Source organism: Mycobacterium sp. 852002-50816_SCH5313054-b (assembly GCF_001667185.1).
Classification (GTDB): domain Bacteria; phylum Actinomycetota; class Actinomycetes; order Mycobacteriales; family Mycobacteriaceae; genus Mycobacterium.
Genome location: NZ_LZIC01000019.1, coordinates 1 through 115343, shown reverse-complemented (window position 1 = coordinate 115343; position 115343 = coordinate 1). Strand labels below are relative to the sequence as shown.

Here is a 115343-nt window from a genome sequence, read left to right as displayed (position 1 = left end):
TATCGCCATACATGGGGGACGAGATGTATGGCCACCCGAGCGCCGGAGTTCGCTTTGGCGACCAAATCGACCCGGCGCCAGGACGACTCAGCCTCAATCGGCCCGGTCGTAGGATTGGGGCATCAAACGTTTGCAGGCCAGTGCCACGCGCACCGCGCTTCCGCCCGGGCCCCGGCTTCCCGGGTGGATGCAGGCGGCGTTGAGTCTGCGCCAGGGGCCGCGTTTCGTGGCCGCCTGTGCACGCCGCTATGGCAGTGTTTTCACGCTCCGGATCGCGTCGATCGGCACCTTGGTGTATTTGGCTGATCCCGCCGATATCAAGGCCGTCTTCGCCGGTGACCCGCGAGTTTTTCATGCGGGCGAGGCGAATTCGCTGTTGAGCGGGTTGCTTGGTGACACCTCGATATTGGTGATCGATGAGGACGCGCATGCCGAACGGCGTCGTCTGATGTTGGCGCCCTTCCATCGAGAGGCGGTCGCGCGCCAAGCCGGGCTGATGGCCGAGATCGCGGCGGAGAACATCGCCGGGTGGCCGGAGGGCAGACGTTTCGCGGCGGCACCCAAGATGTCCGAGATCACGCTCGAGGTGATTCTGCGGACGGTCATCGGCGCCACGGACCCAGTCCGGCTCGCCGCGTTGCGTGAGGTCATGCCGCGCTTGCTCAACATCAGTCCGTGGGCGACGGCCGCGCTGGTGAACCCGAAGCTGCTCCGCCACTGGCCGTGGCGGGGACTGCGCCGACGAATCGCGGCAGCCGACCGCCTGCTCTACGCGGAGATCGCCGACCGTCACGCCGACCCCAACCTGGCCGCGAGCACCGCCGTGCTTGCCATGCTGATGCGCGACGGTGAGATGACCGACCGCGAACTGCGTGATCAGCTCATGACGCTGTTAGTGGCCGGGCACGACACCACCGCGACGGGGCTGTCGTGGGCGCTTGAACGGCTGACCCGCCACCCGGACGTGCTGGCCAAGGCGGTGCGGGCGGCCGACGCGAGTGCGGCGGGCGACCCGGCCGGCGACGAATATCTCGACGCGTTGGCGAAGGAGACGATGCGGGTCCGGCCGCCGGTGTTCGACGTGGGCCGCGTGCTCACCGAGCCCGTCGAGTTGGCCGGCTACCGGCTGCCGGCCGGGGTCTTGGTGGCGCCCGGGATGGTGCTCGTGCACGGGAGCGACGCCGTGTATCCGGATGCCGACCGATTCGACCCGGATCGGATGACGGGCGCCACGCTGGGCCCGGCGACGTGGTTTCCGTTCGGCGGCGGCAACCGACGCTGCCTCGGGGCCGGGTTCGCCATGGTCGAGATGCGCGTGGTGTTGCGCGAGATCCTGCGCCGGGTCGAGCTGAGCACCACCACCGCGGCCGGCGAACGGCAGAAGCTCAAGCACGTCATCCTGGTGCCGCGCCGCGGCGCGCGCATCACGGTGAAGGCGATGAGGGACGTCGCAACTGCGACCACGAGCCACCGGGCGGCCGCGGGCGGTTAGCCGGGTCGAATACCCCGGAGCAGCTGCCCGCCGATCAGCACGACCGCGAACACGCCGCCGGTGATGCCCGAAATGAGCAGGGGCAGTTGGCCGTTCGACCCCCACAGCAAGCCCGCCCACAACCCCGCCACCAGTACGGCCAGGCCGGTGCCGCCCTGGAACACGCCCTGCGCGCTGGCCTGATGCTCCCGGTCGACGAGGCCCGAAATCCACGCCTTGCCGACGCCGTCGGTGCACCCGGTGAACAATCCGTACGCGCCGATCAGCAGCCACGCCGTCACGGTGTCGGTGGTCAGCCCGAGCCCGGTGTAGCCGATCGCGAAGAACGCCAGACCGAGCCCGAACAGCGCCGGTCGGCCGACGCGGTCGGCGAGTGACCCGGCCGGGTAGCTGGCCAGGGCGTACACCGCGTTGTAGCCGACGTACGCCAGAATCACCTGAACCACCGAGAAGCCGATCTCGTTGAGCCGCAACAGCAACAGCGCGTCGGGGAAATTCACCACGCTGAAGGCCACCAGGAGGGCGGTCACCCGCCAGTACGGTCGCGGCAACGCGCGCACGCCGACCCACATGGACTGCCGCTGCGGCCGCGGGCCGCGACGGCCGCGCTCCCGTGCGAGGAAGACAAGGGCCACGCTGAGGACGGCGGGCACGATCGCGACATAGAGCAACGGCCGGATCCGGTGGTCGAGCAGCTCGTAGCCCACCAGCCCGAGCAGCGGACCGACGACGGCGCCCAAGGTGTCCATCGTGCGGTGGAATCCGAACACCCGGCCGCGCACCGCCTCGTCCACATCGTCGACGAGCAGCGCGTCCCGGGGGGCGCCGCGGACGCCCTTGCCGAGCCGATCGACGACGCGGCCGGCGAGCACGCCCGGCCACGAGGCGGCCACCGCGATGATCACCTTGCCGAGCGCCGCCAGCCCGTAACCGGTGGCGATCAACGGGCGCCGGGCGAACCTGTCGCCCAGCGGGCCCGAGGCGAGCTTCGTCAGCGAGGCCGCGCCCTCGGCGACGCCCTCGACGGCTCCCACCACCGACGGGGGCGCACCCAGCACGGCCGTGAGGTAGATCGGCAACAGTGGATACAGCAGTTCGCTGGCGGTGTCCTGCAGGAACGAGACCGCCGACAGCACCCGAACGTTGCGGGTGAGCCAGCGCCCCGGCCGAACGACTTCCTGCGTCACGGTCGTCAGCGTAGGGGAGGCGCTCAGTCCTCGACGCGCAGCCGCACCATCCTGGTCGTCGAGCTTTCGTCCAACTCGACGACGTCGGACCGCGACCGCAGGAAATCGCTGAATGACTTGAAACCCAAAGACTTCTCGCTGAACGACGGGTCCATCCGCTTCATCTGCGCCTTCACCGCCGAGTTGTGCAGCCAGTCGACATCGTCCTTCTCGAGGCCGATCTGCAGCGCGCGCGTCAGCAGCGCGGTCGCGGCGACCTGCGGGTCGGGCGGCTCGTCCGGCTCTTCACGCTTTTCCGACTTGGCGCGTGCGGGCTGTTTCTTCGGCTTGGCGGCGTCGGCGTCGGCGGGCGCCGGTTCGGGCTCGAGCACCGGAACCCCCGGCAACGCGTCGTAGATGACGAAGTCGTCGCAGGCGGCCGCCAGCGCCCGGCTCGACGAGCCGGCCACCCCGATGCCCACCACGTAGCGGCCGAGCCGCTTGCAGCGCTGCGCCAGCGGGATGTAGTCCGAGTCGCCCGCGACGACCACCACGTGGGTCAAATCGGGCAGCCGGAACATGTCCTCGACCGCGTCGACGGCCAGCCGGATGTCGGCGCCGTTCTTGCCGTAGGCCGCCGCCGGGAACAGTTGCACCAGATCGACCGCGCGGGCCACCAGCTGTCCGCGATAGCCGGCGTTGACGTCCGCCGACCAGTCCGCGTAGGCGCGGGTAAGCACCAGCGTCCCGAACGACGACGCGAAGTCGATGATCGCGCCGACGTCGACCGTCGCCCGGGCCCGCCGATCGGGGTATTTCTCGAGTCCACTGGCCTTGTCCCGCTGGAACGAGTTGCGCCCATGCACCTGGTCGTACCGCGAGATCACGATGTTGTCGAAGTCGAGGTAGACGGCCACGCGGGCCGCAACCGGTTCGGTCATGAGCTAAATCATCGCTGAGGCGCCGGCCACTGCCCGCCCCGGATGCGTTTCTCGTCACGATTTCACGCGGCGCGGCCCTAAATCCGGGGCAGAGCGGGTACACAGGGCCGATGAGCAAGTTGAAGTTTCTCGAGCTGCACGGCGATCGGGTCGCCTACCGCGACGAAGGTGACGGCGAGGTGCTGCTGCTCATCCACGGCATGGCCGGCAGCTCTGAGACCTGGCGGTCGGTGATACCGCCGCTGTCGAAGAAGTTCCGGGTCATCGCCCCGGACCTGCTCGGTCACGGCGAATCGGCGAAACCTCGCACGGACTATTCGCTGGGTGCCTTCGCGGTCTGGCTTCGCGATCTGCTCGACGAACTCGGCGTCAGCCAGGCGACGCTGGTCGGTCAATCGCTCGGTGGCGGGGTCGCGATGCAGTTCGTGTATCAGCACCCCGACTACGCCAAGCGACTGATCCTGATCAGCAGCGGCGGCCTGGGTCCCGACGTCGGGTGGGTGCTGCGGTTGCTCTCGGCGCCCGGGGCGGAGCTGGTGCTGCCGATCATCGCGCCGAAGCCGGTGCTGTCCGTCGGCAACCAGCTGAGGTCCTGGTTGCGGAGCGCCGGGATTCAATCGCCGCGCGGCGCCGAATTGTGGAGTGCCTACTCGTCGCTGTCGGATCGCGAGACGCGCCAGTCCTTCCTGCGGACGCTGCGATCAGTGGTTGATTACCGGGGGCAGGCGGTCAGCGCGCTCAGCAGGCTAAGGGTCCGCGAGCACCTGCCGGTGATGGCGATCTGGGGGGAGCGCGACGGCATCATCCCCGTCGACCACGCGTACGCCGCGCACGAGGCCCGTAGTGACGCGCGGCTCGAAATCCTGCCCGATGTCGGCCACTTCGCGCAGGTGGAGGCGCCGAGCCAGGTGGTGGAGTTGATCGAGGACTTCATCGCGACCTGCGACCGCCACAACGTGGACAGCGGCCAGCCGAGCTTCTGAGCGCGCCGGCCGCGCACTCCGCCGCTGCGCACCTCGGGATTGAAAACCATTACGCGGTAATGCATTAGGGCGCGGTGGGCTTACGCTGTGAGCCGCTGAGCATGGTGCCGGGCGACCCACGCGCGTAGTATGCGAGTGGCATCGGCGGTATGTCGTACGCGACCATCTCGAGATTGCGTCATCGTCGGTTCGAGTGATTTTGGCCGGTTCGCGGTCAGGGACGGGAGCGTCAAATGACGCTACAACGAGGCAGAGCCACCGCCGCTTGGAAACAAGAGCTTCCTGAGAACACACCGCGCCTGCGCCTGAAGCCCAAGGCGCCCAACACAAGCGGATATGTCGATGGGGCATGGTGGCCGCACGGTGATGATCTTCGAGCGGAGCTGCCTGATCTGCTGGCGGTGCTGTCGGTACGACTCGGTCCGATCGATCAGGTGATCTACAACATCGCCGAATGGGGTAAGGCCCCGAAGAAACTGACGACGGGCCGGCACGTGGTGCGACTGGCTGGCTACCACCGACAACCGGTCAACACGATTGAACTACTGGGTGCGGGCGGCAAAAAGATCGTGTTGCTCGTCATTCCCCCCGCGACCGATTCAAACCGGGCACACGACGCAATGATGGCCGCGGCGAAGCGAGGCGACGCCACAACTACCGACGGATTACTCCCGTCGGGCGCGCACACGTAGGGTCGGAGCCGGCGCGATAGCTATATGCCGTAGTCGGGAAGGTCGAAGTCGTCGATTACGGTGCGGGCGAAAAACCTCGCCAGCGGAGCGAAGTTCATGGTGCGCATCGCCGCGATGCGGAACCACAGGCCGAAGCGGGTCTTCGTTGCGAAAAACGGAATGTTTTCCTCCGCACCGGACTGCAGGCCTTGACGAAGGGACGCAGGCGCGCCTCGTAGGCATCGAAGGCACGGCGGCGTCCGAAAGGGCGCCTCGGGAATCTCGCCCACACCCGCGCGCTGACCCGAGTTGTCTCCTCGTCGGTCGGCTCGACATGCCACGTGAGCTGGGGCTAGTGGGGGACCGGGCACTCGCCCCGATAGTCGACCCGCCAGTGCTTGATGCCGTTGATGAACGACGATCGCAGCCGCTCGGGCTCGCCCGTGGAAGTCAGGTCGGGCAGGTGATCGGCGATCGCGTTGAACATCAGGTCGATCGTCATGCGCGCCAGGTTGGCGCCGATGCAGTAGTGCGCACCGGTGCCGCCAAACGCGAGGTGCGGGTTCGGGCTTCGCAAGACGTCGAAGGCGTACGGGTCGTCGAAGACATCTTCGTCGAAGTTGGCTGACCGGTAGAACAGCGCCACCCGCTGGCCCTTCTCGATCGGCACGCCGCCGAGCTCGGTGTCCACCAGCGCCGTTCGCTGGAACGCCGTGATCGGGGTCGCCCAGCGGATGATCTCGTCGGCCGCGGTCTTGGGTCGTCGCGCCTTGAACAGCTCCCACTGCTCGGGGTGATCCGCGAAGGCCATCATCCCGTGCGTGATCGAATTGCGCGTCGTCTCGTTGCCGGCGATGCCCAGCGTGACCACGAACATGCCGAACTCGGCATCGGAGAGGCGCTGGCCGTCGGCGTCGGCGTGGATCAGCATCGTGACGATGTCCCGATCTTCAGGACCGGGATCCGCGCGCTTGCGGGCCGCCAATTGCATCGCGTACCACATCAACTCGCCGGCGGCCGTCAGGGAATCGTCTTCGGCGAACTCCGGGTCGTCGCCGCCGATCATCTTGTTGGACCAGTCGAACAGCTTCTCGTGGTCCTCCTCGGGCACCCCGAGCAGGCCCGCGATGGCCTGCAGGGGCAGCTCGGAGGCCACCTGGCGGACGAAGTCGCCCGACCCCGCTCCCGCGGCCTCGGCCGCGATGCGCCCCGCGCGCTCGCCGAGGTCAGCGCGCAGCCGCTCGACCGCGCGCGGCGTGAATGCGCGCGAGACGATCTTGCGCAGCCGGCTGTGTTCGGGATCATCCATCATGATCATCGATGCCCGGCCCGCCTCGATCTGGCCGGCCGCCACATCTTCTCGATAGCGCGGCACGATCGACTTTTTGGCCGATGAGAAGACGTCGCTGCGCAACGAAACCTCGCGGATGTCGCGGTGCTTCGTCACCACCCAGTAACCGCCGTCGCCGAATCCGCCCTGATCGGGCGCCTGCTCGTTCCACCAGATCGGCGCCGTCGCGCGCAGCTCGGCCAACTCCTGCACCGGAAGCCGGCGGGCGTAGATGTCGGGGTCGGTGAAGTCGAACCCGGGCGGGAGGTTCGGAGTGCCCATGGGCAGATGGTAGCCGCGCGGGCGCCGATGTCACGGGTATCTGGCGAACACAAGAATTTCGCAAGAATTCGGCGAAGATCCGGCAAGCGGTGTGCGGCAACCTCAGCGCATGTACACCACCCACACGTTGAAGTGGGTTGTCGCGAGTGCCGTGCTTGCGGGCGGGATCGCGGTGGTTGGTGCGGGGCCGGCCGCTGCGACCGCCCGCGCCGACGATGACCACTGCTCGTCACGAACGGGGTGCTACCACGGCCCCGGAATGCGCTGGTGCCCAGGCGATTACGTGTGGCCCGGGTTGAGGGCCACGGGATGGGACTTGAACGTTTGCCACGTCTACCACGAGCAGTGTCCGCCCGGGTATTACGGCGGTTGCCCCGACAACATCGTTGAGGGACCTCCGCCGCCGCCGCCACCTCCCGTCTTCCGTACGCGGGAGGAGTGCGAGCGGGTGCTCGGATTCATCTGCGCGTTCGCGCCCTAATGCGGAGACTCCAAATGCTTTTCGTTCCAACGAGAATCACGGCAATAATTGAGGCCGGCCTATTGGGCGCCGCGATCCTGACAGGGATTCCCGCCCATGGTGACGTGACCGTGCAACCCGCGTTGAGCCACTCCCACCCGCTCCAGCCGCCACCCGCCCCGCCGGCCGATCCCAAGGCGGAGGTGCAGGAGCTGCTGCGGCAGATCACCGAACTGGACGACACTTGGGACAGCCTTACCCCGCCGCAGCGAAACCAGCGAATAGCCGGCCTACAACAGCAGGTCACCGTCGTCGATCGGGAAACGCGGAATCTCCCTCCCGACCAGCAGCCGGAGATAGAAGGGATGCTGGGGATGGCAATCATCAGGCTGCTAGACCTCACCAGGAAAGCGCAGGGCCCCAATCAGCCGTGCTACTTCCCCCTCTGTTTGCCCGGGCTATAACAGGCGCGAGAATCGCAGCATGGTTCTGATCCCGGCATGGGTGTGGCGCGGTGGTCCCGTGTTCCGTGCGGTGTGCCTAGGGGTCCCGGCCGGTGTTCTTATGGCAGCCCTGGCGTTTGCGGAGTCGGGGGTGCTGCTGAGCGCCCCGGTCGTATTCGTGGTTATCAGCCTCTGCAACGGAGTCATGATGGCGCGACGGATGGGTAAGGCGTGGCCTGCGGCGATCGATCTCAGCGCTGACGAGCGTGTCGCGGTAAGTTCCGCGGCCCGCCGGGGCCATCCCCTCGCCGAGGTCCGACTCGCCCCTGCCGCCATCGAGTATGTCGGCGCACTTCGCGACGCCGGTGTTCAAGCTCGCCGCTTCCAATGGATTTTGCGGGTGGGTGGTGTGGCCGTGCTGGTCCTTGCGGTGATCGACAGCGCCTTTGCGACGCCACGGGTCGCCGCGGTGTCGTGGCTGATCGTCGGGCTCTTTGCCATCGAAATCTTTTGGTGGCCGAGGGTGCGGGCCCGGTTACTGGACAATGCCGAGCGCACTCGGGAATCAGCCTGCCGGGCGCTGAGTCAGCGGCAAGTCGACGATGCGTGAGGCTCAGCCCGCCACCGGGCTGGGCACCTTCGGGTTGTCGCGGGCGCCGAGGTTGGTGGCCGCGGTGATGATGGCCCGCTCGATCTGGCGAAGCGCGTGCACCGCGGTGAGAAACCGTCGGGTATCGGGGCGCGGGGCGCCCTCGCCGTCCTGCTGCCGGGCCAGGGTTTCGGCGGAGTCGAGGTCGTCGGTCACCGGCACGATCGTCGGCGCGTGGACACCGCCGATGGCCGCAATCAGCGCCTCGATGTTCCGCTGCGTCTGCGCGGCGGCCGACATGAACGCCTCGGCCAGCTCCGGCGAGGAGCCGGCGGGGTCCTGGTATTGCTCGGCGCTGCGCGCCAAGCTGCGCCCGTAGCGATCGCATGCGGCGAAGATCCGCAAGCCGCGCCGGATGCTTCGCCGGCCGGCGAGCCCGGCCACCCCGGCCAGCAGCGGCTTGGCGCTGATGCGAAACTGCTGCAGCGCCCGGTCGAGCTGGCGGGCCTGTTCGGTCGGGCTCGCCGTCTCCTCCTCGCCGAACATGGTGGCCGTGGAGATCTCGATCAGCGCCGACAGGGCCGTCAGAAAGGCGCGGGTGTCGTTCCGGATGGTGGTCCGAGTGTTGGTGGGCAGCACCAGGATTGCCACGGTCACACCGATGACGGCACCGATCGCGGTCTCTTCGATCCGCAACATCAGCACGCCGAACGAGAATTGGCCCAGCAGGCCGTACAGCAGCGCCAGCATCGTGGTGATCCAGAACGTCATCAAGCTGTAGGTGACGGTCATGAAATAGAAGGCGCAGAACAGGCACACGAAGATCGCGACCAGCGCGGCGCTGGTGTCGCCGGCGAACAGCGTGGCGACCAGCACGCCGCAGGGCACGCCCAGAATGGTGCCCAACAGCCGCTGCCAACCCTTGGTCAGGGTTTCACCCCAGGAGTTGGTGCCCGCGAAGATCACGAACGCCGCGATCACCGCCCAATACCAGCGCGCCGGCGACACCAGCTCACCGGTGACGATGGCCAGCGACGCGGCGACGGTCACCTGGACGGCTTGCCGGGTGGTCGGCCGTAACCCCGCGTCGGCGGACTCGTCGGCAGCGTCGGGCGCGGGAGGCGACACGCTCTCGTCGCCCCGCAGGGCGGCGGCTTTCCCCGCGGCCGCACCTTCGACGATCGCCCGAACCTCCGCGGTCGCCGTCGCGGCGTTGATGATCGCCAGGGCGAGGCGGCGCACGGCGGCCTCGCCGGGATCGTCGTCCCTCGTTGGCGCCTGCCGGTCAAGGATCCGTTGGGCGCGGTCCGCGGCCTGGCTGAGGCCACCGGACTGCGCTGTGCGGATCGCCCGCGCGAGCTGGGTGAGCGCCGCGACCAGTTCGGCGCGGGTGGCCGGCGGCAACTCGGCGGACAGCGCGGCGGCTCGCCGGCCCGCGGTAGCGACCCACTCGATGGCCAGCTCGGCGTCGAACAGCCAGGGGGCCAGCTGTTCGCTGCTGACTCCGGGCCACAGCACGGCGGGGTCGGCCTTGTCTTCGATCTGACCCTGCACCATCAGGGCGGTCTCGTTGAGCCGGATGGTGCGGGCGCGCATGCGGCGGCGACGCCGGTCGTCGAGGCGGCCGGTACCCACCGCCTCGGCGGTGGTGTCGACGACGATGGCCATCCGGGCCCGCAGCGCCCGAACGGTGGCGCGCAGCACGCGTTCCGGCCGGTCGGGCAAGACGTAGGTGCTCATGACGAATGTGCACAGCGTTCCGACCACCACCGCCCCGATCAACCAGGGCAACTCCGAAATCCTCGCTCGCAGATACAAGGTGAAGAAATAGGACATGAACGCGACCATGCCCAGCGCCCTGCCGCGGGCCCCGAAGCGGCGGATGTACACCGCCGTGAAGACGATGGCGACGAAGACGACGTCGCTGGCGATGGTGTACGGAGCGAGCAGGACGGCGGCGGCGATGGACAGTGCGGCGGGCAACGGCAGCAGCGCCATGGTGATGCGCTGTCGGCGGAGGTCGGGCTCGTTGACGGATCGCGCCGCGACCATGGTGATGACGACGCCGAGCAGGGCGACCGTCAGGGGCTGTCCCGCCGCCTTGGTCACCAGATACATGATCAGCAGCGAACAGCCCAGCGCGGCCGTCGTCCGCGTCGCCATCCGGAGCCGCAGCAGGCCGGGATCCGACCCGATCCACCAGGTTCGGGCTTTTTCGTAGAGAACGGTGATCTCCTGACCTCTCGTCTGCGGGACACCCCATGGTTACCCGAACCGCACCGCACCGGCCAAGCTAGTCTTCGACCTCGTGACAGCGCCGACGCGGGCAAAGCTGGCCGACGGCCGTGACCTCCTGTTTTTCGCGTTGCCGGGCCACCGCCCGGCGCCGGTCGAGGACCGCAGGCCGCTGCCGGGGCGTGACCCGGACCAGTCGCAGTTGCGTTTCGACTCCTCGACGGGGCAGTGGGTGATCGTCGCGGCGCTGCGCCAGGACCGCACCTACAAGCCACCGGCCGATCAGTGTCCGCTGTGCCCGGGCCCGACCGGCCTGACCAGTGAGGTGCCGGCCGCGGACTACGACGTCGTCGTGTTCGAGAACCGCTTCCCGAGCCTTGCGGGCGCCGGTCAGCCGGCTTCGGTGCCCGCCAATGCCGGGTTCGTGTCCGCGCCCGGACACGGCCGCTGCGAGGTGGTCTGTTTTTCCAGCGACCACGCCGGGTCGTTCGCGGCGTTGCAACCGGCGCATGCCCGGCTGGTCGTCGAGGCCTGGCGCCACCGCACCGCCGAACTCATGGACACCCCGGGCGTCGAGCAGGTGTTCTGCTTCGAAAACCGCGGCGAGGAGATCGGTGTGACGCTGACCCATCCGCACGGTCAGATCTACGGCTATCCCTTCCTGACGCCGCGCACGGCCACCATGCTGGCTCAGGCCCGCGCACATCGAATGGTCCACGACGGCAACCTGTTTGCCGACCTGCTGGCGCGCGAGGTCGCTGATGGCGTTCGCATCGTCGCGCGCACCGAGCTGTTCACGGCGTTCGTGCCGTTCGCGGCGCGCTGGCCGGTCGAGGTGCACATCTACCCGAACAGGTTCGTGCACAACCTGGTTGAGCTCGACGACGGCGAACTGGATGGGCTGGCGCAAATCTACCTCGACGTGCTGGGGCGGTTCGACCGGATGTATTCGGGCCCGCTGCCCTACATTTCGGCGCTGCACCAGTTCGCCGACACCAAAGCCCAGGACGACGGCTACTTCCACCTCGAGTTGATGTCGATCCGGCGCAGCGCGACCAAACTCAAGTACCTGGCGGCCTCCGAATCGGCGATGGACGCGTTCATCAGCGACGTCACACCCGAAGCCGTGGCGCAGCGGTTGCGGGATCTCTGATGACCGTCCGCTACGCCGCTCCCGGCCGGGTCAACCTGATCGGTGAGCACACCGACTACAACCTCGGGTTCGCGCTGCCGATCGCGCTGCCGCAGCGCACGGTGGTGACCTTCACCCCCGACGGCGGCGACACCATCACCGTGGGCAGCCAGCGCGCGGACGGCGCGGCGCGGTTTCCACTGGCCACCGCTCCGGGTCAGGTGACCGACTGGGCCGCCTACGTGGCCGGCGTGGTGTGGGCGCTGCGCCAGGCGGGTCACCCGGTGCCGGGTGGCGCGATGTCGATCACCAGCGACGTGGAGATGGGGTCCGGGCTGTCGTCCTCGGCGGCGCTGGAGTGCGCGGTGCTGGGCGCGATCGCATCGGCCGCCGGCATCGATATTGACCGCATCGAGCAGGCGCGGCTGGCGCAGCGCGCCGAGAACGAGTATGTCGGCGCCCCAACGGGTTTGCTTGACCAGCTGGCCTCACTTTTCGGGGAGCCGTCGACCGCGCTGCTGATCGACTTCCGCGACATCACCGTCGCGCCGGTGGCCTTCGATCCCGACGCGCACGGCGTGGTGCTGCTGTTGATCGACTCCCGGGCACGCCACCGCCACGTCGGCGGCGAGTATGCGGCCCGGCGCGCGTCATGCGAGCGGGCGGCAGCCGCCCTGGGGGCCTCATCGTTGCGCGACGTCTGGGATCGCGGTCGCGCGGAGCTGGATGCGATCAACAACCCGATCGATGCCCGCCGTGCCCGCCATGTTCTCAACGAGAACGGCAGAGTGTTGGATTTCGTTGCGACAATCGGCGATTCGGACTTCGTTGAAGCCGGCCGGATCATGACCGCCTCACATGTCTCCATGCGTGACGACTTCGATATCACCACCGAACACATCGATCTGATCGCCGACACCGCGATACGGGCGGGAGCTTTCGGCGCCCGGATGACCGGCGGCGGATTCGGCGGCTGTGTCATCGCGCTCGTGCCGAACACCCGGGCGGACGCCGTCGCGCAGACGCTGCGACGCACGCTGCTGAGCGCGGGTCATCCGCGGCCGGTCATCACCCGAACCAGTGCCGCCGCCGGCGCCGGCCCCGCCGGATAAGTCGGTTCGATCAGCGCCTGCTCGCCGCGCACACGCGCGCGGCGAGGGGCTAGGTGCCCGGGGTCAACCGGACCGCCGCCAGGTGCAACCGGTCGACGGCCTCCGCGAACTCCTCGCGAGTCGGTATGCGCGGGTCGCGAAACTTCAATCCGATCATCCGCTGTGCGCGCTGCACCCCATAGGACTCGGCGCAGCGGTGGTAGAGGTCGGAGACGATTTCGCGGTCGCGGATGAGCTCGCCGCGCATGGCCGTCGTCTTGCCGTCGTACACGACCTGCGCGGGCGCGCCGTTGCGGAAATTCTGCTTCCACGGGGCGCCGGTCAGCGCGTAAAGCTCGTGATCGATCAGGTGCGCGCTCAAGGGAATCGTGTACGGCCGCCCCGTTTTTCGGCCCGTGAAGCTCAACACCATCAGCTGCCTGCGTGCCGGCCCGGCCAGCGGGGTGCGCAGCAGGAAACCCAGGACGGGGTTGACGAGACGCAGTAGTGCCGACGGGGGGTGTCCGACGTCTATCGCATGCGACTGTTCTGCCATGCCAACACCGTAAGGCCAACGGGGCGCCGCGGCGCAATGATTTCGCGGCCGCGGCGTCCCGAGAGGCGGCCGGTGATCAGGGGGTGATGGTCGTCTGGTCGTCGATGATGTTGGTGGCGTCCATCAACGTTCCCTGGTCGCTTTCGAGCGAGTCGGCGTTGAGCTGCAGCACGTACACCGCCCCCTGGCTGGGAATCACCACCGTCTTTTGGGCGACGGCGCGCGTCTTGCCGTCCCGCTGGTAGGTGCCGCCCAGCTGCCAGGCCTGGAATCCGGCCAGCGTGGAAGCCTTGCCGTTACCGGTGCCCTGGTAGCCGGGAAGGCCGAGCAGCTCGTTGGGGGCGTACTGGATGATCTTCGCGGGGTCGACGTCACCGGTGAGTTTCGAGTAGAGCGCCGAGACCGTGGGTGGATCGGACGGGTTCGCCGGCTGCGACAGGACTATGCCGCCGTAGGACGTACCGGAGTTCTGGGTGATCTGCCATCCCGCGGGCACCGGCAGATCGACGTTGGGGCCGGGATCGCCGTGATGGATGGGCGTTTCCGTGATGTGGTTGTCGCGGACGTAGTCGGCGATCGTCGGGCCGCCCTGCGCGCTCGGCGTAGCGGAGGTTTTCGAAGTTGTGGTCGAGGTCGACGTGGATGTCGACGTCGATGTCGATGTCGACGGCGATGACTTGTTGCTAGAGCCGCACGCCACGAGCGCCACACTCAGCGCCACGGTAATGGTTGCTGCGGTCAACTGTTTCATCGATCAAATCTCCCGAATTTTGGGCCGGTACCAGCGCCAGCCACGCTGAATGAGACTAGCCGAAGTGGGGGCCAAAAGTTGCTAGTCAAAATTGAGACCTTCCGGCACGCGCGAAACGCACCGCGACGGGGCGGTGATGCAGTAAGAGACAGCTATGCGGTCACGCGCCCCCCGCAGGGCCCTCATCGCGTTGCTCGCTGCGACTGCCGTCTTGCTGGCCTTCATCGCGGCGGCCCCGCCGATCGCCTACGACGGTGAGCCACAGTTGGTCACCAACCCCGTCGACCACGTCGACACCCTCATCGGGACCGGGACGGGTGGCGAGACCGTGGGGGAGATCAACAACTTCCCCGGCGCCACGGTGCCGTTCGGGATGGTGCAGTACTCGCCGGACACCGTCGGCAACTACGCCGGCTACAACTACGACAACCCGCGCTCCACCGGGTTCAGCATGACCCACGCCTCGGTGGGCTGCGCCGCGTTCGGTGACATCTCGATGCTGCCGACCACCACGCCGATCGGCGCGCAGCCGTGGAACGCCTGGGAAGGAATCGCGCACGACGACAGCGAGCAAGGCGCGCCCGGCTATTACACGGTCCGGTTCCCGCGCACCGGCGTGACCGCCGAACTCACCGCCACCACCCGCACCGGCGTCGGCCGGTTCCGCTTCCCGCGCAACGGCCGGCCCGCGCTGCTGCACGTCCGGTCCGGCGCGTCGCTGGCGGGCAATTCGCGCGCCGCCATCCAGATCGGTGAGGACAACACCACGATCACCGGATGGGCGACCAGCGGCGGATTTTGCGACAAGCCGAACACCTACACGGTGTATTTCGCGATGAAATTCAGCCAGCCCTTCACGGCCTACGGCTCCTGGGACGGCTATTCGGTGAACCCCGGCGCCCGCGGCGCGGCGTCGCGCTACAGCGGGGGATACGTGGAGTTCCCGGCCGGCTCGGCGCTCGAGGTGCGCACCGCGATCTCCTACGTCGGCATCGACGGGGCGCGGGCGAACCTGGAGGCCGAGGGCGGAATGAGCTTCGACGCCGTGCGCGCCGCCGCGGTATCCGAGTGGAATGCCACGTTGTCGTGTATCTCGGTGGCGGGCCGCAACGTTGGCAACGTCGATACCTTCTACACGTCGCTGTACCACTCGCTGCTGCACCCCAACACCTTCAACGACGTCGACGGGCGTTACATCGGATTCGATGACGCGATCCACATGGTCGAAAAGGGGCGGACGCAGTACGCGAATTTCTCGGACTGGGACACCTACCGGAGCCTGGCCGCGCTGCAGGGGCTGCTCTTTCCCAAGCGGGCCAGCGACATGGCGCAATCGCTGGTGAACGACGCGGAACAGAGCGGTTCGTTTCCCCGTTGGGCCCTTGCGAATTCGGCGACCGGCGAGATGAGCGGCGACAGCGTGGTCCCGCTCATCGTGAACCTCTACGCGTACGGGGGCAAGGACTTTGACGTCCAGACCGCACTGCGCTACATGATCGACGCGGCGACCAAGGGCGGGGTCGGCCGCGGCGGCTACGTGGAGCGGCCCGGCATCACCACCTACCTGGGGCTGGGCTACGCGCCGCACACCGTCGAGTTCGGCAACGGCGGATGGATCGCCGACGCGTCGATCACGCTGGAGTGGTCGGTCGACGACTTCGCGATCTCCCGATTCGCCGACGCGCTCGGCGACACCGTGACCGCGGCCGAATTCCAAACCCGCGCGCAGTATTGGCAGAACCTGTTCAATCCCAGCACCCGATACGTCTCGCCACGCGGCACGATGGGATTCTTCCGAGAGGGCCCTGGATATTACGATTCCCCCAGGGCTTTCGGCCAGGACGGATACGACGAGGGCAACGCCGAGCAATACGTCTGGTGGGTGCCGCACAACGTCGCCGGACTGGTGACCGCGCTCGGCGGCCGCGCCGCCGTGGCCGACCGGCTCGACCGGTTCACCGCAAAGCTCAACGTCGGCCCCAACGACCCCCACCTCTGGGCCGGCAACGAGCCCGGGTTCGGGGTGCCGTGGCTGTACAACTACGTCGGCCAACCGTGGCAGACCCAGCTCACCGTCGACCGGGTGCGCGGCCTGTTCGCAGCGAAGCCCGACGGCGAGCCCGGCAACGACGACCTCGGGGCGATGTCCAGCTGGTACGTCTGGGCCGCCCTCGGCCTGTACCCCAGCACGCCGGGAACGCCGATCCTGACGGTGGCCGCGCCGCTGTTCGATCGGATCGTGATCGCGCTTCCCGCAGGGAAATTCATCCGCATCTCCGCCCCGGGCGCGTCGGGACCCCACCACCTGAAGTTCATCGGCGGCCTGAGCGTCGACGGGCTGGCCACCGATCGCACTTGGCTGCCGGAGTCGATCATCCGCACCGGCGGCGAGGTCGCGTTCTCCCTCGCCGCCTACCCCAACAAGAGCTGGGGCACCGCCGAGTCTTCCGCGCCGCCGTCGTTCGCCGCGGGAAGTTCGGCGGTGACCGTCAATGCGCCGCAACCCATCCTCCGGCTCCAACCGGGGCGCACCGGCACGGTGAAGGTCGACCTGCAACGGATGGTCGACGGCGCCGGCGGTTACGGCATCACCGGCGCCTCCTCCGATCCCGGGATCACCGTGACACCGGCCTCCGGACAGTTCGGCGCCGACGGATCGGCCTCGGTCGACGTCGCGATGACGGCGGCCCAGTCGGTGCCCGGGGAGTATTACGTCGTGTTCCTTACCACCACGGTCGGCGAAACCGCGAGGAAGTCAATCGTTTTCGTCGTTACGTCAGAGCCCGACGAACCCTGACCGGGGTCAGATCATCTCGTTCTCGGTCAACCACCGCATCACCGGCCAGCCGACGAATACGGGTAGCCAGCAGGTGAGCACGCGATAGAGCAGCACCGACGGCACGCCGGTGGCCGCGGGTATGCCGAACGCCGCCAGGCCACCGATCAGCGCCGCCTCCACGGCGCCGACACCGCCGGGCGTCGGGGCCGCCGACGCCAGCGTCCCACCGACCATCGTCACCACGGTGCACGTGACAAACGTCGCGCCACCGCCGAACGCTTCCACGCTGGTCCACAGCGCGAGTGCGGCCCCGAGAGTCGTTCCGGCGCAACCGAGTACGATCAGTCCCAACCGTTTCGGCTCCCGGGCCACCTCCACGAGGTCGCCGATCACCTCCTTCAGCCTCGGACGCAGATCCGTCGCCAGCCAGCGCCGCAGCCTCGGCACGAGCAAAAACGTGCCGACGCCGCCCAGCGCCACGCCCGCGATCAGGTACAGCACCGTTGCGCTCGGAACATAGTGGGAAAGGTCCATCGACGCGCCCGCCACCAGGCTGAACAAGATCAGCAACAGCAGGTGCATGATCACCTGCACAACTTGCTGCAGCGCGACCGCCGTGGTGGCGCGCACCGCAGACAGCCCGCCGCCCTTTTGCAGGTACCGCGTGCTGAGAGCGAGCCCACCGACCCCGGCCGGCGTGGTCGTTGCCGCAAAGGTGTTGGCCACCTGGGCGATTGACAGCTTCCAGAAGACCACGGATTCGTCGGCGCTCGCCCACAACGCGGCCGCGGCGCCCACATACGTCAGGGCCGATACCGCCAAGCCCAGCAGCGCCCACCACCAGTTCGCCTTGCTCACTTGGGAAACGAACGTCGGCACGGTGCTGATGAACGGGTAGGCGACATAGACCAGCGCGACGAGCAGCACCAGCTGGATGACCTGCCGCCGGGTGAACCGGGTGATCGTTTCGGTCTTGATCTGATCCGCACCGGTCTGCCGCTTCACCTCCGCACGGGCGCCGGAGATCACCGCGCCGGCGTCGGCGACCGACCGCCGGATATATTTGGGCACAGCCGATTTGGTGAGCCGACGCGAAGCGCTCAGGACGGTGTCCTCGCCAAACGCGTCGATCGCGGCGGCCACCGCCGATTTCGCGTCGTACAGCGCCGACGTCGTCACCAGCAGCTGGGCGATGTCGGATTGGAGCTGGGTCTCGGTGGCCCCGTACTCGGCGTTGCCGAACCCGCCGAAGAGCACCGTGCCGCCGTCGACCGTGATCTCCCGGGCGCGCAGGTCACCGTGGGAGATCTGGTGGTCGTTGAGCTCTCGCAGCGACTTCCACGCGCGGTCCACCGGAGTCGTCTTCGCGCATTGGTCGAGCGGAATCCCCCGAACCGGCCTGTGCGCGTACATCATCCAGCCCCGGTCGAGGCTGGCGACGGCGATCGTCGACGTGTTGGCGAGACCCACGTCGCCGACGGCGATGGCCAGCAGCGCGCGGTGCTCGACGGCGCGGCGCATCGACGCCACCAGCGGTGCGGTTTCCCTGGCCCGCAGCCGCAGCTTCCGCCAGACCTGAAGCAGGGCGCCGCCGCTGCGCTGATGCGGGCCATACATCTCGATCAGGGCCGATTCGGAGTCGGCACCGGAGTCCTCGCACGTCGCCGACAGGACCAGCGGGCCGGGCCCGGCGGGCCGCACCACTTGCAGCCGCGAGACCACGCATCCCCGCTTGGCCAGCGCGCGTACCGTGCCTTCCAGCGGCACCTCGAGGGCGGGAGTGCCGACCACCAGGACCACCAGCGCGCCGACGAACCAGCCGACCGCCAGCCCCAGCAAGGAGCGTGCCGGCACGATCGCACTGACGAAGAGGTGGATCGGCACGAAGGCCAGCAGCAGCGTCCACCACCAGTGCCGCCAGCGCGCGGGCAGCCAGGGACCCGACACGGTCAGGACCGCGGCGAGCATCGCGATCCACCGCGGGTCGTCGAGGATCTGTGCCAGCGCGGTCTGCGGCCGGTCGCTCAGGTCGAAATGCCAGCGCGGCGCCGAGATGCCGTTGCCGCCGATAGAGAGCGAGAGGACCGCGATGAGCCCGGCGGCCCCGTAGGCGCCGAGCAGTTTCCATTGCCGCCCCGCGACCAGGCCGATGAGGATGGCGAACGGCAGCGCCAGGATCGCGATGCCGTAGGCCAGGTACACGAGATCCGACTGGGTGGGGGTCAGCACCCCGACGATCTCCGAGATCGAGCGCTCCAGCGCGAGCCACTGCGGCCGGGTGATCAGCGAACCGGCGATCACGATCGCGAAGAAGACCACCGACGCGGCGAGTCGCAGGATGTCGTTGGTCCGCCGGGTCAGCGGTTGCAGCAAGTTGCCCGAAACGCTGATGTCGCGCCCGTCAACCCGCATGTCGAGACCTTAACCGGATACTTCCGGGCCAGGGTGGATCAACTTGATGGACAGCTTGTTCACATGCGGCGCGCGTACGGTCGGGTAGGTAGTCGTGCTAGCGAATTGGAGGACATGAGGTGGCCAGAACCGACAACGACACCTGGGAGATCACCGAGAGTGTGGGCGCCACGGCCCTGGGCGTCGCGGCGGCGCGCGCGGCGGAAACCGAGAGCGAAAATCCGCTGATCAGCGACCCTTTCGCGCGGGTGTTCCTGGACGCCGCGGGCGAGGGAATGTGGAGCTGGTTCGCGGCGCCCGACCTGCCCGCCGAGATCGCCGAGGCCGAACCCGACCTCAAGCCGCGGATGCAGGGAATGGTCGACTACATGGCCGCGCGGACGTCGTTTTTCGATCGGTTCTTTCTCGACGCGACGCGCGCGGGCGCGCCGCAGGTGGTGATCCTGGCGGCCGGCCTGGACTCGCGGGCGTGGCGGCTGCCCTGGCCCGACGGCACGACGGTGTACGAACTCGATCAGCCCCGCGTGCTGGAATTCAAGTCCTCGACGCTGCGGGAAAACGGCGCGCGGCCAACGTGCAACCTGGTGCACGTCCCGGTCGACCTGCGCCACGACTGGCCGGCCGCGTTGCGCGAGGCCGGTTTTGACGCCTCGGTGCCGAGCGCCTGGTCGGCCGAGGGTCTGCTGCCGTTCCTGCCGGCGGCCGCCCAGGAGTTGCTGTTCGAGCGCGTCGATGCGCTCGGCGCCGCAGGCAGCCGGATCGCGGTGGAGGCCCCCGGCCCCGACTTCCTCGACGAGGCCGCCATCGAAAAGCGGCGTGCGGACATGCAGCGGGTGCGCGACCTGATGGCCAAGCTCCAGCCGGAACGCGACATTCCCGACGTCCACGACCTGTGGTACTTCGAGGAGCGCGAGGACGTCGGGGAGTGGTTGCGCCGGCACGGGTGGACAGTGACGGTGACGCCGGCCGAGGAGTTGATGGCCAGCTACGGCCGCAGGCCTCCGCAGGGCGTCGAGGACGCCGCCCCCAAGACCCTTTTCGTGGCCGCTGAAAAGGAGTGACCGTGGCTCGAACCGACAACGACACGTGGGAGATCACCGAAAGCGTGGGCGCGACGGCGTTGGGCGTCGCCTCGGCGCGCGCGGCCGAAACCCGCAGCGAGAATCCGTTGATCTCCGACCCGTTCGCCCAGGTCTTCCTCGACGCGGTCGGCGACGGGGTGTGGAACTGGCACTCCGCCCCTCAGCTGCCTGCCGAGCTCATCGAGGCCGAACCCTCGCTGCCGCTGCAGATGAAGGCGATGGTCGGCTACATGGCTTCGCGGACGGCGTTTTTCGACCAGTTCTTCCTCGACGCGGCCAAGGCCGGCATCCGCCAGGCGGTGATCCTGGCGGCGGGGTTGGACGCGCGATCCTGGCGGCTGCCCTGGCCCGATGGCACCACGGTGTACGAGCTCGACCAGCCCAGGGTGCTGGAGTTCAAGCTGTCGACGTTGACCGGTCACGGCGCCCAGCCCGCCTGCAACCGGGTCGCCGTCGCGGTGGACTTGCGCCAAGACTGGCCGGAGGCGTTGCGGCGGACGGGATTTGACCCGTCGACGCCCAGCGTCTGGTCGGCGGAGGGGCTGATGCCCTACCTGCCCGCCGTGGCCCAGGAGTTGCTGTTCGAACGCATCCAGGAACTCACCGCGCCCGGCAGCCGGGTCGCCGTGGAGGCGCTGGGCCCGAAGTTCCTCGACCCCGGGTTTCGCTCCAGGCGCCGCGAGCGGATGGAGCGGATTCGCGCACTCATGGCCAAGGTGGACCCCGGCCGCGAGATCCCCCGCACCGATGAGCTGTGGTACTTCGAGGAGCGCGAGGACGTCGGTGAGTGGTTTCGCCGCCACGGCTGGGAGGTGGCGGTGACGCCGTCCGACGAGCTGATGGCGGGCTACGGCCGCAGAGCCCCGAAAGAGGTCGAGGACCAGGTTCCGGGGAACCTCTTCGTGGCCGCGCAACGGACGGCGGTTTAGCGGAAATCTCGCTAGGTCACACGTTCGGCGATCGATCGGTGCCCGTGGCGCGGGCCTGCTCGCGCCATTTCCGGTATCCGCGCCGCGCCGCGAACGCGCCGACGATGGCGCTCACGCACCACACCGCGATCGCCGCGTACGCCAGCGGCGATGAGAGGTGCTTGATCGAGGCGCCGAGCGCGGTGTAGGCGAACGCCCGCGGTGCCGAACCGATGAGGGAGCCAATCGCCATCTGCCACAACGGGACTCCGAACGCTCCAAACGTATAGGACGCCAGCGCGTCGGAGATGCCGGGGACGAATCGTTGGCCCACGACCGCCCACAGCCCGCGCTGTTCGATCAGGCCGTCGATGCGGTCGGCACGTTGCTCGCCCAGCAGGGCCCGCGCGCTGTCCCGGCCGGCCCGGCGCCCGACGCGGCTGGCGGCCATCGCGGTGCCGACCGTCGCGCCCAGCGTCACGAAGACGCCCAGCAGCGGACCGAACAGCATGCCGCTGCCGGCGGCCAGGATCGAGCCGGGCACGAACAGCGTGCCGAGGACGGCCGACACCACGACGTAGGTCAGCGGTGCCGCCGGCCCGGTCGCCGAGACCGCGCGCCGCACCGCCTCGATGTCGATGACCCGCGCGACGGCCACCAGGTAGAACATCGCGGCGAGGAAGGTGGCGAACGCCGCGAGCCGCGCGATGTGGCCTGCCCGGGATACGGGCGCGGGCCCCTCTTCTTCGACCATGCTGACCGCGATTCTAAGGCCGCCGAATCGGGCGCCGCGCTCAATGGGTGAAGCGCTGCAACCGCTGGCGCAGCCCGCTCGCCCGCACCGCCCGCCGCTCGATAGCGGCGCGCACCGACGGCTCCGCTCCGACCACCCGCACCTTCACCTTGGCCCGGGTCACGGCGGTGTACAACAGCTCGCGGGTCAGCAACCGCGAATCCTCCGGCGGCATGAGGACTGTCACCTCGGTCGCCTGGCTGCCCTGGCTCTTGTGGATGGTCATCGCGTGCATCGTCTCGATATCGCTGAGGCGGCTCGTCGCGAAATCCAAGGTTCCGGTGGCGCCGGCGATGACCGCCCGCAGGCCGTCTCGTGACCCATCGTCGCCGGCGACGACGACCCCGGTGTCACCGTTGTAGACCTTGAGCCCATAGTCGTTGGCCGTCACCAACAGTGGCCGACCGACGTACCAATCCGAGAACACCGGCTGCCCCGTCGCCTCGGAGAGCCAACGCTGCACCTGCCGGTTCCACTGCGACACCCCGTAGGGTCCCCGCCGGTGCGCGCACAGCAGGCGGTGCTCGTCGAGTGTGGCCAGGGCCACCTCGGCGGCGCCGAGCACCGCGGCTTCCCGCACCCGCAACGCGTGCCCGGTCAGCACCGCACGCAGCCGGTCGGTAGGCCCGTCGGAGTCCACCCACTCGATATGCTCACCGCCGGCACGCAGCACGCCCACCACGCGGTCGGCGTCGCCGATCCGGATCGCTTCGGCCAGTGCGCCAATCGATTCGCCGAACCGGTGCGGTGTGTGCAGGGCGGCCACCCGCACGTCGTGTCGAGCGGTCAACCCCTCCACCAAGTCCGCCAGCACGGCGCCGGCCTCCACCGAGGCCAGCTGGTCGGGATCGCCCACCAGGATCAGCCGGGTGTCCGGTCGCACCGCTTCCAGCAGCCGCGCCATCATCGTCAGCGACACCATCGACGTCTCGTCGACGACGATGACGTCGTGCGGCAGCCGGTTGCCGCGATTGTGTCGAAACCGCACGGAGGTATCGGGCCTGGAGCCCAGCAGCCGGTGCAGCGTCGTCGCTTGCAACCCGGCCAGCCGAGCCCGGTCCACCGCGTCCAGGTTCTCGACCTCGGCGGCGACGGCCTCGGCCAGGCGCGCCGCGGCCTTGCCGGTCGGTGCGGCCAGGGCGATTCGCGGCCGCGGAGCGCCGGTGAGCTCCGCCCGCTCGACCAGCAGCGCCAGCAGCCGCGCCACCGTGGTGGTCTTTCCGGTGCCGGGCCCACCGGTGAGCACCGTAACCGCTTGCGACAGCGCGATTTCGGCGGCCGCCCGCTGTTCGTCATAGCCCGGCGGGAAGAGTCGATCTAGCGGCGGCGTCTGACCCGTTGCCCCCGGAACGGACAGCGCGAGCAGGTCCGCGCACACCTGCTCTTCCTCGAGCCAGTACCGGTCCAGGTACAACAGGTCACCGAACAGCCGCAGCACCGGCGGTGACCCGAGCAACCGACTCGCCCGCACGGCGGCCATCCATTCGTCCGCCTCGGGCCACGGCAGGTCGGCGATGCCGATCTGCGCCTCCACCACCCGCAGGTCCACGCACACTGAACCGCCGCGCAGCGCGCGCACCACCAGGGCGATCGCCAGCGCCACCCGCTCATCCGGCTCCCCGGCGAGCGCCGTAAGCCGCTGCGCCACATGAACATCCGCCGCCTCGAAGACGCCGGCATCGCTGAACGCCCGCAGCCTGCCCGCGGCGCCGATCGCCTCGACCGTCACGCGGCGGCCCTCCCGTCGTCGAGCAGATCCGACAGCGCCGCAACCAGCGACGCGGGTGGCCGCCAGCTGAACACCCCCGACGGGTGCCCGTTGAGCACCGGTGTGTCGGCGCCGCACATCCCGCGTACAAACAGGTAGAGGACACCGCCGAGATGCCGGGCGGGATCGTAGCCGGGGACCCGCCACCGCAAGAACCGATGCAGCACAACGCTGTACAGCAGCGCCTGCAGCGGATAATCCGAATGCAGCATCGCCTCCACCAGCCGCGCCCGGTCGTAGTCGGCCGACGTCAGGGTCCGCTCGGGATCGCCGAGCCAGTTGGTCTTGTAGTCCACCACCAGGTAGCGATGCCCCGCACCGTCGGGGACGCGCAGGACGGCATCGACCGAGCCGGTGAGGTATCCGCGCAACGGTTGCCCGCTGAGCGCGCGGCCCGCCAACCGATCGGCATACGACGCCAGCGCGTCGTCGGCCGGCAGGTGGAGGCGCAGCAGCGCCCCCACGTCCGCCAGGCGCAGCTCGGGCGTGGCCGAGCGAAGGTCGCCGCCGGCCAGCGGGAACTCAAAGTCGAGTTCGGCCAGCCGATCCGGCAGCCCGATCCGGCGCAGCGTCAAGCCCCCGGCCAGCGGACCCAGCGGGGTGTCGTGCATCGGCACCATCGCCTCCGCCAGCACCTCCGGCGCCACCGCGACCGGCCACCACACCGAGTGCCGCCGGATCTGCGCCGCAAGCTCGGCGGCCAGGTCGGACGCCAACGGGTCGGCGGTCTCCAGCACCGCGTGCACCAGCGTGCCGAACTTCGCGCCCATGGGCAGATCCGCCATCGGGGATGGCACGTGCGGCCCGGATGCGGCCTCGCTCAACGCAATATCGCCGGCCTCGTCGTCCAGCTCGGTGACCTCGGGCTCGCTGCTCACCCCGGTGGCCTCGGAGGTCTCCGCATCCCGGATGAGGCCGGAGTAGGAGGTGCGCCGCCAGCCGGTGTCGATGGTGCGGTGAAAGTGGCGGCTGTCGATATCCGACGGCACCGGCGCGGGCGCCAGCGCCGGGGCCGCGACCACGACCGACTCCTCGATCACCGGGCCGGCCACGGCCTCCCACTCACGGAACCGGGCCATCGCGTCGTCGTCGGAGATCTTCGCCGGTTCACATTCGTCGGGCACGACGGACTCGCCGGGCCGGCGGCCGCGCAGCAGCCGGGACAGGCCGCCATTGGGTTCGTAGTAGGCCGGCGACCACCACGCCACCACCTGCGTCTGCGCCCTCGTCAGCGCGACGTACGTCAACCGGCTGGCGTCGCCGGCATCCTCCTGGCGGCCCAGCGCTTCGACCCTGGGGAAGTCCGGGCTGTCCTTGCCGCCGACATGCAGGCAGCGCACCGTGTCGTCATGGAACAGCACGATGTCGCGTTTCTGAACGCTGCGGTTGAACGCGAACGGCAGGTACACGATCGGGTACTGCAGGCCCTTGCTTACGTAGACCGTCATGATCTGCACGGCGGCCGCGTCGCTGTCCAGCCGCCGGTTGCGTTCGGGCGCGCCGCTGCGCTCGTCGCGCTGCCGGCGCAGCCAGTCGCGAAGGGCCGGCAGACTGTAGCGGTCGCGGTGCGCGACGTCCTGCAGCAACTGCGCGACGTGCGCCAGGTCGGTCATGTGCCGCTCACCGCCCAGGGCGGAGAGCAGGCGGTCACCCATGCCCCGCAATTGCGCGGCCTCGAAGATGGCGGCGACGCCGCGTTCCCGCGCGTGGCCCGCCCATTCCCGCAACGTCTCCGCGACCCGATCGGTCAGCGCATCGCCGCCGGCGGCCAGCGATGCCGCGGTCTCGCCGAAGAACATGGTCGCCGCCGCGGCGCGCACCATGCCCGGACGGTGCGGTTGGTCGAACGCCTCCAGCAGACATAGCCAATCCGCGGCGGCGCCCGAGGCGAACACGTCGGTGTTGCCGGTGTACACCGCGGGGACGCCGGCGTCGCAGAGCGCCCTGAAGCAAGCGCCGGCGTCCTCGTGCCTTTCCACGATGACGGCGATGTCGCGGGCCCGCAGCGGCTCGCCGCCGAACGTCGCGCCGCTCGCCAGCAGTGCGCGGATGTCGGCCGCGAGGTCAGCGCCGATGTGCTCGCGCAACTCATCGATCGGCATGTTCGCCAGGCCCTTGCGCCCCAAAGCCTTTCGCGGCACAACGCGCAACCGGAAGGGGTCGTTTCTCGGCGCCCCGGCCAGCCGGTGGCCCCGGTGATAGGCATCGACGTCGCTGACCACGATCGTCGGGTCACCGAGTTGGGCGCCGCGCAACACCACCTGCAGCCGCTCGACGAGCGCGGAATCGCTGCGCCGGTTGATGCCCAACGTCTTCTTCTCGCCCGCCGCCTCAGCCGCCTGCAGATACGTGACGATGTCGCCGCCGCGGAAAGCGTAGATCGCCTGCTTCGGATCGCCGATCAGGACGACGGTGCAGCGCCCGCTGAACGCGCGGTCGATGACCTTCCATTGCACGGGGTCGGTGTCCTGGAACTCGTCGACCATCACGATGGGCCAGCGCTGATGCATGCGGACCCGGGCGGGGGATTCGTCGGTGGCCAGCGCGTCGGCGAGCCGGATCAGCAGGTCGTCGTAGCCCAGGACGCCCAGCCGACGCTTGCGCGTATTCAGCTCGGCGAGAACCTCTTCCGCGAAGCGGACGCAGACCGCGGCCCGCGAGCCGGGTTCGGGGTCGCGGGGGCGCAGCTGCGTGGACGGGTTGTTGGCCACCTCGCGCGCCAGCCGCAGCGCGTCGCGGTACTGCAACACCGGGTCGTCGCGCTCCTGCCCGAAGTGCGCGAGGTACAGATCGTCGACGATCTCGACGACCAGCTCGTCGAGGCTCTCCAGCAGCGTGACACTGCCCGCCGTGTCGCCGGCGACGCCGAGCGAGCGCAACACCAGTTGGCAGAACTGGTGGGTGGTGGCGATCGTCGCCGCGTCGAAGCCGGCCAGCGCATCGCGCAGTCGCTGCCTACGTTCCGTGCGCTGAGCGTCGCTGCCGTCGAGCAGATGCTTGATCAATTCGTTGTCACCGGCCGTCGATGGGTCAGTGAAAGCGGCTACCGCCTCGACGATTTGGCAGCGGACGCGCTCCCGAAGCTCCTGGCTGGCGGCCCGGCCGAAGGTGATGAGCAACATCTGGTCCAGCGTCGCCTCGCCCTCGGCGAGGTAGCGGGTCACCAGGCCGGCCAGCGCGAACGTCTTGCCCGTGCCGGCGCTGGCCTCCAGCACCGTGGTGGAACACCGGGCCGGCAGCGGGCCCACCAGATCGAAGCGCCCCGTCAGCTGGCCCATCTACGGCTTCCGCTCCGCGCGCAGCATCGGCAGCCACAGCCGGGCTGCATAGGCGCCGAGCCGGTTGTCCTCACCGTCGCATTCCTCGCCCGGTCGCAACGGCTGCATGAGGTCGGCCAGTCGCACCTTCTTGCCCCAGGCCCGCACGTGTGCCGGCTCTTCGTCCTCCCACTTCCACCGATATTCCGCCTCACGCTCCGGATCGTCGCCGCAGTGGCGTGCGGCCGCCCAGGCATAGGACGTCTTGATGGGCAGCGGAATCGGCTCCCGGCGCCCCGCGTCGTAGATCGCCACCAGATCGCGCAGTATCGCGGCGGCGTCATCGTTCGGTCGCCCCAGCCCCTCCAGCCGCGGGCCGGTGCCCCTCTTGCGACGGCCGATGCACACCGCCGACCAGTCGCGGGCCGGATCGTGAGCGATCAACGCCAGCAACGGAATCCACGACTCGAGCAGGTGCTTGCCGTCGAGCTTGGAATAGGTCACCGACACCAGCCGCTCCCCGTACACCGGCGACACCGTCCCCGTGAGCCGTCGCCCGGAGCCGAGGTCGATGTCGACGTCATACGCCCGGGCCTCGGCACGCCGATGCTGCTGGGCGGCGGCCGCCAGCAGGGCGGCCTGATCGCGAACCTCGGCCGCCTTGCGCCAACCCAGTTGGCCCGGCGGCAGCGTGCCCCGGCGCCACTCGGCCTGACGCGCGTCATCCGGTGTCATCCCGAGCAGGATGTCGCCGAGCATGCGGTCGCCGACCGTCCACTCCTCGAGACTGTTGATGTCGACCGGCATGGCGTCTTGCACGCCGTCGACGTCTCGCGGCAGCGTGAAGTCCAGCGCGCGGAAGAAGCCCTTCACCGGGTCTTTGAAGAAGCCGACGAGATCGGCGAGGATCACGTCGTCGGCGCGCGGTGGCGGCAGCGGTCCGGAGATGAACGAGGGTGGTTCGCCGCGTTTACCCGCTGCGGCCCGCGCGGCCCGCAGCACCGTCGGGTCGAAGGTGAACGGAACCTCCGGCACCAGCCTTCCGGGGATGACGTTGCGAATGTCGAACGGCTGCAACGGATGATGGACGACGACGCGCTCGCGGATCTGGTCCGGCCTTTCGCTCGGCACGGTCATGTCGAGGGTGTCCAGCAGCTCGGCCAGCGGCACCGCGGGCGGGCGGGGCTGGGGGGAATACTCGTTGGCGCCGGTATAGGTGATCACCAGGTGTTCGGTGGCCGCGCCAATGGCGTCCAGCAGCAATTGCCGGTCCTCGGAACGAATATCGCGTTCACCGGTCATCGGGTCGCGGGCCAGCACGTCGTCACCGTCGACGACGCCGAGGCGCGGAAACACGCCGTCGTCCAGCCCGACGAGGCAGACCACCCGGTGCGGCACCGAGCGCATCGGCACCATGGTGCACACGGTCAGGGTGCCGGTGCGGAAGTTGGCCCGCGTCGGGCGTCCGGCGAGGTGCCGGTCGAGCAGCGCCCGGATGTCGGGCAGTTGCAGCGTGGTGTCGGCCCGCGGACCGGCGTCGGTCAACACCCGCGCGAATTCACGGTGCAGCTGGCTGGTTTGCCACAGGTCCGAATCGTCGATGTGCGCCAGCAGGGCGATGCCGTCGGTCAGGCCCGCGAGCCACTCCCGTAGCGGCCGCGCCCCGCTGAGCGAGTCGACCACTCGCTGCAGCCGGTCGACGAATTCGGCGAACCGGCCCGCCAAGTCGACGCGGTTGCTGCTGACATCGTCGAGGGGCAGGGTCGAATCGATCCAGGCGTGCGAATCGTCGGACATCGCGACTCCGGCCAGCACCCGGTCGATGCCGAAACGCCAAGTGTTGTGCACGAAGTCGACGTGGTAAGGCCGCCGGTGCTCCTGGTCGAAACCCCACCGGATGTTCGCCTGCCGAACCCAGCGGGTGATGGCCTCCAGGTCGTCATCGGTGAAGCCGAAGCGGCCGCGCACCGGCGCGGCCTCGGCGAAGTTGAGCACCTCACTGGCGGTCACCCTGCTGCCTGCCAGCGCCAGCAACTGCGCGGCCAGGCCGAGCAGGGGATTGGTCTGAATGGGAGAACGGTCGGCGAGCCGCACTCTCAAGCGGTGAGCGGGATGCGCGCCATGCACCATGTCGCCGAGCCCGAAGTCCGCGACGATCAGCGGCGCGTACGTCTCGATGTCCGGACACATCACCAGGATGTCGCGCGGCTGCAGAGTCGGGTCGTCCTGCAGCAGGCCGAGCAGCACCTCGCGCAGCACATCGACCTGCCGGGCCGGGCCGTGGCAGCTGTGTATCTGGACGGAGCGGTCATCCGCGGCGAGCCTGCGCCCTTGTGGCCGAACGGCATTGGCGGCGATGTCGGTCTGCAGCCAGCCGAGCAGCGTGTCGGGGTGCGTCCGGCCGGGAAGATATTCGTCGGTTCGCGGATCCGTGGGGAGGCTGCGCTGGAGCTCGCGAAGGTCCCGCCCCAGCGTCGCCAGCAATGGGTGGACTACGTCACGGTGGCTGACGTCCTCGCGGCGGGCGATGGTGCCGTGGCTGCCGGCCAGCGCCCGCCACAGTTCGTCGCTGGGGTGCGGCAGCCACAGGTGCAGATCGTGGTGGGTGGCCAGCGCGTCGAGCAGCTGCACGTCGGTGGCGGCCAGCCGGGTGTGCCCGAACAGCGACAGCCGCGCCGGCAGGTCGCTGGGCCCCTCCCGCAACCGCGCGACCGTCTTGTGGTGGCGGACGTGTGGTGGGTCGGCGTCGATGCGCTCGACCAGCGCCCGCCACAGCTCCGGCTGCCAGCGCAGGTCGGAGTCGAGGTCTCCCGCGTCGCAGCCCAACCAGTCGCTGAGCAGTTGCGGACGCTGCCGCGCGTAGGAGGCGAACAGGCCCGCCAGCCGGCGCGCGGTCGAATAGCGCCGGGCGCGCCGCAGCTCCGCCTCCTCGCCGGTGTCGAAGTGGCCCAAATGCGTTGCGAGCGTTCGGCACCACGGCTCGTCGAGGCTGCAATCGATGGCCTCCAGCAGCGGCCACGTCATCGCCTCGGGCGACCAGGGATCGTCGTCGACCGTGCCGGTGATCTCGGCGATCAACGAGGCCGGGCTGCGGAACGCGACCCCCGCGCACACCCCGTCGCCGGCGCCGGGCCGGCACCCCAGCGCGTGCGACAGCCGCTGGCTGAGCCAGCGTTCCACGCCGCGCGCCGGGACCAGCACCAGCTCCTCGGCGAACGGGTCGGCCGGCGGGCTGGTCAACAGGGCGCCGAGACCGTCGGCGAGTGCGTCGGTGCGTTCGGCACGGTGAAGATGGAGGGCCATTGCGCTGCCACCATAGAACGCCGCACCGACGGTCGGGGATGATTCTGCGCCGACAGGCCGTTCGACGGTGGTGGCAGCATGGGCAAGGACGGAGAGGGAACGAGATGGAAGCTTGGGACGCGATCTGTGCGCGGCGCAATGTGCGGCAATACAAGCCGGAGCCGGTGCCGGAAGCCGACCTGGACCGCATCGCCGAGGCCGGCTGGCGCGCGCCGTCGGCGAAAAACCGGCAGCCGTGGGACTTCGTGATCGTCACCGATCCGGCCCAGCTGCAGGAGTTGTCCACGGTCTGGCGGGGTGCCGGCCACATCGCCGCGGCCGCGGCCGCGATCGCGATCGTCGTGCCGGTGCCGCCGGATGAGCGCAGGCTCGTCACCGACAACTACGACGTCGGCCAGGCCACGATGGCGATGATGATCGCCGCCACCGACCTGGGCATCGGCACGGGCCACTCGTCGGTGGGCGACCAGGACAAGGCGCGCGCCGTCCTCGGTGTGCCCGAGGATCACCAGGTGGCGTTCCTGCTGGGCGTCGGCTATCCCGCCGACCGTCCGCTCGCCCCGATCCGCAAGCCGGATCGGCGGCCGTTTTCCGAGGTCGTGCACCACGGGCGGTGGTGAGCGGCGTGCATGACCACCGCGGCGACTATGGAATCGACGGCTCGTTCAAAACGATCTCGGCGCGCGGGCAGGCGATAAGCGTCGTCACCCAGGCCGCCGGCCTGGGGGTGTGGGCCGGGATCAGCTGGGCGCGCGGCCGCAGGGTGACGGCGGCGTTGGTCGGGGGCTGGGCCGTCGCCCTGCTCTCGGCGATGGCGTCGTACGTCTACGCGACGCGCTCGGGCAAGTTCGTGGTGTGGGACCGGGTGTTCGACGGGCTGCGGCTGCGTGGCGACGAAACAGTGCTCGACCTCGGCTGTGGACGCGGCGCGGTGTTGCTGGCCGCGGCCAAGCGGCTGCCCAGGGGTCGTGCCGTGGGCGTCGACCTCTGGCATGCGGACCAGACCGACAACTCGCAGGAGGCCACGCTGGCCAATGCGGCACTGGAGGGCGTCGCCGAGCGCGTCGAGGTGCGCACCGCCGACATGACCGCCCTGCCGCTGCCCGACGAAAGCGTGGACGTCATCGTCAGCAACCTGGCGATCCACAACATTCCAAGCCGCGCCGGCCGGCGGCAGGCGCTACAGGAAGCGGTTCGCGTGTTGCGGCCGGGCGGTCGGCTCGCCATCGCCGACCTCTGGGAGACCCGTCAGCATGCCGCACGGCTGCGGGAGTTGGGATGGCGAAACGTGCAGCGCCGCAACGTCGGATGGCGCATGTGGTATGGCGGTCCGTGGTTTTCGACGCGCGTGGTCACCGCGACGAAACCGGGGTGACGCCCACGCCCTGCGACCATCGTTGTGCGGTGCAATGCTGATATTCATGACGAGAGACCAACTCACCGAACAGATCGTCGTCGCGCGGCTGGCGAAGGGGCTCTCCTGGCAGGAGCTGGCCGACGCGATCGGCAGGCCGGTGCTGTGGACCACGTCGGCCTTGCTCGGCCAGCACCCGATACCCGCCGAGTCCGGCAAGGTTCTCGTCGAGATGCTCGGGCTCGACGAGTCGGCGGTTCCCGTGCTGGCGGCGCCGCCGATGCGCGGTGGCCTGCCCACCGCGGTCCCGACCGACCCGACCATCTACCGCTTCTACGAGGCGCTGCAGGTCTACGGCGGCGCCATCAAGGAAGTGATCCACGAGCAGTTCGGCGACGGCATCATGAGCGCGATCAACTTCAGCGTCGACCTGCACAAGAAGCCGCATTCGTCGGGCGACCGGGTGGTGGTGACGTTCGACGGGAAGTTCCTGCCGTATCAATGGGTATCGGCGGAAGGGTGAAGTGACGGCGCGTCGCGGCCGTGCCACACTGGCCGCGAGGAGGCGAGCAACGCGGTGGCCAGGTCTTTTCCCGGTCACCGCGTTCGCGCTGTCAGAGCCCGAACTCGGCCTCTAGTCCGTCGATTCCGGCGCGGATCGCCTTCAGCGCGTCGGCCCGGGCGCGCAGCTTGGTTGCGGCGTGGGCGTGCCGGTGCAGGGCGGCGAATTCGCGCGCGGCCTCCTCGGCGCGGTCGACCACCATCTCGGGCAACACGATCTCGTCGACGAACCCGGCGGCCAGCGCGGTTTCGCCGAAGAACGTCTTGGCCAGCCCGGCGGCCTGCTGGTAGGCCGACTGCGTCAGGCGCAGCTTCATGATCTCCAGGGCCGCGTAGGGGATGACCATGCCGATCGCCACCTCGTTGGCCTGAATGTTGTAGGCGTGGGCGGCCACCCTGTGGTCGCCGGACGACAACAGGAACGCGCCCATCGCGATGGCGTGGCCGGTGCAGGCCATCACCACCGGCTTGGGATAGGACAGCAGCCGATACGCCAGCTCGAAGCCGCCCCTGAGCATGTCGATCGCCGGCTGCGCCTCACCGGAGGTCAGGATCTTCAGGTCGAACCCGCCGCTGAACACCCGCTCGTTGCCGGTGATCACCAGCGCCCCGGCGTTGTCGCTGTCGGCCCGGTCGATCGCCTCGCCCAGGGCGTGCTGCATCGTCGGGCCCAGCGCGTTGACCTTGCCGTCGTCCATCCGGATGACCGCGATCGAATCCTTCTGGCTGTACTGCACCGGGCCGCTCATGGGTGCTCCTTTGTCCTGGGTCAGACGTGCTGGCTGCGGTGTTTGGCCAGATCGGCTTCCGCGTTGCCCCAGCGCAGGCTGACGTCGGTGGGCTGGTCGAGCAGTCGGGTGCGCCAGCGGTCCTGGGTCTCCTGCACGGCGCCGTTGATTCGTTCGATCTCGCTGCGGAACACGTCGGGACGCGTTTCCTTGCTCGCGTAGTGGAAGTAGGTCAGCAACCCGCGCAGCAGCTCCAGCTTCTGCTTTTCCCGCTTCGCCAGGTCGTGGGTGGTCATCAGCTCGATGCGCTGAACCGGCGGCAGCGCGTCCCAGTCCAGCACGACGCTGGTCTGCAGCATGGGCCGTTCGGCCGCCCAGAACCGCCAGCCGCGCGGCTTGTCGGGGCGGTCGTAATAGATCACCGAGCCGGCGAAGCGCGACTCGATGCCCGTTCCGATCTCGGCGCGGTCGAGCGCCGAATCCCACACCATGCGCCATTCCTGGCCGGGCGCGAGCACCGGCAGCTCGCGCGGCAGCTGCAGTTCTACGACGTCGGCGTAGCCGTCGGCGGCGTTTTCGTATTCGGCCACCGTCGGTGGGTTGGGAAAGGCGAACCGGATGTCATACGCCGCGGTCTGGCCGAAATTCCGGACGACGAGTTCGATCACGTGCCAGTCGGCGGGATGGGGTTCCATGAACATCGCGACCTGGGGCCGCGTCCGCTCCGCGGCCAACCGGCGGTTGAGTTTGAGCTGCCGGCTGATGAAGACCAGCGCGACGACACCCAGCAAAATCGCCGCCCATGCCGCCCATGCCACCCAGGTGCCGGACCCCACCTGGGTGACCCCCTGCCAGGCGTTCTGGATCCACCCCATTCGACCCACCCTTTCTTTCGCTGGACCGATAGTAAAGGCGTCCGGCGCGCATTGCCGATTCGGGAATGGCTCGCTCAGCCGCCCATCAACATTCGCCACTGATCGAGATCGGCCGCGCGGTACACGTAATTCGAGCGCTTGACCTCCGACAGCGATGCGCTCGGCTCGGCCGAATACCAATGCCCGGGAAACACCGTCGGGTCACCGGGCAGCGTGGCGAGCCTTTGCAGGCTGCGATACATCTCGTCGGAGTCGCCACCGGGAAAGTCGGTGCGTCCGCAGCCGTCGAGAAACAGCGTGTCACCGGCGACCAGGCGGTCCCCGAGCAGGAAGCACTGGCTGCCTGGCGTGTGACCGGGGGTGTGCAACAGCTCGATCTCGATGTCCCCGACGCTGACCTTGTCGTGTCCCTCATGGGTGGTGAGATCGCCGAGGCCGATCCCGGTGACCCGCGAAACCCAAAGGACCTCATGTGTGTTCACATGCACGGGAACGGGCGCCCGCTCCAGCAGCTCGGCCAGGCCCTTGAGCTGGAAGCCCATCATCGAACCGCCCACGTGGTCGGGGTGGTGATGGGTCACCAGCACCCCGGACAGGTGCATGCCGTCGGTCTCGAGCGCGTCGAGCAGATCGCCGGCGGCGTAGGCGGGGTCGACCACCAGGCAGTCCCCGGTCTGCCGGTCGCCGATCAGGTAGGCAAAGTTGCGCATTTGCGTCGCGAACATGTCGCCGGCGGCGAAATCGCGACCCGATAGGAGTTGACGGAAGTACAGCCGGTCCTCTGACACCCGACCAGACTAGGGCGTGCCGCCGTGTCGCCGCTCGGGGCTTCCCATCAGCGCACACTTTGCCGGCACACGCTCGTCGCCCATCGGGTGAGCCCCCGCCTAATGGGTATTGTTGGCGCATGAAGAAGAGGGTCGAGATCGAAATCGACGACGGTCTGGTCCAGGAGGCGATTCGTAGGTTCCATCTGGCCGACACGCGCGAGGCCGTCCATCTCGCGCTGCGGACGTTGCTCGGTGAGTCGGATCCGGAGGATAAGCAAGACGACGAGTACGACGAGTTCAGCGATCTCAGCGCGTGGCAGCTGCGCCACGACGGAAACTAGTCGAGGAGCCGCACCTGCGCCGTTCCGCGGTTTGGTGACGTTGCGCGCCAGGCTGTAACCTCTTTTAGGCCCGGGGCACGACTGTCGCTTGGGCGATCGGCCCCCTTAGCTCAGTCGGTAGAGCGTTTCCATGGTAAGGAAAAGGTCAACGGTTCGATTCCGTTAGGGGGCTCGGCGGACGTCGAGCTGGCAGGCGGCCCCAAACCCTCAACGGGGTTGCCCAGAGGCGATGTAGCTCAGTCGGTTAGAGCGAACGACTCATAATCGTTAGGTCGCCGGTTCGAGTCCGGCCATCGCTACAACACAGCACCACAACGCGAGTTTCACCAGAGCAGAGAGAACGGACATGGCTTCCAGTACCGACGTGCGGCCGAAGATCACCTTGGCATGTGAGGTGTGCAAGCACCGCAACTACATCACCAAGAAGAACCGCCGCAACGACCCCGACCGGATGGAGCTGAAGAAGTTCTGCCCGAACTGCGGCAAGCACCAGCCCCACCGCGAGACACGTTAGCCTGCTTAAGCAGTTATCGAGACCGACTGGGTAGGTTCTATAGCCGTGTCGTTGAGCAAAGACATTATCGGGATGCACTACCGCTATCCCGACTACTACGTGGTGGAGCGCGAGAAGATCCGCGAGCACGCGATAGCGGTGAAAAACGACGACACCGCGTTCTTCGACGAGGACGCGGCCGCCGACCTCGGCTACAAGGGCCTACCCGCCCCGCTGACATTCATCTGCGTATTCGGCTACAAGGCTCAGTCGGCGTTCTTCCAACACGCCAACATCGCGGTTGAGGACGCGCAGATCGTCCAGGTCGATCAGGTGCTGAAGTTCATGAAGCCGATCGTGGCCGGCGACAAACTGTACTGCGATGTGTATGTGGATTCGGTGCGCGAGTCTCACGGCACCCAGATCATCGTGACCAAGAACATCATCACCGACGAAGCCGGTGACGTTGTCCAGGAGACCTACACGACCCTGGCGGGCCGTGCCGGTGAGGATGGAGAAAAGGGATTTTCTGATGCCACTGCGTGAGTTCAGTTCGGTCAAAGTGGGCGACAAGCTGCCGGAGAAGGTCTACCCGCTGACCCGTCAGGATCTGGTGAACTACGCGGGTGTCTCCGGCGATCTCAACCCGATCCACTGGGACGACGAGATCGCCAAGGTCGTCGGGCTGGACACCGCGATCGCCCACGGCATGCTGACCATGGGATTGGGCGGCGGCTACGTCACCTCGTGGGTCGGTGACCCCGGCGCGGTCACCGAGTACAACGTGCGGTTCACCGCCGTGGTGCCGGTCCCCAACGACGGCAAGGGTGCCGAGCTGGTCTTCAACGGCCGGGTGAAGTCGGTCGACCCCGAGAGCAAGTCGGTGACGATCGCCCTCACGGCGACCACCGGCGGCAAGAAGATCTTCGGCCGGGCCGTCGCGTCGGCGAATCTGGCATAGGACATGGCCCTCAAAACCGACATCCGCGGTATGAGCTGGAAGTTTCCGGACTATTTCGAAGTGGGCCGCGAGCAAGTTCGCGGATTCGCACGGGCGATCAAGTGCGACGATCCGGCATGCTTCGACGAGGCGGCGGCCGCCGAACTGGGCTACCACGCCATCATTGCACCGTTAACTTTTGTGTCGATCTTCGCGAAGATCATCCAGGACGACTTCTTCCGGAATGTCGACGTCGGCATGGAGACCATGCAGATCGTCCAGGTCGATCAGAAGTTCGTCTACCACAACCCGATATTTGTGGGCGATAAGCTCTACGGCCGGATGGACGTCCGATCGGTGAATGAGCGTTTCGGCGCCGACATCGTCGTCACCGAGAACACCTGCACCAATCAGGACGGCGAGGTGGTCCTGCTCGCCTACACCACCCTGATGGGACACGAGGGTGACGACTCCATCCAGCTCAGATGGGACAAGGAATCCGGGCAGGTCGTCAGAACCGCGTAATTAGTATCTGACTCCTGCATCGATGTACACTCGGACCTCGGGGTTTTCCCAGCATCAGCGCGCTTTCCGGGATTCGAGCATTCGGGGAGCGCGCGTGTCATGTAAGCCCCGGCAGGTAAGCGCAGGTTGGCCTGCCAACCGCGAAGGGGCGTAGCTCAACTGGCAGAGCAGCGGTCTCCAAAACCGCAGGTTGCAGGTTCAAGTCCTGTCGCCCCTGCAGACGGCGAAGCCGTGCCATGGTGGACACTGGAGAAGTGCCCCTGCACAGTGGGGCGGCCCGCGGGACATAGCAAACAAAGGAGCATGCGGTGAGCGACGAGGGCGACGCAGCCAACGACGCCGCACGCGACGGCGGCGACACCGAGGAGAGCCGCGACAGCGGCGGTCGGACGGCCTTGGTGACCACGGCGCGGCCGCAACGGCCGACAGGCAAGCGGTCGCGGCAGCGCGCGGCCGATGCCGACGACGTCGACGCGGAGTCGCCGGCCGCGGTCGAGGACGCCAAGGAGGACAAGGCCAAGAAGGGCCGGACGGCCAAGAAGGCCAAGGCGTCGAAGACGCCGCGGAAGCCCGGCGACCGTTCGGCCAATCCGTTCGTGTTCGTCTACAACTACCTCAAGCAGGTCGTTGCAGAGATGCGGAAGGTGATCTGGCCGAACCGCAAGCAAATGCTCACCTACACCTCGGTGGTGTTGGCGTTCCTCGCCTTCATGGTGGCGCTGGTCGGCCTGGCGGATTTCGGCCTGGCCAAGCTCGTGCTGCTGGTGTTCGGCTGAGCTTGAGAAAGACAGAGAGGACCGAAAACCGTGACTACCTTCGACGGTGACACGTCCGCGGGTGAAGCGGTCGACGTGCACGAGGTCGCTGAGACCCCAGAGAGCACTGAAGCGACCGAAGCCACTGAAGCGACCGAAGCCACTGAAGCGACCGCCACCGAGACCCCGGAGGCCGCCGAGACCACTGAGCAGGCGGAACCCGCCGAGCAGGCCGAGCCGGCCGAGGAGGCCGACCCCGCCGCCGCGCTCAAGGCGGAGCTGCGCAGCAAGCCCGGAGACTGGTACGTCATCCACTCGTACGCGGGATACGAGAACAAGGTGAAAGCCAACCTGGAAACCCGCGTGCAGAACCTGGACGTCGGCGACTACATCTTCCAGGTCGAGGTGCCGACCGAAGAGGTCACCGAGATCAAGAACGGCCAGCGCAAGCAGGTCAACCGCAAGGTGCTGCCCGGCTACATCCTGGTGCGCATGGACCTGACCGACGACTCGTGGGCCGCGGTGCGCAACACCCCCGGGGTCACCGGGTTCGTGGGCGCGACCTCACGCCCGTCGGCCCTGATGCTCGACGACGTGGTGAAGTTCCTGCTGCCGCGGGGGGCGGCGAAGAAGGCCGCCAAGGGCGCTGCCAGCACCGCTGCCGTCGCGGAGACGGGTGGCCTGGAACGTCCCGTCGTCGAGGTCGACTACGAGGTCGGCGAATCGGTGACCGTGATGGACGGGCCGTTCGCGACGTTGCCGGCCACGATCAACGAGGTCAACGCCGAACAGCAGAAGCTCAAGGTGCTGGTGTCGATCTTCGGCCGCGAAACCCCCGTCGAACTGACATTCAGCCAAGTCTCCAAGATTTAGTCAGGAAGGAACGCAACATCTCATGGCCCCGAAGAAGAAAGTCGTTGGGCTGATCAAGCTCCAGATCCAGGCCGGGCAGGCCAACCCCGCCCCGCCGGTCGGGCCCGCGCTCGGCCAGCACGGCGTCAACATCATGGAGTTCTGCAAGGCGTACAACGCCGCCACGGAAAACCAGCGCGGCAACGTCATCCCGGTGGAGATCACGGTCTACGAGGACCGCAGCTTCACCTTCGCGCTCAAGACGCCGCCCGCCGCCAAGCTGCTGCTCAAGGCGGCCGGCGTCGGCAAGGGCTCCGCGGAGCCCCACAAGACCAAGGTCGCCAAGGTCAGCTGGGATCAGGTCAAGGAGATCGCCGAGACCAAGAAGGCCGACCTCAACGCCAACGACATCGACGCCGCCGCCAAGATCATCGCCGGCACCGCCCGGTCGATGGGCATCACCGTCGAGTAGCAAGTCCAGCCGTGGGAGGGCCAGCTTCGGCCCGCCGATAACCACGACCCAACATCAGATTGGATGAATCAATGAGCAAGAACAGCAAGGTATACCGCGCCGCCGCCGAGAAGATCGACCGCGGCAACCTCTACACCCCGCTGCAGGCGGCGAAGCTGGCCAAGGAGACGGCGTCGGCCAAGCAGGACGCGACCGTCGAGGTGGCGATCCGGCTCGGCGTCGACCCGCGCAAGGCCGACCAGATGGTCCGCGGCACGGTCAACCTGCCGCACGGCACCGGTAAGACGGCCCGGGTCGCGGTGTTCGCCGTCGGCGACAAGGCCGAGCAGGCGCAGGCCGCGGGCGCCGACATCGTCGGCAGCGACGACCTGATCGAGAAGATCCAGGGCGGGTTCCTGGACTTCGACGCGGCGATCGCCACGCCCGACCAGATGGCCAAGGTCGGTCGCATCGCCCGCATTCTGGGCCCGCGCGGCCTGATGCCGAACCCCAAGACCGGCACCGTCACCCCCGACGTTGCCAAGGCGGTGGCCGACATCAAGGGCGGCAAGATCAACTTCCGCATCGACAAGCAGGCCAACCTGCACTTCGTCATCGGCAAGGCGTCGTTCGACGAGAAGAACCTGGCCGAGAACTACGGCGCCGCGCTCGACGAGGTGCTGCGGCTCAAGCCGTCGTCGTCGAAGGGTCGCTACCTGAAGAAGATCACCGTGTCGACGACCACGGGCCCCGGCATTCCGGTGGATCCGGCCGTCACCCGCAACTTCGCCGAGGCCTGATTTCGGCGCTCGCCGTACGCGTCATCCCCCGCACTCGGCGATGCGCCGCCGCAAGAAGTCGCGGCCCGGCTCAGAGCCGTTGGACTCCAAAGCCATTCGGTACCACCGCGCGGCTTCCGCACGCCGCCCGGCGCGCCGCAGCAGATCGGCGCGCACCGTCGCGACGAGGTTCGACCGGCCCAGCCGGGGATCGTGCGCGACCGTGTCCAGGGCGGCCAGGCCCGCGGCGGGCCCGTCGCGGAAACCGACGGCGAGCGCGCGGTTGGCGCGCACCACGGGTGAATCGGTGATCTGCAGCAGCCGGTCGTAGGCCGCGCAGATGGTGACCCAGTCCGTCTGCTCCCAGGACGGTGCCGTCGCGTGCAGCGCGGCGATCACCGCCTGCGGCAGATACGGGCCCGTCGATCCCTCGGCCTGTCGCAACCGCTCCAGCCCGCGCGAAATGCGCCCGCCGTCCCATCGACCACGGTCCTGCTCATCAAGGGGCACCAGGGCTCCGGCTGAGTCGACCCGGGTGGCCCGTCGCGAATCGTGCAACAGCATCAGGGCGGCCAAGGCGTGCGCCTCCAGCTCGTGCGGCATCAGCGCGCACAACTCCCCGGCCAGCCGGACCCCCTCGTCGCACAGTTCGTCCCGAATCGCCGACGGGCCCGCTGTCGACCAATAGCCCTCGGTGAACACCGAGTAGATGCAGGCGAGCACGTGCGGCGTGCGCTCGGGCAGCAGCTCGGCGGGCGGCACCCGCAGCGGGATGTTCGCATGCCGAACCTTGTTCTTGGCGCGCGTGATTCGCTGGCCGATCGCCGCTTCGCTCTGCAGGAGCGCGCGGGCGATCTCGCCGACGGTCAACCCCGACACCAACCGCAGCGTGAGCGCCAGCTGCGACGGCCGGTCCAGCGCCGGGTGCGCGCAGGTGAACATCATCCGCAGCTCGTCGTCGCGAACCGGATAAGGATCGGTGCCGTCGGTGCGCGCCAGGATCTCGTCCGTCACGGCCGCCAACTCCTTCCCGGGACGCGCCGATTCGCGGCGCAGCCGATCGCGGGCGCGGTTGCGCGCCACGGTCACCAGCCAGCCGCCGGGGCTGTCGGGCACCCCGTCGCGCGCCCAGGCGCGAAGCGCCTCGGCGCAGGCTTCCTGGACGGCGTCCTCCGCGATCGTGAGGTCGCCGGACCACCGCGCGAGCGCGGCGACGGCGGGTCCCCATTCGCGACGGAAGACGCCGTCCAGGTTGGTCATTCGCGCATTTAGAGCCCGGACACCCCGGCCAGCTGCCGCACCTGAACGGTCGAGGCGGGGATCATCGAAGCGAGCTTGACGGCCTCGTCTCGATCCGCGGCGCTGAGAAGGTAGATCCCGGTGGCGATTTCGGCGCCCTCGACATATGGGCCGTCGGTGATCAGAGCCTCGCCGTCGCGCACCCGCACGGTCGTGGCCGTGGACCGGTCGTGCAGTGCGGCGCCGCCGATGATGTGATCGCCCGCGGCCGCGTGGAGATCGACGTGCTTTGCCGCCACTGCCTCCCACTCCGGTGTGCCCGGCGTGTGTGCGGATTCGGCCGGCTCCAGCAGCAACGCGAGCCAGTCGTTGCCGGTGGGCTCGCGGGACAGCTCAATCGAGTGGACCGCAGGCCACACTTCCACGGCCCCGAACTTGGCGAGCGGGATATCGCGCGCCAGCGCGAGCGCCTCGTCGAGGTTCTCGGCCTCGAACACGTAGTAGCCGCAGGCCACCTCCGCGGCCTCGGCGAACGGGCCGTCGGTGACAACCGGCGCGTCCGGGCCGCCGGTGATGGCCACCGCCGCGGCAGCGGGGGCCAGCGCATCCCCGGATTTGATGGCGGAGCCGGCTTTGGCGTGGAAGCTCTCCCATTCCGCCATCGCGGCGGCCGCATCGTCGGGCGAGCGGTCTTGCTCCTGGCCGATCAACAGCGCGAAGTACTGCATTTGTCGTCACCTCCCGGTAGTGAGCGAAACCCTGTGTTCCACTCTCTACCTTGTCGACGAACGGCGCAGCCCCGATCCGACAGTTAGGCGGCGCCCGGCTTGAGGTAGGTCACCAGGCTGCAGTCGAGCATCTCGTCGGCGAAGTAGTGCTCGCAGCCCCGCAGGTATTTCATGTACCGCTCGTAGACCTCTTCTGAGGTGACCGCGATGGCCTTCTCCCTGTTGGACTCCAGCGTGTCGCCCCAGATGTGCAGCGTTTTGATGTAGTGCGGCCGCAGCGAAAGCGGTTCGGGCACTAAGAAACCCGCCTTCTCGCCGTGCTCGATCATCATCTCGGTGGATGGCAGCCGGCCGCCCGGGAAGATCTCGGTGACGATGAACTTGATGAAGCGCGCCGTTTCGAAGGTCAACTTCTTACCCCGCGCCGCCATCTCGAACGGGTGGTAGCTGACGCTGCTCTGGACGGTCATGCGGCCGTCGTCGGGCATGATGTCGAAGCACCGCTTGAAGAAGTCGTCGTAGTTCTCGTGACCGAAGTGCTCGAAGGCCTCGATCGACACGATCCGGTCGACGGGCTCGTTGAAGTCCTCCCAGCCGTGTAGGCGAACCTGGCGTGAGCGGTTCGTGTCGAGCGCCCCCAGCACCTGCTCGCAGCGGGCGTGCTGGTTCTTGGACAGCGTCAGGCCGACGACGTTGACGTCGTACTTCTCGACCGCGCGCCTCATGGTGGTGCCCCAGCCACAGCCGATGTCGAGCAGGGTCATGCCCGGCTTGAGGTCGAGCTTGTCCAGGTTCAGGTCGATCTTGGCGTACTGGGCCTGTTCGAGCGTGATGTCCGGCGGCTCGAAGTACGCACAGCTGTAGATGCGGGTCGGGTCCTGGAACAGGGCGAAGAAATCGTCGGAGACGTCGTAGTGCGCCTGAATGTCTTCGAAGCGCGTCCGCGTCTTCGTCGGGCCAGTCGGTTGATCAGCCATTTTCCGCCTTGCTCCCCTGGGAGTTCACTGCCGAAGGCGCGGGTAAGCGCCGTCGAGATACGTGCCGACGATACCGAAGTTCACTTCTCCAACGTGAACTGGTTGCAGTCGACGTAGCCCATGCGGAACACCTTGGCGCATCCGGTCAGGTACTTCATGTACATCTCGTAGACCTCTTCGGACTGGAGCGCGATGGCCTCGTCCCTCCGCGCCTCGAGGGCCTCCGCCCAGAAGTCCAGGGTCCTGGCGAAGTCCACTTGCAACGACTGGCGGCGGGTCACCCGGAAACCGACCTTCGCCGCGTGCTCCTCGACGGTCTCGATCGTCGGCAGCCGGCCGCCCGGGAAGATGTCGGTGACGATGAACCTCATGAACTTGGCCATCTCCATCGTCAACGGGAGGCCGCGCTCCAACACCTGCGTGACGTGCAGCCCGGTGATCGAGTGCAGCATCATGACGCCGTCGCCGGGCATGGCCTCGTACGCGAATTTGAAGAAATCGTCGTAGCGGTGAAAACCGAAGTGCTCCAACGCCTCGATGACGACGATGCGGTCCACCTGCTCGTCGAACTCGGCCCAGTCGCGCAGCAGCACGCGTCGCGAGCGGTCGCTGTCGATCCCGTCGAGCACCTGCTGGCAGTAGGCGTGCTGATTCTTCGACAGGGTGAGCCCGATGACGTTGACGTCGTAGCGCTCGACGGCGCGCTTCATCACCGAACCCCAGCCGCAGCCCACGTCGAGCAGGGTCATCCCCGGCTGCAGCCCCAGCTTGTCGAGCGACAGGTCGAGCTTGGCGAGCTGCGCCTCGTGCAACGTCATGCCTTCGCGCGGGAAGTACGCGCAGCTGTAGGTTCGGGTCGGGTCCACGAAAAGGGCGAAGAATTCGTTCGACAAATCGTAGTGCGACTGGACATTGTCGAGGTTCGACCGCTTAAGCGTGGCCCCCACTCGATTCTCGAGCATGCATCCTCCCGACTAGACCGGCGCCTTGGCTCGATGCCGTCCCCCGGCACCCTACACGCGGCCGGCCCCATCCCTTACGTTTCACGTCGCGCGCCCTAGGGTTTCTCGACTGCCCCGTTCCCCAGTGTGACGTGTACCACCGCTATTTTTCCAGAGTGAACTGATTGACGTCGATATAGCCCGTCCGGAACGCGTTCGCGCAGCCGGTCAGGTACTTCATGTACCGCTCGTAGACCTCGTCGGATTGGACGGCGATGGCCTCGTCCCGGTGCTCCTGCAGGGCCTGCGCCCACAGGTCGAGCGTCCTGGCGTAGTGCGGCTGCAGCGACTGCCGGCGGGTCAGCGTAAACCCTGCCTTGGCCGAGCGCTCGCCCACCATCTCGATCGACGGCAGCCGCCCGCCCGGGAAGATTTCGGTGACGATGAACTTGATGAACCGGGCCATCTCGAACGTCAGCGGGATGCCGCGCTCGATGCATTGCGGTCCGGTCAGCCCGGTGATCGTGTGCAGCAGCAGCACGCCGTCCGCGGGCAGGACGCCGTGGGCCATCGCGAAGAAGTCGTCGTAGCGATCGTGGCCGAAATGTTCGAACGCGCCGATCGACACGATGCGGTCGACGGGCTCGTCGAACTGTTCCCAGCCGGCGAGCAACACCCGCTTGCTGCGCGGGGTATCCATGGTGTCGAACGTCTTCTGCACGTGGGCGGCCTGGTTTTTGGACAGCGTCAGGCCGACGACATTGACATCGTATTTTTCAATCGCCCGCCGCATGGTTGCGCCCCAGCCGCAGCCGACGTCGAGCAGCGTCATGCCGGCCTGCAAACCCAACTTGCCCAGCGCCAGGTCGATCTTGGCGAGCTGCGCCTCTTCCAGGGTCATGTCGTCGCGCTCGAAGTAGGCGCAGCTGTAGGTCTGGGTGGGGTCCAGGAACAGCCGGAAGAATTCGTCGGACAGGTCGTAGTGCGCCTGCACGTCGTCGAAGTGGGGCGTCAGACCCTCGGCCATGGATCGCCTCACTTCGTGAGCGTGTACTGGGCGACGTTGGAAATGCCCTTGCGGAAGAGGTTCGCGCAGCCGGTCAGATAGCGCATGTAGCGGTCGTAGACCTCTTCGGATTGGATGGCGATGGCCGCGTCGCGATTGGCCTGCAGGTTGGCCGCCCACATGTCCAAAGTCCGCACGTAATGCTGCTGCAGGTATTGGACCTTCTCGAGCGAAAACCCGGCTGCCTCCGAATTGTCGATGATGTCGGCTTCGCCGCACATTCCCCCGCCGGGGAAGATTTCCTTTCCGAGAAAGCGAAAGAACCGCAGATCGCTCATGGTCACCGTGATGCCGTGGTCCCGCCAGTACGTCTGCGGATAGGTGAATATGCTGTGCAACAGCATCCGGCCGTCATCGGGAAGGATGTCGTAGGCGCGTTCGAAGAAGAGGGGCCAGCGCTCCTTTTTGAAGGCGTCGAACGCCTCGAAGGTGACGATGCGATCCACCTTCTCGTCGAACTCTTCCCACCCCTGCAGCCGAGCCTCGGCGTTCCGGGTCGTCGGGATCGCGGCCAGCCTGGCCTTGCTGCGCTCATAGTGGTTGCGGCTCAGGGTAACTCCGATGACATTGACGTCGTACTTCTCGACGGCGCGCACCAGTGCCCCGCCCCATCCGCAGCCGACGTCGAGCAGGGTCATCCCCGGTTCGAGGTTCAGCTTGTCCAGCGCCAGATCCACCTTGGCGAGTTGAGCCTCCTCCAGCGTCATGTCGTCGCGCTCGAAGTACGCGCACGTGTAGACCATGTTGGGGTCCAGGAACAAGCCGAAGAAGTCGTCGGAAATGTCGTAGGTCGACTGCGACTCTTCGTAATACGGTTTCAGCTCCGCCATTGTTCGTCCATCCTCCCAACGCCAACCGTACAACGCAGTAAGAGCTTCGGTGAAACTCACAGGGCGGCGGCGAAAGCCGTCCGTTCCTGGCCTTCAGCCGGCCTCGGCGAAGTTGCTAGTCAGCACGCTGACCAACCGATCCCACAGTTGCTGAGGCAGGTCGTGGCCCATGCCGTCGAACAAGAATAGTCGAGCGCCGTTAATGGCGCGTGCGACCGCGCGTCCGCCCGATGGACGCATCAGTTTGTCGGCCCGGCCGTGCACCACCACGGTCGGCGCGACCGTCCGCCGGTTGTAGCCGAGCAGGCTGCCGCTGGCCATGATCGCGCTGAAGTGCCGCGCGACGCCCCATGGATAGTAGCTGCGTTCGTAGCCCTCGATGGCCTCGGCCCGGACCTGCTCCTCGGGTGCCTGGTAGCGGGGGCTGCCGGTGATCTTGGTGACGCGCACGACGTTGTCGACGATCACCTCGCGGGGGGAACCGGGCGGCGGCCCTTTGAGGACCGCCAGCAGGGCGCGCGGGGCCGGGGGCGGCAGGAATGGACGATTGTTGCTGGAGAAGATGACCGCCAGGCTCTTGGTCCGCTCGGCGAACCGCCCCGCGAAGACCTGCGCGATCATGCCGCCCATCGATGCCCCGACGATGTGCGCGCGTTCGATGCCCAGCTGATCCAGCACGGCCGCGGCGTCGTCGGCCAGGTCTTCCAGCGCGTAGGCCGCCTCGCCGCGCAGCCCGAACCAGAACCGCAGCAGCCGCGGGACCAGGGGCTGGCCGGCGCCCGCCCTCGGCGTCTTGTCGGACAGGCCGACGTCGCGATTGTCGTAGCGGATGACGCGCAGGCCCTGGGCGACGAGCTTCTCGCAGAACGCGGTTCGCCACAGCAGCAGCTGGGCGCCGAGGCCCATGATGAGCAGGACGGGCGGGTGATCGACCTCGCCCATGTCCTCGTAGTACAGCTTCAGGTCGCCCGAGATGGCATGACCGGTGCGGATTTCCATCGGGTCGCCCCTAGACCTCCACGTCGCTTTGATGCTCGCGGCTGACCTCGACCATGAAGTTGGCGAAGTAACCCGTCAACTGCGGGTCGGACATCATCTGCCACTTCGGCGCCAGCAGCTTCATGTACCGCTCGACGTAGAGGAACTGCTTGCCGATCAGCACCAGCTCGCGGGGGAGTTTGACGTCGTAGGCGTCGGCGAGCGCCGACAGCTGCCGCCCGATGTCCGCGTAGGACATGTCGCCCAGCGTCTGCATGGTCAGCGGGGTGGCGAACTTTTCCAGGTCCTTGGCGGCCTCGGCCTCGGGCCTCATGGTCCCGACGGCGCCCATCAGCACCACGATCTTGCCGGCCGAAGCGTGGTCCTTCTTGACCAGCAGCGCGTACACCAGCTCGCGCAGCAGCCAGCGGGTGCGAGGGTCGATCCGGCCCATGATCCCGAAGTCGAAGAACACGATGCGGCCCGTCTCGTCGACGTACAGGTTGCCGGCATGCAGGTCGCCGTGGAACAGGCCGTGCCGCAGCCCGCCCTCGAAAAGCGAGAACAGCAGTGCCTTCACCAGCTCGGTGCCGTCGAAGCCGGCCTGGCGAATGGCCTTGACGTCGTCGATGCGGATGCCGTGCACCCGCTCCATGGTCAGCACCCGCTCCGTGGTGAAGTCCCAGTGCACCTGCGGCACCCGGATGTTCTTGCCCAGGGGTGAGGCGTGCAGGTGCGAGACCCACGCATCCATCGACTGGGCCTCCAAGCGGAAGTTCAGCTCCTCGGCCAGGTTGTCGGAGAAGTCGGCGACCACGTCCTGCGCCGACAGGCGGCGGCCCAGCTTGGCCAGCTCGACGGCCTGGGCGAACCGCTTCAGGATCTGCAGGTCGGCCGCCACCCGGCGCCGGATGCCCGGGCGCTGGATCTTGACGACGACTTCCTCGCCGGTGTGCAGGGTCGCGTAGTGCACCTGGGCGATGGACGCGGACGCGAAGGGCGTTTCGTCCCACTTGGCGAACAGGTCCGCGGGGTCGCCGCCGAGATCCTCGACGAGGAGCTTGTGCACCTCTTTCGGGTCGGCGGGCGGCACCCGGTCGAGCAGCCCGCGGAATTCGCGGGACAGCGACTCGCCGAACGCGCCGGGGCTGGACGCGATGATCTGCCCGAACTTCACGTACGTAGGTCCGAGGTCCGCGAACGTGTTCGGGAGCTGCTTGATCACCTTGTGCTGCCACGGCCCCCTGCCGGGCAGCTTGGCGACGATGCGGGCGGCGGTTCGGGTGACCTGCCACCCGGTAACTGCTACCCGGGCCGCTTCGACCGGCAGCGGCACCCGGTCGAGCTTGGCCACCTCGCGGTGTTTGGTAGTAGTCATTCCAGCAGTCTGCCAAATCGTGGCTGTCAAGTCCCAATTGCTGTGAGCGCGCTCACCGGGCCCCGGCTAGCGCGAAGTGTTCGGTGAGGGTCTCGATGATCGGCCGCCAGGCCGGTTGCGGAAGGTCGTGTCCCATCCCGTCCACCACCACGAACCGCGCGCCGGGTATGGCCGCGGCGACCGCGCGCCCGTTGCGCGGGCGCACCATCGGGTCGGCCGAACCGTGCAGCACCACGGTCGGAGCGGTGATCGCCTTGGCGTAGCCGAGCAGGCTGCCGGTGCCCAGCACGGCGTCGAATTGGCGCAGCATGCCCGGCGGGTAGCTGCAGCGCTCCGCGAGCCGGCGCACCCGCGTGCGCAGTTCGGCGTCGGGCGGCAGGAAGTTCGGGCCGTTGAACACCGCGACGTTGCGCACCTCGAAGGCGAGTTTCTCCTCGGCGGAGGCATCGTTGGCCGGCGGGTCGAACGCCAGCCTGATGACGCGCCAGGCCGGCAGCGCGGAGAAGGGCTTGCCGGTGGTCGACATGATGACGCCCAGCGACGCCACCCGGTGCGGTGCGGTGGCGGCCAGGATCTGCGCGATCATGCCGCCCAGCGACGCCCCCACCACGTGGGCCCGGTCGATGCCCAGCCGGTCGAGCAACGCCACCACGTCCTCGGTCATGTCGACCAGGGTGTAGGGGACGCGGCTGGGTCTGCCCAGCAGATAGCGGCCGACCCGTCGGTACACCGGGCCGGGCGCCCGCAGCCCGTGCATCTTGGCCGACAGCCCGGTGTCGCGGTGGTCGAAGCGGATGACGCGGTACCCGGCGTCGACGAGGCGCGCGCAGAACCCGTCGGGCCACATGGGCAGTTGGGCGCCCAGGCCCATGATGAGCAGCGCGGGCGGCGCGGCCGGGTCGCCGAGGTCCTCGTAGTAGAGCTCGACGGGGCCGTGCGGCGTCTGACGGCGGGCGATCCCGCTGCGGATTTGCGCTATTTCTTCCAGGGCTGGACCCAGCCTTCGATCTGCCAGTTCTCCAACGCGGCGATCAACTCGTACATGGTGGCGCCGTCGACCGTCTCGCGGACGATGTCGGCGTGCCCGGCGTGGCGGGCCAGCTCGTTGATGACGTGCAAGATCACCCAGCGCACCGACCAGGCCTTCTGGTTCTTGGGAAACCAGGGGATGTCCTGCGGAACGGGCACCGCGGCGTCGAGGTCGGCGGTCTCGACCAGGCGCAGCGATTCGGCGTTCTGGGCCTCGAAGGCTTTCAGCAGCCCGGCCAGCGTCTCGTCGGGCCGCATCACGTGCTGCTCGCCGAACTCCTTGGCGATCTCGTCGAAGGGCCGCGGGTCCTTCGGAGCCAGGTCCGGCGCGGCGGCTACGCGTGCCATCCAGCTGCGCTGCATGGCGGTGGCGTGCTTGATCAGCCCGCCGACCGACAGTGCGCTGACCGAAGGCGTCGAGCGGGCCTGTTCGTCGGTGAGGCCGTAGGAGACGGCGAAGTAAGCGCTTTGGTGGAACGCCAGGAATTCGCGCAGGGCGTTGCGCTCGTCGGTGACGGGAGGGGCGAGGGCGGGCATGACCAGATCCTAGGTCCAGATGCCGACACCGCGGCCCCCCGCGTCGTAAGGTGCGGGGGTGCAGGTCATTTCGGCGGACTCGACCGAGCTTTTCGTCGGGCCGCCGGACGCGCCGCTGCAGCTCGCCCGCATCGGCCTCGCGGGCTGCGCCGGGCCGACCCCGATCCGCATCGACGGCGACGGCCTGAGCGGCGAGGCGACGGCCCAGCCCGGGGGCGGGGCCGTCGAGGTGCCGGTCACCGTCGCCGGTGCCGCCGTCGGCGAGCGCCGGGCGGCGCGGGTGCACGCCGGCGGCGCCACCGCGGAGTTCGAGTTCACCGTCGCCGAGCCCGGGTGGACCATGTACATGGTCAGTCACTTCCACTACGACCCGGTCTGGTGGAACACCCAGGGCGCCTATACCAGCGAGTGGGCCGAGGACCCGCCGGGGCGGCAGACCAACGCCTTCGAACTGGTCCACGCCCATCTGGAGCTGGCCCGCCGTGAGCCTGAATACAAGTTCGTGCTGGCGGAGGTGGACTACCTCAAGCCGTACTGGGACACCCACCCCGAGGACCGCGCCGACCTGCGCCGGTTCCTCGCCGAGGGTCGCGTCGAGGTGATGGGCGGCACCTACAACGAGCCGAACACCAACCTGACCGGCCCGGAAACGACCGTCCGAAACCTCGTGCATGGCGCCGGGTTTCAGCGCCACGTCCTGGGCGCCGACCCCGCCACCGCGTGGCAGCTCGACGTGTTCGGCCACGACCCGCAATTCCCGGGGTTTGCCGCCGACGCGGGCCTGACGTCGAGTTCGTGGGCCCGCGGCCCGCACCACCAGTGGGGTCCCGGCGGCGACGTGGACCGCATGCAGTTCCGCAGCGAGTTCGAGTGGATCGCGCCGTCGGGCCGCGGCCTGCTCACCCACTACATGCCCGCGCACTACGGGGCGGGCTGGGGGATGGACTCGTCGGCGTCGCTCGCCGAGGCCGAGGGCGCCACCCACGCGCTGTTCCAGCGGCTCAAGAAGGTCGCCTTGACGCGCAACGTGCTGCTGCCGGTCGGCACCGACTACACGCCGCCGAACCAATGGGTGACCGCGATCCACCGCGACTGGGCCGCGCGGTATACCTGGCCGCGCTTCGTGTGCGCGCTGCCGCGGGAGTTCTTCGCGGCGGTGCGCGCGGAACTGGCGCAGCGTGGCTGCGAGCCGTCGCCGCAGACCCGCGACATGAACCCGATCTACACCGGCAAGGACGTGTCCTACATCGACACCAAGCAGGCCAACCGGGCCGCCGAGAACGCCGTACTGCAGGCCGAGCGCTTCGCCGTGTTCGCCGCGGTGCTGACCGGCGCCGAGTACCCGCAGGCCGCCCTCGCCAAGGCGTGGGTGCAGCTGGCCTACGGCGCGCACCACGACGCCATCACCGGTTCGGAGTCCGACCAGGTGTATTTGGACCTGCTGACCGGCTGGCGCGACGCGTGGGAGCTGGGCCGCGCGGCCCGCGACAACTCGCTGGCGCTGCTGTCCGGCGCGATCGGGGGCGACGTGGTCGTCTGGAATCCGTTGGCGCAGCCGCGCACCGACATCGTGACCGCCCGCCTCGACGCGCCGCCGGGCGCCGGGGTCCGGGTGCTCGATCCCGACGGCACCGAGCTGCCCGCGCACGTCGAGCACGACGGGCGCTCGGTCACCTGGCTGGCGCCCGACGTGCCGTCGCTGGGCTGGCGGGCCTACCGGCTGGTCCCGGCTGGCGAAGCGAGCGGCTGGGAACCCATGCCCGGAGCGGCGATCGCCAACGAGCACTACCGGCTGGAGGCCGACCCGGCGCGCGGCGGGGGAGTCGCGTCCCTGGTCCGCGACGGCCGGCAGCTGATCGCCGACGGCCGGGTGGGCAACGAGCTTGCGCTCTACGAGGAATACCCGTCGCACCCGCAGCAGGGGGAGGGGCCGTGGCACCTGCTGCCCAAGGGTCCGGTGGTCTGCTCGTCGGAATCGCCGGCGCGGGTGCGGGCCTATCGCGGTCCGCTCGGTCACCGGCTGGTCGTGCACGGGCGCCTCGGCGCCCTGCTGCGCTACACCCAGACGCTGACCCTGTGGAACGGGGTGGCGCGGCTGGACTGCCGCACCGTCATCGACGAATTCGCCGGGGAGGACCGGTTGTTGCGGCTGCGCTGGCCGTGCCCGGTGCCGGGCGCCATGCCGGTCAGCGAGGTCGGTGACGCCGTCGTCGGGCGGGGCTTCGCGTTGCTGCATGACGGGGCCCGCTCCGTGGACACCGCGCGACACCCGTGGACGCTGGACAACCCGGCGTACGGCTGGTTCGGCCTGTCGTCGGCGGTCCGGGTCCGCCTCGGCGGCGCGGATAACACAGTGCGGGCCGTGTCGGTGGCCGAGGTGGTGACGCCGGCCGAGGCGGCGTCCGGGTCGCCGGCGCGCGAGCTGATGGTCGCGCTGGTGCGCGCCGGCGTCACGGCGACCTGCAGCGGCGCCGACAAGCCGCGCTACGGGTGCCTGGGAGTCGACTCCAACCTGCCCGACGTCCGGATCGCGCTCGGCGGGCCCGCTCGCAACGCCTTTGCCAAAGCCGTTCTGGCGCAGGCGGATCCGGAGTACGCCGCCGAACTGGAGCGCCAGCTGGCCCAGACCGGCCGGGCCCGCGTCTGGGTGCCGGCCGAGGGGCCGTTGGCGGCCGCGTGGGTGCCCGACGCGGACCTGCGGCCGCCGCGGGCGCTACCGGTCCTGGTGATCGACGGCCGCGACGAGCAGGGCGTGGCCGCGGCGATCGCGTCGGTCGTCGAGGATCTGGCGGACGCCGAGATCGTGGTCGATCAGCGGGCCCCGTCGGGCATGGGCCGCTTCGAATCCCGCACGGTCGCGCTGCTCAACCGCGGGGTGCCCAGCTTCGCCGTCGACACCGACGGCACCCTGCACACCGCCTTGCTGCGGTCCTGCACGGGCTGGCCGTCGGGCACCTGGATCGACGATCCGCGCCGCACCGCGCCCGACGGATCCAACTTTCAACTCCAGCACTGGAGCCACGCCTTCGACTACGCGCTCATCACCGGCGACGGCGACTGGCGGGAGGCCGAGATCCCAACCCGCGCGGCCCAGTTCGCCCACCCGCTGCTGGCCGTCGTGCCGGGCGGGCGGCGCGGCGAGCTGGCCGCGTCCGGGTCGCTGCTGCACGTCGAGCCCGCCGGCGCGGCGCAGCTGGCGGCGCTCAAGGCGGCCGGTAACCCGCTGACCACCGGCAGCGCCCGGCCCGTCGACCCCGCCGCGGTGGCCCTGCGGTTGGTGGAAACCACCGGGAACCGCACCCGCGTCGCCGTCGGCTCCGGGCTCGGCGCGGTGCGCGGGATGCAGTTCGCCGATTTGCTGGAACGGCCGCACGGGCCAGCGGCCTCGATCGACCTGCACGGCTATCAGGTCGCCACGGTGCTGGCCCGCCTCGAGATGCCATCCATATCGGGGGTTTTCGAGGGTTCCGCGGTACTGGCACCGGACGCCGAGGTCGCGCAGCCGCTGTACGCGCGCTATTGGCTGCACAACCGCGGGCCCGCGCCGCTCGGAGGGTTGCCGGCCGTCGCGCACCTGCAGCCGCAGCGGGTGACGGCCGCGCCGGGCGGCGAGGTGGCGTTGCGGCTCAGCGTGGCCAGCGATTGCAGCGATGCCGCGCTGGACGGCGCGGTGACGGTGGTGTGTCCCGACGGCTGGTCGGCCGCACCGGCCGAGCTGCCGTTCACCCTGTGCGCCGGCGATCACCGCGAGGCCGACGTGGTGGTGTCGATCCCGGCGCGCGCGAGGCCCGGGCTGTACCCGGTCCGCGCGCAGCTCCGCCTCGCGGGCGACGGCGTCCCCGCGGCCTGGCGCCAGGTGGTCGAGGACGTGTGCGTGGTGGAGGTCGGGGCGCGCGATGGGTCCGAGCTGCTCTACCTCGTCGACGCGCCGGCCGACGTCGAGGTCGCGGTGGGCGGGACCGCCCGGCTGGCCGTGGCGGTCGGCACCCACGCCCGGGCCGACCTGGCGCTGGAGGCGCACCTGATCAGCCCGTGGGGCACCTGGGAGTGGATCGGCCCCGCCGTGTGCGGCGCGGTGCTGCCCGCGGGCGGCACGGTCGAGCTCGGCTTCGACGTGACGCCGCCGCCGTGGCAGGACCCCGGCCAGTGGTGGGCACTGGTCCGGGTCGGCTGCGCGGGCCGGCTGGTCTACTCGCCGGCGGTGCGGGTGACCGCGACATGAGCGCCCGGCTGGTGGCGAGGGTGGCCGGCGACCCGGTGTCCGTCGACGAGGTCGACGCGGCCGAGGCGCGGTTGCGGCGCGGACGGCGCGCGGCCGCGCTGCCGGCCGGCGGCACCGCCGAGGGCCGGCAACTGCGGCGCTGGCTCACCCAGGTGATCGTGACCGAGCGCGTGGTCGCCGCCGAGGCCGCCGCGCGCGGCCTGACCGCGCGGGACGCGCCGGCCCAGGCCGAGCTGCTGCCCGACGCGACCGCCCGGCTGGAGATCGGCAGCGTGGCCGCCGCGGTGCTGGTGGATCCGCGGGCACGGGCGCTGTTCGCCGACGTCACCGCGGCGGTCCGGATCGGCGCCGACGCCGTGGCCGACTACCACGCCCGCAACCCGCTGCGCTTCGCCGCGCCGCAGCCCGGCCCCGGCGGCTGGCGGGCGCCCCCGCGCACCATCCCGCCGCTGGCACAGGTGCGCCCGGCGATCGCCGACCACCTGCGGGGTGCCGCGCGCCGGCGCGCCTTCCGGGTGTGGCTGGACGCGCGCCGGGCCGCGCTGGTCCGGCTCGCGCCCGGCTACGAGCATCCGGGCGACCCACGCCAACCCGACAACACCCACCGCCACTGATGGCCGCGTTCACGCTCAGCCTCGACATCGGCGGCACCAAAATCGCCGCCGGCCTGGCCGATCCCGGCGGTGCCCTGGTCCACACCGCCATCCGGCCCACCCCCGCCGGCGGCGACGCCGAGGCGGTCTGGGCCGTGGTCGCCGCGACCATCGCCGACGCCATGCGCGCCGCCGACGGTCCCGTCACCGCGGTGGGCGTCGCTTCGGCCGGCCCTATCGACCTGCCCGGCGGGAGAGTCAGTCCCGTCAACATCCGATCCTGGCGCGGCTTCCCGCTGCGCGATCGGGTCGCGGCCGAGGTGCCGGGCGTGCCGGTCCGGCTCGGCGGCGACGGCGTCTGCATGGCGCTGGGTGAGCATTGGCTCGGCGCGGGCCGCGACGCCCGTTTCATGCTCGGCATGGTGGTATCCACCGGCGTGGGCGGGGGATTGATCCTCGACGGCGTCCCGTATACCGGGCGCACCGGCAACGCCGGTCACGTCGGCCACGTGGTGGTCGAGCAGGAGGGCCGGCCGTGCGCGTGCGGGGGGCGCGGCTGCGTCGAAACCGTCGCGTCCGGGCCGTGGATGGTGCGCTGGGCCCGCGACAACGGCTGGTCCGCGCCGCCGGACGCCGGCGCCAGGGACCTGGCCGCCGCGGCGGCGGGCGGGGACGCGCTGGCGGTGCGGACGTTTCGCCGGGGGGCCACCGCGCTCGCGGCGATGATCGCGTCGGTCGGGGCGGTGTGCGACCTCGACCTCGTCGTCATCGGCGGCGGCGTCGCCAAGTCCGGCGGCGTGCTCTTCGACCCGCTGCGCGCCGCGCTGGCCGATTACGCCGGGCTGGATTTCCTGGCCGGCCTGCGCGTGGTGCCGGCCGCGCTGGGTGGCGAGGCCGGGCTGGTCGGCGCGGCGAGGCTGGCGGGGCTCGGCTAGGCGGCGTTTTGGCTGACCGCGGGGGGTCGCGCTATTGTGGTGGCGATCCACCGAAGACCGTCGGTCACCGAGCAATCGGTTGAAGGTCCGGGAACATCCCGGCGGCCCACGCAGGAGGACGAGGCACCACGCCGGCGCACGCCGGCGAATTTCACGCCCCGGCCGCTTCCTGCGCCGGGGCGTTCGTCGTTCTCCGGTGATCGCAGAAGACTTTCACTGACAGGAGGTATGCATGGCCAGGGCTGACAAGGCCACCGCCGTCGCAGACATCGCGGAGCAGTTCAAGGACTCGACGGCCACCCTGATCACCGAATACCGCGGTCTGACCGTGGCCAACCTGGCCGAGCTGCGCAGGTCGCTGGCGGGATCGGCCACCTACACGGTGGCCAAGAACACCCTGATCAAGCGGGCGGCCGCCGACGCCGGCATCGAGGGCCTCGACGAGCTGTTCGCCGGCCCGACGGCGATCGCGTTCGTCAGCGGCGAGCCGGTCGACGCCGCCAAGGCCATCAAGACCTTCGCCAAGGACAACAAGGCCCTGGTCATCAAGGGCGGCTACATGGATGGCCACCCGCTGACGGTCGCCGAGGTCGAGCGCATCGCGGACCTCGAGTCCCGCGAGGTGCTGCTGGCCAAGCTGGCCGGCGCGATGAAGGGCAACCTCGCCAAGGCCGCCGGCCTGTTCGCCGCCCCGACCTCGCAGATGGCCCGGCTCTTGGCCGCCCTGCAGGAAAAGAAGCCCGCCGAGCCGGAGCCTGCCGCTCCGGTCGCAGAAGCAGCGGCGGCACCCGCCGAAGAAACCCCCGAGGCACCGGCTGAAACGGCCGAGACACCGGCCGAAGCCGAATAACCCCACCCGATTACCAGGAAGGACCCATACCCATGGCAAAGATGACTGCCGACGACCTGCTCGACGTGTTCAAGGAAATGACCCTGTTGGAGCTTTCGGACTTCGTCAAGAAGTTCGAAGAGACCTTTGAGGTCACCGCGGCCGCGCCGGTCGCCGTCGCCGCCGCCGGTCCGGCCGCCGGTGGCGCCCCCGCCGAGGCCGCCGAGGAGCAGTCGGAATTCGACGTCATCCTCGAGGCCGCCGGTGACAAGAAGATCGGCGTCATCAAGGTGGTCCGCGAGATCGTCTCCGGCCTGGGCCTCAAGGAGGCCAAGGACCTCGTCGACAGCGCGCCCAAGCCGCTGCTGGAGAAGGTAGCCAAGGAGGCGGCCGACGACGCCAAGGCCAAGCTCGAGGCCGCCGGCGCCACCGTCACCGTCAAGTAGCACTACTTCACGAAACCCCCGGAAACGCCCTTCCGGGGGTTTCGTGCGCTCAGCGGACGCCGAAGGCCGCGCGCTGCGACTTTCGCACGCGCTCCGGTGAATCTCCCAGAGCCACAAGGAAATTCGACGTCAGGGAGCCGAGCACGGGTGCGACGGCCGCGCCGTCCTCCCCGTAGAAGCCGGCCAGTTCGAGCATCACGAACCCGTGCACCAACGCCCAGAACTGGGCGGCTGTGGCCACTATCGCTTGGTCGGGCGCACCGTCGGCGGCGACGCCGACGGTGATTCGCCCCGCGCGCATCGACCGCTGCACCGCGCGCACCACGTGCGCGAAGCTGGGGATGCGCTGTTCGATCTCGGCGACCGTCAGCGTCAGGACGTTGCCCGCGGGTGCGTTGATGCCGTGCGCGCTGGTGCTGCCGAACATCAGCCGATACATGTGCGGACGCTCGATGGCGTAGCGCCGATAGGCGGCGCCGACGGTGAACAGGTCGGCGACCGGGTCGTCGGTCTGGGGCACCGTCAGCGCGGCGTCGAACTGCCGCAGGCCCTCCTCGGCGACCCCGGCGATCAGGCCCCGCATCCCGCCGAAATGGGTGTACAGCGCCATCGTCGAGGTCCCCGCGGCGCCGGCCACCCTGCGCGTCTGCAGCGCGTCCGGCCCGTGCTCGTCGAGCAGCGCGACGGCGGCGTGCAGCATCTCGTCACGCACGCTGCGTTGGGTCTCCGAGGTCATCCTTGTCATCTTCCCATCACCGGCGTACTGTCCTGATAACAGTGAAATATCAATGTTATAGGAGCTTACCGGTGACATCCGTGCAAACCACCCAATCCCGGAATCCGTACCTCGAGGGCTTCCTGGCGCCGGTGGGCGCCGAGGTGACCGCGACCGACCTGGAGGTCACCGGGCGCATCCCCGAGCACCTCGACGGGCGGTATCTGCGCAACGGGCCGAACCCGGCCGAAGAGGTCGACCCGGCCACCTATCACTGGTTCAGCGGCGACGGCATGGTGCACGGGGTGTCGCTGCGCGACGGCAAGGCCAACTGGTACCGCAACCGCTGGGTGCGCAGCCTGTCGGTGTGCACCGGCCTCGGCGAGCCGGCCCCGGCCCGGCTCGACCCGCGGGCGGGCATGCTCTCGCTGGGCGCCAACACCAACGCGCTGACCCACGCGGGACGGACCCTGGCGCTCGTTGAGGGCGGCGTCGCCAACTACGAGCTGACCGAGGAGCTCGACACCGTCGGCACGTGCGACTTCGACGGCACGCTGGCCGGTGGCTACACCGCTCATCCGCACCGCGATCCGCGCACCGGCGAACTGCACGCGGTGTCCTACTCGTTCGCCCGCGGGCGAACCGTGCAGTACTCGGTGATCGACACCGGAGGGCGGGCCCGCCGCACCGTCGACATCAAGGTGTCCGGGTCGCCGATGATGCACGACTTCTCGCTGACCGACAAATATGTGGTGATCTACGACCTGCCGGTGACGTTCGACGCCGCGCAGGCGCTGCCGGCGAACATGCCGCGCTGGCTGTCGGCGCCGGCCCGGCTGGTGATGCAGTCGCTGGTCGGACGCGTCCGGGTGCCGGGCCCGGTCCACGCGATGATGAACCGCGACCCGAAGCACTCCGACCGGATGCCGTACGCCTGGAACCCGAACTACCCGGCGCGCATCGGGGTGATGCCCCGCGAGGGCGGCGACAAAGACATCCGCTGGTTCGACATCGAACCCTGCTACGTCTACCACCCGCTCAACGCCTATTCCGAAATGCGGGACGGCGCCGAGGTTTTGGTGCTCGACGTGGTGCGCTACGCGCGGATGTTCGACCGCGACCGGCGCGGCCCCGGCGAAGCCCCGCCCACGCTGGACCGCTGGACCATCAACCTGGCGACCGGCGCCGTCAGCACCGAATGCCGCGACGACCGGCCGCAGGAATTCCCCCGCATCAACGAAGCCCTGCTGGGCGGGCGGCACCGCTTCGGCTACACCATCGGCGCCTCCTTCCAGGGCGCCGAGCCGGGGCTCTACAAGCACGACTACGCGACCGGGTCGCGCGAGGTCGCCGCGCTCGACCCGGCCCTTTCGCTCGGCGAGATGTCATTCGTCGGCAACCCGGAGGGCCGCGCCGAGGACGACGGCATCCTGATGGGCTACGCCTACCACCGCGACCGCGACGAAGGGCAATTGGTGCTGCTGGATGCGCAGACCCTCGAATCGGTGGCTACCGTGCATCTGCCGCAGCGGGTTCCGATGGGTTTCCACGGCAACTGGGCGCCGGCTGGCTAACACCCGCGTCAATAACGCCCACCGGCGACGCCCGCTCCGATCTCAGCTCGGCCAATTTTTGCCGGCGGTGCCGTCCAACCCTGATGCGGTCCCGGGAGCGTGCGCTACAGTGACTCATGCCACAGAAAAGGGCAGGTGGCGGGCACAAGCGTCGACGGAAGGATCTCCCATGGGCGTCGCTATCGAGGTGAGGGGACTTACCAAGTCCTTCGGTCCCTCGAGAATCTGGGAAGACGTGTCGTTGGATATCCCCGCCGGGGAGGTCAGCGTCCTGCTGGGGCCGTCGGGTACCGGCAAATCGGTGTTCCTGAAGTCCCTCATCGGTCTGCTGCGGCCCGAGCGCGGCTCGATCATGATCGACGGCACGGACATCCTGGAATGTTCGGCCAAGGAGCTCTACGAGATCCGCACGCTGTTCGGCGTGATGTTCCAGGACGGCGCGCTGTTCGGCTCGATGAACCTGTTCGACAACGCCGCGTTCCCGCTGCGCGAGCACACCAAGAAGAAGGAAGGCGAGATCCGTGACATCGTCATGGAGAAGCTGAGCCTGGTGGGGCTGGGCGGCGACGAGAAGAAGTTCCCCGGTGAGATCTCCGGCGGTATGCGCAAGCGCGCCAGCCTGGCCCGGGCGCTGGTGATGGACCCGCAGATCATCCTGTGCGACGAGCCCGACTCCGGTCTGGACCCGGTTCGTACCGCTTACCTGAGCCAGCTGATCCTCGACATCAACGCCCAGATCGACGCCACCGTCCTGATCGTGACGCACAACATCAACATCGCCCGCACGGTGCCGGACAACATGGGCATGCTGTTCCGGCGCAAGCTGGTCATGTTCGGTCCGCGCGAGGTGCTGCTGACCAGCGACGAGCCGGTGGTGCGGCAATTCCTCAACGGCCGCCGCATCGGCCCCATCGGCATGTCCGAGGAAAAGGACGAAGCCACCATGGCCGAAGAGCAGGCCGCGCTGGACGCGGGTCAGCACGCGGGCGGTGTCGAGGAAGTCGAGGGCGTGCCGCCGCAGATCGTGGCGTCGCCCGGCATGCCCGAGCGCAAAGCCGTCGCGCGGCGCCAGGCCCGGGTGCGCGAGTTGATGCACACGCTGCCCAAGAAGGCCCAGGCGGCGATCCTCGACGACCTGGAGGGCACCCACAAATACCGGGCGCACGAGTTTGGCGGCGAATAGCGCGCCGCAGGCGCATCCGGCGGCCCGGCCCGAGAATTTTGCGATAACTCGGCGCAACTTGCCGCCCCGCCCTCTTGACGACGCGGCGTAAACGGGTCAGTCTGTTGGGCAGCATGTGCCTACGGGAAAGTCGATTTGCCAGCCAGCGCCGATGTCCCTGGGCAGATTGTTGTGGGTAGTTGAGGAATGCGCGCGCCTGCGCTATTGTTGGACGTTGCGCTGGCTACTTCCTGCCCACCTCACCCGCCACCTGACATCGTGGTCTTAGCCTGAGCCCCCACCCGCGGCTTAGCTATTTAGTTGTGCGCGTGAGATCTGGGCAGATCGTTCGCCAGCCATACCGACAAAATTGATGCGGCGAACGCAGCCGGTTGCCCCGGTTCCCGTGAGTCGCACGAGGTGCTGGAAGGATGCATCTTGGCAGATTCCCGCCAGAGCAAGCGTCGCCAAAAAAGTTCCACGAATGGCTCCGTGCCCGGGGCACCTAACCGAGTCTCCTTCGCCAAGCTCCGCGAACCGCTCGAGGTTCCGGGGCTTCTTGACGTGCAGACCGACTCCTTCGAGTGGTTGATCGGCTCGCCGCACTGGCGCGAGGGCGCCGCAAACCGCGGGGATGCCAGCCCGATGGGTGGCCTGGAAGAGGTCCTCTACGAGCTGTCGCCGATCGAGGACTTCTCGGGCTCGATGTCGCTGTCTTTCTCCGACCCCCGCTTTGACGAGGTCAAGGCGCCGGTCGACGAATGCAAAGACAAGGACATGACCTACGCGGCGCCGCTGTTCGTCACGGCCGAGTTCATCAACAACAACACCGGCGAGATCAAGAGCCAGACGGTGTTCATGGGCGACTTCCCGATGATGACCGAGAAGGGCACCTTCATCATCAACGGGACCGAGCGCGTCGTCGTCAGCCAGCTGGTGCGTTCGCCCGGCGTGTACTTCGACGAGACGATCGACAAGTCCACCGAGAAGACGCTGCACAGCGTCAAGGTGATCCCCAGCCGCGGCGCCTGGCTCGAGTTCGACGTCGACAAGCGCGACACCGTCGGCGTGCGCATCGACCGCAAGCGCCGCCAGCCGGTCACCGTGCTGCTCAAGGCGCTGGGCTGGACCGCCGAGCGGATCACCGAGCGGTTCGGCTTCTCCGAGATCATGATGTCGACGCTGGAGAAGGACAACACCGCCGGCACCGACGAGGCGCTGCTGGACATTTACCGCAAGCTGCGTCCGGGCGAGCCGCCGACCAAGGAGTCCGCGCAGACCCTGCTGGAGAACCTGTTCTTCAAGGAGAAGCGCTACGACCTGGCCCGGGTGGGTCGCTACAAGGTCAACAAGAAGCTGGGCCTGAACACCAAGGACCCGATCACCGCGACGACGCTGACCGAAGAGGACGTCGTCGCCACCATCGAGTACCTAGTCCGCCTGCACGAGGGGCAGGCCCTGATGACCGTCCCCGGCGGCGTCGAGGTGCCGGTGGAGACCGACGACATCGACCACTTCGGCAACCGCCGGCTGCGCACGGTCGGTGAGCTGATCCAGAACCAGATCCGGGTCGGCATGTCCAGGATGGAGCGCGTCGTCCGGGAACGGATGACCACTCAGGACGTCGAGGCGATCACGCCGCAGACGCTGATCAACATCCGGCCGGTCGTCGCCGCGATCAAGGAGTTCTTCGGCACCAGCCAGCTGTCGCAGTTCATGGACCAGAACAACCCGCTGTCGGGTCTGACCCACAAGCGCCGCCTGTCGGCGCTGGGCCCCGGCGGTCTGTCCCGTGAGCGCGCCGGCCTCGAGGTCCGCGACGTGCACCCTTCGCACTACGGCCGCATGTGCCCGATCGAGACCCCGGAGGGTCCGAACATCGGTCTGATCGGCTCGCTGTCGGTGTACGCCAGGGTCAACCCGTTCGGGTTCATCGAGACGCCTTATCGGAAGGTTGTGGACGGGGTCGTCACTGACGAGATCCACTACCTGACCGCCGACGAGGAGGACCGCCACGTGGTGGCGCAGGCCAACTCGCCGATCGACGCCGACGGCCGGTTCGTCGAGGGCCGCGTCTTGGTCCGCCGCAAGGCGGGCGAGGTCGAATACGTGCCCTCGTCCGAGGTGGACTACATGGACGTGTCGCCGCGCCAGATGGTGTCGGTGGCCACGGCCATGATCCCGTTCCTCGAGCACGACGACGCCAACCGTGCCCTGATGGGCGCCAACATGCAGCGCCAGGCGGTTCCGCTGGTGCGCAGCGAGGCGCCGCTGGTGGGCACCGGCATGGAGCTGCGCGCCGCGATCGACGCCGGCGACGTCGTCGTCGCGGACAAGGCCGGGGTGATCGAGGAGGTCTCCGCCGACTACATCACCGTGATGGCCGACGACGGCACCCGGCACACCTACCGGATGCGCAAGTTCGCCCGCTCCAACCACGGCACGTGCGCCAACCAGTCGCCGATCGTGGACGCGGGCGACCGCGTCGAGGCCGGCCAGGTCATCGCCGACGGTCCCTGCACCGAGAACGGCGAGATGGCGCTGGGCAAGAACCTGCTGGTCGCGATCATGCCGTGGGAAGGCCACAACTACGAGGACGCGATCATCCTCTCCAACCGCCTGGTCGAAGAGGACGTGCTCACCTCGATCCACATCGAGGAGCACGAGATCGATGCCCGCGACACCAAGCTGGGCGCCGAGGAGATCACCCGGGACATCCCGAACGTCTCCGACGAGGTGCTGGCAGACCTGGACGAGCGGGGCATCGTGCGGATCGGTGCCGAGGTCCGCGACGGCGACATCCTGGTCGGCAAGGTAACCCCGAAGGGTGAGACCGAGCTGACTCCGGAGGAGCGGCTGCTGCGGGCGATCTTCGGCGAGAAGGCCCGCGAGGTCCGCGACACCTCGCTGAAGGTGCCGCACGGCGAGTCCGGCAAGGTCATCGGCATCCGGGTGTTCTCCCGCGAGGACGACGACGAGCTGCCGGCCGGTGTCAACGAACTGGTCCGCGTCTACGTGGCCCAGAAGCGGAAGATCTCCGACGGCGACAAGCTGGCGGGCCGGCACGGCAACAAGGGCGTGATCGGAAAGATCCTGGCGCAGGAGGACATGCCGTTCCTGCCGGACGGCACCCCGGTGGACATCATCCTGAACACCCACGGTGTGCCGCGACGGATGAACATCGGCCAGATCCTGGAAACGCACCTCGGCTGGTGCGCGCACAGCGGCTGGAAGGTCGACACCGGCAAGGGCGTCCCGGACTGGGCCGGCAACCTGCCGGAGGACCTGCTGCACGCGGAGCCCAACGCCATCGTGTCGACACCGGTGTTCGACGGCGCGCAGGAGGGTGAGCTGCAGGGGCTGCTGTCGGCGACGTTGCCCAACCGCGACGGCGAGGTGCTGGTCAACGGTGACGGCAAGGCGGTGCTGTTCGACGGCCGCAGCGGCGAGCCGTTCCCGTACCCGGTGACCGTCGGCTTCATGTACATCATGAAGCTGCACCACCTGGTGGACGACAAGATCCACGCCCGCTCCACCGGCCCGTACTCGATGATCACCCAGCAGCCGCTGGGCGGTAAGGCGCAGTTCGGTGGCCAGCGGTTCGGTGAGATGGAGTGCTGGGCCATGCAGGCCTACGGCGCCGCGTACACGCTGCAGGAGCTGTTGACCATCAAGTCCGACGACACCGTCGGCCGGGTCAAGGTGTACGAGGCGATCGTCAAGGGCGAGAACATCCCCGAGCCGGGCATCCCCGAGTCGTTCAAGGTGCTGCTCAAGGAGCTGCAGTCGCTGTGCCTCAACGTCGAGGTGCTGTCGTCCGACGGTGCGGCGATCGAGCTGCGCGAGGGCGAGGACGAGGATCTCGAGCGGGCCGCGGCCAACTTGGGAATCAACCTGTCCCGCAACGAATCCGCCTCTGTTGAGGACTTGGCTTAATTAGTTACTAAACCCGCAAGGGGAAAGGGAGTTACGTGCTCGACGTCAACTTCTTCGATGAACTCCGCATCGGCTTGGCCACCGCGGAGGACATCCGGCAATGGTCTTACGGCGAGGTCAAAAAGCCGGAGACGATCAACTACCGCACGCTCAAGCCTGAGAAGGACGGCCTGTTCTGCGAGAAGATCTTCGGACCGACTCGCGACTGGGAGTGCTACTGCGGCAAATACAAGCGCGTCCGCTTCAAGGGCATCATCTGTGAGCGCTGCGGCGTCGAGGTGACCCGCGCCAAGGTGCGCCGTGAGCGGATGGGCCACATCGAGCTGGCCGCTCCGGTCACGCACATCTGGTACTTCAAGGGTGTGCCGTCGCGGCTGGGGTATCTGCTCGACCTCGCCCCGAAGGACCTCGAGAAGATCATCTACTTCGCGGCGTACGTGATCACGTCGGTCGACGACGAGATGCGGCACAACGAGCTGTCCACGCTCGAGGCCGAGATGATGGTGGAGCGCAAGGGTGTTGAGGACCAGCGCGACGCCGATCTGGAGGCCCGGGCGCAGAAGCTGGAGGCCGACCTGGCCGAGCTGGAGGCCGAGGGTGCCAAAGCCGATGCCCGGCGCAAGGTTCGGGACGGCGGCGAGCGCGAGATGCGCCAGATCCGCGACCGTGCCCAGCGCGAGCTGGACCGGCTGGAGGACATCTGGACCACCTTCACCAAGCTGGCCCCCAAGCAGCTCATCGTCGACGAGAACCTCTACCGCGAGATCGTCGACCGTTACGGCGAGTACTTCACCGGCGCCATGGGTGCGGAGTCGATCCAGAAGCTGATCGAGAACTTCGACATCGACGCCGAGGCCGACTCGCTGCGCGAGGTCATCCGAAGCGGCAAGGGGCAGAAGAAGCTTCGCGCGCTGAAGCGGCTGAAGGTGGTCGCCGCCTTCCAGCAGTCGGGCAACTCGCCGATGGGCATGGTCCTGGACGCCGTGCCGGTCATCCCGCCGGAGCTGCGCCCGATGGTCCAGCTCGACGGTGGCCGGTTCGCGACCAGCGACCTGAACGACCTGTACCGCCGCGTGATCAACCGCAACAACCGGCTCAAGAGGCTGATCGACCTCGGTGCGCCCGAGATCATCGTCAACAACGAGAAGCGGATGCTGCAGGAGTCGGTGGACGCGCTGTTCGACAACGGCCGCCGCGGGCGTCCGGTCACCGGGCCGGGCAACCGTCCGCTGAAGTCGCTGTCGGATCTGCTCAAGGGCAAGCAGGGCCGGTTCCGCCAGAACCTGCTCGGTAAGCGCGTCGACTACTCCGGCCGTTCGGTCATCGTGGTGGGCCCGCAGCTCAAGCTGCACCAGTGCGGCCTGCCCAAGCTGATGGCGCTGGAGCTGTTCAAGCCGTTCGTGATGAAGCGGCTCGTCGACCTCAACCACGCGCAGAACATCAAGAGCGCCAAGCGGATGGTCGAGCGTCAGCGTCCCCAGGTGTGGGACGTGCTCGAGGAGGTCATCGCCGAGCACCCGGTGCTGCTGAACCGCGCACCCACCCTGCACCGGCTGGGCATCCAGGCCTTCGAGCCGATGCTGGTGGAGGGCAAGGCGATTCAGCTGCACCCGTTGGTGTGTGAGGCCTTCAACGCCGACTTTGACGGCGACCAGATGGCCGTGCACCTGCCGCTGAGCGCGGAGGCGCAGGCCGAGGCCCGCATCCTGATGCTGTCCTCCAACAACATCCTGTCGCCGGCCTCCGGCCGCCCGCTGGCCATGCCCCGACTGGACATGGTGACCGGCCTGTACTTCCTGACCACCGAGGTCGACGGCGACAAAGGCGAATACTCGCCGGCCGCCAAGGACCAGCCGGAGGCGGGCGTGTACTCCTCGCCGGCCGAGGCGATCATGGCGTCGGACCGCGGTTTGCTCTCGGTGCGCGCCAAGATCAAGGTGCGGCTGACCCAGCTGCGTCCGCCGGCCGAGATCGAGGCCGAGCGCTTCGGTGCCAACGGTTGGCAGCCCGGCGACGCGTGGCTGGCCGACACGACGCTGGGCCGGGTGCTGTTCAACGAGCTGCTGCCGCTGGGGTACCCGTTCGTGAACAAGCAGATGCACAAGAAGGTGCAGGCCGCCATCATCAACGACCTGGCCGAGCGCTACCCGATGATCGTGGTCGCGCAGACCGTCGACAAGCTGAAGGACGCCGGCTTCCACTGGGCGACCCGCAGCGGTGTGACGGTTTCGATGGCCGACGTGTTGGTGCCGCCGCGCAAGAAGGAGATCCTCGACCAGTACGAGGATCGGGCGGACAAGGTCGAAAAGCAGTTTCAGCGCGGTGCTTTGAACCACGACGAGCGCAACGAGGCGCTGGTCGAGATCTGGAAGGAAGCCACCGACGAGGTGGGTCAGGCGCTCCGCGAGCACTACCCCGCCGACAACCCGATCATCACGATCGTCGACTCGGGCGCCACGGGTAACTTCACCCAGACCCGAACGCTGGCCGGCATGAAGGGTCTGGTGACCAACCCGAAGGGTGAGTTCATCCCGCGTCCGGTCAAGTCTTCCTTCCGTGAGGGCCTGACCGTGCTGGAGTACTTCATCAACACCCACGGCGCCCGAAAGGGCCTGGCGGACACCGCGTTGCGCACCGCCGACTCGGGCTACCTGACCCGTCGCCTGGTGGACGTGAGCCAGGACGTCATCGTCCGCGAGCACGACTGTCAGACCGAGCGCGGCATCGTGGTCGAGCTGGCCGAGCGTCAGCCCGACGGCACCCTGATCCGTGACCCGTACATCGAAACTTCGGCGTACGCGCGGACTTTGGGGACCGACGCGGTCGACGAGGCCGGCAACGTCGTCGTCGCGCGCGGCGAGGACCTGGGCGATCCGTCGATCGACGCCCTGCTGGCGGCGGGCATCACGCAGATCAAGGTGCGCTCGGTGCTGACCTGCACCACCGGCACCGGGGTGTGCGCGACCTGTTACGGGCGCTCGATGGCCACCGGCAAGCTGGTCGACATCGGCGAGGCCGTCGGCATCGTGGCGGCCCAGTCCATCGGTGAGCCGGGCACGCAGCTGACCATGCGGACCTTCCACCAGGGTGGTGTCGGTGAGGACATCACCGGCGGTCTGCCCCGTGTGCAGGAGCTGTTCGAGGCCCGCGTGCCGCGCGGCAAGGCGCCCATCGCCGATGTCACCGGCCGCGTCCGCCTCGAGGACGGCGAGCGCTTCTACAAGATCACCATCGTTCCCGACGACGGCGGCGAGGAGGTCGTCTACGACAAGCTCTCCAAGCGGCAGCGGCTGCGTGTGTTCAAGCACGAGGACGGCTCCGAGAAGGTGTTGTCCGACGGCGACCACGTCGAGGTGGGTCAGCAGCTGATGGAAGGCTCGGCCGACCCGCACGAGGTGCTGCGCGTGCAGGGCCCCCGGGAGGTGCAGATCCACCTGGTCCGCGAGGTCCAGGAGGTCTACCGCGCCCAGGGTGTGTCGATCCACGACAAGCACATCGAGGTGATCGTCCGCCAGATGCTGCGCCGCGTGACCATCATCGACTCGGGCGCGACGGAGTTCCTGCCCGGTTCGCTGATCGACCGCGCGGAGTTCGAGGCTTCGAACCGCCGGGTGGTGGCCGAGGGCGGCGAGCCCGCCGACGGTCGCCCGGTGCTGATGGGTATCACCAAGGCGTCGCTGGCCACCGACTCGTGGCTGTCGGCGGCGTCGTTCCAGGAGACCACGCGCGTGCTGACCGATGCGGCGATCAACTGCCGCAGCGACAAGCTGCAGGGTCTGAAGGAGAACGTGATCATCGGAAAGCTGATCCCGGCGGGTACCGGCATCAACCGGTACCGCAACATCGCGGTGCAGCCCACCGAGGAGGCCCGCGCCGCGGCGTACACGATCCCGTCCTACGAGGATCACTACTACAGCCCGGACTTCGGCCAGGCCACCGGGGCCGCGGTCCCGCTGGACGACTACGGATACAGCGACTACCGCTAGTCAACACACGAAAGAGCCCCGGGCAAGGCCCGGGGCTCTTTCGTTGCCTCGATCTCCCGATGCCCCAGGGCATTCGCGGTATCGTGACATGGTCAATCAGGGCGCATCCCCGCTTTGCGGCCGTCGAGGACGGTGAGAATCGATGGGCGACTTGCATTCACGCCCGCCGCCGGCGCCGGCGACGAAATTCCGCCCCCCGGTCGCGGTGCTGTCGTTGGTCACTCGCCACAAGTTGATGGCCGTCCTATGCGCAGCCGGGCGCCGGCGGCTGATCCTGATTTATGCGCCCTCGGGGTTTGGCAAGACCACGCTGGTGGAGCAGTGGCGAGCGGAACTGAGCAGCTCCGGTGTGGCGGTGGCCTGGTTGACGGTCGATGACGATGACAACAACGTGGTGTGGTTCCTCGCGCATGTGCTCGAGGCGATCCGACGGGTCCATCCCGCCGTGGCCGCCTCGTTGGGGCAGGTCCTTGAAGAGCGCGGGGAGGAGGCGGTGCGCTACGTGTTGACGTCGCTGATCGACGAGATCGACGAGATCGGTACCCCGGTCACGCTGGTGATCGACGATTGGCAGCGGGTATCGCACAGCCGTACGACCGAGGCTCTGCGTTACCTGATCGACCATGGTTCGCATCACCTGCAATTCATCGTGAACAGCTGGTCGCGCGCCCGGTTGCCGTTGAGTAAGTTGCGACTTCGTGACGAACTGGTCGAAATCGATTGTGACAACCTTCGTTTCGATGCCGATGAGGCGCAAGCGCTGCTGAAGGACATTGCCGGGCTGGCGGATAGCGACGTGGCGGCCTTGACCGCCTCGACGGACGGATGGGTCGCCGCCCTGCAGCTGGCGCGGCTGTCGCTGCGCGGCGACGGCGACGCCTCGGGCCTGCTGCGGCGAATGTCGGGGGACAACGAGGTGGTCGGTGAACTTCTCGCCGAAAATGTGCTCAACACCCTGGAGCCCGAATTGCTCGACTTCCTCTGGGCGACGTCGATCACCGAGCGAACCTGTGGGGAGCTCGCATCGGTGTTGGCCGGGGTCGACGGCGGGCGGGACGTGCTCGAGGACGTCGAGCGACGCGGTCTGTTCCTGCGGCGCACCGATGACGACCCGCCGTGGTTTCGCTATCACCAGATGTTCGCCGGATTCCTGCGGCGCCGCCTTGAGCGCGATAGCCCCGATCGCCTGAAACGCCTGCACCGCACCGCATCGGACTGGTTCGCCGAGCACGGCTACCTCAGTTATGCCGTCGATCACGCGCTGGCCGCGGGGGAGGCCACCCGGGCGGTCGACCTCGTCGAGCGGGACAGAACGATTGGATCGGTCAACCGATCACGCATGACAACCTATCTCGGCATCATCGACAAGCTACCCACGCAACTGGTGAATTCGCGGCCGCGGCTGAACCTTTCCATCGCCGCGGCCAATATTCTGCTGCAGCGCCCCGCCGCCATCGAGGCCGCACTCGACCGCGTCGCCGGCGCCATATCGAAGTCAGACCTGCCCGCGGAGAAGCGGGCAGACCTCACCCTGGAGGCCGACGTGTTGCGGGCGGTGGCACAAATGAACGCCGACCGGGTCGAGGGCCTGGCCCATCTGGTGGCCCGGGTGATATCGAGGCCAAAAACCCTGCGCCCGGTGCTGCCCCAGGCGACGGCGACCGTCGCGGCATTCGCGGGGATCTATCGCTTCGACTTCGAGGCGGCCCATCGGGCATTGGAATGGGCGGCGCCCTACGACGAGGGGGCCGCCGCGGGCTACCACAGCTGCTGGGAGGGCATTGCCGCTCGACATCAGCTCGACATCCCTCGCGCGCTGCGCAGCTTCCGGAAGGCATTCGAAATCGGCGCGGCGGTGGGGCGGGAATCGCAGGCGGCGCGACACGCTGGAGCGCTGCTCGGCGAATTGCTCTACGAGATGGGCGGATTCGCTGAGGCGGCGGACCTACTCGAGGAGAGCTACCGGCTCGGACCCGAAGCCGGCGCCGTCGATTACCTGGTGGCGCAATACGCCGTCAGCGCCAGAATCAAAGCCGCCCAGGGGGATCGCGATGCGGCGGGCAGCCGCCTCGACGCGGGTATGACGGTGGCCCAGAGGTTGGGGTTGCCGCGGCTGGCGGCCGCCATCAACCACGAACGGGTCAGATTGCAGCTGCCGATCGCCCCGCCGGAGGCCGCCCGGCTGCAAGCCGTGCGCCGCGTCTTTCATGGTTCCAACGGCATCGCGACCATCGCAGCCGAGCTGGACGAGGCCTCCGGCATCCGCCTGCTCTCGCGAAGCCGCACCCGCGACGACCGCGACCGGGCCTGCCGGCGCGCCGGCGCTCTGCTCGCCGGAATCGACCCGACCGCTCGGCCGCTGGCGGCCCTGCACGCCCGCCTGTTGTTGGCCGAAACTCTCACCGCTGCCGGGCTGGCGAAAGACGCGGGAGACCATATCGCGGCGGTCCGCGCCCTGTGCACCCAATACGGGCTACCGCAGCTGCTCGTCGACGCCGGGCTCGGTTAGCAGGCTCCCCGTCGGCACGGCTCACTACAATGGCCACCGTGCTCATCGGTTCGCACGTCCACCAGGACGATCCCTTGGCCGCCGCGCAGGCCGACGGCGCCGACGCGGTGCAGTTCTTCCTCGGCAACCCGCAGAGCTGGAAGAAGCCCAAGCCGCGCGACGACGCCGAGGCGCTGAAGGCGTCGACCATCCCGCTGTACGTCCACGCGCCGTACCTCATCAACGTGGCCTCGGCGAACAACCGCATCCGCATCCCGTCGCGCAAGATCCTGCAGGACACCTGCGACGCCGCGTCGGAGATCAACGCGACCGCGGTGATCGTGCACGGCGGCCACGCCGACGACAACGACATGGAGGCCGGCTTCGAGCGCTGGGTCAAGGCGCTGGACTACCTCGAAACCGATGTGCAGGTGTACCTGGAGAACACCGCGGGCGGCGACCACGCGATGGCCCGGTATTTCGACACCATCGGCAGGCTGTGGGATCGCATCGGGGACAAGGGAATTGGCTTCTGCCTGGACACCTGCCACGCGTGGGCCGCGGGTGAGGAGCTGATCGACGCGGTCGACCGGATCAAGGCGCTGACCGGCCGCATCGACCTGGTGCACTGCAACGACTCGCGCGACGCGGCGGGCTCGGGCGCCGACCGGCACGCCAATTTCGGCACCGGGCACATCGATCCCGAGGTACTCGCCGCGGTGGTCAAGGCCGCCGACGCCCCCGTCATCTGCGAAACCGCCGACGAGGGCCGCAAGGACGACATCGCGTTCCTGCGGGAAAAGACCGGCAGCTGACCTCCCGGCCCATGCTCGGTCGGATCGCGACGCTCGTCGGAGTGATTCTCCTGGTCGCGGGTTGCTCGTCGTGGTCCGATCCGCCGTCGGGCTTCGTGACCGGGACCAGTCTGCACCACATCAAGGTCGGCGGCCTCGACCGCAGCTATCGGCTGTACCAGCCCGTCGGCGTGCCCGCCTCGGCTCCGCTGGTGGTGGTGATGCACGGCTATTCGGGCAGCGGCAGGCAGGTCGAAAGGGACTACCAATGGGACGGTCTGGCCGATTCGGGCAAGTTCCTCGTCGCCTACCCGGATGGCCTCGGCCGGGCCTGGAACGTCGACGGGGAAACCTGCTGCGGCCGGTCCGGACGGGACGGCGTCGACGACGTCGGCTTCATCAAAGCGGCCGTCGCCGACATCGCCAGGAACCTGGGCGTCGACCCCGCCAGGGTCTATGCGACCGGCATGAGCAACGGCGCCATCATGTCCTTCACGCTGGCGTGCACCACCGACATTTTCGCCGCGATCGGCCCGGTTGCCGGCACGCAGCTGAACGCGTGTCGGGCCCCGCGCCCGACGTCGGTCATGCACATTCACGGCACCACCGATCGACTCGTCCCGTACGGCGGCGGGCAGGGCTTCAGCGTCATCAACGGCCCGTCGGTGCCGGACGTGAATGCGTTCTGGCGCAACGTCGATCAGTGCGGCGCCCCGGCCGTCACCACCAGCGGCCCGGTGGCCACGTCGACGGCCGGCTGCGCCGAGGGCCGCAGCGTCGTGCTCGTCACCGTCGACGGGGGCGGGCACGAGTGGCCGCCGTTCGCGAGCCAGGCCCTGTGGCAATTCTTCGCCGCCCACACCCGCTGACTATTACACCTCTTGTGCGACTGTCGAAGAAATGTAACATGAGTGGCATGCCAGACACCCATGCCGTCACCAACCAGGTCCCCACCCTGGAGAACCACAACCCCGCGACGTCCGCCGTGCTCGTCGAGGCGCTGATCCGCGAGGGCGGGCAGTGGGGCGCGGAAGAGGTGACCGAGCTCGGGGCGCTCGCCGGCACCCACCAAGCACAGCGGTGGGGCGAGCTCGCGGACCGCAACCGCCCCATACTGCGCACCCACGACCAATACGGGCACCGCGTCGACGAGGTGGAGTACGACCCGGCCTACCACGAGCTGATGCGCGCGGCGATCGCCCACGGTGTCCACGCCGCCCCGTGGGCCGACGAGCGGCCGGGTGCGCACGTGGTGCGCGCCGCCAAGATGTCGGTCTGGAACGTCGAGCCCGGACACACCTGTCCGATCTCGATGACGTATGCCGTCGTCCCGGCGCTGCGCTTCAACCCCGAACTCGCCGCGGTGTACGAGCCGTTGCTGACCAGTCGCGAGTACGACCCCGAGCTGAAACTGGCCACCACCAAGGCCGGCATCACCGCCGGCATGTCGATGACCGAGAAGCAGGGTGGCTCCGACGTGCGCGCCGGCACCACCCAGGCGACCCGCAACGGCGACGGCACGTACAGCCTGACCGGCCACAAGTGGTTCACGTCCGCGCCGATGTGCGACATCTTCCTGGTGCTGGCGCAGGCGCCCGGGGGGCTGTCCTGCTTCCTGCTGCCGCGGGTGCTGCCCGACGGCAGCCGCAACCGGATGTTCCTGCAGCGGCTCAAGGACAAGCTCGGCAACCATGCCAACGCGTCCAGCGAGGTCGAGTACGACGGCGCCGTCGCCTGGCTGGTGGGCGAGGAAGGCCGCGGCGTGCCGACCATCATCGAGATGGTCAACCTCACCCGGCTGGACTGCACGCTGGGCAGCGCGACCAGCATGCGCACCGGCCTTACCCGTGCCATCCACCACGCGCAGCACCGAAAGGCGTTCGGCGCCTACCTGATCGACCAGCCGCTGATGCGCAATGTGCTGGCGGACCTGGCGGTGGAGGCCGAGGCCGCCACGATCGTGGCGATGCGGATGGCCGGCGCGACCGACAAGGCGGCGCGCGGTGATGCGACGGAGGCGCTGCTGCGCCGGATCGGCCTGGCGGCCAGCAAGTACTGGGTGTGCAAGCGCGCCACCCCGCACGCCGCCGAAGCGCTGGAATGCCTGGGCGGCAACGGCTACGTCGAGGACTCCGGGATGCCGCGCCTCTACCGGGAGGCGCCGCTGATGGGCATCTGGGAGGGCTCCGGCAACGTGGGCGCGCTGGATACGTTGCGCGCCATGGCGACCCGCCCCGAATGCGTCGAGGTGCTGTTCGCCGAGTTGGCCCAGAGCGCCGGTCAGGACCCGCGGCTGGGCGGGCACGTCGAGCGGTTGCGCCGCGACCTGGGCGACCTGGACGGCATTGCCTACCGGGCCCGCAAGGTCGCCGAGGACATCTGCCTGGCGCTGCAGGGCTCGCTGCTGGTGCGGCACGGGCACCCCGCCGTCGCCGAGGCGTTCCTGGCCACCCGGCTCGACGGCCGGTGGGGTGGGGCGTTCGGCACCATGCCGGCCGGGCTGGACCTTGCTCCGATCCTCGAGCGAAGCCTGGTAAAGGGCTGAGTCGCACCATGACTCACGCGATCAGGCCGGTCGACTTCGACAACCTGAAGACGATGACCTACGAGGTCACCGACCGGGTTGCGCGCATCACCTTCGACCGGCCCGAGAAGGGCAACGCGATCGTCGCGGACACCCCGCTGGAGCTCTCGGCGTTGGTCGAGCGCGCAGACCTGGATCCCGGTGTCCACGTGATCTTGGTTTCCGGTCGCGGCGAAGGCTTTTGCGCCGGCTTCGACCTGAGCGCGTACGCGGATCGCACCGCGTCGGCCGGCGGGACCGGCGCGTATCAGGGCACCGTGCTGGACGGCAAGACCCAGGCGGTCAACCACCTGCCGGACCAGCCGTGGGACCCGATGGTCGACTACCAGATGATGAGCCGCTTCGTGCGGGGGTTCGCCAGCCTGATGCACGCCGACAAGCCCACGGTGGTCAAGATCCACGGCTACTGCGTGGCCGGCGGCACCGACATCGCGCTGCACGCCGATCAGGTGATCGCCGCGGCCGACGCCAAGATCGGCTACCCGCCGACCCGGGTGTGGGGCGTCCCGGCGGCGGGCCTGTGGGCGCACCGGCTCGGCGATCAGCGCGCCAAACGCCTGCTGCTGACCGGCGATTGCATCACCGGTGCGCAGGCCGCCGAGTGGGGCCTGGCGGTCGAGGCGCCAGCGCCGGAGGACCTCGACGAACGCACCGAGCGGCTGGTGGAGCGGATCGCGGCGGTGCCCGTCAACCAGCTGATCATGGTCAAGCTCGCGCTCAATTCGGCTCTGCTGCAACAGGGCGTGGCCACCAGCAGGATGGTCAGCACGGTGTTCGACGGCGTCGCCCGGCACACGCCTGAGGGGCACGCCTTCGTGGCCGACGCGGTCGAGCACGGCTTCCGGGAGGCGGTGCGGCATCGCGACGAGCCGTTCGGCGATCACGGCCGCACAGCCTCAGGGGTGTGATCCGTTGCCTGACATGACGGCCCGCTCGGTGGTGCTCAGCGTGCTGCTCGGCGCCCACCCGGCCTGCGCGAGCGCTGGCGAATTGATCAGGCTGACAGCCGATTTCGGTATCAAAGAGACCGCCCTGCGGGTGGCGCTGACCCGGATGGTCGGGGCGGGCGACCTGATCCGGTCGGCCGAAGGCTACCGGCTCTCGGATCGATTGCTGGCCCGCCAGCGCCGACAGGACGATGCCATGCATCCCCACACCCGCCCGTGGCGGGGCGACTGGCTCGTGCTGATCGTGACCAGCGTGGGCGGCGCCGCCCGCACCCGGGCGGCGCTGCGAACGGTCATGCACGACAAGCGCTTTGGCGAACTCCGCGAGGGGGTCTGGATGCGGCCCGACAACGTGGCGCTGGAGCTGGATCCCGATGTCGCGGGGCGGGTGCGCGTGCTCACGGCGCGCGACGACGCGCCCGCCGAGCTGGCCGGCGCGCTGTGGGACTTGCCGGTGTGGACCCAAACCGGCCACCGGCTGCTGGAAGAGATGGCCGCCGCGTCCGACATTCCCGGCCGGTTCGTGGCGGCCACCGGGATTGTGCGCCACGTGCTCACCGACCCGATGCTGCCCGCCGAGCTACTGCCCGCCGATTGGCCCGGCGACCGGCTGCGCGAGGCTTACCACGACTTCGCCACCGAGCTGGCGCGGCGGCGTGACCCAGCACTAGTGGAGGTGAGATGAGTGATCCAGTGCGCGTAGAGCGCAACGGCGACGTGACCACGGTGATCATCGACCGGCCGGGCGCGCGCAACGCCGTCAACGGCCCGACGGCCGCCGCGCTCTATGCGGCGTTCGAGGACTTCGACCGCGACGACACGGCGTCGGTGGCCGTGCTCTGGGGCGACAACGGAACCTTCTGCGCCGGAGCCGATTTGAAGTCGTTCGGCACCCCCGACGCCAACGCCGTGCACCGGACCGGTCCCGGCCCGATGGGGCCCACCCGGATGGTGTTGTCCAAACCCGTGATCGCCGCCGTCAGCGGCTACGCCGTCGCCGGGGGCCTGGAGCTGGCCCTCTGGTGCGATCTGCGGGTGGCCGAGGAGGACGCCGTGTTCGGGGTGTTCTGCCGGCGCTGGGGCGTGCCGCTCATCGACGGCGGCACCGTGCGGCTGCCCCGGCTGATCGGGCAGAGCCGCGCGATGGACATGATCCTCACCGGCCGCGGCGTCAAAGCCGACGAAGCGCTGGCGATGGGGTTGGCCAACCGCGTCGTGCCGAAAGGCCAAGCGCGCCAAGCCGCCGAGGAACTGGCGGCCCAGCTCGCGGCGCTGCCGCAACAGTGCTTGCGATCGGACCGGCGCTCAGCGCTGCACCAGTGGGGAAGTCCGGAACCCGAGGCCATCGACTTCGAATTCGCGAGCATCTCGCGGGTCGCCGCGGAGGCCGCGGAAGGGGCCGGGCGGTTCGCCGCGGGCGCCGGGCGCCATGGCGCGCCGGCCGGTTAGCCCTTGCTGATCGAGTTGCTCGAGCCGAGGTTGTCGACCTTGGGATCACCGTCTTTGTAGGTGATGGTGTTGGTCAGCCCCACCACGGTGATGCGCGTGTTCACCTTGTCGAGGGTGATCTTGTTGTTCGCGCCGCCGATGGTCACCGTCTCGCAGGTGCCGGTGACGGTCAGCGTGTTGTTGGAGCCGCCCACGTTCAGCGACTTGCCGTTGGCGCAATCGAGGGTGGCCGTGGTCCCCATCGACCCGTAGTTGAGCGTGTTGCCGATCTCGACGGACGCCGTGGTGCTCGCACTGCTCGTCGGCCCCGCCGCGGCGCTGGTCGTCGTGGTGCTGCTCTTCGTCGTCGTCGCGGTCGAGCCACCGGGCGGGTTGGCGGTGGAACTGCAACCCGCCAGCACTAACGCCGCGGCCGCCGGCGCCAGTGCGAGCGCGGCGAGCCTGGACGGGCGGTCGGTGATGTGGTCACGCATCGATCCTCGATTCTCTCGATTCGGTGCTCAGCCCGGCACCTGCTGGAGCCGGTTGGTCATGCCCAGTTCGCGGCCGCGGTCCCAGAGGATCGGCGCGCCGCCGTGATAGAACACGGTCTCGTCGTAGCCGTACACGGTGATGTCGTGCGTGACGGAGTCGGCGATGACGGTGTTGCCCGAGCCCATGACCGTCACGGCCCAGCAGTTGCCCTTCGCGTTGACGACGTTCCCCGTGCCGTTGACGATCAGGGTGGCATCGTTGCAGTCCAGCGTCTGGTCGACGCCCTGGCCGGTGACGTGGGTGTCGCCGTTCTTGGCCGGCGCCACCGGCGTGGGCGCGGCGACGACGAGGGCGCAGGCGACCAGCGGCCCCGCGGCGGTTGTCCACTTCACGGCGAGCCCCCTTCGGCGTTCGGATCGGCCTGGAATGAGATTACGTGTATCCGCCCGCCCGGGGGCAGGGTTATCGGCTCACCAGTTTCCGGCCGATCGTCAACTAGAGTCATTAGTTAACCCAACCCGCATCACTCGAAGGGCGATCGCCATGGCAGCTCCAGAACCGCCGTCGGCGGCGGGGCGCCCGCGCGCCGGGAAGTCGGCCTCCCGCCCGGCCAAGCTGAGCCGCGACGGCATCGTCGACGGTGCCTTGACGTTTTTGGACCGCGAGGGCTGGGACTCGCTGACGATCAACGCGCTGGCCACCCAGCTGGGAACCAAGGGCCCGTCGCTGTACAACCACGTGGACAGCCTGGAGGACCTGCGCCGCGCGGTGCGGATCCGCGTCATCGACGACATCATCACGATGCTGAACCGGGTCGGCGAGGGTCGCGCGCGCGACGACGCGGTGCTGGTCATGGCCAGCGCGTACCGCAGTTACGCCCATCACCACCCGGGTCGGTACTCGGCGTTCACCCGGATGCCGCTGGGTGGCGACGACCCCGAGTACGCGGCCGCCACCAGGGGCGCTGCCACGCCCGTCATCTCCGTGCTGGCCTCCTACGGCCTGTGCGGTGCGGAGGCATTCCACGCGGCGCTGGAGTTCTGGTCCGCGATGCACGGCTTCGTATTACTGGAGATGACCGGCGTCATGGACGACATCGACACGGACGCGCTGTTTTCCGACATGGTGTTGCGGCTGGCGGCGGGTCTGGACAGGCGCACCGCGCACCAGGGCGCGGCGCCCAGCTAGGCCACCGGCCGCCGCTTTGACCTGCGAGACCGGCGGCGGGTATTGTGGTGGCTCGTGCCTGGCGGCTTACGGCGCCTGACGTAAGGGAGCGGATGCCGGGCTAATTCGCATGTCCCCGACGCACCGGATCTACTGCCGTGCTGAGCGCTTGCGACACACCCGGCCGCGGGGTAGGCGAGCTCAACGCGCGGCTGGGCAAAACTGCAGTACACAGACTTAACAGCTCGACCCAGAACACGAACCACAACACAGAAAGCCGGTAGATGCCAACCATTCAGCAGCTGGTCCGCAAGGGTCGCCGCGACAAGGTCGCCAAGGTCAAGACGGCGGCTCTGAAGGGCAGCCCGCAGCGCCGTGGCGTATGCACCCGCGTGTACACCACCACCCCGAAGAAGCCGAACTCGGCGCTTCGGAAGGTTGCGCGCGTCAAGCTGACGAGTCAGGTTGAGGTCACGGCCTACATCCCCGGCGAGGGCCACAACCTGCAGGAGCACTCGATGGTGCTGGTGCGTGGTGGCCGGGTCAAGGACCTGCCCGGTGTCCGGTACAAGATCATCCGCGGTTCGCTCGACACCCAGGGCGTCAAGAACCGCAAGCAGGCTCGCAGCCGTTACGGCGCCAAGAAGGAGAAGAGCTGATGCCGCGCAAGGGACCCGCGCCCAAGCGTCCGTTGGTCAACGACCCGGTCTACGGGTCGCAGCTGGTCACCCAGCTGGTGAACAAGGTTCTGCTGGACGGGAAGAAATCGCTGGCCGAACGCATTGTTTATGGTGCGCTCGAACAAGCCCGTGACAAGACGGGCACCGACCCGGTGATCACCCTCAAGCGCGCCATGGACAACGTCAAGCCCTCCCTCGAGGTGCGCAGCCGCCGCGTCGGTGGTGCGACCTACCAGGTGCCCGTCGAGGTGCGGCCGGACCGCTCCGTGACGCTCGCACTGCGTTGGTTGGTCAGCTTCTCCAAGCAACGCCGGGAGAAGACCATGGTCGAGCGCCTGGCGAACGAGATCCTCGACGCCAGCAACGGCCTGGGTGCCGCCGTCAAGCGACGCGAGGACACCCACAAGATGGCCGAGGCCAACCGCGCCTTCGCGCACTATCGCTGGTGACAGTCTCCGGCGATGAGGCCGGAGACAAGAAAGACAGCAACCAAGCAATCGAAAGAGTGGGAAGACTTCTGTGGCACAGAAGGACGTGCTGACCGACCTGACCAAGGTCCGCAACATCGGCATCATGGCGCACATCGACGCCGGCAAGACGACGACGACCGAGCGCATCCTCTACTACACCGGCATCAGCTACAAGATCGGTGAGGTGCACGACGGCGCCGCCACCATGGACTGGATGGAGCAGGAGCAGGAGCGGGGGATCACCATCACCTCCGCGGCCACCACCTGCTTCTGGAACGACAACCAGATCAACATCATTGACACGCCTGGCCATGTTGATTTCACCGTCGAGGTGGAGCGCAGCCTGCGCGTGCTCGACGGTGCCGTCGCCGTCTTCGACGGCAAGGAGGGCGTCGAGCCGCAGTCCGAGCAGGTGTGGCGCCAGGCCGACAAATACGACGTCCCGCGGATCTGCTTCGTCAACAAGATGGACAAGATCGGCGCGGACTTCTACTTCTCGGTGAAGACGATGGAAGAGCGGCTGGGCGCCAACGTCATCCCGATCCAGCTGCCCGTCGGCTCCGAGGGTGACTTCGAGGGCGTCGTCGACCTGGTCGAGATGAAGGCCAAGGTGTGGAGCGCCGAGGCGAAGCTCGGTGAGAAGTACGACGTCGTCGACATCCCCGCCGACCTGCAGGAGAAGGCCGACGAGTACCGCACCAAGTTGCTCGAGTCCGTCGCCGAGACCGACGAGACGCTGCTGGAGAAGTACCTGGGCGGCGAGGAGCTCACCGTCGAGGAGATCAAGGGTGCTATCCGCAAGCTGACCATCAGCTCGGAGGCCTACCCGGTGCTGTGCGGCAGCGCGTTCAAGAACAAGGGCGTGCAGCCGATGCTGGACGCGGTCATCGACTACCTGCCCTCGCCGCTGGACGTGCCGCCGGCCGTCGGCCACGCTCCGGGCAAGGAGGACGTCGAGGTCGTGCGCAAGCCGTCCACCGACGAGCCGTTCTCGGCGCTGGCCTTCAAGGTCGCCACGCACCCCTTCTTCGGCAAGCTGACCTACGTCCGGGTGTACTCGGGCAAGGTCGATTCCGGCAGCCAGGTCATCAACTCCACCAAGGGCAAGAAGGAGCGGCTGGGCAAGCTGTTCCAGATGCACTCCAACAAGGAGAACCCGGTGGAGACCGCGTCGGCGGGTCACATCTACGCGGTGATCGGTCTGAAGGACACCACCACCGGCGACACCCTGAGCGACCCGAACCAGCAGGTCGTGCTCGAGTCGATGACGTTCCCGGACCCGGTCATCGAGGTGGCCATCGAGCCCAAGACGAAGAGCGATCAGGAGAAGCTGAGCCTGTCGATCCAGAAGCTCGCCGAGGAGGACCCGACGTTCAAGGTCCACCAGGACGCCGAGACCGGGCAGACCGTGATCGGCGGCATGGGCGAGTTGCACCTGGACATCCTGGTGGATCGCATGCGCCGCGAGTTCAAGGTCGAGGCCAACGTGGGCAAGCCGCAGGTCGCCTACAAGGAGACCATCAGGCGGCTGGTGGAGAAGGTCGAGTTCACCCACAAGAAGCAGACCGGTGGGTCGGGCCAGTTCGCGAAGGTGCTGATCAACCTCGAGCCATTCCACGGCGAGGACGGCGCGACCTACGAATTCGAGAACAAGGTCACCGGCGGGCGCATCCCGCGCGAGTACATCCCGTCGGTGGACGCCGGCGCCCAGGACGCCATGCAGTACGGCGTGCTGGCCGGCTACCCGCTGGTGAACCTCAAGGTCACCCTGCTCGACGGCGCCTTCCACGAGGTCGACTCGTCCGAGATGGCCTTCAAGATCGCTGGTTCCCAGGTGCTGAAAAAGGCTGCCGCGCAAGCGCAACCGGTGATCCTGGAACCGATCATGGCCGTCGAGGTCATCACGCCCGAGGACTACATGGGCGATGTGATCGGCGACCTGAACTCCCGCCGTGGCCAGATTCAGGCCATGGAGGAGCGGAGCGGTGCACGCGTGGTCAAGGCGCACGTGCCGCTGTCGGAGATGTTCGGTTACGTCGGCGACCTGAGGTCGAAGACTCAAGGCCGGGCGAACTACTCCATGGTGTTCGACTCCTACGCCGAAGTACCGGCGAACGTGTCGAAGGAGATCATCGCCAAGGCGACGGGTCAGTGAGTTCGGGCGTACGAGTAAGCTGACCCGGTTAACACCGCGGCACAACAAGAAATCAACACTGCTTAACAAAGCACCAACAAGTCGGAGGACACAACAGTGGCGAAGGCGAAGTTCCAGCGGACCAAGCCCCACGTCAACATCGGGACCATCGGTCACGTTGACCACGGCAAGACCACCCTGACCGCGGCTATCACCAAGGTCCTGCACGACAAGTACCCGGACCTGAACGAGTCCAAGGCGTTCGACCAGATCGACAACGCCCCCGAGGAGCGTCAGCGCGGTATCACCATCAACATCGCGCACGTCGAGTACCAGACCGACAAGCGGCACTACGCCCACGTCGACGCGCCTGGTCACGCGGACTACATCAAGAATATGATCACCGGCGCCGCCCAGATGGACGGCGCGATCCTGGTGGTCGCCGCGACCGACGGCCCGATGCCGCAGACCCGCGAGCACGTGCTGCTGGCCCGCCAGGTCGGCGTGCCCTACATCCTGGTCGCCCTGAACAAGGCCGACGCGGTCGACGACGAGGAGCTGCTCGAGCTCGTCGAGCTGGAGGTCCGCGAGCTGCTGGCCGCCCAGGAATTCGACGAGGACGCGCCGGTCGTGCGGGTCTCGGCGCTCAAGGCGCTCGAGGGCGACGCCAAGTGGGTCGAGTCCGTCGAGCAGCTGATGGATGCGGTCGACGAGTCGATCCCGGACCCGGTCCGCGAGACCGACAAGCCGTTCCTGATGCCCGTCGAGGACGTCTTCACCATCACCGGCCGCGGCACCGTGGTCACCGGTCGTGTGGAGCGTGGCGTGATCAACGTGAACGAGGAAGTCGAGATCGTCGGCATCAAGCCGACCAGCACCAAGACGACGGTCACCGGCGTCGAGATGTTCCGCAAGCTGCTCGACCAGGGCCAGGCCGGCGACAACGTCGGGCTGTTGCTGCGCGGTATCAAGCGTGAGGACGTCGAGCGGGGCCAGGTCGTCACCAAGCCCGGCACCACCACGCCGCACACCGAGTTCGAGGGCCAGGTCTACATCCTGTCCAAGGACGAGGGCGGCCGGCACACGCCGTTCTTCAACAACTACCGTCCGCAGTTCTACTTCCGCACCACCGACGTGACCGGTGTGGTGACGCTGCCGGAGGGCACCGAAATGGTGATGCCCGGTGACAACACCAACATCTCGGTGAAGCTGATCCAGCCCGTCGCCATGGACGAGGGCCTGCGGTTCGCGATCCGCGAGGGTGGCCGCACCGTCGGCGCCGGCCGGGTCGTCAAGATCATCAAGTAAGTCAGTCTGTTCGACACGAAGCCCGGGCTGCCGATCGGCGCCCGGGCTTCGTGCGTTCCGGGGTCCGTCGCAATTGGCAAAACCGGGCGAGGACGGCGCGGGTTACTATAGATTCAGGCTTATTGCGTCCGTGTCTAATGACCGGGCGATTGTTCAATCGTCGTGACTCGCCCGGGAGGTACGGATGTCGTTCGTTTTCGCGACGCCGGAGTATCTGGCGGCGGCGGCGTCCGACCTGGCGAATCTCGCCTCTTCGATCAGCTCGGCCAACGCCGCGGCGCTGACCCCGACCTCGGGCGTGCTGGCCGCGGGTGCCGACGAGGTGTCGGCGACCATTGCGACGCTGTTCGGCGCGCACGCCGAGGTCTACCAGGCGCTCAGCGCCCAGGCGGCGATGTTCCACCAGCAGTTTGTCGAGCTCATGAGCGGTGGCGCGGCGCAGTATGCCCTTGCCGAGGCCGCCAACTCCTCGCCGCTGCAGACCGTGGAGCAAGCTGCGTTGGGCGCGGTCGGCACGCCCAGCCAGGCGGCCGCCGCGGCCGTCCCGGCCGGCAACGGCGTGAGCCCCGCGCTGACCGTCGCGCCCAGTCCCGGGCCGGGCGTTTTCGGTGCCGGGGCCAGCGGCGTGGCCGGTCAGCTGACGGGCAGCGTCAGTCCCGCCGCCGCGGCCGCCGGCAGCGGCGAATCGTTCGGTATGGGCGGGGCCGGCTTCACCGGCAGCCTGGTCGCGGGTCAAAACCTCGGTGCCGTCCCCGCGGTCGCCGCAACCGGCGGCCCGGCTGCGTCCTCCGGCGCCATCGGGGCCTCGGAAGGCCTGGCGGCCACCGAGGAGGCCGGCCTCGGCGGCTACGCCGGGACACCACTGCCCGCGACGATGCCGGCCGCGGCGCCCGCCGGCTCGTCGGCGGCGGTGCGTCCCGCCACCCCGGCCTACTCAACGGCGACGGCCGCCCCAGCCGAGTCCTCCGAGGACTGACCCGAGCACGCAGACGGTTTGCGCGCTCGGGTATCGCGACCGCCGGTCGAGCGCTAATCTGACACGGACTTCGCAGCGAGATGAGGAGAGACACGTGTTGGCCCGCTACCTGAAGGCACAGTTGATCGTTTTGCTGTGCGGCGGCCTGGTGGGTCCGATCTTTTTGGTCGTCTACTTCACCCTCGGGTTCGGCAACCTGCTGCAGTGGATGCTCTACGTCGGCCTGCTGATCACCGTGGCCGACGTGGTGATCGCGCTCGCGCTGGCCAACTACGGGGCGAAGTCATCCGCCAAGAACGCGGAGCTCGAGCAGAACGGCGTGCTGGCGCTGGCCCAGATCACGGGACTCAGCGAAACCGGGACGTGGATCAACAACCAACAGGTGGTCAAGGTCTACCTGCACATCGCGGGGCCCGGGATTCTGCCGTTCGACAGCGAGGACCGGGTGATCGCCAGCGTGACCCGGCTCGGCAACCTCAACGCCCGCAAGGTCGTGGTCCTGGTCAACCCCACCACCGGTGAATACCGGATCGACTGGGAACGCAGCGCTTTGGTCAACGGGCTGGTGCCGGCGCAGTTCACGGTGGCCGAGGACAACAAGACCTACGACCTCAGCGGGCAGGCCGGCCCGCTGATGGAGATCCTGCAGATCCTTAAGGCGAACAACGTTCCGCTCAATCGGATGGTCGACATCCGGTCCAATCCCGCGCTGCGCCAGCAGGTCCAGGCCGTGGTGCGGCGCGCGGCCGAACAGCAGGCGCCGGCCGCCCAACCGGCGGCGGCCGGCGGTCCGGCCCCGGCCGCCACGCCGCAACCGTCGATCGCCCAGCGGCTCCAAGAGCTCGAGACGCTGCGGGCCGGCGGTGCGCTGAGCGACCAGGAGTACAACAGCCGACGGGCCCAGATCATCTCCGAAATCTGAACCCCGGGTTAGTTAGAACACGTTTCAGTTTCGCTGCTAGCCTGGCACCGTGGCTGAATCACTGCAGGGACGGGTGGCATTCATTACCGGCGCGGCCCGGGCGCAGGGACGGTCGCATGCGGTACGGCTCGCGCGCGAGGGTGCCGACATCATCGCGCTCGACATCTGCGCGCGGGCGTCCGACACCCTGACCTACACGCCGGCCACCCCCGAGGATCTCGACGAGACCGTCCGCCTGGTCGAGGCCGAGGGCCGCAAGGTGCTGGCCCGCCAGGTCGACATCCGCGACGACGCCGCGGTGCGGCAACTGGTGGCCGACGGCGTCGAGCAATTCGGCCGGCTCGACATCCTGGTGGCCAACGCCGGGGTGCTGGGGTGGGGCCGGGTCTGGGAGCTCACCGACGAGCAATGGGACACCGTGATCGGTATCAACCTGACCGGCACCTGGCGCACCCTGCGCGCCGCGATTCCCGCCATGATCGAGGCCGGCAACGGCGGGTCGATCGTCGTCGTCAGCTCATCGGCGGGCCTGAAGGCGACGCCGGGCAACGGCCACTACGCCGCGAGCAAGTTCGGGCTCACCGCGCTGACCAACACGCTGGCCATCGAACTCGGCGTATACGACATCCGGGTCAACTCCATCCACCCCTACTCGGTCGACACCCCGATGATCGAGCCGGAGGCGATGATGGAGATCTTTGCCAAGCATCCGCGTTACGTGCACAGCTTCCCGCCAATGCCGATGCAGTACAAGGGGTTTATGACGGCCGACGAGGTTTCCGACGTCGTCGTCTGGTTGGCCGGGGACGGCTCGGGCACACTGTCGGGCACCCAGGTCCCGGTGGACAAGGGCGCCTTGAAGTATTAACCGGCGTGCGTGGTATGAACTCCACGTGACTGAAAAGGGCCTCGACAAAGGGGTTGTGATCGTCGGCGGCGGATTGGCCGCTGCGCGCACCGCCGAGCAACTGCGCCGGTCGGAATACACCGGGCGGATCACGATCGTCAGCAACGAGGTGCACCTGCCGTACGACCGGCCGCCGCTGTCCAAGGAGGTGCTGCGCAAAGAGGTCGACGACGTGGCCCTCAAGCCGCGCCAGTGGTACGACGACAACGACATCACGCTGCGACTCGGTTCGGCGGCCACCGGTCTCGACACCGCCGGTCAGACGGTCACGCTGTCCGACGGATCCGTGCTCGGCTACGACGAACTCGTCATCGCCACCGGCTTGGTACCGCGGCGCATTCCGGCGCTGCCGGATCTCGAGGGCATTCGGGTGCTGCGCTCGTACGACGAGAGCATGGCGTTGCGCGAGCACGCGTCCGCCGCGCAGCGCGCCGTCGTCATCGGTGCCGGCTTCATCGGCTGTGAGGTAGCGGCCAGCATGCGCACCCTCGGGGTGGACGTGGTGCTCGTCGAGCCGCAGCCGACGCCGCTGGCCGTCGTGCTGGGCGAGCAGATCGGCGCGCTGGTGGCGCGCCTGCACCGCGACGAAGGCGTCGACGTCCGGCTCGGTCTCGGCGTGGCCGAGGTGCGCGGCGAGGGTCACGTCGACGCGGTGGTGCTGACCGACGGGACGGAACTGCCGGCCGACCTGGTCGTGATCGGGATCGGGTCGCGCCCGGCGACCGAATGGCTCGGGGGCAGCGGCGTCGACGTCGATAACGGCGTCGTCTGCGACGAGGCCGGCCGCACCAGCGCGCCGAAAGTGTGGGCGCTGGGGGACGTCGCCTCCTGGCGCGACGCGACGGGACACCAAGCGCGCGTGGAACATTGGAGCAACGTCGCCGACCAGGCCCGGGTGGTGGTGCCGGCGATGCTCGGGCAGGACGTTCCGGCCAACCCCGTCGTCCCATATTTCTGGAGCGACCAGTACGACGTCAAGATCCAGTGCCTGGGGGAGCCCGAGGCCACCGACACCGTGCATCTGGTGGAGGACGACGGGCGCAAGTTCCTGGCCTATTACGAGCGCGACGGGGTGCTGGTCGGCGTGGTCGGCGGCGGGATGCCGGGCAAGGTCATGAAGGTCCGCGCCAAGATCGCCTCCGCTGTGCCCATCGCCGAGGTGCTGGGCTGACGCTGTCATGCCCAAAGTGGCGATACTCGACGATTATGCCGGCGCGGCCCTCCAACTCGCCGACTGGTCGCGGGTGCAAAACCGTTCCGAGGTAACCGTTTTCGGCCGGCACCTGTCCGAGGCGGAAGCGGCCGAGGCGCTACGGCCCTTCGACGTGATCTGCACCATGCGCGAGCGGATGGCCCTGCCCCGCACGCTCATCGAGCGGCTGCCGAACCTGAAACTGATCACCATCGTCGGCCGGAGCCTGCCGAACTTGGACATGGCGGCGGCCAGCGAGCGCGGCGTGCTGGTCGCCCACTCGGACTTCACCAATCCGCGATTCGCCTCGGTCCGCGACGCCACCCCGGAACTGGCCTGGGGGTTGATGGTCGCGACGGTGCGCAACCTCGCCGAAGAACATCGAAGCATGCGCGCCGGGGGCTGGCAGACCACAACGGGGATGACGTTGTCCGGCAAGACGATCGGGCTGCTCGGCTTGGGCAGGACGGGCGGTCGCATGGCCGAATACGCGAAAGTGTTTGGCATGCAGGTCATCGCGTGGAGCCAGAACCTCACAGACGAGGCCGCGGCGGCGGTCGGCGCCCGCCGCGTCGACAAGGCGACCCTGTTCTCCGAATCCGACGTGGTGTCGATCCACTTGGTGCTCTCCGAGCGCACCCGGGACCTGGTCGGGCGTCCCGAGCTGGCCCTGATGAAGCCGCACGCCTACCTGATCAACACCTCCCGCGGGCCGATCGTGGACCAGGCCGCTCTGATCGACGCGCTGCGGACCGGCCGGATCGCGGGGGCCGGGCTCGACGTCTACGACGCCGAACCGCCCCCGCCCGACCACCCGCTGCGGGTGTTGGCGAACGTCACGTTGTCCCCCCACCTGGGGTACGTCACCCGCGAGATGCTCGGCGCCTTCTACGAGGACACCGTCGAGGCCGTCGTCGCCTGGCTGGACGGGACGCCCATCCGGATCGCCAACCCCTAGAACTCGCCGAGATAGAAGCGGCCTCCCTGATCGTCGGCGCATTCGGCGGTCACGCCGTACGGCTGGCGGGCCGGTTCGGCGAGTACCGTGCCGCCGGCCTCGCGTACCCGCGCGACCGCCGCGTCGACGTCCGACACCGTCCACATCGGCACCGTCGTCGGACTCGCGCTCCCCCCGGCGGCGCCGGCCATCGGGTGGGTTCCCACCACCTGCCAGCCGTCGGCCACCCGGCCCGGCTCGAAGGTCCAGCCCAGCACCCGGCCGTAGAAGTCGCGGAAGCCCGCGGAATCGGGCACCTCGTACGTGACGTACGACAGCTCGCCGGGCCCGGATCCGTTGAGTTCCGGACGCTTTCGTCCGGCAGGCGGCTCGAACACCGCGAACGCCGCCCCGTGCGGGTCGGTGGCCTCGAGCAGCACGCCGTAGTCGGTGTCACGGGTGTCGCCCGGGACGCCGCCCGCCGCTGCGATCGCCGCGCGGGCGGCCTCGACATCGGCGACGGCGTAGCAGCAGAACAGGGTGGGCCGCCCGGGTTGCGCCGAAATGCCGGTCGGCAGATCGGTATTGGTGACCCGGTGCGATGGGGGGTCGTAGGCCCAGCCCAGGACGTGGCCGTAGAACGCGGCCGCGCGATCAGCGTCGGCGGTCCACACCGAGACGTATCCGAGGTCGCCGTGCCGGATGCGCGGCGCCGCGGTGGGGCCGGTCAACATCCACCGGTGGCCGAAGGGATCGATGATGGTCGCGGTGCGGGTTCCGTAGTTTTCGTAGGGCTCGCGCTCGACGGCGGCGCCGCGTTCGTGCGCGCTTCCCAGCGCGGCATCGGTGTCGGCGACGTGCAGCATCAGGCTCACCGAAACCCGGCCGGGCGCGGGCGCTTTCAGCCCGAGCTCCGGGTGCTCGTCGGCGAGATACAGCACGCCACCGGCGATCGCGATCTCCGCATGCCCGATTCGGCCGTCGTCCATCACGATCGGTTCGCCGACCACGTCGGCGCCGAACGCGTCGGCGTACCACGCGATCGCCGCACGCGCGTCCGCGACGCTGAGGTAGGGCAGCGCCGCCGGGCGCGGGCCGGCCGCCGGGGCGGATGGCTCGGTCAGTTCGGACAGGGCACTGGCGGTGCCGCTCATGACGACTCCTTTCGGTAGGGACAGTGCGGATTCCAAGCGCCGGCGCAGGCGCTCGGCGAAGCCCGGATCGGGTTGCGCCGGAAGGTCATCGGTGCGCAGCACGTCCAGTGGATCGGAGCGGTCCTGCCGACTCATGACGCGCCTCCTTCCGGATATTGCCGTTTGAAGGCCCGGCGGGCCCGGACCAGGAGCGCCTCCGTGGCGTGCACGGTGCGTCCGATCAGGTCGGCGCACTCGCCGACCGAGCGGCCGTCCAGGTAGCGCAACACCAGCACGGCGCGGTGCGGCTCGGCGAGCCGCGCCAGCACGGCCTCGGCGACCATGCGATCCAGTTCGGCGTCCCAGTCGTCGGACCCGTCCACCGGTTCGGGCGGATCGGCGACCGGAACCGCCAGCCGCTGCTCACCGCGCCGATAGTGGTCGGCCAGCTTGTGGCGTGCCACCCCGAGCAACCACGGGATCGAGATCGGCGGCGGATCGCTCTTCCGCGCGGCGTCCATCGCCGCGAGAAACGTCTCCGACGTCAGGTCCTCCGCCGTGGCGCGATCCCCGCTGCGGCGGACGAAATACCCGTACACCACGGGCAACGCCTCGTCGTACAGCGCGAGAAGCGCGCGTCGCGCGTCGGATTGGTGCTCCGCTTCGGCGCTCACACCTATATCGTCGCCGCGGCGGGCCGAACTCCGACGGGGCGGGCGAAAAAATAACCTACTGCCAGTTCACCGGCGGGCCGTGCGGATGGCACTCGGCGAGGATCGTGAGCTCGCCACCCGGCCAGCGACGGGCCCGCACCAAGAACCGGATCGGCGCGCCGGGCCCGTCCCGCGCGGGTTCGAGGGTGAGGTGGGCGAACGGCGACCGGGCGCCGGCCTGCGCGCCCAGCGCCTCGACCCCGTGCCGGACGGCGGCGCGCTCGTCGTCGGACAGGTACTGCCAGGTGATCGAGTGCCACAGCACGGTCAGCGCGCCGTCGGCGAGGCTGATGCCGGCCACCGCGTCGGCCGCCCTCTGGCGCCGCAGCGCCGCCGGGACGTCGCGGGCGACCGCGATGGCGCCGCGCAGCCGGTCCAACCGGGCGTCCTGGTCGGGCCAGACGTAGCTCAACACGGTCATCTCCCCGTCCGTGCCGGTGACGTCGATCGGGGCGATGTCGTAGCCGTTTCGCTCGACGATCCGGACGGCGCCGTCGGGCGGCAGCGCGCCGCGCCAGGCGTCGTCGATGGTCACCGGCGAGCCGGCCGGTCCCCACCTGCCGCGGTCGTGCCGGTAGTGGTAGTGGTCGGCCCGCATGTTCAGCCCTGCGCTCGACCCGATCTCGAAAAGCCTTACCGGCAAGCCCAATCCGTGATCCAGCCGCAACAGCCCGCCGATGAGCGCGGCGGAGCGGCCCACCTCGTTGGTCTGCGGCGGTTGCTGCAGCGCCGCGCGCAGAAAGTCGGCGTGCCCGGCGGCGGTGCCCAGGACTTCCGGCCAGGCGTCGCGAGCGTCCCACGCGCCGCCGGTGCTCGGGTACCAGCGCCGCAACGCCGCGGCCCGGCCGTCGAGCACCAACCGGTGCAGCCCGCCGAGCAGCCGCAGCGGCACCGCGAGGCGCGACGGGTCGTCCTCGTGGCCGGACAGGATCGCCGCGAACACGCCGCCGGCCTCGACGTCGCCGGCCACCAACTCGAATAGCTCCCCGTACATCGGGGAGCCGGAGCCCGCGCAGAACCGGCCCTGCGACCGCAGCGTGTGCAGCAGGTGCTCGGTGCCTGCGTTCATCGGTCCAGGCTTTCCAGCCCGGCGCCGACGACGTCGAAGGCATCACCGAGCGCGACCGGCAACGGGACGGACTCGTCGGCCAGCCAGTGCTCGTAGGCGCTCAGCGCCACCCCGAGCATCGTCCAGGCGACGGTCCGCGGCAGCGGATCGGTCGTCTTGACGCCCAGCCGGTGCGCCACGAAGCCCGCCATCACCTCGCGCCATCCCGCGTACATCGTCATCGAATAGGCCTGCAGCTCCGCGGTTTCCAGGATGACGCGCATCCGCTGGCGGTGCCGGACCGTCTCGCACTCGTCAAAGGTGTTGAACGCCAGCAGCGCCGCGCGCAGCGCCTCGCCCAGCGGCACGCGCGAGTCGACCGCGTCGAGCAGCTGCCGCAGGTGGGCGAGGTGGGCGTCGAAGTCGCCCCACAGGATGGCGTTCTTGGAGGCGTAATAGCGAAACACCGTGCGGCGGGCGATCCCGGCCGCGTGCGCGACGTCGTCGACGCTCACCTCGGCGAACCCTTGGGCGGCGAACAGGTCGAGGGCGACGTCGGTGATGTGGCCCGGTGTCGTGGAGCGGCGGCGGCCCACCCGCGGCTGCGGCATCATCGGACCCGCCCTTCCATTGCGGCACTCGATGCCATATTGTGTCCAGAACGATCCGTCGTTGTCGAGCCCTCAAGGGAGGAAAATCTACATGGACCACGAAACCGAGACCGCGACCGAGCTCGTCACCGAGACCCTGGTGGAAGAGGTGTCGATCGACGGGATGTGCGGGGTCTACTGATCCGCGTGTTCGACCCCGATCGCGGCTGGCGGTTGCACCCGCAGGTGGCGGTACGGCCGGAGCCGTTCGGCGCGCTGCTGTACCACTTCGGCACCCGCAAGCTGTCCTTTCTGAAGAACCGCACCATCCTCACGGTGGTGCGGTCGCTGGCCGACCATCCCGATGTCCGGTCCGCCTGCCGCGCCGCGGGCGTGGACGACCCCGGGCAGGGGCCCTACCTGCACGCGCTGGGCGTGTTGGCCGATTCACAGATGCTGGTACTTCAGGAGGCGCAATGACGGCGGTCGTACCGCGGCTCATCGAGCAGTTCGAGCGTGGGTTGGACGCGCCCATCTGTCTGACCTGGGAGCTGACCTACGCCTGCAATCTGGCGTGCGTGCACTGCCTTTCGTCATCGGGCAAACGCGATCCACGCGAGTTGTCCACGCGCCAGTGCATGGACATCATCGACGAGCTGGAACGCATGCAGGTGTTCTACGTCAACATCGGCGGTGGGGAACCCACTGTGCGCCCGGACTTTTGGGAGCTGGTCGACTACGCGACCGCGCACCAGGTCGGCGTGAAGTTCTCCACCAACGGCGTCCGGATCACCCCGGAGGTCGCCGCGCGGTTGGCCGCCAGTGACTACGTCGACGTCCAGATCTCGCTCGACGGCGCCACCGCCGAGGTGAACGACGCCGTGCGCGGCGATGGTTCGTTCGCGATGGCGGTGCGCGCGCTGGAGAACCTCGCGGCGGCAGGCTTCTCGGATGCAAAGATCTCCGTCGTCGTGACCCGGCACAACGTCGACCAGCTGGACGAATTCGCGGCGCTGGCAAGCCGTTACGGCGCCACCCTTAGAATCACCCGGCTGCGTCCCTCGGGTCGGGGGGCCGACGTGTGGGAGGAGCTGCATCCCACCGCCGCCCAGCAGGTCCAGCTGTACGACTGGCTGGTCGCCAAGGGGGAGCGGGTGCTCACCGGCGACTCCTTCTTCCATCTGGCGCCGCTCGGCTCGTCCGGCGCCCTGGCCGGCCTGAACATGTGCGGGGCGGGCCGGGTGGTGTGCCTGATCGACCCGGTGGGTGACGTGTACGCCTGCCCGTTCGCCATCCATGACCGATTCCTGGCGGGAAATGTCTTGTCCGACGGTGGATTTGACAACGTCTGGAAGAACGCGCCGCTGTTTCGCGAGCTGCGCGAACCGCAGTCGGCGGGCGCCTGCGGCAGCTGCGGGCACTACGACAGCTGCCGCGGCGGCTGCATGGCGGCCAAATTCTTCACCGGCCTGCCGCTGGACGGCCCGGATCCCGAATGCGTCCAGGGGCACAGCGCCCCGGCGCTGGCCCGCGAGCGGCAGACCCCGCGGCCGCGCGCCGACCACTCCCGGAAGGCGGGCGGGCCGGTGCTCCTGAAACTGTCGCTACCCCCGGCGCGGCCCTGCAACGAAAGCCCGCTATAACCATGGCCGACCAATGGTTCGAAACGGTGGCGATCGCCCAGCAACGCGCGAAGCGGCGGCTACCGAAATCCGTTTACTCGGCGCTGCTCGCGGGCAGCGAAAAGGGAATCACCGTCTCCGACAACATCGCGGCATTTGGTGAACTCGGATTCGCCCCCCACGTCGTCGGCGCGCAGGAAAAGCGCGACTTGTCGACCACCGTTATGGGACAAGATATTTCGATGCCGGTGCTGATTTCGCCGACCGGTGTCCAGGCGGTCGACCCGGATGGTGAGGTAGCGGTCGCGCGGGCCGCGGCGGCGCGGGGCACGGCGATGGGCCTGTCCTCTTTCGCGAGCAAGCCGATCGAGGAAGTCATCGCCGCGAACCCCAAGGTGTTCTTCCAGGTGTACTGGCTGGGCGGGCGCGACGCGATCGCCGAGCGGGTGGAACGCGCGCGCCGGGCCGGCGCGGTCGGGTTGATCGTCACCACCGACTGGTCGTTCTCGCACGGGCGCGACTGGGGCAGCCCGAAGATCCCCGAAGCCATGAACCTGCGGACCGTCCTGCGGCAGTCTCCGGAGGCCGTCTTCAAGCCCCGTTGGCTATGGAAGTACGGCAAGACGCTGCGCCCGCCGGACCTGCGGGTGCCCAATCAGGGTCGCCGCGGCGAGCCCGGCCCGGCGTTCTTCGCCGCCTACGGAGAGTGGATGGGCACCTCGCCGCCGACGTGGGAGGACATCGCCTGGCTGCGCGAGCTGTGGGGTGGGCCCTTCATGCTCAAGGGCGTGATGCGCGTTGATGACGCCAAAAGGGCAGTGGATGCGGGTGTTTCGGCGATCTCGGTGTCGAATCACGGTGGCAACAACCTGGATGGCACGCCGGCGTCGATTCGCGCCCTGCCCGCGGTGGCCGCGGCGGTCGGCGATCAGGTCGAGGTGCTGCTCGACGGTGGCATCCGCCGCGGGAGCGACGTCGTCAAGGCGGTGGCCCTCGGGGCGCGCGCCGTGATGATTGGCCGCGCCTACCTGTGGGGCCTGGCCGCGGCCGGGCAGGCGGGAGTGGAAAACGTCTTCGACATCTTGCGCGGGGGCATCGACTCGGCGCTGATGGGTTTGGGGCACTCGTCGGTCCACGACCTCGGCCCGGACGACATCCTGGTGCCGGCCGGCTTCACCCGGTCGCTCGGGGTGCCGCCCGCATAGTTAAAAATGTTGGCCGGGATTCCTAGGATTTGATCTGGATTTGATCTAATCTCAATCGGCCGTCGCGAAAATTGTGGTGTTCGCGTGGTAACCGTGACGGACGAGTCACCATATTCGACCGCTCGGTGAACAAGCCAGAAAAAAAATATTTTCGAGGGTCAACAATTGGTGCACGCCAGGTGAATTCGTCCTACCATCAGCCAGTGCCCGTACTCGGCGAATTAGGAACGGCGACGTCGAGCCAGCTATTCGGTACCTCGCCGTCAATAATTGTCCCACTGGGGTCGACCGAACAACATGGTCCGCACCTGCCGTTGGACACCGACACCCGCATCGCGGCCGCGGTCGCCCGAGGGGCTCGGGCCCGTCTCGAACAACCGTGGCTGGTCGCGCCGGCCATCGCCTACGGCGCCAGCGGCGAGCACCAAGACTTCGCCGGCACGATCTCGATCGGCACCGAGGCCCTGACGCTGCTCCTGGTGGAGTACGGCAGGTCAGCCACGTGCTGGGCCCCGAGCCTGGTCTTCGTCAACGGCCACGGCGGCAACGTCGGCGCGTTGAGCGCGGCCGTCGGACGGCTGCGCGCCGAAGGAAGAGACGCCGGTTGGTGCCCCTGCGTGGCCTCCGGCGGGGACGCCCACGCCGGTCATACCGAAACATCCGTATTGCTCCATATCTCGCCGACCGAGGTGCTGACCGACCGGTGGCTCGCCGGCAACCGGGCGCCGCTGCCCGAGCTGCTGCCCGCGCTGCGCCGCGGCGGAGTCGCGGCGGTCAGCCCGGTCGGGGTGCTGGGGGACCCGACGACCGCGACCGCCGCCGAGGGCAAGCGCATCTTCGGCGAGATGGTCGACGACTGCGTCCGTCGAGTCGCCCGGTGGTCGCCCGGGCCCGACGGGATGCTCACATGACGGCCACCCGGTTGCCGGACGGATTCGCCGTCCAGGTCGATCGCCGGGTGCGGGTGCTCGGCGACGGCTCGGCCCTGCTGGGCGGGTCACCGACGCGCCTGCTGAAGTTGGCGCCGGCCGCCCAGAGCATGCTCTCCGACGGCCGGCTGAAGGTCCGCGACGACGTCAGCGCGCAGCTGGCCCGCACCCTGCTGGACGCCACGGTGGCCCACCCCCGGCCCGCGGGCGGACCGTCGCACCGCGACGTGACGGTGGTAATCCCGGTGCGCGACAACGTGTCCGGTGTGCGGCGCTTGGTGAGCTCGCTGCGCGGACTGCGCGTCGTGGTGGTCGACGACGGCTCCTTCCCGCCCATCGAGCCCGAGGACTTCATCGGCGCGCACTGCGATGTCGAGGTGCTGCGCCACTCCTACAGCAAGGGTCCGGCGGCGGCACGCAACACCGGGCTGGCCGCCTGCACGACCGACTTCGTCGCCTTCCTGGACTCCGACGTGACGCCGCGCCGGGGTTGGCTGGAGGCCCTGCTCGGTCACTTCTGCGATCCCACCGTCGCCCTGGTCGCGCCTCGCATCGTCGGTTTGTCGCACAGCGAGAACGTGGTGGCGCGCTACGAGGCGGTGCACTCGTCGCTGGACCTGGGGGAGCGCGAGGCCCCGGTGCTGCCCCACAGCACGGTGTCCTACGTCCCCAGCGCGGCCATCATCTGCCGCCGCTCGGCCCTCCGCGACGTGGGCGGGTTCGACGAGACCATGCAGTCCGGCGAGGACGTCGACCTGTGCTGGCGGCTCATCGAAGCGGGGGCCCGCCTGCGCTACGAGCCGATCGCGCAGGTCGCGCACGATCACCGCACCGAATTGCGGGACTGGCTTGCGCGCAAGGCATTCTATGGCGGCTCCGCCGCGCCGCTGTCCGTCCGGCACCCGGACAAGACGGCGCCGGTGGTGATCTCCGGCTGGGCGTTGACGGCCTGGACGCTCATGGCGCTGGGGACCAGCCTCAGCCAGCTGGCCTCGATCGTGGTCGCCCTGGTGACGGGCCGGCGGATCGCCAAGGCGATGCGCAGCGCCGAGACCTCGCTGTGGGATGTCGTGACGATCGCCGCCCGCGGTCTGTGGGCGGCGGCGCTGCAACTGGCGTCGGCGGTCTGCCGGCACTACTGGCCGGTGGCGTTGCTCGCTGCCGTCCTGTCGCGCCACTGCAGACGCGTCGTGCTGGTCGCCGCCGTGATGGACGGCGTGGTGGACTGGCTCCGCCGCCGCGACGCCACCGGCGACGAGGCCGAACCGATCGGGTTGCTGACCTACGTCTTGCTCAAGCGCGTCGACGACCTGGCCTATGGCCTCGGGCTGTGGTGGGGTGTGGCGCGCGAACGCAACGTGCGGGCGCTCAAGCCGCAGATCCGCACCTAGTGGGCCTGAAGCCGCCTTGACCGCGGCCGTCGCGCGCAGCGACGTACTGATCGTCGGCGCCGGCAGCGCCGGATCGGTTGTTGCCGAACGCCTTTCCAGCGATCCGGGCCGCACCGTGACCGTCCTCGAGGCGGGCCCCGGCCTGTCCGATCCGGACTTGCTGGCGTTGACCGCCAACGGGTTGCAACTGCCGATCGGGGTCGGCAGCCCGGTGGCCGAGCGCTACCTGACCCACCTCACCGATCGGCACGATCTCAAGCTTCCGATCGTGCGCGGGAAGACGGTGGGCGGTTCGGGCGCCATCAACGGCGGCTACTTCTGCCGCGCCCTGTCCAGTGACTTCGACCGCGTCCCGCTGCCCGGCTGGACATGGCCCGAGGTGCTCGAGCACTTCCGCGCCATCGAGACCGATCTCGATTTCGGCGGCCCCGCCCACGGCACGACCGGCCCGATCGCCGTGCGCCGGACTCGTGAAATGGCCGGCACCACAGAAAGTTTCATCGCAGCCGCCGAGAGCGCCGGATTTCGTTGGATCGATGATCTCAATGACTCCGGGCCGGAAGCGATTTCGGGCCTGGGTGCGGTTCCGCTGAACATCGTCGATGGCGTGCGCACCGGCTCCGGCGCCGCATATCTCCTACCGGCGCTGGGGCGGCCCAACCTGGCCCTGCTGGAGCGCACCCGGGCGGTGCGGCTGCGTTTCGCCGGGGCGACCGTTGTCGGCGTCGACGCGGTCGGCCCGCACGGCCCGATGGAGCTTGCCGCCGACCGAATAGTGTTGTGCGCCGGGGCGATACAGTCTGCCCACCTGCTGATGCTGTCGGGCATCGGCGACGAGCCGATGCTGCGGGCCGCCGGCGTCCCGGTGGTGACGCCGCTGCCGGTGGGCACGTCGTGCAGCGACCACCCCGAATGGGTGTTGCCGACCAACTGGACCGTGGCACCGCGCCGGCCCGTGGTGGAGGTTGTGCTCGGCACCGCCGACGGGCTCGAGATCAGGCCGTACACGGGCGGGTTCGTCGCGATGACCGGAGACGGGACCGCGGGGCATCCCGACTGGCCGCACATCGGGGTGGCACTCATGCAACCGCGGTCGCGCGGTCGCGTCACGCTGGTCTCCCCGGATCCGGCCGTGCCGCCGCGGATCGAGCACCGCTACGACAGCGAGCCCGACGACGTCGCGGCGCTGCGCCGGGGCAGCGATCTGGCCCGCGAATTGGCCGGCGCCACAACCTCTGTCGGGTCACCGGTGTGGTCAACCTCCCAACACCTCTGCGGCACCGCCCCAATGGGCGGCGTTGTCGACCCGCGCTGCCGGGTGTTGGGCGTCGAAAACCTCTGGGTGATCGACGGTTCCGTCCTGCCGTCGATCACCAGCCGCGGCCCGCACGCGACCATCGTGATGCTCGGGCATCGGGCCGCGGAATTCGTTGCTTAGCAACGCCGCTAACCGAAGTTGACGCGGTCCGCATCGGGCTATCGGCGAGGCGCTGCTGGTGTTGCACGCCGGGTGCCTCGATCGATCAGGCCGAGAAGGGCTCCATCTCGATCGGCACGCCCATCGCCGCCGGTTGCTCTTCATGAGATCCGGCCGCCGCCGGGGAGTAGGCCGGCGTGGCCGGAGAATAATTCGGCGTTGCCGCCGGCGCGGCGCCCAGTGGCGTCGTGATCGGCATCGCCTGCGCGGCGGTGGCGGGGGAGAATACCGGTGTTTCGGCCTCCACGGCCGCGACCGGCGCCGCGGCCACAGGCGAAACCTCCGAGGCTAAGGGTGAAGCCGCCGGCACCGCGGCCGCCGGCGCGCCGGCCGGCGCCAGCACGGTCGGGGCCGCCGGTGCCACGGCCGGCGCCGCCGTCAGCGGTGTGCCGGTCGGGACCATGGAAACCGGTGCGACCGGAGCGGGCGTGACCGCCGACGCAACGGATGCCGCTGGTGCGGCAGGCGCCGCACCGCCCGTCAGGCCCGCCGTTGCCGCCGGCACGCTCGCCGCCGCCGAACCCGCGGATGCCGCGGTGCCCATCAGCGGTTGCGCGGTGGACAGCGCCTGGCCGGGGACATTGCCGCTGACCATGTTCTGGACGGTTTGCAGGGGAGAGGCGTTGGCTGCCTCGGTGAGGGCGTATTGCTCCGCGCCGGCGCTCATCACCTGCACGAACTGCGTGTGGAACGCCTGCGCGGCGGCGCTGAGCGCCTGGTAGATCTGGGCGTGCGCGTCGAACAGGCTCGCGATGCCCGCCGACACCTCGTCGGCGCCCGCGGGCAGCACGCTCGACACCGGACCCAGCGCGGCGGAGTTGGCGTCGCTGACCATGGATCCGATATTCGCCAGATCCATTGCCGCGCCTGCCACGTACTCCGGCGCTGCGATCACATAGGACATTCCGCTCCCCCGGCTAGCCTCGACGCCGTCCGTCTCCCCAACGGACTCCGCCCAACCGATGCTAGTGCCCTCCCCGGGGTCGGCGAGGCGTTTTCAGGTGAACTGGCGGCCGACGCGGCCAATCTGGATCGAGTCGGGGTTTGCGGCTGCCGGCGCGCGAGAATTACCTGGTAGAGACGATCCGGCGCACCAGCCTCAGCTGTTGTCCGTCGCGCCCCGGTGCCCACAATCCGATCAGCACCGCGACGATGGCGACGATCACGGCCATCGTGATGGTCGAAGCGTGCAGTGCGGTCAGGAATGCGGCTTTGCTGAGGTCGGCTAACCGGCCCCCCTGCGGTCCGAGCTTGCCCGCCACCTCGATGGCTTTGGCCAGCGAATCGGTGGCGGGTCCGCGGACCGGGGCCGGAAATTCCGCCAACTTCGGTGCGAGCTCGTGTGAGTAGCGACCGGCTAGGATCGAGCCGGCGACCGCGATCCCCAAGGCTCCGCCCATTTCGCGGGATGTGTCGTTGACCGCGGAGGCAACGCCCTGCTTTTCGTCGGGAACTGCGTTCATGATCGCCGAAGTCGTAGGCGCCGTGCATATTCCGATTCCGGTGGCGAGTATCAACGTCGGCCAGGCGAACTGGGAATACGTCGAATGCAGGCCGAGTTCGTACATGCACGCGAAGCCAACGGCCATGAACAGCGTGCCGACGAACAGCACGAGCCGCAGGCCCAGCTTGGGCACGTACCAGAACGACAGCGCCGAGAAGATGCCCAACGGCACCATGAATGGACCAAAGGCGATCGCCGTCGTAAGCGGTGAGTAACCCATGATTTGCTGGACGTATTGCATGCCGATATAGAAGAACCCGAACGTCGCGCCAAACAGCATGACGATCGCCGCCACCCCGGTCGCGAAATTGGGGTCGGCGAACAACCGGACGTCCAGCAGCGGGTGCCGCCGCCACCGGAACTGGACGACGCCGAACACGACGGCGATGACGGCACCCGCGAGCAGGCCGCCCCAGACCAGCGAATCGGTCCAGCCACGGTCGGGCGCTTCCAGGATCGCGAATACCGCGATCGCGACGGCCCCGGCAATGAGAACCGCACCGAGCCAATCGACGCGGGGAGCGTCGGCTTCGCGCGACGACGCGACGGTGCACCCCAGCGCGAAGATCACCAAACCGGCGACGCCCAGCGACCAGAAGATCGCGTGCCAGTCCCAAAAGCGAAGCAGCAGGCCAGAACCGAGCATGCCGAGGACCCCACCGGAGCCGGCCGTGCCGGCCCAGATGCCGACGGCCTTCATCCGATCCTCTTTCGGGTACGCGACGGTCAGCAGTGACAGCGTCGCGGGCATCACGAAGGCGGCGCCGGCACCGGCCACCGCCCGGCCCGCGATGATCTCCAAGGGGTCATGAAAGATCGCCGGTGCGGCCGAGCCGAGTGCGAAGACCAGCAAACCGGTCAGCAAGGCGCCCCGTCTGCCATAGCGGTCACCTATGGCTCCCGCGGGAAGCAGCAGGCACGCCAGCGCCAAGGTGTAGCCGTCGACGATCCAGGTCAGCTGCGTCTGCGTCGCGGACGTGGCCACCGCGAGGTCCCCCAGCGCGGTGTTCAGCGCCGTCATCGACCCGACGACCAGCCCGACGCCCATGCAGGCGACGGTCAGGGTCCAGGTTCGGGCGCGTGGGCTTCCGCCGATGCGCGCTGTGTCAGTACGCTGATCAAGCCGTACCAGCGTTTCGACCATAGGAAGCGCCTCCTAACGGGGGCGTAGAAGTTTTGAGACCGGTGGTCTCACAAATAGCCGATAATCCCGGAACCCAAACGGAGAGGTGGCTCACAATTACCGGCGCAAGTACCGATCCCCGGCCCGCGCGGTCCCGGGCCCGTTTGCTCGAAGCCGCTGCCGCGCTTCTGCGTTCCGGGGGTCCGAGCGCGGTGACGGTCGATGCGGTCACCCGTACCGCCAACGTAGCGAGGGCGACGCTGTATCGCCACTTCCCGAGCGGAAATGATTTGCTGGCCGCGGCGTTCCACAGCCTGATACCGCCGTCGCCGACGCCACCGGCGGAGGGGACGCTGCGCGATCGGCTGGTCGCGTTGGTGCTGGCTCAGGCCGAAGCCGTGGCACAGGCCCCGGCCCTGCTGACGGCCATGTCGTGGCTGGCCCTGGGCCCGGACCTGGAAGGGTTGCCCGAACCGCGCGACACCCGCGCCGCCGGCGGCTGTTCGATCACCTCGTTGCGCGAACGCATCGCCCAGCAGCACGCCGCGCCGTTCGACGCGGTGTTCGACAGCCCCGAGGCGGCCGCCGAGCTGGGTGAGGTCGACCGATCGCGGGCCATCGCGCTGCTGATCGGGCCCTTGGTGCTGGGCCGCCTGTCCACCCTGCCCGACTTCGACTATCGCGAGTGCGCGCGCGCGGCCGTCGACGGTTTCCTGCATGTTCAGCGCGCGCAGCACAGGGCCAACGCGGCGGCTACCGAATCGGCGGGCGCCTGAGGCGTCGGCGCCGGCCTCGGAATTTTGTCCGCGCCGCGATCTAGGGCATACTGTTCAGGTTGCCTTTCGCCAGGTTCTGCCTGGCTGGGCATACGACCAGCGCCCAAACGGGTGCGTCCGGTCCCATCCTTGGAACGCGACCAATTTTGGCCGCGAAAGAGGCTGCGTAAGGGTGACACACCCGACCGCGGGGACCGGTGGACCACGACAGGTAAACAGCGGCGCAGTACCCGGCGCGACGCTCGACCGGCCCAGCGATTGGGCGGCCGATTCGCGCGCTGGGGGGCACTGAGACATGGATGTAAGCCCGGGTACGGGCTTCAGAGGAGTAAGGGTAGGGAAAGCGTGGCGGGACAGAAGATCCGCATCAGGCTTAAGGCCTACGACCATGAGGCTATCGACGCCTCGGCGCGCAAGATCGTCGAGACCGTCGTCCGCACGGGTGCCAGCGTCGTAGGTCCGGTGCCGCTGCCGACCGAGAAGAACGTGTATTGCGTCATCCGCTCCCCGCATAAGTACAAGGACTCGCGGGAGCACTTCGAGATGCGTACGCACAAGCGGCTGATTGACATCCTCGATCCGACGCCGAAGACCGTCGACGCGCTGATGCGCATCGATCTTCCGGCCAGCGTCGACGTCAACATCCAGTAGGAGCTCCAGGACTCATGGCAAGAAAAGGCATTCTGGGCACCAAGCTGGGCATGACGCAGGTGTTCGACGAGAACAACAGGGTTGTGCCCGTGACGGTGGTCAAGGCCGGCCCCAACGTGGTGACCCGCATCCGCACGCCGGAGCGCGACGGCTACAGCGCCGTGCAGCTGGCGTACGGCGAGATCAGCCCGCGCAAGGTCAACAAGCCGGTGACCGGTCAGTACACCGCGGCGGGCGTCAACCCGCGCCGGTACCTGGCCGAGCTGCGTCTGGAGACCCCGGACGCCGCCGCCGAATACGAGGTCGGCCAGGAGCTGACGGCCGAGATCTTCGCCGACGGCGCCTATGTCGACGTCACCGGCACCTCCAAAGGCAAGGGCTTCGCCGGAACCATGAAGCGGCACGGCTTCCGCGGTCAGGGCGCCAGCCACGGTGCCCAGGCGGTGCACCGCCGGCCGGGCTCCATCGGTGGCTGTGCCACCCCGGCGCGGGTGTTCAAGGGCACCCGGATGGCCGGCCGGATGGGCAACGACCGGGTGACCGTACAAAACCTGGTGGTGCACAAGGTCGATACCGAGAACGGCGTGCTGCTCATCAAGGGCGCGGTCCCCGGGCGCACCGGCGGACTCGTGATGGTCCGCAGCGCGATCAAACGAGGTGAGAAGTAATGGCGGCGCAGAAGATTGACGTAAAGACGCCCGACGGCAAGGTCGACGGCTCCGTGGAGCTGCCCGCCGAACTGTTCGACGTCGAGGCCAACATCGCGCTGATGCACCAGGTGGTCACCGCCCAGCGGGCGGCCGCCCGCCAGGGCACGCACTCGACCAAGACCCGCGGCGAGGTCAGCGGCGGCGGACGCAAGCCGTACCGGCAGAAGGGCACCGGCCGGGCGCGGCAGGGTTCGACGCGGGCGCCGCAGTTCACCGGCGGCGGCGTGGTGCACGGTCCCAAGCCGCGTGACTACAGCCAGCGCACGCCGAAGAAGATGATCGCCGCGGCGTTGCGTGGGGCGCTGTCCGACCGGGCGCGCAACGGGCGCATTCACGCCATCACCGAGTTGGTCGCGGGCCAGGCCCCGTCCACCAAGAGCGCCAAGGCATTTCTGAGCACGCTGACCGATCGCAAGCAGGTGCTGCTGGTCATCGGCCGCACCGACGAGACCGGTGCGAAGAGCGTGCGCAACCTGCCGGGAGTGCACGTGCTGGCACCCGACCAGCTCAACACCTACGACGTGCTGCGCTCCGACGACGTGGTCTTCAGCGTCGAGGCCCTCAACGCCTACATCGCCGCCAACACTAGTTCTGCCGAGGAGGTTTCGGCCTGATGGCGACCATCGCTGACCCCCGCGACATCATCCTGGCGCCGGTCATCTCCGAGAAGTCCTACGGACTCCTCGATGACAACGTGTATACCTTCGTGGTGCACCCCGACTCGAACAAGACGCAGATCAAGATCGCTGTCGAGAAGATCTTCTCCGTCAAGGTCGCGTCGGTGAACACCGCGAACCGGCAGGGCAAGCGCAAGCGCACCCGCACCGGATTCGGCAAGCGCAAGGGCACCAAGCGCGCCATCGTCACCTTGGCGCCGGGCAGCAAGCCGATCGATCTCTTCGGCGCACCGAGCTAGGAAGACCTGATTACACATGGCAATTCGTAAGTACAAGCCGACGACCCCGGGTCGTCGCGGCGCCAGCGTCTCCGACTTCGCGGAGATCACTCGGACGGAGCCGGAGAAGTCGCTGGTTCGCCCGCTGCACGGTCACGGTGGGCGCAACGCGCACGGGCGGATCACCACCCGTCACAAGGGCGGCGGGCACAAGCGCGCCTACCGGGTGATCGACTTCCGCCGCAACGACAAGGACGGCGTCAACGCCAAGGTCGCGCACATCGAGTACGACCCGAACCGTACCGCCAACATCGCGTTGCTGCACTTCCTGGATGGCGAGAAGCGCTACATCATTGCGCCGCTTGGCCTCTCGCAGGGCGACGTGGTGGAGTCCGGCGCCAACGCCGACATCAAGCCGGGCAACAACCTGCCGTTACGCAACATCCCCGCCGGCACCCTGGTGCACGCCGTGGAGCTGCGGCCGGGCGGCGGCGCGAAGCTCGCGCGGTCGGCCGGGTCGAGCATCCAGTTGCTCGGCAAGGAGGGCAGCTACGCCTCGCTGCGGATGCCCAGCGGTGAAATCCGCCGCGTCGACGTGCGCTGCCGCGCCACCGTCGGCGAGGTCGGCAACGCCGAGCAGGCGAACATCAACTGGGGCAAGGCCGGTCGCATGCGGTGGAAGGGCAAGCGCCCGTCGGTCCGCGGTGTGGTCATGAACCCGGTGGACCACCCGCACGGCGGTGGTGAGGGTAAGACCTCCGGCGGTCGGCACCCGGTCAGTCCGTGGGGCAAGCCGGAAGGCCGCACCCGCCACCCGAATAAGGCCAGTAACAAGCTCATCGTCCGCCGACGCCGCACCGGCAAGAAGCATTCGCGGTAGGAAGTCTCAGGAGTAGCACATGCCACGCAGCCTGAAGAAGGGCCCGTTCGTCGACGGCCATCTGCTCAAGAAGGTCGACGTACAGAACGAGAAGAACACCAAGCAGGTCATCAAGACCTGGTCGCGCCGGTCGACGATCATTCCGGACTTCATCGGTCACACCTTTGCGGTGCACGACGGGCGCAAGCACGTTCCCGTGTTCGTCACCGAGGCGATGGTGGGCCACAAGCTCGGCGAGTTCGCCCCGACGCGCACCTTCAAGGGGCACATCAAGGATGATCGGAAGGCCAAACGGCGATGACCACAACTGAGTTTCCGTCGGCGGTCGCCAAGGCGCGGTTCGTGCGCGTCTCGCCGAGAAAGGCGCGCCGGGTGATCGACCTGGTGCGCGGCAGGTCCGTGGAGGACGCGCTGGACATCCTGCGCTGGGCGCCGCAGGCGGCCAGCGAACCGGTCGCCAAGGTGATCGCCAGTGCGGCGGCCAACGCGCAGAACAACAACGGCCTGGACCCGGCGACCCTGGTGGTCGCGACCGTCTATGCCGACGAGGGACCGACCGCCAAGCGCATCCGTCCGCGCGCCCAGGGCCGCGCCTTCCGGATCCGCAGGCGCACCAGCCACATCACGGTCGTGGTGGAAAGCCGGCCGGCAAAGGACGCGGGGTCGGCGAAGTCGACGCGGGCCCGTCGCGCCGAGGCCAGCAAGGCCGCGGCGAGTGCGCCCGCCAAGAAGGCGCCCGCCAAAAAGGCACCAGCCAAGAAAGCGCCGGCCGCGAAGAAGGCGCCGGCAAAGAAGGCCCCGGCCAAGGCTTCTGAGGCTTCTGAAGCGAAGGGAGGCTCAGACTAGTGGGCCAGAAGATCAATCCGCACGGCTTCCGGCTGGGCATCACGACGGACTGGAAGTCCCGCTGGTACGCCGACAAGCAGTACGCCGACTACGTCAAGGAGGACGTCGCGATCCGCCGGCTGCTGTCCACGGGCCTGGAGCGCGCCGGCATCGCCGACGTCGAGATCGAGCGCACCCGCGACCGGGTTCGGGTGGACATCCACACCGCGCGTCCCGGCATCGTCATCGGCCGCCGCGGCACCGAGGCCGACCGGATCCGGGCGGACCTCGAGAAGCTGACCGGCAAGCAGGTCCAGCTGAACATCCTTGAGGTCAAAAACCCTGAGTCGCAAGCGCAATTGGTGGCGCAGGGCGTCGCCGAGCAGTTGAGCAACCGCGTGGCGTTCCGCCGGGCGATGCGCAAGGCCATTCAGTCGGCGATGCGTCAGCCCAACGTCAAGGGCATCCGGGTGCAGTGCTCAGGCCGCCTCGGCGGCGCGGAGATGAGCCGCTCGGAGTTCTACCGCGAGGGCCGCGTCCCGCTGCACACCCTGCGCGCCGACATCGACTACGGCCTGTACGAGGCCAAGACCACGTTCGGCCGGATCGGCGTGAAGGTGTGGATCTACAAGGGCGACATCGTCGGCGGCAAGCGCGAATTGGCCGCCGCCTCCCCGGCGGGCGCGGAGCGTCCGCGCCGCGAGCGGCCCTCGGGCACGCGCCCGCGGCGCAGTGGAGCGTCGGGCACCACGGCGACCAGCACCGAGGCCGGCCGCGCGGCGGGTGCCGAGGAAAGCACTCCGCCGGCCCCGGCCGAAGTTGCGCCTCCCCTCGAACCCCAGAGCACGGAGAGCTGAATCATGTTGATTCCCCGCAGGGTCAAGCACCGCAAGCAGCACCACCCCCGTCAGCGTGGCATCGCCAGCGGCGGCACGGCGGTGAACTTCGGTGACTACGGCATCCAGGCACTCGAGCACGCCTACGTCACCAACCGGCAGATCGAATCGGCCCGTATCGCGATCAACCGGCACATCAAGCGTGGCGGCAAGGTGTGGATCAACGTCTTCCCCGACCGCCCGCTGACCAAGAAGCCCGCCGAGACCCGGATGGGTTCGGGTAAGGGCTCCCCGGAGTGGTGGGTCGTCAACGTCAAGCCCGGCCGCGTGCTGTTCGAGCTCAGCTACCCCAACGAGCAGGTCGCCCGGGCGGCGCTCACCCGCGCAATCCACAAGCTGCCGATCAAGGCACGCATCGTGACCCGAGAGGATCAGTTCTGATGGCACTGGGAATTTCGCCTGGCGAACTGCGCGAGCTCACCGACGCCGAACTCGCCGAGCGCGTGCGTGAATCCAAGGAGGAGCTGTTCAACCTGCGCTTCCAGATGGCGACCGGGCAGCTCACCAACAACCGCCGGCTCCGCACGGTGCGTCAGGAAATCGCGCGCGTCTACACGGTGCTGCGCGAACGAGAACTGGGCCTCGCATCCGGGCCCGATGGTAAGGATTCGTGATGGCAGAAGCTAAGAAGGCGGCCGCGAAGGCCGCTCCCAAGAAGGCCGCTGCGAAGGACGCCGAGTCGAAAGACAAAGGCCCCAAGCACACTCCGGCCAACCCCAAGTCGCGTGGCCGGCGCAAGGTGCGCATCGGCTACGTGGTGAGCGACAAGATGCAGAAGACCATCGTGGTCGAGCTGGAAGACCGTATGCGCCACCCGCTGTACGGCAAGATCATCCGCACCACCAAGAAGGTCAAGGCGCACGACGAGGACAGCACCGCCGGGATCGGCGACCGCGTCTCGCTGATGGAGACGCGCCCGATGTCGGCCACCAAGCGCTGGCGGCTGGTCGAAATCCTCGAGAAGGCCAAGTAACGCTCGGCGACGAGACGCAACAGCCCCCGCCCGCTCGGCGTGTCGGGGGCTTTTGCGTCTGCTGGCGGGTCCCCGGAAATTCTCACTTTGTTCTCACCTGCCCGGTGTAGTCTCCACGCCACGCGCGTAGCGGCGTCCACCAACGGCAGTGAGGCTGGCCAACGATGACTGGGTCGACCGAGTTTCAGGGCAAGATCGAGCTGGATATCCGCGATTCGGAGCCGGACTGGGGGCCGTACGCGGCGCCGACGGCACCGGAGCACTCGCCGAACATCCTGTATCTGGTCTGGGACGACACCGGCATCGCGACGTGGGACTGCTTCGGCGGCCTGGTCGAGATGCCCGCCATGACGCGGATCGCCGAGCGCGGCGTGCGGTTGTCGCAATTTCACACCACCGCGCTGTGCTCGCCGACCCGGGCGTCGCTGCTGACCGGGCGCAACGCGACCACCGTCGGCATGGCCACCATCGAGGAATTCACCGATGGGTTCCCCAACTGCAACGGGCGGATCCCCGCCGACACCGCGCTGATCTCCGAGGTGCTCGCCGAACGCGGCTACAACACGTATTGCATCGGCAAGTGGCACCTGACGCCGCTCGAAGAGTCCAATCTGGCGTCGACAAAACGACACTGGCCCACCTCGCGTGGCTTCGAGCGGTTCTACGGGTTCATGGGCGGCGAGACCGACCAGTGGTATCCCGACCTGGTCTACGACAACCACCCCGTCAGCCCGCCGGGGACACCGGAAGACGGCTATCACCTGTCCAAGGACATCGCCGACAGGACCATCGAATTCATCCGCGACGCCAAGGTGATCGCGCCGGACAAGCCGTGGTTCAGCTACGTGTGCCCGGGCGCCGGGCATGCGCCGCACCATGTCTTCAAGGAGTGGGCGGACCGCTACGCCGGCCGGTTCGACATGGGCTACGAGCGCTACCGCGAGATCGTGCTGGAAAAGCAGAAGTCGATGGGCCTCGTGCCGCCGGATACCGAACTGTCGCCGGTCAACCCGTACTCGGACGTCAAGGGACCACAGGGCGAGCCGTGGCCGCTGCAGGACACCGTGCGTCCCTGGGACTCGCTGGGCGACGAAGAGAAGAAGCTGTTCTGTCGGATGGCCGAGGTGTTCGCCGGCTTCCTCAGCTACACCGACGCCCAGATCGGCCGCATCCTGGACTATCTCGAGGAGTCCGGCCAGCTGGACAACACCATCATCGTGGTGATCTCCGACAATGGCGCCAGCGGTGAGGGCGGGCCCAACGGGTCGGTGAACGAGGGCAAGTTCTTCAACGGCTACATCGACACCGTCGAGGAGAGCATGAAGCTCTTCGATCACCTCGGCGGACCGGAGACCTACAACCATTACCCGATCGGCTGGGCGATGGCCTTCAACACGCCCTACAAGCTGTACAAGCGCTACGCCTCGCATGAAGGCGGCATCGCCGACACCGCAATCGTCTCCTGGCCCAACGGCATTGCGGCGCACGGCGAGGTTCGCGACGCCTATGTTAACGTCTGCGACATCACGCCGACCGTCTTCGATCTGCTGGGTATCACGCCACCGGAAACCGTCAAAGGCATCGCGCAGAAACCGCTGGACGGCGTGAGTTTCAAGGCTGCCCTTGATGATCCGGGCGCCGACACCGGAAAGAAGACCCAGTTCTACACCATGCTGGGCACCCGCGGCATCTGGCATGAGGGCTGGTTCGCCAACACCGTCCACGCCGCCACACCGGCCGGGTGGTCGCACTTCGACGCCGATCGCTGGGAGCTCTTCCACATCGAGGCCGACCGCAGCCAGTGCCACGACCTGGCCGCCGAGCAGCCCGACAAGCTGGAAGAGCTTAAGGCGCTGTGGTTTTCCGAGGCGGCCCGATACAACGGCCTGCCGCTGTCGGACTTGAACATCATCGAGACGATGATGCGCTCACGTCCCTATCTGGTCGGCGAACGGTCGAGCTACACGTACTATCCCCACTGCGCCGACGTCGGCATCGGCGCGGCCGCCGAGATTCGTGGCCGCTCGTTCGCCGTGCTCGCCGACGTGACCGTGGATACCACCGGCGCCGAGGGCGTGCTGTTCAAGCAGGGCGGCGCCCACGGCGGCCACGTTCTGTTCGTCCAGGACGGTCGGCTGCACTACGTCTACAACTTCCTCGGTGAACGCCAGCAGCTGGTTTCCTCGTCCGGCCCGGTGCCGCTGGGGCGACACATGTTCGGGGTTCGCTATGCGCGGACGGGAACGGTTGAGAACAGCCATACCCCGCTTGGCGACCTCACGCTGTTCGTCGACGACGAGGTGGCCGGCACGCTGCCGGGGGTGACGACCCACCCCGGGACGTTCGGCCTCGCGGGGGCCGGGATCACCGTCGGGCACAACGGTGGATCGGGGGTGTCGAGCCGCTACAAGGCGCCGTTCGCCTTCACCGGCGGCACCATCGCCCAGGTCACCATCGACGTGTCGGATAGGCCGTACGAGGACGTGGAAAGGGAACTTGCGCTTGCATTTTCCCGCGACTGAGCTGGCTGTCGGTATCGCGATCCTGCTCGGCCTGGGGGCGGGCGTGGGTTGCGAGCGGAGCACCGGCGGCATCGCGGTCCGGACGAGCGGTGCCGCTCCGTCGACGACGTCCGCCGCACCGACACTGTCCGACCCCGCCGAGCCGGTGCCCGGGGTCGAAAGCACGCTGCCCGACCACATTCCGCCCAATGCCGTGGTGTGCTTTCCGCGTCCGGCGGCCAGCGGCACCATGACCGTCGCGTCGGTGCCGGATCCCGTGGCGCCCGTGATCACGCTCCCGGTGCCGGACGGCCGGAAGTCGGCCCGCGGGTCCGGCGACGTGGCATTGACGGCGCCAGGGCCCGCCGGCATGTCGGTGCGGGTGACGATCACGCCGACGGACCTCGAAGCCGGGCCCGGCGGCGTGGCGTTCGCCGACCGCATCACCCACGTCTGGACGAACACGAGGTCATTCCTGGTGGTAATCCATTTGGAGGGGCCGGTGGGTGCGCCCGGCTTCGACGCGGCGAAGTCGACGACGATGCAGCAGTTTGCTGTCGTCATTCCGTAAAGGACCGTTTTCAACGCAGGCGGGCGGTAGCATCACGCCCCGTGATGCCCCATGAGCACTGAGACTTCGCCCCCGCCTGCACCGCCCGCCGCACGCGGGCCGCGCATCGCCATCGCGTTCGGGATCGTCGTGGCCGTCATCGTCATCTACGTCCTCTCCCTGATAGCCGTGCACCTGCTGGCCCAATCGGCGCCCCCGCTGCCCTCGGTGGACCTGAGCAAGGTCGAGGCCGACGACAGCGTGGTGCAGGTGCGCCTGGAAAAGCTGGACACCGTCGCCAACCGACTGACGGTGAATGTGCTTGTCTACCCGAAGGATTCGCTGTACGACAAGAACTTCGGCGTCCTCACGACCGACGCCGCCGTGCGGCTGTACCCGGAGAACGACCTGGGAGACCTGCAATACCCGGTAGGGAAGGCGCCGGCGCAGCTCAGCACCACCATCCAGGCGCAGGGCGATCCGGGTAACTGGCCGTTCGACTCGTACACAACGCAGGTGATCGCGGCCGACGTGTTCACCGGTACCGGCCAAAGCCGCGAGAAGGCGCCCGCCCGCGTCGAAGTCACCGGAAAGCTGGACGGCTGGGACGCCAGTGTCACCCGCGTCCACGACCCCGACGATTCCAACCCGGACGTGAAGGACAACGTGACCATCACCTTGCACCGGGCGCGAGGGCCGCTGATCTTCGACATCGGCATCTGCCTGGTCCTGATCGCCCTGCCCGTGCTGGCGCTCTGGGTGGCCATTCCGGTGGCGCTGGGAAAGACACCGTTCCTGCCCCCGATGACCACGTGGTACGGCGCGATGCTGTTCGCCATCGTCCCGCTGCGCAACATCCTGCCGGGCAGCCCGCCGTACGGGTCGTGGATCGACCAGGCCGTCGTGCTGTGGGTGCTGATCGGCCTGGTGGTCGCGATGGCCCTGTTCCTCGTCGGCTGGTGGCGGCAACGCGAACGAAGACAGCCGAAGAAGGGCTGAATTACTCGGCGACGGCCGCTCCGGCGTAGCTGATCGCGTCGACGGCGCTGGAGACCCTCGACTGGAAGTCGGGCGACAGCGGTATGTAGCCGTTGCGGGCCAGCTCGACCTGGCCCGGGCCGATCGCCGCCTGCAGGAACGCCTTGACGGCCTTGGCCTGGTCCGCGATGGGGTACTTCGAGCAGACGATCTCGTAGGTGGCCAGGACGATCGGGTAGACATCGGGCTGGGCGGGGTTGTAGAACGACGAGATGTCGAGCACTAGATTGTTGCCCGTGCCAATGATTTTGGCGCCGGTGATCGTCTTGCCGACCGTGTCGGTTCCGATCCGCACCGGTCGCAGCGACCTGCGGCTCGCCGGGGTTTTGATTTCCGCGGCGAACAGACCCTGCTGCAACGCGAACGACAACTCGTTGTAGCTGATCGCGCCCTCGGTGGCCTTCACCAGCTCCGAGGTGCCCTTGTTGCCGGCGGCCCCGACACCGACCCCGCCGTTGAACGACTTGCCGGTGCCCTGCTTCCAGGCTCCTACCGACGCGGCCTGCAAGTAGGACTGGAAGTTCTCGGTGGTGCCCGACGCGTCGCTGCGGTAGACGACGCGGATGTCCTCGGCCGGCATGGACGTGTTGAACGCGGTGAGGGCCGGGTCGTCCCAGCGCGTGATGGTCCCGTTGAAGATCTTGGCCAGCGTGGGGGCGTCGAGCACCAAGGAGTCGACGGATCCGAGGTTGTAGGTGATGGCCAGCGGGCCGAACACCACGGGCAGGTTCCATGCGTCGGCCCCGCCGCAACGCTGCTTGGCGGCGGCGTATTGGTCATCGGTCAGCGGTATGTCAGACCCACCGAAATCGGTTTTACCGGAAAGGAATTCGCTGATTCCTGCCCCCGAGCCGTTGGCCGTGTAGTTGAGCGTCTGCCCCGAGCACGCCCGGTGGTACGCGTCGACGAACTTCGTCATCGCGTTCGCCTGTGCGGTCGAGCCGCTGGCAATCAGGGTCTGCTTGCCGCCGCAGTCCACCTTGGCCCCCGCGGCGTAGGCAAGGGTCGCGTGGGCGTTGCTGCATCCCGAGAGCACCAAGGCGGCGGCCGCCAGCACGCTCATGGGGACGGTCGATCGGTCGTGCTTCACCTTGATTGCCTCCTGGCGCCGGCGCTGATCGACACATTTACAGCGGTCGAATTAACAGGCAAACAAACGGAGAATGAACGAGTCGTCATGCGTGCCGGCGCTCGGGTTTCGCTGGGTGGCGATCGGGTGTGCGGCGGGTGGACGGAAATTGCCTACTGATGGCCGGAAAAATTCTTTGACGCATGGACAGCACCGGTTCGCTACGATCTAATCCTCGTGTGCTCGCCCCCCGAGCTCGCCCGCCGCCCGGAGGTGTTGACCGATGACCCATCAGGCTCCCCCAGCGCCACCGCCCGCGACACCCCCCACGCCGGAGTCGTCGCCCGCGGCGCCGCCCGAGGCGCCCGGCAAGGGCGGCAGACGGCGCACCCTATTGGTGATCGGCCTCCTGGTGGCTTTCCTCGTCGTCTACGGCCTGTCGCTGTTCGGGGTCCACTTGCTGTCCAAATCGGCGGGACCGCTCAAGCCGCCGGACCTGAACGCGACCAACGACACCATCGTCCTGGTGCGTCTCGAAAAGCTGGAAACCGTCGCGAATCGCCTGACGGTAAAGGTCCTTGTGATTCCCGAGGATTCGATGTTCGACAAACGCCTCGATGTGCTGAAGACAGACACCGCCGTGCGGATGGACCCCGCCAATGACCTGGGTGACCTGCAATACCCGGCGGGCAAGTCGCCGGCGCAGGTCGCCACCACGATCGAGGCTCATGGCGACCCCAACAACTGGCCGTTCGACTCCTACAGCACCGACACCCTGTCGGCAGAGGTGCTCGTCGGGCAAGGCGATGCTCGCCAGTACATACCTGCCCGGGTGGAAGTGACCGGGGCGTTGGACGGTTGGGACGTCAGCGTCCAGCGGGTAGGTGAAGCGAGCCAGGAGGCGGATCGCCCGGACAACGTGATCATCACGTTGCACCGCGCCAAGGGGCCGCTGATCTTCGACTTGGGCATCTGCCTGGTGCTGTTCGCCTTGCCCACCCTGGCTTTCGCCGTGGCCATACAAATCGCTCTGGGCAGACGGAAATTCGTGCCGCCCTTCGTGACGTGGTTCGCTGCCATGCTGTTCGCTGTCATCCCGATACGCAATTTCCTGCCCGGGTCTCCACCGCCGGGTGCGTGGATCGACCAGGTTCTGGTGATCTGGGTGTTGATGGCTCTCGTCGCGGCGATGGGCTTGTACATGCTCACCTGGTATCGGCAATCGGACTGAAGCCCCGGCGAGCGGCCGTCCTACCCTCAAGGGGTGCTCACCGAGTTGGTCGACCTCCCGGGCGGATCATTCCGCATGGGTTCGACGCGCTTCTATCCCGAAGAGGCGCCGGTCCACACCGTGACCGTGGCGGCCTTCGCGGTGGAGCGGCACCCGGTGTCCAACGCGCAGTTCGGCGAATTCGTCTCTGACACAGGCTATGTCACCGTCGCCGAGCAACCGCTAGACCCGGCGCTCTACCCCGGTGCCGATCCCGAGGACCTTTGTCCGGGAGCCATGGTCTTCCGCCCGACACAAGGCCCGGTCGACCTGCGCGACTGGCGGCAATGGTGGGACTGGATCCCGGGCGCGAACTGGCGAAATCCGTTCGGGCCGGACAGCGATCTGCAGGGCAGGGCCGACCATCCGGTGGTGCAGGTGGCGTACCCGGACGCGGCGGCGTACGCGCGCTGGGCCCATCGGCGGCTCCCGACCGAGGCCGAGTGGGAGTACGCCGCCCACGGCGGAAGCACGGCGACCTATTCCTGGGGGGACGATGCGAACCCGAACGGCCGGCTGATGGCCAACACGTGGCAGGGGCGGTTTCCGTATCGCAACGACGGGGCGCTCGGGTGGGTGGGCACCTCGCCCGTGGGGACGTTTCCGCCCAACGGTTTCGGCCTGCTCGACATGATCGGGAACGTCTGGGAGTGGACTGCCACCGAGTTCTCCGCGCACCACCGGCTCGACCAACCACCGAAAGCCTGCTGCGCGCCCTCGGGGCCGGCGGATCCGTCCGTCAGCCAGACGCTTAAGGGCGGTTCGCACCTGTGCGCGCCGGAGTATTGCCACCGCTACCGTCCGGCCGCGCGGTCACCGCAATCACAGGACACCGCGACCACCCACATCGGGTTCCGATGCGTGGTGGATCCGCCGTCGCGCTAGGCCGCCCGACAGCAAAGCGACCGCGCGGTTACCGTCCGATGGACGGTGCATGACGGAGCTCTCGTCACCGCGCGGGACCGGCGCACGTTCACTAGCATCTGATCGGTGTTGCCCCCACTGCGCGCGCGGGTCAGCAATGACCGCTGAGGCTGAGACGACACCGGCCCCGCCACCGCCGTCGGACGAACCGCCGTCGCCACCGCCGCCGACTGGCAAACAGTATCGGAAGCCGCGCATCGCGATCGGCGTGAGCATTCTGCTCGTCGTCATCTCCGCCTACGCCCTGTCCCTGTTCGGCGTACACCAGTTGCAGGAAGCGGAGGCCCCGCTTCCTCCGCTGGATCTCAGCCAGGGCGGGGGCGACGCGACCATCGTGCAACTGCGCCTCGAGGAGCTCAAGCCCGTCGCGAATCGTCTTACCGTGAATGTCCTTGTCTATCCAGGTATCTCGTCCTACGACAATCGCTTCGACGTGCTGGGCACTGATGTTGGCGTGCGCCTGTATCCGACCAGCGACCTGGGGGACCTGCACTACCCGAAGGGGAAGGCGCCGGCGCAGCTCAGCACCACCGTGGAGGCGCACGGCGATCCCGGTAACTGGCCCTTCGACTCGTACCGGACCGAACCGATCTCGGCCGACGCGTTCGTCGGGTCCGGCGACAACGTCAAGAAGGTGCCCGCCCGCGTCGAAGTCACCGGTGAACTCGACGGGTGGGACGTCAGCGTCCAGCGGCTGCACGACCCTGGTGCGCTCCCGACCCAGCGTGGCACCGACAACGGGAACGTGGTCATCACCTTCAAGAGGGCCAAGGGTCCGCTGATCTTCGACCTGGGCATCTGCCTGGTGCTCATCAGCCTGCCCACCCTGGCCCTGTTGGTCGCCATCCCGATGGCGCTGGGCCGAAGGAAGTTCCTGCCGCCCTTCGCGACGTGGTACGCCGCGAACCTCTTCGCGATCGTCCCGCTGCGCAACATCCTGCCCGGCGCCCCACCGCCCGGTTCGTGGATAGACCAGGCCATCGTGCAGTGGGTGCTGATCGCGCTCGTGACGGCGATGAGCCTGTACATCTTCGCCTGGATCCGGCAAGGGGACTGACGATCTGACGCGCCTGCCCCAACGGCCCCAACGGCACCGGCCACGCCGCCAGGCACCCCGCCGGGTGTTGATCGCGCTGGCCACGGCGCTGGTCTTGTACCTCGCCGCCTGGTACCGGCATTCGACCTAAACGTGTCGGCAAGTTGCCTCATGTCAAGATGCGCGCGAAGGGTGCTTCGTTGCCTCACGTGAGCGTGCGCGCTTGGTGATTGGAG

General features: G+C 68.5%; 107 protein-coding genes, 3 tRNA genes and 1 pseudogene. 76 read left to right on the top strand and 35 right to left on the bottom strand.

Features of this window, described 5'->3' with window-relative positions; translation table 11 throughout:
- Positions 1 to 187: 187 nt before the first annotated feature.
- Positions 188 to 1492, top strand: coding sequence for a cytochrome P450 (locus tag A5787_RS02875; RefSeq protein ID WP_082977035.1), 1305 nt, complete (start codon positions 188 to 190; stop codon positions 1490 to 1492).
- On the opposite strand, the gene A5787_RS02870 is transcribed toward A5787_RS02875, so the two are convergent.
- Entirely contained in the window at positions 1489 to 2679 is a 1191-nt protein-coding gene (locus tag A5787_RS02870; RefSeq protein WP_066961281.1) for an MFS transporter, read from the bottom strand. The genes A5787_RS02875 and A5787_RS02870 overlap by 4 nt on opposite strands.
- A gap of 23 nt (positions 2680 to 2702) precedes the next feature.
- Entirely contained in the window at positions 2703 to 3599 is an 897-nt protein-coding gene (locus tag A5787_RS02865) for an NYN domain-containing protein (protein ID WP_066961279.1), read from the bottom strand.
- Positions 3600 to 3709: 110 nt separating this feature from the next.
- On the opposite strand from A5787_RS02865, the gene A5787_RS02860 reads away from it, so the two are divergent.
- Entirely contained in the window at positions 3710 to 4582 is an 873-nt protein-coding gene (locus A5787_RS02860) for an alpha/beta fold hydrolase (RefSeq protein ID WP_066961277.1), read from the top strand.
- A 233-nt stretch (positions 4583 to 4815) separates the two neighbouring features.
- Positions 4816 to 5274: a DUF5994 family protein gene (locus A5787_RS02855; protein WP_066961276.1), complete on the top strand. Its 459-nt coding sequence runs from the start codon at positions 4816 to 4818 to the stop codon at positions 5272 to 5274.
- Positions 5275 to 5294: 20 nt separating this feature from the next.
- Here the strand turns inward: A5787_RS02855 and A5787_RS02850 are convergent.
- Positions 5295 to 5509, bottom strand: a pseudogene (locus A5787_RS02850) (hypothetical protein); the annotation flags it as partial.
- A 96-nt stretch (positions 5510 to 5605) separates the two neighbouring features.
- Complete coding sequence (locus A5787_RS02845) at positions 5606 to 6865, bottom strand: cytochrome P450 (protein ID WP_066961272.1); 1260 nt, start codon at positions 6863 to 6865, stop codon at positions 5606 to 5608.
- Between the two features lie 495 nt (positions 6866 to 7360).
- Between A5787_RS02845 and A5787_RS02840 the strand changes: the two genes are divergently transcribed.
- The gene (locus A5787_RS02840; protein ID WP_066961269.1) at positions 7361 to 7789 is read left to right on the top strand and encodes a hypothetical protein; all 429 of its coding nucleotides are present in this window, start codon (positions 7361 to 7363) and stop codon (positions 7787 to 7789) included.
- Positions 7790 to 7808: 19 nt separating this feature from the next.
- On the top strand, positions 7809 to 8378 hold the full coding sequence (locus A5787_RS02835; RefSeq protein WP_066961266.1) for a hypothetical protein: 570 nt from the start codon (positions 7809 to 7811) through the stop codon (positions 8376 to 8378).
- A gap of 3 nt (positions 8379 to 8381) precedes the next feature.
- Here the strand turns inward: A5787_RS02835 and A5787_RS02830 are convergent, their stop codons facing one another.
- Positions 8382 to 10520: an FUSC family protein gene (locus tag A5787_RS02830; RefSeq protein ID WP_066961263.1), complete on the bottom strand. Its 2139-nt coding sequence runs from the start codon at positions 10518 to 10520 to the stop codon at positions 8382 to 8384.
- Between the two features lie 145 nt (positions 10521 to 10665).
- On the opposite strand from A5787_RS02830, the gene galT reads away from it, so the two are divergent.
- Entirely contained in the window at positions 10666 to 11745 is a 1080-nt protein-coding gene (galT, locus tag A5787_RS02825) for a galactose-1-phosphate uridylyltransferase (protein WP_066961260.1), read from the top strand.
- Positions 11745 to 12836, top strand: a complete 1092-nt coding sequence (locus A5787_RS02820) for a galactokinase (RefSeq protein WP_066961257.1) — start codon at positions 11745 to 11747, stop codon at positions 12834 to 12836. Before galT ends, A5787_RS02820 begins: the two co-directional genes overlap by 1 nt.
- A 49-nt stretch (positions 12837 to 12885) precedes the next feature.
- On the opposite strand, the gene A5787_RS02815 is transcribed toward A5787_RS02820, so the two are convergent.
- Positions 12886 to 13371 (bottom strand): hypothetical protein, encoded by a 486-nt coding sequence (locus A5787_RS02815; protein ID WP_066961254.1) that lies wholly within the window; start codon positions 13369 to 13371, stop codon positions 12886 to 12888.
- 76 nt (positions 13372 to 13447) lie between these two features.
- On the bottom strand, positions 13448 to 14122 hold the full coding sequence (locus tag A5787_RS02810) for an LpqN/LpqT family lipoprotein (protein WP_066961250.1): 675 nt from the start codon (positions 14120 to 14122) through the stop codon (positions 13448 to 13450).
- Positions 14123 to 14276: 154 nt separating this feature from the next.
- Between A5787_RS02810 and A5787_RS02805 the strand changes: the two genes are divergently transcribed.
- The gene (locus A5787_RS02805; RefSeq protein ID WP_066961246.1) at positions 14277 to 16919 is read left to right on the top strand and encodes a GH92 family glycosyl hydrolase; all 2643 of its coding nucleotides are present in this window, start codon (positions 14277 to 14279) and stop codon (positions 16917 to 16919) included.
- A gap of 6 nt (positions 16920 to 16925) precedes the next feature.
- Here the strand turns inward: A5787_RS02805 and A5787_RS02800 are convergent, their stop codons facing one another.
- The gene (locus tag A5787_RS02800; protein WP_066961244.1) at positions 16926 to 19313 is read right to left on the bottom strand and encodes a lysylphosphatidylglycerol synthase transmembrane domain-containing protein; all 2388 of its coding nucleotides are present in this window, start codon (positions 19311 to 19313) and stop codon (positions 16926 to 16928) included.
- 119 nt (positions 19314 to 19432) lie between these two features.
- Between A5787_RS02800 and A5787_RS02795 the strand changes: the two genes are divergently transcribed.
- Both A5787_RS02795 and A5787_RS02790 read left to right on the top strand, forming a co-directional pair.
- Positions 19433 to 20374, top strand: coding sequence for a class I SAM-dependent methyltransferase (locus tag A5787_RS02795; RefSeq protein ID WP_066961241.1), 942 nt, complete (start codon positions 19433 to 19435; stop codon positions 20372 to 20374).
- A 2-nt stretch (positions 20375 to 20376) separates the two neighbouring features.
- Positions 20377 to 21324: a class I SAM-dependent methyltransferase gene (locus tag A5787_RS02790; protein WP_066961318.1), complete on the top strand. Its 948-nt coding sequence runs from the start codon at positions 20377 to 20379 to the stop codon at positions 21322 to 21324.
- Between the two features lie 16 nt (positions 21325 to 21340).
- Here the strand turns inward: A5787_RS02790 and A5787_RS02785 are convergent, their stop codons facing one another.
- From A5787_RS02785 to recC, 4 genes are read right to left on the bottom strand one after another with little or no spacing between them, the layout of a single operon-like run.
- The gene (locus A5787_RS02785; RefSeq protein WP_066961239.1) at positions 21341 to 22057 is read right to left on the bottom strand and encodes a TVP38/TMEM64 family protein; all 717 of its coding nucleotides are present in this window, start codon (positions 22055 to 22057) and stop codon (positions 21341 to 21343) included.
- A 40-nt stretch (positions 22058 to 22097) separates the two neighbouring features.
- Entirely contained in the window at positions 22098 to 23825 is a 1728-nt protein-coding gene (recD, locus tag A5787_RS02780; protein ID WP_066961236.1) for an exodeoxyribonuclease V subunit alpha, read from the bottom strand.
- On the bottom strand, positions 23822 to 27142 hold the full coding sequence (gene recB, locus A5787_RS02775; protein ID WP_066961233.1) for an exodeoxyribonuclease V subunit beta: 3321 nt from the start codon (positions 27140 to 27142) through the stop codon (positions 23822 to 23824). The genes recD and recB overlap by 4 nt, the downstream gene beginning before the upstream one ends.
- Positions 27143 to 30424, bottom strand: coding sequence for an exodeoxyribonuclease V subunit gamma (recC, locus tag A5787_RS02770; RefSeq protein ID WP_066961230.1), 3282 nt, complete (start codon positions 30422 to 30424; stop codon positions 27143 to 27145).
- 104 nt (positions 30425 to 30528) lie between these two features.
- On the opposite strand from recC, the gene A5787_RS02765 reads away from it, so the two are divergent.
- Genes A5787_RS02765 through cynS form a run of 3 tightly spaced genes read left to right on the top strand, consistent with a single transcriptional unit; the run spans position 30529 to position 32301 of the window.
- Positions 30529 to 31044, top strand: a complete 516-nt coding sequence (locus tag A5787_RS02765; RefSeq protein ID WP_066961227.1) for a nitroreductase family protein — start codon at positions 30529 to 30531, stop codon at positions 31042 to 31044.
- 5 nt (positions 31045 to 31049) lie between these two features.
- Positions 31050 to 31799: a class I SAM-dependent methyltransferase gene (locus A5787_RS02760; protein ID WP_066961316.1), complete on the top strand. Its 750-nt coding sequence runs from the start codon at positions 31050 to 31052 to the stop codon at positions 31797 to 31799.
- Positions 31800 to 31833: 34 nt separating this feature from the next.
- Positions 31834 to 32301, top strand: coding sequence for a cyanase (gene cynS / locus A5787_RS02755; protein ID WP_066961224.1), 468 nt, complete (start codon positions 31834 to 31836; stop codon positions 32299 to 32301).
- Between the two features lie 91 nt (positions 32302 to 32392).
- Here the strand turns inward: cynS and A5787_RS02750 are convergent, their stop codons facing one another.
- From A5787_RS02750 to A5787_RS02740, 3 genes are all read right to left on the bottom strand, one after another.
- Positions 32393 to 33088, bottom strand: coding sequence for a crotonase/enoyl-CoA hydratase family protein (locus A5787_RS02750; RefSeq protein ID WP_066961221.1), 696 nt, complete (start codon positions 33086 to 33088; stop codon positions 32393 to 32395).
- A gap of 20 nt (positions 33089 to 33108) precedes the next feature.
- Positions 33109 to 33942, bottom strand: coding sequence for a hypothetical protein (locus A5787_RS02745; RefSeq protein ID WP_066961217.1), 834 nt, complete (start codon positions 33940 to 33942; stop codon positions 33109 to 33111).
- Between the two features lie 74 nt (positions 33943 to 34016).
- On the bottom strand, positions 34017 to 34730 hold the full coding sequence (locus A5787_RS02740) for an MBL fold metallo-hydrolase (protein WP_066961215.1): 714 nt from the start codon (positions 34728 to 34730) through the stop codon (positions 34017 to 34019).
- Between the two features lie 119 nt (positions 34731 to 34849).
- On the opposite strand from A5787_RS02740, the gene A5787_RS02735 reads away from it, so the two are divergent.
- From A5787_RS02735 to rplA, 12 genes are all read left to right on the top strand, one after another.
- Positions 34850 to 35053, top strand: a complete 204-nt coding sequence (locus A5787_RS02735; RefSeq protein WP_066961212.1) for a type II toxin-antitoxin system VapB family antitoxin — start codon at positions 34850 to 34852, stop codon at positions 35051 to 35053.
- Positions 35054 to 35152: 99 nt separating this feature from the next.
- Positions 35153 to 35225 (top strand) — tRNA-Thr (locus A5787_RS02730).
- Between the two features lie 53 nt (positions 35226 to 35278).
- Positions 35279 to 35352 (top strand) — tRNA-Met (locus tag A5787_RS02725).
- A 47-nt stretch (positions 35353 to 35399) separates the two neighbouring features.
- Positions 35400 to 35567 (top strand): 50S ribosomal protein L33, encoded by a 168-nt coding sequence (gene rpmG, locus A5787_RS02720; protein ID WP_066907182.1) that lies wholly within the window; start codon positions 35400 to 35402, stop codon positions 35565 to 35567.
- A gap of 45 nt (positions 35568 to 35612) precedes the next feature.
- A complete protein-coding gene (hadA, locus tag A5787_RS02715) occupies positions 35613 to 36092 on the top strand; it encodes a (3R)-hydroxyacyl-ACP dehydratase subunit HadA (RefSeq protein ID WP_066961209.1) in 480 nt (159 codons plus the stop codon).
- A complete protein-coding gene (gene hadB, locus A5787_RS02710) occupies positions 36079 to 36507 on the top strand; it encodes a (3R)-hydroxyacyl-ACP dehydratase subunit HadB (protein WP_066961206.1) in 429 nt (142 codons plus the stop codon). Before hadA ends, hadB begins: the two co-directional genes overlap by 14 nt.
- A 3-nt stretch (positions 36508 to 36510) precedes the next feature.
- Entirely contained in the window at positions 36511 to 37011 is a 501-nt protein-coding gene (gene hadC, locus A5787_RS02705) for a (3R)-hydroxyacyl-ACP dehydratase subunit HadC (protein WP_066961203.1), read from the top strand.
- A 144-nt stretch (positions 37012 to 37155) separates the two neighbouring features.
- Positions 37156 to 37228 (top strand) — tRNA-Trp (locus A5787_RS02700).
- A gap of 91 nt (positions 37229 to 37319) precedes the next feature.
- The gene (secE, locus tag A5787_RS02695; protein ID WP_066961200.1) at positions 37320 to 37787 is read left to right on the top strand and encodes a preprotein translocase subunit SecE; all 468 of its coding nucleotides are present in this window, start codon (positions 37320 to 37322) and stop codon (positions 37785 to 37787) included.
- 30 nt (positions 37788 to 37817) lie between these two features.
- Positions 37818 to 38639: a transcription termination/antitermination protein NusG gene (gene nusG / locus A5787_RS02690; RefSeq protein ID WP_066961197.1), complete on the top strand. Its 822-nt coding sequence runs from the start codon at positions 37818 to 37820 to the stop codon at positions 38637 to 38639.
- A 22-nt stretch (positions 38640 to 38661) separates the two neighbouring features.
- Positions 38662 to 39090, top strand: coding sequence for a 50S ribosomal protein L11 (gene rplK, locus A5787_RS02685; protein ID WP_066907205.1), 429 nt, complete (start codon positions 38662 to 38664; stop codon positions 39088 to 39090).
- Between the two features lie 71 nt (positions 39091 to 39161).
- Positions 39162 to 39869, top strand: a complete 708-nt coding sequence (gene rplA, locus A5787_RS02680; protein WP_066961194.1) for a 50S ribosomal protein L1 — start codon at positions 39162 to 39164, stop codon at positions 39867 to 39869.
- Positions 39870 to 39890: 21 nt separating this feature from the next.
- On the opposite strand, the gene A5787_RS02675 is transcribed toward rplA, so the two are convergent.
- The 10 genes from A5787_RS02675 to A5787_RS02630 form a co-directional block, all read right to left on the bottom strand.
- Complete coding sequence (locus A5787_RS02675) at positions 39891 to 41108, bottom strand: RNA polymerase sigma factor (protein ID WP_066961191.1); 1218 nt, start codon at positions 41106 to 41108, stop codon at positions 39891 to 39893.
- Positions 41109 to 41116: 8 nt separating this feature from the next.
- A complete protein-coding gene (locus tag A5787_RS02670) occupies positions 41117 to 41815 on the bottom strand; it encodes a YciI family protein (RefSeq protein WP_066961187.1) in 699 nt (232 codons plus the stop codon).
- A gap of 83 nt (positions 41816 to 41898) precedes the next feature.
- A complete protein-coding gene (mmaA4, locus tag A5787_RS02665) occupies positions 41899 to 42792 on the bottom strand; it encodes a hydroxymycolate synthase MmaA4 (RefSeq protein WP_066961184.1) in 894 nt (297 codons plus the stop codon).
- 80 nt (positions 42793 to 42872) lie between these two features.
- Complete coding sequence (locus A5787_RS02660) at positions 42873 to 43754, bottom strand: cyclopropane mycolic acid synthase family methyltransferase (protein ID WP_066961182.1); 882 nt, start codon at positions 43752 to 43754, stop codon at positions 42873 to 42875.
- Positions 43755 to 43896: 142 nt separating this feature from the next.
- The gene (mmaA2, locus tag A5787_RS02655) at positions 43897 to 44760 is read right to left on the bottom strand and encodes a cyclopropane mycolic acid synthase MmaA2 (protein WP_066961179.1); all 864 of its coding nucleotides are present in this window, start codon (positions 44758 to 44760) and stop codon (positions 43897 to 43899) included.
- A gap of 8 nt (positions 44761 to 44768) precedes the next feature.
- Positions 44769 to 45629, bottom strand: a complete 861-nt coding sequence (locus tag A5787_RS02650) for a cyclopropane mycolic acid synthase family methyltransferase (protein ID WP_066961176.1) — start codon at positions 45627 to 45629, stop codon at positions 44769 to 44771.
- Positions 45630 to 45722: 93 nt separating this feature from the next.
- Entirely contained in the window at positions 45723 to 46628 is a 906-nt protein-coding gene (locus A5787_RS02645) for an alpha/beta fold hydrolase (RefSeq protein ID WP_066961172.1), read from the bottom strand.
- Positions 46629 to 46638: 10 nt separating this feature from the next.
- Entirely contained in the window at positions 46639 to 47985 is a 1347-nt protein-coding gene (locus A5787_RS02640) for an AarF/ABC1/UbiB kinase family protein (protein ID WP_066961169.1), read from the bottom strand.
- 52 nt (positions 47986 to 48037) lie between these two features.
- Positions 48038 to 48856, bottom strand: coding sequence for an alpha/beta fold hydrolase (locus A5787_RS02635; protein WP_231993782.1), 819 nt, complete (start codon positions 48854 to 48856; stop codon positions 48038 to 48040).
- Positions 48857 to 48960: 104 nt separating this feature from the next.
- Positions 48961 to 49551 carry a DinB family protein gene (locus A5787_RS02630; protein ID WP_066961166.1) on the bottom strand — a complete coding sequence of 197 codons (591 nt, stop codon included), beginning with the start codon at positions 49549 to 49551 and terminating at the stop codon, positions 48961 to 48963.
- Positions 49552 to 49609: 58 nt separating this feature from the next.
- Here A5787_RS02630 and A5787_RS02625 point away from each other — a divergent pair, with 58 nt between their 5' ends.
- The 5 genes from A5787_RS02625 to rplL all read left to right on the top strand — a co-directional run bounded on the left by A5787_RS02625 (position 49610) and on the right by rplL (position 56576).
- Complete coding sequence (locus tag A5787_RS02625; RefSeq protein WP_066961163.1) at positions 49610 to 53773, top strand: NEW3 domain-containing protein; 4164 nt, start codon at positions 49610 to 49612, stop codon at positions 53771 to 53773.
- Positions 53770 to 54387, top strand: a complete 618-nt coding sequence (locus tag A5787_RS02620; RefSeq protein WP_066961309.1) for a malonyl CoA-ACP transacylase — start codon at positions 53770 to 53772, stop codon at positions 54385 to 54387. Before A5787_RS02625 ends, A5787_RS02620 begins: the two co-directional genes overlap by 4 nt.
- Positions 54387 to 55301: an ROK family protein gene (locus A5787_RS02615; protein WP_066961160.1), complete on the top strand. Its 915-nt coding sequence runs from the start codon at positions 54387 to 54389 to the stop codon at positions 55299 to 55301. Before A5787_RS02620 ends, A5787_RS02615 begins: the two co-directional genes overlap by 1 nt.
- A gap of 232 nt (positions 55302 to 55533) precedes the next feature.
- Entirely contained in the window at positions 55534 to 56151 is a 618-nt protein-coding gene (gene rplJ, locus A5787_RS02610) for a 50S ribosomal protein L10 (protein ID WP_066961157.1), read from the top strand.
- Between the two features lie 32 nt (positions 56152 to 56183).
- Positions 56184 to 56576, top strand: coding sequence for a 50S ribosomal protein L7/L12 (rplL, locus tag A5787_RS02605; protein ID WP_066961154.1), 393 nt, complete (start codon positions 56184 to 56186; stop codon positions 56574 to 56576).
- 49 nt (positions 56577 to 56625) lie between these two features.
- Here the strand turns inward: rplL and A5787_RS02600 are convergent, their stop codons facing one another.
- Positions 56626 to 57312: a TetR/AcrR family transcriptional regulator gene (locus A5787_RS02600; RefSeq protein WP_066961148.1), complete on the bottom strand. Its 687-nt coding sequence runs from the start codon at positions 57310 to 57312 to the stop codon at positions 56626 to 56628.
- A 71-nt stretch (positions 57313 to 57383) separates the two neighbouring features.
- Here A5787_RS02600 and A5787_RS02595 point away from each other — a divergent pair, with 71 nt between their 5' ends.
- The 11 genes from A5787_RS02595 (at position 57384) to A5787_RS02545 (ending at position 76211) form a co-directional block, all read left to right on the top strand.
- Positions 57384 to 58865, top strand: a complete 1482-nt coding sequence (locus A5787_RS02595) for a carotenoid oxygenase family protein (RefSeq protein ID WP_066961146.1) — start codon at positions 57384 to 57386, stop codon at positions 58863 to 58865.
- A 169-nt stretch (positions 58866 to 59034) separates the two neighbouring features.
- Complete coding sequence (locus A5787_RS02590) at positions 59035 to 60048, top strand: ABC transporter ATP-binding protein (protein ID WP_066961143.1); 1014 nt, start codon at positions 59035 to 59037, stop codon at positions 60046 to 60048.
- 417 nt (positions 60049 to 60465) lie between these two features.
- Positions 60466 to 63963 carry a DNA-directed RNA polymerase subunit beta gene (locus A5787_RS02585; protein ID WP_066961306.1) on the top strand — a complete coding sequence of 1166 codons (3498 nt, stop codon included), beginning with the start codon at positions 60466 to 60468 and terminating at the stop codon, positions 63961 to 63963.
- Between the two features lie 35 nt (positions 63964 to 63998).
- Positions 63999 to 67949: a DNA-directed RNA polymerase subunit beta' gene (locus tag A5787_RS02580; protein ID WP_066961140.1), complete on the top strand. Its 3951-nt coding sequence runs from the start codon at positions 63999 to 64001 to the stop codon at positions 67947 to 67949.
- Positions 67950 to 68091: 142 nt separating this feature from the next.
- Positions 68092 to 70458 (top strand): AAA family ATPase, encoded by a 2367-nt coding sequence (locus tag A5787_RS02575; protein WP_066961137.1) that lies wholly within the window; start codon positions 68092 to 68094, stop codon positions 70456 to 70458.
- 38 nt (positions 70459 to 70496) lie between these two features.
- Positions 70497 to 71252, top strand: a complete 756-nt coding sequence (locus tag A5787_RS02570; RefSeq protein WP_066961303.1) for a deoxyribonuclease IV — start codon at positions 70497 to 70499, stop codon at positions 71250 to 71252.
- Positions 71253 to 71263: 11 nt separating this feature from the next.
- Positions 71264 to 72100, top strand: a complete 837-nt coding sequence (locus A5787_RS02565) for a PHB depolymerase family esterase (RefSeq protein WP_066961134.1) — start codon at positions 71264 to 71266, stop codon at positions 72098 to 72100.
- A gap of 47 nt (positions 72101 to 72147) precedes the next feature.
- The gene (locus A5787_RS02560) at positions 72148 to 73776 is read left to right on the top strand and encodes an acyl-CoA dehydrogenase family protein (protein ID WP_066961131.1); all 1629 of its coding nucleotides are present in this window, start codon (positions 72148 to 72150) and stop codon (positions 73774 to 73776) included.
- Positions 73777 to 73784: 8 nt separating this feature from the next.
- Positions 73785 to 74723, top strand: a complete 939-nt coding sequence (locus A5787_RS02555; RefSeq protein ID WP_066961128.1) for a crotonase/enoyl-CoA hydratase family protein — start codon at positions 73785 to 73787, stop codon at positions 74721 to 74723.
- Positions 74724 to 74727: 4 nt separating this feature from the next.
- On the top strand, positions 74728 to 75447 hold the full coding sequence (locus tag A5787_RS02550) for a PaaX family transcriptional regulator C-terminal domain-containing protein (protein WP_066961126.1): 720 nt from the start codon (positions 74728 to 74730) through the stop codon (positions 75445 to 75447).
- Positions 75444 to 76211, top strand: a complete 768-nt coding sequence (locus tag A5787_RS02545) for a crotonase/enoyl-CoA hydratase family protein (protein ID WP_066961123.1) — start codon at positions 75444 to 75446, stop codon at positions 76209 to 76211. Before A5787_RS02550 ends, A5787_RS02545 begins: the two co-directional genes overlap by 4 nt.
- Here A5787_RS02545 and A5787_RS02540 read toward each other — a convergent pair.
- Positions 76208 to 76684: a DUF3060 domain-containing protein gene (locus A5787_RS02540; RefSeq protein ID WP_066961120.1), complete on the bottom strand. Its 477-nt coding sequence runs from the start codon at positions 76682 to 76684 to the stop codon at positions 76208 to 76210. The genes A5787_RS02545 and A5787_RS02540 overlap by 4 nt on opposite strands.
- Positions 76685 to 76711: 27 nt before the next feature.
- Positions 76712 to 77077 carry a DUF3060 domain-containing protein gene (locus A5787_RS02535; protein ID WP_066961116.1) on the bottom strand — a complete coding sequence of 122 codons (366 nt, stop codon included), beginning with the start codon at positions 77075 to 77077 and terminating at the stop codon, positions 76712 to 76714.
- A gap of 151 nt (positions 77078 to 77228) precedes the next feature.
- Here A5787_RS02535 and A5787_RS02530 point away from each other — a divergent pair, with 151 nt between their 5' ends.
- The 10 genes from A5787_RS02530 to A5787_RS02485 all read left to right on the top strand — a co-directional run bounded on the left by A5787_RS02530 (position 77229) and on the right by A5787_RS02485 (position 87399).
- The gene (locus tag A5787_RS02530; protein ID WP_066961114.1) at positions 77229 to 77873 is read left to right on the top strand and encodes a TetR/AcrR family transcriptional regulator; all 645 of its coding nucleotides are present in this window, start codon (positions 77229 to 77231) and stop codon (positions 77871 to 77873) included.
- 263 nt (positions 77874 to 78136) lie between these two features.
- Positions 78137 to 78511 (top strand): 30S ribosomal protein S12, encoded by a 375-nt coding sequence (gene rpsL, locus A5787_RS02525; protein WP_007767794.1) that lies wholly within the window; start codon positions 78137 to 78139, stop codon positions 78509 to 78511.
- Complete coding sequence (rpsG, locus tag A5787_RS02520; RefSeq protein ID WP_066869309.1) at positions 78511 to 78981, top strand: 30S ribosomal protein S7; 471 nt, start codon at positions 78511 to 78513, stop codon at positions 78979 to 78981. Before rpsL ends, rpsG begins: the two co-directional genes overlap by 1 nt.
- Before the next feature lie 70 nt (positions 78982 to 79051).
- The gene (gene fusA / locus A5787_RS02515; protein ID WP_066961111.1) at positions 79052 to 81157 is read left to right on the top strand and encodes an elongation factor G; all 2106 of its coding nucleotides are present in this window, start codon (positions 79052 to 79054) and stop codon (positions 81155 to 81157) included.
- A 96-nt stretch (positions 81158 to 81253) separates the two neighbouring features.
- The gene (tuf, locus tag A5787_RS02510; RefSeq protein WP_066961108.1) at positions 81254 to 82444 is read left to right on the top strand and encodes an elongation factor Tu; all 1191 of its coding nucleotides are present in this window, start codon (positions 81254 to 81256) and stop codon (positions 82442 to 82444) included.
- A 184-nt stretch (positions 82445 to 82628) separates the two neighbouring features.
- Positions 82629 to 83420, top strand: coding sequence for a PE family protein (locus tag A5787_RS28585; RefSeq protein WP_066961105.1), 792 nt, complete (start codon positions 82629 to 82631; stop codon positions 83418 to 83420).
- A gap of 94 nt (positions 83421 to 83514) precedes the next feature.
- Positions 83515 to 84342, top strand: coding sequence for an SHOCT domain-containing protein (locus A5787_RS02500; RefSeq protein WP_066961102.1), 828 nt, complete (start codon positions 83515 to 83517; stop codon positions 84340 to 84342).
- A 49-nt stretch (positions 84343 to 84391) separates the two neighbouring features.
- Complete coding sequence (locus A5787_RS02495) at positions 84392 to 85210, top strand: mycofactocin-coupled SDR family oxidoreductase (protein ID WP_082977031.1); 819 nt, start codon at positions 84392 to 84394, stop codon at positions 85208 to 85210.
- A gap of 25 nt (positions 85211 to 85235) precedes the next feature.
- The gene (locus A5787_RS02490; RefSeq protein ID WP_066961096.1) at positions 85236 to 86420 is read left to right on the top strand and encodes an NAD(P)/FAD-dependent oxidoreductase; all 1185 of its coding nucleotides are present in this window, start codon (positions 85236 to 85238) and stop codon (positions 86418 to 86420) included.
- A gap of 7 nt (positions 86421 to 86427) precedes the next feature.
- On the top strand, positions 86428 to 87399 hold the full coding sequence (locus tag A5787_RS02485) for a D-2-hydroxyacid dehydrogenase family protein (RefSeq protein ID WP_066961094.1): 972 nt from the start codon (positions 86428 to 86430) through the stop codon (positions 87397 to 87399).
- Here the strand turns inward: A5787_RS02485 and A5787_RS02480 are convergent.
- Genes A5787_RS02480 through mftR form a run of 4 tightly spaced genes read right to left on the bottom strand, consistent with a single transcriptional unit; the run spans position 87396 to position 90886 of the window.
- Entirely contained in the window at positions 87396 to 88667 is a 1272-nt protein-coding gene (locus A5787_RS02480) for a VOC family protein (RefSeq protein WP_066961092.1), read from the bottom strand. The two genes, A5787_RS02485 and A5787_RS02480, sit on opposite strands and share 4 nt — an antisense overlap.
- Positions 88664 to 89185 (bottom strand): RNA polymerase sigma factor, encoded by a 522-nt coding sequence (locus A5787_RS02475; protein ID WP_066961089.1) that lies wholly within the window; start codon positions 89183 to 89185, stop codon positions 88664 to 88666. The genes A5787_RS02480 and A5787_RS02475 overlap by 4 nt, the downstream gene beginning before the upstream one ends.
- A gap of 55 nt (positions 89186 to 89240) precedes the next feature.
- Positions 89241 to 90293 carry a DUF2332 domain-containing protein gene (locus A5787_RS02470; RefSeq protein ID WP_066961086.1) on the bottom strand — a complete coding sequence of 351 codons (1053 nt, stop codon included), beginning with the start codon at positions 90291 to 90293 and terminating at the stop codon, positions 89241 to 89243.
- Entirely contained in the window at positions 90290 to 90886 is a 597-nt protein-coding gene (gene mftR / locus A5787_RS02465) for a mycofactocin system transcriptional regulator (RefSeq protein WP_197506941.1), read from the bottom strand. Before mftR ends, A5787_RS02470 begins: the two co-directional genes overlap by 4 nt.
- A gap of 88 nt (positions 90887 to 90974) precedes the next feature.
- On the opposite strand from mftR, the gene mftA reads away from it, so the two are divergent.
- The 7 genes from mftA to mftG all read left to right on the top strand — a co-directional run bounded on the left by mftA (position 90975) and on the right by mftG (position 97447).
- On the top strand, positions 90975 to 91064 hold the full coding sequence (mftA, locus tag A5787_RS02460) for a mycofactocin precursor MftA (RefSeq protein ID WP_066907308.1): 90 nt from the start codon (positions 90975 to 90977) through the stop codon (positions 91062 to 91064).
- Between the two features lie 5 nt (positions 91065 to 91069).
- Entirely contained in the window at positions 91070 to 91342 is a 273-nt protein-coding gene (mftB, locus tag A5787_RS02455) for a mycofactocin biosynthesis chaperone MftB (protein ID WP_369829074.1), read from the top strand.
- Positions 91339 to 92505, top strand: a complete 1167-nt coding sequence (mftC, locus tag A5787_RS02450) for a mycofactocin radical SAM maturase (RefSeq protein WP_066961080.1) — start codon at positions 91339 to 91341, stop codon at positions 92503 to 92505. The genes mftB and mftC overlap by 4 nt, the downstream gene beginning before the upstream one ends.
- A gap of 2 nt (positions 92506 to 92507) precedes the next feature.
- Entirely contained in the window at positions 92508 to 93689 is a 1182-nt protein-coding gene (mftD, locus tag A5787_RS02445) for a pre-mycofactocin synthase MftD (protein ID WP_066961076.1), read from the top strand.
- Between the two features lie 179 nt (positions 93690 to 93868).
- Positions 93869 to 94600 (top strand): mycofactocin biosynthesis peptidyl-dipeptidase MftE, encoded by a 732-nt coding sequence (mftE, locus tag A5787_RS02440; RefSeq protein ID WP_066961073.1) that lies wholly within the window; start codon positions 93869 to 93871, stop codon positions 94598 to 94600.
- Entirely contained in the window at positions 94597 to 96009 is a 1413-nt protein-coding gene (gene mftF / locus A5787_RS02435; RefSeq protein ID WP_066961070.1) for a mycofactocin biosynthesis glycosyltransferase MftF, read from the top strand. The genes mftE and mftF overlap by 4 nt, the downstream gene beginning before the upstream one ends.
- Before the next feature lie 16 nt (positions 96010 to 96025).
- Positions 96026 to 97447 (top strand): mycofactocin system GMC family oxidoreductase MftG, encoded by a 1422-nt coding sequence (gene mftG, locus A5787_RS02430; protein ID WP_066961067.1) that lies wholly within the window; start codon positions 96026 to 96028, stop codon positions 97445 to 97447.
- An 85-nt stretch (positions 97448 to 97532) separates the two neighbouring features.
- On the opposite strand, the gene A5787_RS28580 is transcribed toward mftG, so the two are convergent.
- Entirely contained in the window at positions 97533 to 98390 is an 858-nt protein-coding gene (locus A5787_RS28580; protein ID WP_304441136.1) for a PE family protein, read from the bottom strand.
- Between the two features lie 163 nt (positions 98391 to 98553).
- Positions 98554 to 100038: an MFS transporter gene (locus A5787_RS02420; RefSeq protein WP_231993780.1), complete on the bottom strand. Its 1485-nt coding sequence runs from the start codon at positions 100036 to 100038 to the stop codon at positions 98554 to 98556.
- Positions 100039 to 100325: 287 nt separating this feature from the next.
- Between A5787_RS02420 and A5787_RS02415 the strand changes: the two genes are divergently transcribed.
- From A5787_RS02415 to A5787_RS02345, 15 genes are all read left to right on the top strand, one after another.
- Positions 100326 to 100889, top strand: a complete 564-nt coding sequence (locus tag A5787_RS02415; RefSeq protein WP_231993779.1) for a TetR/AcrR family transcriptional regulator; helix-turn-helix transcriptional regulator — start codon at positions 100326 to 100328, stop codon at positions 100887 to 100889.
- A 345-nt stretch (positions 100890 to 101234) separates the two neighbouring features.
- Positions 101235 to 101540 carry a 30S ribosomal protein S10 gene (gene rpsJ / locus A5787_RS02410; RefSeq protein WP_003873519.1) on the top strand — a complete coding sequence of 102 codons (306 nt, stop codon included), beginning with the start codon at positions 101235 to 101237 and terminating at the stop codon, positions 101538 to 101540.
- 14 nt (positions 101541 to 101554) lie between these two features.
- The gene (gene rplC, locus A5787_RS02405) at positions 101555 to 102208 is read left to right on the top strand and encodes a 50S ribosomal protein L3 (protein ID WP_066961059.1); all 654 of its coding nucleotides are present in this window, start codon (positions 101555 to 101557) and stop codon (positions 102206 to 102208) included.
- Positions 102208 to 102864 carry a 50S ribosomal protein L4 gene (gene rplD, locus A5787_RS02400; RefSeq protein ID WP_066961056.1) on the top strand — a complete coding sequence of 219 codons (657 nt, stop codon included), beginning with the start codon at positions 102208 to 102210 and terminating at the stop codon, positions 102862 to 102864. The genes rplC and rplD overlap by 1 nt, the downstream gene beginning before the upstream one ends.
- The gene (gene rplW / locus A5787_RS02395) at positions 102864 to 103166 is read left to right on the top strand and encodes a 50S ribosomal protein L23 (protein ID WP_066961053.1); all 303 of its coding nucleotides are present in this window, start codon (positions 102864 to 102866) and stop codon (positions 103164 to 103166) included. Before rplD ends, rplW begins: the two co-directional genes overlap by 1 nt.
- 16 nt (positions 103167 to 103182) lie before the next feature.
- Positions 103183 to 104025 (top strand): 50S ribosomal protein L2, encoded by an 843-nt coding sequence (gene rplB / locus A5787_RS02390; protein ID WP_066961050.1) that lies wholly within the window; start codon positions 103183 to 103185, stop codon positions 104023 to 104025.
- A 19-nt stretch (positions 104026 to 104044) separates the two neighbouring features.
- Positions 104045 to 104326 (top strand): 30S ribosomal protein S19, encoded by a 282-nt coding sequence (gene rpsS, locus A5787_RS02385; RefSeq protein ID WP_066907363.1) that lies wholly within the window; start codon positions 104045 to 104047, stop codon positions 104324 to 104326.
- Positions 104323 to 104871: a 50S ribosomal protein L22 gene (gene rplV, locus A5787_RS02380; RefSeq protein ID WP_066961046.1), complete on the top strand. Its 549-nt coding sequence runs from the start codon at positions 104323 to 104325 to the stop codon at positions 104869 to 104871. The genes rpsS and rplV overlap by 4 nt, the downstream gene beginning before the upstream one ends.
- Complete coding sequence (gene rpsC / locus A5787_RS02375; protein WP_066961043.1) at positions 104871 to 105707, top strand: 30S ribosomal protein S3; 837 nt, start codon at positions 104871 to 104873, stop codon at positions 105705 to 105707. The genes rplV and rpsC overlap by 1 nt, the downstream gene beginning before the upstream one ends.
- 3 nt (positions 105708 to 105710) lie before the next feature.
- Positions 105711 to 106127, top strand: coding sequence for a 50S ribosomal protein L16 (rplP, locus tag A5787_RS02370; protein WP_007167840.1), 417 nt, complete (start codon positions 105711 to 105713; stop codon positions 106125 to 106127).
- Positions 106127 to 106360: a 50S ribosomal protein L29 gene (gene rpmC / locus A5787_RS02365; protein ID WP_066961040.1), complete on the top strand. Its 234-nt coding sequence runs from the start codon at positions 106127 to 106129 to the stop codon at positions 106358 to 106360. Before rplP ends, rpmC begins: the two co-directional genes overlap by 1 nt.
- Complete coding sequence (gene rpsQ, locus A5787_RS02360; protein WP_369829073.1) at positions 106357 to 106719, top strand: 30S ribosomal protein S17; 363 nt, start codon at positions 106357 to 106359, stop codon at positions 106717 to 106719. The genes rpmC and rpsQ overlap by 4 nt, the downstream gene beginning before the upstream one ends.
- Positions 106720 to 106883: 164 nt before the next feature.
- Entirely contained in the window at positions 106884 to 109241 is a 2358-nt protein-coding gene (locus A5787_RS02355; RefSeq protein WP_066961034.1) for an arylsulfatase, read from the top strand.
- Positions 109222 to 109791 (top strand): hypothetical protein, encoded by a 570-nt coding sequence (locus A5787_RS27970; RefSeq protein WP_231993777.1) that lies wholly within the window; start codon positions 109222 to 109224, stop codon positions 109789 to 109791. Before A5787_RS02355 ends, A5787_RS27970 begins: the two co-directional genes overlap by 20 nt.
- 51 nt (positions 109792 to 109842) lie before the next feature.
- Positions 109843 to 110769, top strand: coding sequence for a DUF4436 domain-containing protein (locus tag A5787_RS02345; RefSeq protein WP_066961031.1), 927 nt, complete (start codon positions 109843 to 109845; stop codon positions 110767 to 110769).
- A 1-nt stretch (position 110770) separates the two neighbouring features.
- On the opposite strand, the gene pstS is transcribed toward A5787_RS02345, so the two are convergent.
- A complete protein-coding gene (gene pstS, locus A5787_RS02340) occupies positions 110771 to 111898 on the bottom strand; it encodes a phosphate ABC transporter substrate-binding protein PstS (protein WP_066961028.1) in 1128 nt (375 codons plus the stop codon).
- A gap of 262 nt (positions 111899 to 112160) precedes the next feature.
- Between pstS and A5787_RS02335 the strand changes: the two genes are divergently transcribed.
- The 3 genes from A5787_RS02335 to A5787_RS02325 all read left to right on the top strand — a co-directional run bounded on the left by A5787_RS02335 (position 112161) and on the right by A5787_RS02325 (position 115128).
- On the top strand, positions 112161 to 113108 hold the full coding sequence (locus tag A5787_RS02335; RefSeq protein ID WP_066961025.1) for a DUF4436 domain-containing protein: 948 nt from the start codon (positions 112161 to 112163) through the stop codon (positions 113106 to 113108).
- A gap of 33 nt (positions 113109 to 113141) precedes the next feature.
- Positions 113142 to 114032 (top strand): formylglycine-generating enzyme family protein, encoded by an 891-nt coding sequence (locus A5787_RS02330; RefSeq protein ID WP_066961022.1) that lies wholly within the window; start codon positions 113142 to 113144, stop codon positions 114030 to 114032.
- Between the two features lie 136 nt (positions 114033 to 114168).
- Entirely contained in the window at positions 114169 to 115128 is a 960-nt protein-coding gene (locus A5787_RS02325) for a DUF4436 domain-containing protein (protein ID WP_066961018.1), read from the top strand.
- Positions 115129 to 115343: the final 215 nt, after the last annotated feature.

Bases quoted from the DNA above. Each gene is read 5' to 3' on its own strand.
- A5787_RS02875 (WP_082977035.1), top strand. From the start codon at position 188: ATGCAGGCGGCGTTGAGTCTGCGCCAGGGGCCGCGTTTCGTGGCCGCC.
- A5787_RS02865 (WP_066961279.1), bottom strand. From the start codon at position 3,599: ATGACCGAACCGGTTGCGGCCCGCGTGGCCGTCTACCTCGACTTCGAC.
- A5787_RS02860 (WP_066961277.1), top strand. From the start codon at position 3,710: ATGAGCAAGTTGAAGTTTCTCGAGCTGCACGGCGATCGGGTCGCCTAC.
- A5787_RS02855 (WP_066961276.1), top strand. From the start codon at position 4,816: ATGACGCTACAACGAGGCAGAGCCACCGCCGCTTGGAAACAAGAGCTT.
- A5787_RS02845 (WP_066961272.1), bottom strand. From the start codon at position 6,865: ATGGGCACTCCGAACCTCCCGCCCGGGTTCGACTTCACCGACCCCGAC.
- A5787_RS02840 (WP_066961269.1), top strand. From the start codon at position 7,361: ATGCTTTTCGTTCCAACGAGAATCACGGCAATAATTGAGGCCGGCCTA.
- A5787_RS02835 (WP_066961266.1), top strand. From the start codon at position 7,809: ATGGTTCTGATCCCGGCATGGGTGTGGCGCGGTGGTCCCGTGTTCCGT.
- A5787_RS02830 (WP_066961263.1), bottom strand. From the start codon at position 10,520: ATGGCGACGCGGACGACGGCCGCGCTGGGCTGTTCGCTGCTGATCATG.
- A5787_RS02820 (WP_066961257.1), top strand. From the start codon at position 11,745: ATGACCGTCCGCTACGCCGCTCCCGGCCGGGTCAACCTGATCGGTGAG.
- A5787_RS02815 (WP_066961254.1), bottom strand. From the start codon at position 13,371: ATGGCAGAACAGTCGCATGCGATAGACGTCGGACACCCCCCGTCGGCA.
- A5787_RS02810 (WP_066961250.1), bottom strand. From the start codon at position 14,122: ATGAAACAGTTGACCGCAGCAACCATTACCGTGGCGCTGAGTGTGGCG.
- A5787_RS02805 (WP_066961246.1), top strand. From the start codon at position 14,277: ATGCGGTCACGCGCCCCCCGCAGGGCCCTCATCGCGTTGCTCGCTGCG.
- A5787_RS02800 (WP_066961244.1), bottom strand. From the start codon at position 19,313: ATGCGGGTTGACGGGCGCGACATCAGCGTTTCGGGCAACTTGCTGCAA.
- A5787_RS02785 (WP_066961239.1), bottom strand. From the start codon at position 22,057: ATGGTCGAAGAAGAGGGGCCCGCGCCCGTATCCCGGGCAGGCCACATC.
- recB (WP_066961233.1), bottom strand. From the start codon at position 27,142: ATGGGCCAGCTGACGGGGCGCTTCGATCTGGTGGGCCCGCTGCCGGCC.
- recC (WP_066961230.1), bottom strand. From the start codon at position 30,424: ATGGCCCTCCATCTTCACCGTGCCGAACGCACCGACGCACTCGCCGAC.
- A5787_RS02765 (WP_066961227.1), top strand. From the start codon at position 30,529: ATGGAAGCTTGGGACGCGATCTGTGCGCGGCGCAATGTGCGGCAATAC.
- cynS (WP_066961224.1), top strand. From the start codon at position 31,834: ATGCTGATATTCATGACGAGAGACCAACTCACCGAACAGATCGTCGTC.
- A5787_RS02750 (WP_066961221.1), bottom strand. From the start codon at position 33,088: ATGAGCGGCCCGGTGCAGTACAGCCAGAAGGATTCGATCGCGGTCATC.
- A5787_RS02745 (WP_066961217.1), bottom strand. From the start codon at position 33,942: ATGGGGTGGATCCAGAACGCCTGGCAGGGGGTCACCCAGGTGGGGTCC.
- A5787_RS02735 (WP_066961212.1), top strand. From the start codon at position 34,850: ATGAAGAAGAGGGTCGAGATCGAAATCGACGACGGTCTGGTCCAGGAG.
- rpmG (WP_066907182.1), top strand. From the start codon at position 35,400: ATGGCTTCCAGTACCGACGTGCGGCCGAAGATCACCTTGGCATGTGAG.
- hadB (WP_066961206.1), top strand. From the start codon at position 36,079: ATGCCACTGCGTGAGTTCAGTTCGGTCAAAGTGGGCGACAAGCTGCCG.
- hadC (WP_066961203.1), top strand. From the start codon at position 36,511: ATGGCCCTCAAAACCGACATCCGCGGTATGAGCTGGAAGTTTCCGGAC.
- rplK (WP_066907205.1), top strand. From the start codon at position 38,662: ATGGCCCCGAAGAAGAAAGTCGTTGGGCTGATCAAGCTCCAGATCCAG.
- rplA (WP_066961194.1), top strand. From the start codon at position 39,162: ATGAGCAAGAACAGCAAGGTATACCGCGCCGCCGCCGAGAAGATCGAC.
- A5787_RS02675 (WP_066961191.1), bottom strand. From the start codon at position 41,108: ATGACCAACCTGGACGGCGTCTTCCGTCGCGAATGGGGACCCGCCGTC.
- A5787_RS02670 (WP_066961187.1), bottom strand. From the start codon at position 41,815: ATGCAGTACTTCGCGCTGTTGATCGGCCAGGAGCAAGACCGCTCGCCC.
- mmaA4 (WP_066961184.1), bottom strand. From the start codon at position 42,792: ATGGCTGATCAACCGACTGGCCCGACGAAGACGCGGACGCGCTTCGAA.
- A5787_RS02660 (WP_066961182.1), bottom strand. From the start codon at position 43,754: ATGCTCGAGAATCGAGTGGGGGCCACGCTTAAGCGGTCGAACCTCGAC.
- mmaA2 (WP_066961179.1), bottom strand. From the start codon at position 44,760: ATGGCCGAGGGTCTGACGCCCCACTTCGACGACGTGCAGGCGCACTAC.
- A5787_RS02650 (WP_066961176.1), bottom strand. From the start codon at position 45,629: ATGGCGGAGCTGAAACCGTATTACGAAGAGTCGCAGTCGACCTACGAC.
- A5787_RS02645 (WP_066961172.1), bottom strand. From the start codon at position 46,628: ATGGAAATCCGCACCGGTCATGCCATCTCGGGCGACCTGAAGCTGTAC.
- A5787_RS02640 (WP_066961169.1), bottom strand. From the start codon at position 47,985: ATGACTACTACCAAACACCGCGAGGTGGCCAAGCTCGACCGGGTGCCG.
- A5787_RS02635 (WP_231993782.1), bottom strand. From the start codon at position 48,856: ATGGGCCTGGGCGCCCAACTGCCCATGTGGCCCGACGGGTTCTGCGCG.
- A5787_RS02630 (WP_066961166.1), bottom strand. From the start codon at position 49,551: ATGCCCGCCCTCGCCCCTCCCGTCACCGACGAGCGCAACGCCCTGCGC.
- A5787_RS02620 (WP_066961309.1), top strand. From the start codon at position 53,770: ATGAGCGCCCGGCTGGTGGCGAGGGTGGCCGGCGACCCGGTGTCCGTC.
- A5787_RS02615 (WP_066961160.1), top strand. From the start codon at position 54,387: ATGGCCGCGTTCACGCTCAGCCTCGACATCGGCGGCACCAAAATCGCC.
- rplJ (WP_066961157.1), top strand. From the start codon at position 55,534: ATGGCCAGGGCTGACAAGGCCACCGCCGTCGCAGACATCGCGGAGCAG.
- rplL (WP_066961154.1), top strand. From the start codon at position 56,184: ATGGCAAAGATGACTGCCGACGACCTGCTCGACGTGTTCAAGGAAATG.
- A5787_RS02600 (WP_066961148.1), bottom strand. From the start codon at position 57,312: ATGACCTCGGAGACCCAACGCAGCGTGCGTGACGAGATGCTGCACGCC.
- A5787_RS02590 (WP_066961143.1), top strand. From the start codon at position 59,035: ATGGGCGTCGCTATCGAGGTGAGGGGACTTACCAAGTCCTTCGGTCCC.
- A5787_RS02575 (WP_066961137.1), top strand. From the start codon at position 68,092: ATGGGCGACTTGCATTCACGCCCGCCGCCGGCGCCGGCGACGAAATTC.
- A5787_RS02565 (WP_066961134.1), top strand. From the start codon at position 71,264: ATGCTCGGTCGGATCGCGACGCTCGTCGGAGTGATTCTCCTGGTCGCG.
- A5787_RS02560 (WP_066961131.1), top strand. From the start codon at position 72,148: ATGCCAGACACCCATGCCGTCACCAACCAGGTCCCCACCCTGGAGAAC.
- A5787_RS02555 (WP_066961128.1), top strand. From the start codon at position 73,785: ATGACTCACGCGATCAGGCCGGTCGACTTCGACAACCTGAAGACGATG.
- A5787_RS02545 (WP_066961123.1), top strand. From the start codon at position 75,444: ATGAGTGATCCAGTGCGCGTAGAGCGCAACGGCGACGTGACCACGGTG.
- A5787_RS02540 (WP_066961120.1), bottom strand. From the start codon at position 76,684: ATGCGTGACCACATCACCGACCGCCCGTCCAGGCTCGCCGCGCTCGCA.
- A5787_RS02530 (WP_066961114.1), top strand. From the start codon at position 77,229: ATGGCAGCTCCAGAACCGCCGTCGGCGGCGGGGCGCCCGCGCGCCGGG.
- rpsL (WP_007767794.1), top strand. From the start codon at position 78,137: ATGCCAACCATTCAGCAGCTGGTCCGCAAGGGTCGCCGCGACAAGGTC.
- rpsG (WP_066869309.1), top strand. From the start codon at position 78,511: ATGCCGCGCAAGGGACCCGCGCCCAAGCGTCCGTTGGTCAACGACCCG.
- A5787_RS28585 (WP_066961105.1), top strand. From the start codon at position 82,629: ATGTCGTTCGTTTTCGCGACGCCGGAGTATCTGGCGGCGGCGGCGTCC.
- A5787_RS02485 (WP_066961094.1), top strand. From the start codon at position 86,428: ATGCCCAAAGTGGCGATACTCGACGATTATGCCGGCGCGGCCCTCCAA.
- A5787_RS02480 (WP_066961092.1), bottom strand. From the start codon at position 88,667: ATGAGTCGGCAGGACCGCTCCGATCCACTGGACGTGCTGCGCACCGAT.
- A5787_RS02470 (WP_066961086.1), bottom strand. From the start codon at position 90,293: ATGAACGCAGGCACCGAGCACCTGCTGCACACGCTGCGGTCGCAGGGC.
- mftR (WP_197506941.1), bottom strand. From the start codon at position 90,886: ATGATGCCGCAGCCGCGGGTGGGCCGCCGCCGCTCCACGACACCGGGC.
- mftA (WP_066907308.1), top strand. From the start codon at position 90,975: ATGGACCACGAAACCGAGACCGCGACCGAGCTCGTCACCGAGACCCTG.
- mftC (WP_066961080.1), top strand. From the start codon at position 91,339: ATGACGGCGGTCGTACCGCGGCTCATCGAGCAGTTCGAGCGTGGGTTG.
- mftD (WP_066961076.1), top strand. From the start codon at position 92,508: ATGGCCGACCAATGGTTCGAAACGGTGGCGATCGCCCAGCAACGCGCG.
- mftF (WP_066961070.1), top strand. From the start codon at position 94,597: ATGACGGCCACCCGGTTGCCGGACGGATTCGCCGTCCAGGTCGATCGC.
- A5787_RS28580 (WP_304441136.1), bottom strand. From the start codon at position 98,390: ATGTCCTATGTGATCGCAGCGCCGGAGTACGTGGCAGGCGCGGCAATG.
- A5787_RS02420 (WP_231993780.1), bottom strand. From the start codon at position 100,038: ATGGGCGTCGGGCTGGTCGTCGGGTCGATGACGGCGCTGAACACCGCG.
- rplC (WP_066961059.1), top strand. From the start codon at position 101,555: ATGGCAAGAAAAGGCATTCTGGGCACCAAGCTGGGCATGACGCAGGTG.
- rplD (WP_066961056.1), top strand. From the start codon at position 102,208: ATGGCGGCGCAGAAGATTGACGTAAAGACGCCCGACGGCAAGGTCGAC.
- rplW (WP_066961053.1), top strand. From the start codon at position 102,864: ATGGCGACCATCGCTGACCCCCGCGACATCATCCTGGCGCCGGTCATC.
- rplB (WP_066961050.1), top strand. From the start codon at position 103,183: ATGGCAATTCGTAAGTACAAGCCGACGACCCCGGGTCGTCGCGGCGCC.
- rpsS (WP_066907363.1), top strand. From the start codon at position 104,045: ATGCCACGCAGCCTGAAGAAGGGCCCGTTCGTCGACGGCCATCTGCTC.
- rplV (WP_066961046.1), top strand. From the start codon at position 104,323: ATGACCACAACTGAGTTTCCGTCGGCGGTCGCCAAGGCGCGGTTCGTG.
- rplP (WP_007167840.1), top strand. From the start codon at position 105,711: ATGTTGATTCCCCGCAGGGTCAAGCACCGCAAGCAGCACCACCCCCGT.
- rpmC (WP_066961040.1), top strand. From the start codon at position 106,127: ATGGCACTGGGAATTTCGCCTGGCGAACTGCGCGAGCTCACCGACGCC.
- A5787_RS02355 (WP_066961034.1), top strand. From the start codon at position 106,884: ATGACTGGGTCGACCGAGTTTCAGGGCAAGATCGAGCTGGATATCCGC.
- A5787_RS02345 (WP_066961031.1), top strand. From the start codon at position 109,843: ATGAGCACTGAGACTTCGCCCCCGCCTGCACCGCCCGCCGCACGCGGG.
- A5787_RS02335 (WP_066961025.1), top strand. From the start codon at position 112,161: ATGACCCATCAGGCTCCCCCAGCGCCACCGCCCGCGACACCCCCCACG.
- A5787_RS02325 (WP_066961018.1), top strand. From the start codon at position 114,169: ATGACCGCTGAGGCTGAGACGACACCGGCCCCGCCACCGCCGTCGGAC.